Annotated in this window: 94 protein-coding genes and 1 tRNA gene (2 of these 95 cut by a window edge); 44 read left to right on the top strand and 51 right to left on the bottom strand. The window is 32.1% G+C overall.

The window, feature by feature from the left end:
• From ACYU7A_RS01040 to ACYU7A_RS00990, 11 genes are all read left to right on the top strand, one after another.
• Nucleotides 1–163, top strand: the 3' portion of a protein-coding gene (locus tag ACYU7A_RS01040) for a hypothetical protein (RefSeq protein WP_460573565.1). 419 nt of this gene lie to the left of the window's left edge; the window shows 163 of its 582 coding nt (coding positions 420–582); its start codon lies beyond the left edge, outside the window; its stop codon occupies nt 161–163.
• A gap of 77 nt (nt 164–240) precedes the next feature.
• Nucleotides 241–3,642 carry a hypothetical protein gene (locus ACYU7A_RS01035; RefSeq protein WP_460573563.1) on the top strand — a complete coding sequence of 1,134 codons (3,402 nt, stop codon included), beginning with the start codon at nt 241–243 and terminating at the stop codon, nt 3,640–3,642.
• Between the two features lie 100 nt (nt 3,643–3,742).
• Nucleotides 3,743–4,399: a hypothetical protein gene (locus ACYU7A_RS01030; protein ID WP_460573561.1), complete on the top strand. Its 657-nt coding sequence runs from the start codon at nt 3,743–3,745 to the stop codon at nt 4,397–4,399.
• 338 nt (nt 4,400–4,737) lie between these two features.
• Nucleotides 4,738–5,715, top strand: a complete 978-nt coding sequence (locus tag ACYU7A_RS01025; RefSeq protein WP_460573559.1) for a ribonucleotide-diphosphate reductase subunit beta — start codon at nt 4,738–4,740, stop codon at nt 5,713–5,715.
• A 198-nt stretch (nt 5,716–5,913) separates the two neighbouring features.
• Complete coding sequence (locus ACYU7A_RS01020; protein WP_460573557.1) at nt 5,914–8,364, top strand: ribonucleoside-diphosphate reductase subunit alpha; 2,451 nt, start codon at nt 5,914–5,916, stop codon at nt 8,362–8,364.
• Nucleotides 8,365–8,375: 11 nt separating this feature from the next.
• On the top strand, nt 8,376–8,870 hold the full coding sequence (locus tag ACYU7A_RS01015) for a TlpA family protein disulfide reductase (protein ID WP_460573555.1): 495 nt from the start codon (nt 8,376–8,378) through the stop codon (nt 8,868–8,870).
• A gap of 106 nt (nt 8,871–8,976) precedes the next feature.
• Nucleotides 8,977–9,195: a hypothetical protein gene (locus ACYU7A_RS01010; RefSeq protein ID WP_460573553.1), complete on the top strand. Its 219-nt coding sequence runs from the start codon at nt 8,977–8,979 to the stop codon at nt 9,193–9,195.
• A gap of 5 nt (nt 9,196–9,200) precedes the next feature.
• A complete protein-coding gene (locus ACYU7A_RS01005) occupies nt 9,201–9,650 on the top strand; it encodes a GNAT family N-acetyltransferase (RefSeq protein WP_460573551.1) in 450 nt (149 codons plus the stop codon).
• Between the two features lie 30 nt (nt 9,651–9,680).
• Nucleotides 9,681–11,015: a deoxyguanosinetriphosphate triphosphohydrolase gene (locus ACYU7A_RS01000; protein ID WP_460574029.1), complete on the top strand. Its 1,335-nt coding sequence runs from the start codon at nt 9,681–9,683 to the stop codon at nt 11,013–11,015.
• A 96-nt stretch (nt 11,016–11,111) separates the two neighbouring features.
• Entirely contained in the window at nt 11,112–13,868 is a 2,757-nt protein-coding gene (locus ACYU7A_RS00995) for a T9SS-dependent M36 family metallopeptidase (protein WP_460573550.1), read from the top strand.
• A gap of 144 nt (nt 13,869–14,012) precedes the next feature.
• The gene (locus ACYU7A_RS00990; RefSeq protein ID WP_460573549.1) at nt 14,013–17,570 is read left to right on the top strand and encodes a T9SS type A sorting domain-containing protein; all 3,558 of its coding nucleotides are present in this window, start codon (nt 14,013–14,015) and stop codon (nt 17,568–17,570) included.
• A gap of 59 nt (nt 17,571–17,629) precedes the next feature.
• Here ACYU7A_RS00990 and ACYU7A_RS00985 read toward each other — a convergent pair whose 3' ends face one another.
• Complete coding sequence (locus ACYU7A_RS00985) at nt 17,630–19,411, bottom strand: 1-deoxy-D-xylulose-5-phosphate synthase (protein WP_460573548.1); 1,782 nt, start codon at nt 19,409–19,411, stop codon at nt 17,630–17,632.
• A gap of 37 nt (nt 19,412–19,448) precedes the next feature.
• Here ACYU7A_RS00985 and ACYU7A_RS00980 point away from each other — a divergent pair, with 37 nt between their 5' ends.
• The 3 genes from ACYU7A_RS00980 to pbpC all read left to right on the top strand — a co-directional run bounded on the left by ACYU7A_RS00980 (nt 19,449) and on the right by pbpC (nt 28,272).
• On the top strand, nt 19,449–19,892 hold the full coding sequence (locus tag ACYU7A_RS00980; protein WP_290833905.1) for a nucleoside deaminase: 444 nt from the start codon (nt 19,449–19,451) through the stop codon (nt 19,890–19,892).
• 154 nt (nt 19,893–20,046) lie between these two features.
• Nucleotides 20,047–25,740 carry an alpha-2-macroglobulin family protein gene (locus tag ACYU7A_RS00975; RefSeq protein ID WP_460573547.1) on the top strand — a complete coding sequence of 1,898 codons (5,694 nt, stop codon included), beginning with the start codon at nt 20,047–20,049 and terminating at the stop codon, nt 25,738–25,740.
• Nucleotides 25,741–25,896: 156 nt separating this feature from the next.
• The gene (pbpC, locus tag ACYU7A_RS00970; protein WP_460573546.1) at nt 25,897–28,272 is read left to right on the top strand and encodes a penicillin-binding protein 1C; all 2,376 of its coding nucleotides are present in this window, start codon (nt 25,897–25,899) and stop codon (nt 28,270–28,272) included.
• A gap of 169 nt (nt 28,273–28,441) precedes the next feature.
• Here the strand turns inward: pbpC and ACYU7A_RS00965 are convergent, their stop codons facing one another.
• Both ACYU7A_RS00965 and ACYU7A_RS00960 read right to left on the bottom strand, forming a co-directional pair.
• Nucleotides 28,442–29,986: a ribonuclease E/G gene (locus ACYU7A_RS00965; RefSeq protein WP_298118363.1), complete on the bottom strand. Its 1,545-nt coding sequence runs from the start codon at nt 29,984–29,986 to the stop codon at nt 28,442–28,444.
• 387 nt (nt 29,987–30,373) lie between these two features.
• A complete protein-coding gene (locus ACYU7A_RS00960) occupies nt 30,374–30,667 on the bottom strand; it encodes an HU family DNA-binding protein (protein WP_035127849.1) in 294 nt (97 codons plus the stop codon).
• A gap of 134 nt (nt 30,668–30,801) precedes the next feature.
• On the opposite strand from ACYU7A_RS00960, the gene mutY reads away from it, so the two are divergent.
• The 4 genes from mutY to gldD are packed head-to-tail and all read left to right on the top strand — an operon-like array spanning nt 30,802 to nt 34,193.
• Nucleotides 30,802–31,839 (top strand): A/G-specific adenine glycosylase, encoded by a 1,038-nt coding sequence (mutY, locus tag ACYU7A_RS00955; protein ID WP_460573543.1) that lies wholly within the window; start codon nt 30,802–30,804, stop codon nt 31,837–31,839.
• A gap of 33 nt (nt 31,840–31,872) precedes the next feature.
• Nucleotides 31,873–32,307 (top strand): single-stranded DNA-binding protein, encoded by a 435-nt coding sequence (locus ACYU7A_RS00950; protein ID WP_460573541.1) that lies wholly within the window; start codon nt 31,873–31,875, stop codon nt 32,305–32,307.
• A gap of 25 nt (nt 32,308–32,332) precedes the next feature.
• Nucleotides 32,333–33,631 (top strand): gliding motility-associated protein GldE, encoded by a 1,299-nt coding sequence (locus ACYU7A_RS00945; RefSeq protein ID WP_460573539.1) that lies wholly within the window; start codon nt 32,333–32,335, stop codon nt 33,629–33,631.
• Nucleotides 33,624–34,193 carry a gliding motility lipoprotein GldD gene (gene gldD / locus ACYU7A_RS00940; RefSeq protein ID WP_460573537.1) on the top strand — a complete coding sequence of 190 codons (570 nt, stop codon included), beginning with the start codon at nt 33,624–33,626 and terminating at the stop codon, nt 34,191–34,193. Before ACYU7A_RS00945 ends, gldD begins: the two co-directional genes overlap by 8 nt.
• 54 nt (nt 34,194–34,247) lie before the next feature.
• Here the strand turns inward: gldD and ACYU7A_RS00935 are convergent, their stop codons facing one another.
• Entirely contained in the window at nt 34,248–34,628 is a 381-nt protein-coding gene (locus tag ACYU7A_RS00935) for a heavy-metal-associated domain-containing protein (RefSeq protein ID WP_460573535.1), read from the bottom strand.
• 110 nt (nt 34,629–34,738) lie between these two features.
• On the opposite strand from ACYU7A_RS00935, the gene ACYU7A_RS00930 reads away from it, so the two are divergent.
• The 3 genes from ACYU7A_RS00930 to ACYU7A_RS00920 all read left to right on the top strand — a co-directional run bounded on the left by ACYU7A_RS00930 (nt 34,739) and on the right by ACYU7A_RS00920 (nt 37,941).
• Entirely contained in the window at nt 34,739–35,605 is an 867-nt protein-coding gene (locus ACYU7A_RS00930; RefSeq protein WP_460573533.1) for a DMT family transporter, read from the top strand.
• 149 nt (nt 35,606–35,754) lie between these two features.
• Nucleotides 35,755–37,488 (top strand): M43 family zinc metalloprotease, encoded by a 1,734-nt coding sequence (locus tag ACYU7A_RS00925; protein WP_460573531.1) that lies wholly within the window; start codon nt 35,755–35,757, stop codon nt 37,486–37,488.
• 15 nt (nt 37,489–37,503) lie between these two features.
• Entirely contained in the window at nt 37,504–37,941 is a 438-nt protein-coding gene (locus ACYU7A_RS00920; RefSeq protein ID WP_460573529.1) for a hypothetical protein, read from the top strand.
• 80 nt (nt 37,942–38,021) lie between these two features.
• On the opposite strand, the gene ACYU7A_RS00915 is transcribed toward ACYU7A_RS00920, so the two are convergent.
• Together ACYU7A_RS00915 and ACYU7A_RS00910 are read right to left on the bottom strand one after the other, a co-directional pair.
• Complete coding sequence (locus tag ACYU7A_RS00915; RefSeq protein ID WP_460573527.1) at nt 38,022–40,076, bottom strand: insulinase family protein; 2,055 nt, start codon at nt 40,074–40,076, stop codon at nt 38,022–38,024.
• Nucleotides 40,077–40,088: 12 nt separating this feature from the next.
• Nucleotides 40,089–41,417 carry a M16 family metallopeptidase gene (locus ACYU7A_RS00910; RefSeq protein WP_460573525.1) on the bottom strand — a complete coding sequence of 443 codons (1,329 nt, stop codon included), beginning with the start codon at nt 41,415–41,417 and terminating at the stop codon, nt 40,089–40,091.
• A gap of 225 nt (nt 41,418–41,642) precedes the next feature.
• Here ACYU7A_RS00910 and rplU point away from each other — a divergent pair, with 225 nt between their 5' ends.
• On the top strand, nt 41,643–42,338 hold the full coding sequence (rplU, locus tag ACYU7A_RS00905; RefSeq protein WP_344815649.1) for a 50S ribosomal protein L21: 696 nt from the start codon (nt 41,643–41,645) through the stop codon (nt 42,336–42,338).
• A gap of 32 nt (nt 42,339–42,370) precedes the next feature.
• On the top strand, nt 42,371–42,631 hold the full coding sequence (rpmA, locus tag ACYU7A_RS00900; RefSeq protein ID WP_345095202.1) for a 50S ribosomal protein L27: 261 nt from the start codon (nt 42,371–42,373) through the stop codon (nt 42,629–42,631).
• Between the two features lie 130 nt (nt 42,632–42,761).
• Here the strand turns inward: rpmA and accC are convergent, their stop codons facing one another.
• The 6 genes from accC to pdxA all read right to left on the bottom strand — a co-directional run bounded on the left by accC (nt 42,762) and on the right by pdxA (nt 47,740).
• The gene (accC, locus tag ACYU7A_RS00895; protein WP_460573523.1) at nt 42,762–44,108 is read right to left on the bottom strand and encodes an acetyl-CoA carboxylase biotin carboxylase subunit; all 1,347 of its coding nucleotides are present in this window, start codon (nt 44,106–44,108) and stop codon (nt 42,762–42,764) included.
• A 98-nt stretch (nt 44,109–44,206) separates the two neighbouring features.
• Entirely contained in the window at nt 44,207–44,686 is a 480-nt protein-coding gene (accB, locus tag ACYU7A_RS00890; RefSeq protein ID WP_460573521.1) for an acetyl-CoA carboxylase biotin carboxyl carrier protein, read from the bottom strand.
• Between the two features lie 25 nt (nt 44,687–44,711).
• Entirely contained in the window at nt 44,712–45,710 is a 999-nt protein-coding gene (locus ACYU7A_RS00885; RefSeq protein WP_460573519.1) for a beta-ketoacyl-ACP synthase III, read from the bottom strand.
• 141 nt (nt 45,711–45,851) lie between these two features.
• The gene (gene rpmF, locus ACYU7A_RS00880; protein ID WP_298305572.1) at nt 45,852–46,046 is read right to left on the bottom strand and encodes a 50S ribosomal protein L32; all 195 of its coding nucleotides are present in this window, start codon (nt 46,044–46,046) and stop codon (nt 45,852–45,854) included.
• 9 nt (nt 46,047–46,055) lie between these two features.
• Nucleotides 46,056–46,598, bottom strand: coding sequence for a YceD family protein (locus ACYU7A_RS00875; protein WP_460574027.1), 543 nt, complete (start codon nt 46,596–46,598; stop codon nt 46,056–46,058).
• 77 nt (nt 46,599–46,675) lie between these two features.
• Nucleotides 46,676–47,740: a 4-hydroxythreonine-4-phosphate dehydrogenase PdxA gene (gene pdxA, locus ACYU7A_RS00870; RefSeq protein WP_344815650.1), complete on the bottom strand. Its 1,065-nt coding sequence runs from the start codon at nt 47,738–47,740 to the stop codon at nt 46,676–46,678.
• 61 nt (nt 47,741–47,801) lie between these two features.
• Between pdxA and ACYU7A_RS00865 the strand changes: the two genes are divergently transcribed.
• Complete coding sequence (locus tag ACYU7A_RS00865; protein WP_460573516.1) at nt 47,802–48,389, top strand: riboflavin synthase; 588 nt, start codon at nt 47,802–47,804, stop codon at nt 48,387–48,389.
• A 31-nt stretch (nt 48,390–48,420) separates the two neighbouring features.
• On the opposite strand, the gene ACYU7A_RS00860 is transcribed toward ACYU7A_RS00865, so the two are convergent.
• The 3 genes from ACYU7A_RS00860 to mce all read right to left on the bottom strand — a co-directional run bounded on the left by ACYU7A_RS00860 (nt 48,421) and on the right by mce (nt 49,391).
• Nucleotides 48,421–48,624, bottom strand: a complete 204-nt coding sequence (locus tag ACYU7A_RS00860) for a hypothetical protein (RefSeq protein ID WP_298305566.1) — start codon at nt 48,622–48,624, stop codon at nt 48,421–48,423.
• Between the two features lie 182 nt (nt 48,625–48,806).
• Nucleotides 48,807–48,880 (bottom strand) — tRNA-Ile (locus tag ACYU7A_RS00855).
• A gap of 109 nt (nt 48,881–48,989) precedes the next feature.
• Nucleotides 48,990–49,391 (bottom strand): methylmalonyl-CoA epimerase, encoded by a 402-nt coding sequence (gene mce, locus ACYU7A_RS00850; protein WP_460573514.1) that lies wholly within the window; start codon nt 49,389–49,391, stop codon nt 48,990–48,992.
• Between the two features lie 128 nt (nt 49,392–49,519).
• Between mce and rbfA the strand changes: the two genes are divergently transcribed.
• Both rbfA and ACYU7A_RS00840 read left to right on the top strand, forming a co-directional pair.
• A complete protein-coding gene (gene rbfA, locus ACYU7A_RS00845) occupies nt 49,520–49,912 on the top strand; it encodes a 30S ribosome-binding factor RbfA (protein ID WP_460573512.1) in 393 nt (130 codons plus the stop codon).
• Complete coding sequence (locus ACYU7A_RS00840) at nt 49,913–51,115, top strand: ABC transporter permease (protein WP_460573510.1); 1,203 nt, start codon at nt 49,913–49,915, stop codon at nt 51,113–51,115.
• On the opposite strand, the gene dusB is transcribed toward ACYU7A_RS00840, so the two are convergent.
• Complete coding sequence (dusB, locus tag ACYU7A_RS00835) at nt 51,112–52,104, bottom strand: tRNA dihydrouridine synthase DusB (RefSeq protein ID WP_344815655.1); 993 nt, start codon at nt 52,102–52,104, stop codon at nt 51,112–51,114. The genes ACYU7A_RS00840 and dusB overlap by 4 nt on opposite strands.
• A 150-nt stretch (nt 52,105–52,254) precedes the next feature.
• Between dusB and ACYU7A_RS00830 the strand changes: the two genes are divergently transcribed.
• Entirely contained in the window at nt 52,255–52,737 is a 483-nt protein-coding gene (locus tag ACYU7A_RS00830; RefSeq protein ID WP_460573508.1) for a hypothetical protein, read from the top strand.
• 109 nt (nt 52,738–52,846) lie between these two features.
• Nucleotides 52,847–54,643: a translation elongation factor 4 gene (gene lepA, locus ACYU7A_RS00825; RefSeq protein WP_345095295.1), complete on the top strand. Its 1,797-nt coding sequence runs from the start codon at nt 52,847–52,849 to the stop codon at nt 54,641–54,643.
• Between the two features lie 65 nt (nt 54,644–54,708).
• On the opposite strand, the gene ACYU7A_RS00820 is transcribed toward lepA, so the two are convergent.
• Nucleotides 54,709–55,632, bottom strand: coding sequence for a 1-phosphofructokinase family hexose kinase (locus tag ACYU7A_RS00820; RefSeq protein WP_460573506.1), 924 nt, complete (start codon nt 55,630–55,632; stop codon nt 54,709–54,711).
• Nucleotides 55,633–55,706: 74 nt separating this feature from the next.
• Between ACYU7A_RS00820 and thiL the strand changes: the two genes are divergently transcribed.
• The gene (thiL, locus tag ACYU7A_RS00815) at nt 55,707–56,753 is read left to right on the top strand and encodes a thiamine-phosphate kinase (RefSeq protein ID WP_460573504.1); all 1,047 of its coding nucleotides are present in this window, start codon (nt 55,707–55,709) and stop codon (nt 56,751–56,753) included.
• Between the two features lie 42 nt (nt 56,754–56,795).
• Here thiL and ACYU7A_RS00810 read toward each other — a convergent pair whose 3' ends face one another.
• The 4 genes from ACYU7A_RS00810 to ACYU7A_RS00795 all read right to left on the bottom strand — a co-directional run bounded on the left by ACYU7A_RS00810 (nt 56,796) and on the right by ACYU7A_RS00795 (nt 61,255).
• The gene (locus tag ACYU7A_RS00810; RefSeq protein ID WP_460573502.1) at nt 56,796–57,464 is read right to left on the bottom strand and encodes a response regulator; all 669 of its coding nucleotides are present in this window, start codon (nt 57,462–57,464) and stop codon (nt 56,796–56,798) included.
• 2 nt (nt 57,465–57,466) lie between these two features.
• Entirely contained in the window at nt 57,467–59,500 is a 2,034-nt protein-coding gene (locus ACYU7A_RS00805; protein ID WP_460573500.1) for a tetratricopeptide repeat-containing sensor histidine kinase, read from the bottom strand.
• 86 nt (nt 59,501–59,586) lie between these two features.
• A complete protein-coding gene (locus tag ACYU7A_RS00800) occupies nt 59,587–59,853 on the bottom strand; it encodes a hypothetical protein (protein ID WP_460573498.1) in 267 nt (88 codons plus the stop codon).
• 379 nt (nt 59,854–60,232) lie between these two features.
• Nucleotides 60,233–61,255, bottom strand: coding sequence for a LytR/AlgR family response regulator transcription factor (locus ACYU7A_RS00795; protein WP_460573496.1), 1,023 nt, complete (start codon nt 61,253–61,255; stop codon nt 60,233–60,235).
• Between the two features lie 768 nt (nt 61,256–62,023).
• Between ACYU7A_RS00795 and ACYU7A_RS00790 the strand changes: the two genes are divergently transcribed.
• Both ACYU7A_RS00790 and ACYU7A_RS00785 read left to right on the top strand, forming a co-directional pair.
• On the top strand, nt 62,024–62,341 hold the full coding sequence (locus ACYU7A_RS00790) for an ArsR/SmtB family transcription factor (protein WP_298309350.1): 318 nt from the start codon (nt 62,024–62,026) through the stop codon (nt 62,339–62,341).
• 61 nt (nt 62,342–62,402) lie between these two features.
• Nucleotides 62,403–62,951, top strand: coding sequence for a hypothetical protein (locus ACYU7A_RS00785; protein WP_460573493.1), 549 nt, complete (start codon nt 62,403–62,405; stop codon nt 62,949–62,951).
• 85 nt (nt 62,952–63,036) lie between these two features.
• On the opposite strand, the gene ACYU7A_RS00780 is transcribed toward ACYU7A_RS00785, so the two are convergent.
• Nucleotides 63,037–64,581: a glycine--tRNA ligase gene (locus ACYU7A_RS00780; protein WP_396144766.1), complete on the bottom strand. Its 1,545-nt coding sequence runs from the start codon at nt 64,579–64,581 to the stop codon at nt 63,037–63,039.
• Nucleotides 64,582–64,677: 96 nt separating this feature from the next.
• On the opposite strand from ACYU7A_RS00780, the gene ACYU7A_RS00775 reads away from it, so the two are divergent.
• Both ACYU7A_RS00775 and ACYU7A_RS00770 read left to right on the top strand, forming a co-directional pair.
• Nucleotides 64,678–65,358, top strand: coding sequence for a ComF family protein (locus ACYU7A_RS00775; protein WP_460573491.1), 681 nt, complete (start codon nt 64,678–64,680; stop codon nt 65,356–65,358).
• An 82-nt stretch (nt 65,359–65,440) separates the two neighbouring features.
• Nucleotides 65,441–67,039 (top strand): Ig-like domain-containing domain, encoded by a 1,599-nt coding sequence (locus tag ACYU7A_RS00770; protein ID WP_460573489.1) that lies wholly within the window; start codon nt 65,441–65,443, stop codon nt 67,037–67,039.
• A gap of 49 nt (nt 67,040–67,088) precedes the next feature.
• On the opposite strand, the gene ACYU7A_RS00765 is transcribed toward ACYU7A_RS00770, so the two are convergent.
• The 7 genes from ACYU7A_RS00765 to ACYU7A_RS00735 all read right to left on the bottom strand — a co-directional run bounded on the left by ACYU7A_RS00765 (nt 67,089) and on the right by ACYU7A_RS00735 (nt 76,450).
• Nucleotides 67,089–67,853, bottom strand: coding sequence for a nitrilase family protein (locus ACYU7A_RS00765; RefSeq protein WP_460573487.1), 765 nt, complete (start codon nt 67,851–67,853; stop codon nt 67,089–67,091).
• 59 nt (nt 67,854–67,912) lie between these two features.
• Nucleotides 67,913–70,720: a GH92 family glycosyl hydrolase gene (locus tag ACYU7A_RS00760; RefSeq protein ID WP_460573485.1), complete on the bottom strand. Its 2,808-nt coding sequence runs from the start codon at nt 70,718–70,720 to the stop codon at nt 67,913–67,915.
• An 81-nt stretch (nt 70,721–70,801) separates the two neighbouring features.
• The gene (locus ACYU7A_RS00755; RefSeq protein WP_460573483.1) at nt 70,802–71,563 is read right to left on the bottom strand and encodes a succinate dehydrogenase/fumarate reductase iron-sulfur subunit; all 762 of its coding nucleotides are present in this window, start codon (nt 71,561–71,563) and stop codon (nt 70,802–70,804) included.
• A gap of 7 nt (nt 71,564–71,570) precedes the next feature.
• A complete protein-coding gene (locus ACYU7A_RS00750) occupies nt 71,571–73,580 on the bottom strand; it encodes a fumarate reductase/succinate dehydrogenase flavoprotein subunit (protein WP_460573481.1) in 2,010 nt (669 codons plus the stop codon).
• Between the two features lie 42 nt (nt 73,581–73,622).
• Nucleotides 73,623–74,480: a succinate dehydrogenase cytochrome b subunit gene (locus tag ACYU7A_RS00745; protein WP_460573479.1), complete on the bottom strand. Its 858-nt coding sequence runs from the start codon at nt 74,478–74,480 to the stop codon at nt 73,623–73,625.
• A 161-nt stretch (nt 74,481–74,641) separates the two neighbouring features.
• Nucleotides 74,642–75,520, bottom strand: a complete 879-nt coding sequence (locus tag ACYU7A_RS00740; RefSeq protein WP_460573477.1) for a hypothetical protein — start codon at nt 75,518–75,520, stop codon at nt 74,642–74,644.
• 78 nt (nt 75,521–75,598) lie between these two features.
• Nucleotides 75,599–76,450: a ChaN family lipoprotein gene (locus ACYU7A_RS00735; RefSeq protein WP_460573475.1), complete on the bottom strand. Its 852-nt coding sequence runs from the start codon at nt 76,448–76,450 to the stop codon at nt 75,599–75,601.
• A gap of 77 nt (nt 76,451–76,527) precedes the next feature.
• On the opposite strand from ACYU7A_RS00735, the gene ACYU7A_RS00730 reads away from it, so the two are divergent.
• The 3 genes from ACYU7A_RS00730 to ACYU7A_RS00720 all read left to right on the top strand — a co-directional run bounded on the left by ACYU7A_RS00730 (nt 76,528) and on the right by ACYU7A_RS00720 (nt 79,517).
• The gene (locus ACYU7A_RS00730; protein ID WP_460573473.1) at nt 76,528–77,124 is read left to right on the top strand and encodes a Crp/Fnr family transcriptional regulator; all 597 of its coding nucleotides are present in this window, start codon (nt 76,528–76,530) and stop codon (nt 77,122–77,124) included.
• 163 nt (nt 77,125–77,287) lie between these two features.
• Nucleotides 77,288–78,580 carry an aminopeptidase P family protein gene (locus tag ACYU7A_RS00725; RefSeq protein ID WP_460573471.1) on the top strand — a complete coding sequence of 431 codons (1,293 nt, stop codon included), beginning with the start codon at nt 77,288–77,290 and terminating at the stop codon, nt 78,578–78,580.
• 154 nt (nt 78,581–78,734) lie between these two features.
• On the top strand, nt 78,735–79,517 hold the full coding sequence (locus tag ACYU7A_RS00720; RefSeq protein WP_460573469.1) for an alpha/beta fold hydrolase: 783 nt from the start codon (nt 78,735–78,737) through the stop codon (nt 79,515–79,517).
• Nucleotides 79,518–79,556: 39 nt separating this feature from the next.
• Here ACYU7A_RS00720 and ACYU7A_RS00715 read toward each other — a convergent pair whose 3' ends face one another.
• The 6 genes from ACYU7A_RS00715 to ACYU7A_RS00690 all read right to left on the bottom strand — a co-directional run bounded on the left by ACYU7A_RS00715 (nt 79,557) and on the right by ACYU7A_RS00690 (nt 89,851).
• A complete protein-coding gene (locus ACYU7A_RS00715; protein ID WP_344815677.1) occupies nt 79,557–80,228 on the bottom strand; it encodes an ATP-binding cassette domain-containing protein in 672 nt (223 codons plus the stop codon).
• Nucleotides 80,229–80,572: 344 nt separating this feature from the next.
• Nucleotides 80,573–83,329, bottom strand: a complete 2,757-nt coding sequence (locus tag ACYU7A_RS00710; RefSeq protein WP_460573467.1) for a PD-(D/E)XK nuclease family protein — start codon at nt 83,327–83,329, stop codon at nt 80,573–80,575.
• Nucleotides 83,330–83,391: 62 nt separating this feature from the next.
• Nucleotides 83,392–84,807 (bottom strand): OmpA family protein, encoded by a 1,416-nt coding sequence (locus tag ACYU7A_RS00705; RefSeq protein WP_460573465.1) that lies wholly within the window; start codon nt 84,805–84,807, stop codon nt 83,392–83,394.
• A gap of 131 nt (nt 84,808–84,938) precedes the next feature.
• Nucleotides 84,939–86,129: a glycine C-acetyltransferase gene (gene kbl, locus ACYU7A_RS00700; protein WP_460573463.1), complete on the bottom strand. Its 1,191-nt coding sequence runs from the start codon at nt 86,127–86,129 to the stop codon at nt 84,939–84,941.
• Between the two features lie 35 nt (nt 86,130–86,164).
• Entirely contained in the window at nt 86,165–89,329 is a 3,165-nt protein-coding gene (locus ACYU7A_RS00695; protein WP_460573461.1) for a UvrD-helicase domain-containing protein, read from the bottom strand.
• Nucleotides 89,330–89,851, bottom strand: coding sequence for a GNAT family N-acetyltransferase (locus ACYU7A_RS00690; RefSeq protein WP_460573459.1), 522 nt, complete (start codon nt 89,849–89,851; stop codon nt 89,330–89,332).
• A 115-nt stretch (nt 89,852–89,966) separates the two neighbouring features.
• Here ACYU7A_RS00690 and ACYU7A_RS00685 point away from each other — a divergent pair, with 115 nt between their 5' ends.
• A complete protein-coding gene (locus ACYU7A_RS00685) occupies nt 89,967–90,572 on the top strand; it encodes a superoxide dismutase (protein ID WP_460573457.1) in 606 nt (201 codons plus the stop codon).
• Nucleotides 90,573–90,987: 415 nt separating this feature from the next.
• Here the strand turns inward: ACYU7A_RS00685 and ACYU7A_RS00680 are convergent, their stop codons facing one another.
• The 4 genes from ACYU7A_RS00680 to purN form a co-directional block, all read right to left on the bottom strand.
• On the bottom strand, nt 90,988–92,886 hold the full coding sequence (locus ACYU7A_RS00680) for an amidophosphoribosyltransferase (RefSeq protein ID WP_460573455.1): 1,899 nt from the start codon (nt 92,884–92,886) through the stop codon (nt 90,988–90,990).
• Between the two features lie 73 nt (nt 92,887–92,959).
• Entirely contained in the window at nt 92,960–93,883 is a 924-nt protein-coding gene (locus ACYU7A_RS00675; protein ID WP_460573453.1) for a PfkB family carbohydrate kinase, read from the bottom strand.
• Between the two features lie 107 nt (nt 93,884–93,990).
• Nucleotides 93,991–94,470 carry a ribonuclease HI gene (rnhA, locus tag ACYU7A_RS00670; protein ID WP_460573451.1) on the bottom strand — a complete coding sequence of 160 codons (480 nt, stop codon included), beginning with the start codon at nt 94,468–94,470 and terminating at the stop codon, nt 93,991–93,993.
• 9 nt (nt 94,471–94,479) lie between these two features.
• Entirely contained in the window at nt 94,480–95,049 is a 570-nt protein-coding gene (gene purN, locus ACYU7A_RS00665; RefSeq protein WP_460573449.1) for a phosphoribosylglycinamide formyltransferase, read from the bottom strand.
• Nucleotides 95,050–95,224: 175 nt separating this feature from the next.
• Here purN and ACYU7A_RS00660 point away from each other — a divergent pair, with 175 nt between their 5' ends.
• The 6 genes from ACYU7A_RS00660 (at nt 95,225) to ACYU7A_RS00635 (ending at nt 100,545) form a co-directional block, all read left to right on the top strand.
• A complete protein-coding gene (locus ACYU7A_RS00660; RefSeq protein WP_007137004.1) occupies nt 95,225–95,461 on the top strand; it encodes an acyl carrier protein in 237 nt (78 codons plus the stop codon).
• A 176-nt stretch (nt 95,462–95,637) separates the two neighbouring features.
• Entirely contained in the window at nt 95,638–96,891 is a 1,254-nt protein-coding gene (fabF, locus tag ACYU7A_RS00655; protein ID WP_396144816.1) for a beta-ketoacyl-ACP synthase II, read from the top strand.
• Between the two features lie 7 nt (nt 96,892–96,898).
• Nucleotides 96,899–97,642 carry a ribonuclease III family protein gene (locus ACYU7A_RS00650; protein WP_460573446.1) on the top strand — a complete coding sequence of 248 codons (744 nt, stop codon included), beginning with the start codon at nt 96,899–96,901 and terminating at the stop codon, nt 97,640–97,642.
• 114 nt (nt 97,643–97,756) lie between these two features.
• Nucleotides 97,757–98,245, top strand: coding sequence for an IPExxxVDY family protein (locus ACYU7A_RS00645; protein ID WP_460573444.1), 489 nt, complete (start codon nt 97,757–97,759; stop codon nt 98,243–98,245).
• A 3-nt stretch (nt 98,246–98,248) separates the two neighbouring features.
• The gene (pyk, locus tag ACYU7A_RS00640; RefSeq protein WP_460573442.1) at nt 98,249–99,679 is read left to right on the top strand and encodes a pyruvate kinase; all 1,431 of its coding nucleotides are present in this window, start codon (nt 98,249–98,251) and stop codon (nt 99,677–99,679) included.
• Between the two features lie 110 nt (nt 99,680–99,789).
• Nucleotides 99,790–100,545, top strand: coding sequence for a Bax inhibitor-1/YccA family protein (locus ACYU7A_RS00635; RefSeq protein WP_460573440.1), 756 nt, complete (start codon nt 99,790–99,792; stop codon nt 100,543–100,545).
• A 77-nt stretch (nt 100,546–100,622) separates the two neighbouring features.
• Here ACYU7A_RS00635 and ACYU7A_RS00630 read toward each other — a convergent pair whose 3' ends face one another.
• Together ACYU7A_RS00630 and dinB are read right to left on the bottom strand one after the other, a co-directional pair.
• Complete coding sequence (locus ACYU7A_RS00630) at nt 100,623–101,138, bottom strand: PAS domain-containing protein (RefSeq protein WP_460573438.1); 516 nt, start codon at nt 101,136–101,138, stop codon at nt 100,623–100,625.
• Between the two features lie 83 nt (nt 101,139–101,221).
• Complete coding sequence (gene dinB, locus ACYU7A_RS00625) at nt 101,222–102,304, bottom strand: DNA polymerase IV (protein ID WP_460573436.1); 1,083 nt, start codon at nt 102,302–102,304, stop codon at nt 101,222–101,224.
• 83 nt (nt 102,305–102,387) lie between these two features.
• Here dinB and ACYU7A_RS00620 point away from each other — a divergent pair, with 83 nt between their 5' ends.
• Nucleotides 102,388–102,855 carry a CYTH domain-containing protein gene (locus ACYU7A_RS00620; RefSeq protein WP_460573434.1) on the top strand — a complete coding sequence of 156 codons (468 nt, stop codon included), beginning with the start codon at nt 102,388–102,390 and terminating at the stop codon, nt 102,853–102,855.
• A 1-nt stretch (nt 102,856) separates the two neighbouring features.
• Here ACYU7A_RS00620 and ACYU7A_RS00615 read toward each other — a convergent pair whose 3' ends face one another.
• The 10 genes from ACYU7A_RS00615 to ACYU7A_RS00570 all read right to left on the bottom strand — a co-directional run.
• Nucleotides 102,857–103,348 (bottom strand): septal ring lytic transglycosylase RlpA family protein, encoded by a 492-nt coding sequence (locus ACYU7A_RS00615; RefSeq protein ID WP_460573432.1) that lies wholly within the window; start codon nt 103,346–103,348, stop codon nt 102,857–102,859.
• Between the two features lie 103 nt (nt 103,349–103,451).
• A complete protein-coding gene (locus tag ACYU7A_RS00610; protein WP_345095396.1) occupies nt 103,452–103,883 on the bottom strand; it encodes a hypothetical protein in 432 nt (143 codons plus the stop codon).
• A 104-nt stretch (nt 103,884–103,987) separates the two neighbouring features.
• On the bottom strand, nt 103,988–106,762 hold the full coding sequence (locus tag ACYU7A_RS00605; RefSeq protein WP_460573430.1) for a TonB-dependent receptor: 2,775 nt from the start codon (nt 106,760–106,762) through the stop codon (nt 103,988–103,990).
• A gap of 218 nt (nt 106,763–106,980) precedes the next feature.
• Nucleotides 106,981–108,624: a glucose-6-phosphate isomerase gene (pgi, locus tag ACYU7A_RS00600; protein ID WP_460573428.1), complete on the bottom strand. Its 1,644-nt coding sequence runs from the start codon at nt 108,622–108,624 to the stop codon at nt 106,981–106,983.
• A gap of 123 nt (nt 108,625–108,747) precedes the next feature.
• Entirely contained in the window at nt 108,748–109,971 is a 1,224-nt protein-coding gene (locus ACYU7A_RS00595) for a peptidoglycan DD-metalloendopeptidase family protein (protein WP_460573426.1), read from the bottom strand.
• A 15-nt stretch (nt 109,972–109,986) separates the two neighbouring features.
• Nucleotides 109,987–110,913, bottom strand: a complete 927-nt coding sequence (locus ACYU7A_RS00590) for a tryptophan 2,3-dioxygenase family protein (RefSeq protein ID WP_460573424.1) — start codon at nt 110,911–110,913, stop codon at nt 109,987–109,989.
• On the bottom strand, nt 110,910–111,686 hold the full coding sequence (locus tag ACYU7A_RS00585; RefSeq protein ID WP_396144841.1) for a DUF3108 domain-containing protein: 777 nt from the start codon (nt 111,684–111,686) through the stop codon (nt 110,910–110,912). The genes ACYU7A_RS00590 and ACYU7A_RS00585 overlap by 4 nt, the downstream gene beginning before the upstream one ends.
• Before the next feature lie 300 nt (nt 111,687–111,986).
• Nucleotides 111,987–113,147, bottom strand: coding sequence for a 4-hydroxyphenylpyruvate dioxygenase (hppD, locus tag ACYU7A_RS00580; RefSeq protein ID WP_460573422.1), 1,161 nt, complete (start codon nt 113,145–113,147; stop codon nt 111,987–111,989).
• 78 nt (nt 113,148–113,225) lie between these two features.
• On the bottom strand, nt 113,226–114,386 hold the full coding sequence (locus ACYU7A_RS00575) for a homogentisate 1,2-dioxygenase (RefSeq protein ID WP_460573420.1): 1,161 nt from the start codon (nt 114,384–114,386) through the stop codon (nt 113,226–113,228).
• A 255-nt stretch (nt 114,387–114,641) separates the two neighbouring features.
• Nucleotides 114,642–115,343: the 3' end of an amino acid permease gene (locus ACYU7A_RS00570; RefSeq protein WP_460573418.1), read on the bottom strand. Its footprint extends 771 nt past the window's final position; only the last 702 of its 1,473 coding nucleotides appear in the window; its start codon lies off the right edge, out of view — the gene reads right to left on this strand; it ends in the stop codon at nt 114,642–114,644.

Below are 115,343 nucleotides of genomic sequence, written 5' to 3'. Positions count from 1 at the left end.
AACACCATCTAACTTTTTTCATTATTTAAAATATCCTGCTGATCTTAAAAATAAAACATTTAAGTATTATGATTTAAGACATTTGAATAAAGAAGGTATTGAAATGGCTAAAGAAATTATCTTTGATATTGATATCATTAGAAATGAAATTTCAAATATTTAGATTGTTTTAATACTTAAATCCAATCAACTTTTTCCAATAATAAATACTACTTTTGACATTTATGAGTTATCTTATTTATGTTAAAAAATAGTTTTTTATGGATGTTATTGTTCTGTTTTTCGGGCATTTTTGCTCAGGAAATAGAAACGCCATATAAAAACAAAAAAATAGCTTTTTCTAAAGACACCATCGCCATTGATAACGTTAGCATCAATAAATCATTCTTTAAAATTCTTAACAAACAAGGAATCGAAATCGACTCTTCCTATTATAAAGTAGATTTTCAAAACTCAAAATTGATTTTCAAAAACAATTACGTTTCTCAAGATTCATTGACCATTCGTTATTTAAAGTTTCCTGAATTTCTTACCAAAACCTATTCTATTTATGACGATAAACGAGTGGTTTCTAATGAAGCCGGAAATTTATACACCGTAAAAAGAGACAATCTAAAAACCTTCAAACCTTTTGACGGACTGAATACTTCTGGAAGTATAACTCGTGGAATTACTGTTGGTAACAATCAAAATTCAACAGTAAATTCTAATCTTGATTTGCAAATTACAGGTAAAATCTCCAATAAAGTTTCACTTCGAGCTTCTATTCAAGATAGTAATATTCCCTTGCAAGCTGGCGGCTATTCGCAAACCTTAGACGAATTTGACCAAATATTTATCGAATTATTTTCAGACAAATGGAGTATTCGCGCTGGTGATTTATTTCTTGAAAACAGACAATCTAAGTTTTTAAATTTTAACAAAAAAGTTCAAGGATTATCTTCAAAATTCACTTTTGGAACACCTCAAAATAAAACTGAAGTCTTTGCCTCTGGCGCAGTTGTTCGTGGTCAATATGCAAAAAGCAACTTTACTGGACAAGAAGGAAATCAAGGTCCATATAAATTGCGTGGTGCTAATGGAGAATTATTTGTACTAGTAATTTCGGGTTCAGAACGCGTTTTTGTAAATGGAATTTTATTAAAAAGAGGTGAAAACAACGATTACATAATCGATTATAATGCAGGAGAAATCATCTTTACTTCTCTATTTCCTATCACTTCCGAAATGCGAATTGTGATTGAATACCAATATTCTGATAGAAATTTTACTCGATTTGTAACCTATGGTGGCGCGAATCATCAAACAAAAAAATGGTCTATTGGCGGATTTTTATATTCTGAAAATGATGTAAAAAATCAACCATTGCAACAAAATTTATCTGGTGAACAAGTTGAAGTACTCAAAAATGCTGGAGATGATTCCAATTTAATGACTGCTCCATCAGCTTACGAAGATTCTTATTCTGAAAATAAAGTTTTGTATGAAAAAGTCATTATTGGTGGTGTTGAAGTTTTTCAATATTCAAATGATGCAAATGATACCTTATATAATGTACGATTTTCATTGGTTGGAAATAACTTTGGAAATTACGTTTTAGCAAACAACAATGCCGTTGGGAAAATCTACGAATATGTTGCTCCAATTGCTGGAATTCCTCAAGGAAATTACGAACCAATAACACGATTAATTGCTCCAACAAAAATTCAAATTGCAACAATTTTAGGAAGTTATAATCCAAGTGAGAAAACCGCAATTGATTTTGAACTAGGAGTTAGCAACAACGATTTAAATCTCTATTCAACCATTGACGACAATAACAACAAAGGAATTGCAACAAAAATCAACGGAAAACAACGTCTTTTTTCAGGAAAATATAATCTTGATGCTTTTGCAAATTATCAATTGGTGCAACAAAATTTCAAGACTATTGAACGATTATTCAATATAGAATTCAATCGTGATTGGAATTTAACAACCATTTCTGGTAATCAAAGTTTGTTGGTTTCAGGTTTGAATTTTGATTTTAAAACCAAAGGATTTGCCAAATATCAACTAGAAAAACTAGATTTTACCAATAATTTTTCAGGAACACGACATATTGTTCAAGGAAGTTTCAAACATAAAAAATTAGTTGTTCAGCAAAATTCTAGTTTCATGAAAAGCTCCGGGACTATTTCAAATACTGACTTTGTCCGAAATCAAACTAGAGCAAAATTACATTATAAAAAGAATTGGATTGGTGGAAGTTTTAACCTTGAAGACAATCAGGAACAATTGGTTGCCACAAATCAATTTACCACATTAAGTCAACGTTTTTCTGAATATGGAGCGTTTATTGGTCGTGGTGATAGTACAAAAGTTTACGCTGAAATTGGTTATTTGAATCGAAAAAACGACAGTTTACAATTAGGAATTTTGCAAAGAGTAAATACTTCTGATTCTTATTATTTGAAATCAAAATTAATTCAAAATAAGAAAACTAACTTATCGCTTTTTGTAAATTATCGAAGATTAAAATATACCGATGCAACTATTCCAACAGAACCATCATTGAATTCTAGATTGCTTTACAATGATAATTTTTTCAACCAGTTAATTCAAACCACAGTTGCCTACGAAACTGCTTCAGGAACCATTGCTCAGCAGGAATTCACTTATTTAGAGGTTAATCCCGGACAAGGAGTTTACATGTGGAATGATTACAACAACAACGGAATTCAAGAGCTTCAAGAGTTTGAAATCGCTGCTTTTCCAGATCAAGCAAAGTATGTTCGTGTTTTTCTTCCAAATCAAATTTTTGTAAAAACCCATCAAAATAAATTTTCACAATCGGTAACTTTAAGTCCATCCAAATGGATTAACAATAAAGGTTTCAAGAAACTACTCTCCTTTTTTTATAACCAAACTTCATTTTCATTAGACAGAAAAATCCAACGCGATAATGATAATTTTAATCTAAATCCGTTTTCAACTAGCGAAGATAATTTACTTGGACTCAATACCAATTTTAGAAATAGTTTGTTTTACAATCGAGGCAAGCAGCGTCACTCATTAACATACACTCATTTAAATGGAAGAGTAAAAACGTTGTTGTCTATCGGTTCTCAAGAAAACACAACACAGTCTAATCAGTTGCAATACGCACATTTGGTGAAAAAAAGTTGGTTATTTAATTTAGATTCTTCTGTTTCAAACTCCGAGAGTATTTCAGATAATTATGCCACACGAAACTTTGAATTGAATTCTTATGCTGTAGAACCCAAAATCTCCTATTTATTTTCGAACAATAAAAGTTTGTCGCTGTTTTATGAATACAAAAACAAAGAAAACATTATAAACTTACTCGAATCTTTAAAACAGCAACGCTTCGGAATTTCGTTTAATTATTCAAGCGACAATAAATTTACAGCCAATGGAGAATTCTCGCTTTATAACAATGAGTTCATTGGAAACGCACTTTCACCTGTTGCTTTTCAAATGCTTGAAGGATTACAACCTGGTAAAAACAGTACTTGGCGCTTACTTTTACAGAAAAATCTAACACAATATTTGGACATTAACATTAACTATCAAGGACGAAAATCTGATACTAGCAATGCTATACATACAGGAAATGTTCAATTGAGAGCATTCTTTTAGTGTAAACATAGTTCTACATCAAAAAAATAATATTGGAATAATTGTTGTTAATAATAAATTCGTTAATTTTAAACTTTAATAACCTAATTTCGAATTCACAATGAAAAAACTAATTTTATTATGCTTAGTGTTTATTTTCTCGAACACAACTTTTGCACAAGATGTAAAAGAAAAAGCATCAAAAACTAAAGCTAAAACTGAAAAAGCAGTAAAAGCTAAAAAAGAAAAAGCTGATAAACTAAAACAAGAGAAAGCTAAAGCTAAGAAAGATGCAGAAAAAGCAGCTAAAAAAACAGAAAAAGATGCTAAAGCAAAAACTTCTAAAGCTAAAAAAGAAGTAGAAGAAAAAGCAACTAAAACTACAAAAGACGCAAAAGCTAAAACTTCAAAAGCTAAAAAAGAAACAGAAGAAAAAGCTACAAAACTTAAAAAAGACGGAACTGTAGACAAACGTTTCAAAGATGCTGAGTCAAAAGCTAAAGAAACTAAAGCTTCTGCAACTGGAAAAGCGAAAGCTACTGAAGGAAAAGCAAAAGCTACTGCAAATAAAACTGCAGCTAAAGTTAAAAAAACTGCAGCTGAAGAAAAAGAAGATATGAAAGAAACTGCAGCTTCTAAAACTGCAGAGAAAAAAGTTGCTGATAAAGTAACTGGAAAATATAAAGGTAAAAAAGTATTCACTGGACCAAGAGGTGGAAAATATTACATCAATAAAAACGGAAACAAAACGTATATTGATGCTGAGCAAGAAGAGTAAATCTTTCTATTCTTAGAAAATTTAAAAATGCAACTTTCAACCTATCGAAAGTTGCATTTTTTGTTTAATTTTTTACTTAAAATTTCCTTTCAAAAACATTACGAAAACTTATCGTAAAAATTTATAAATCCCTTATTTTTAGGGGTTTTTTCATTTTTTGACGTTTGTAAACTATTGTTAAACAAATAGTTATGAAAAAGTAAAAATTAGTAGTATTCCTACACATTGTTAAAAACTAAAGCCGATTGTCAATAACTTTGACTTTCTTTTTCGTTTAAAATTATCAATCTTTGTAACAGTTGAAATAAGTTAAAAAAACCTTAATAAAAACCATAATTATGTCTTTCGTAGAACCAATCCTTCAAGAAAATAAAGATCGCTTTGTAATTTTCCCAATTAAGCATCAAGATATTTGGGAATGGTATAAAAAACAAGAAGCTTGCATTTGGACTGCTGAAGAAATTGACTTACACACCGATTTGAATGATTGGAATAATAAGTTGAATGCTGATGAAAAATACTTCATCAAACACATTCTTGCGTTCTTCGCAGCATCTGATGGAATTGTAAACGAAAATCTTGCAGAAAATTTTGTAAGTGAAGTACAATATCCTGAAGCTAAATTTTTCTACGGATTTCAATTAATGATGGAAAATATTCATAGCGAAACTTATTCGTTATTGATTGACACTTACGTAAAAGACGAAGCAGAAAAATATGAACTTTTTCATGCGATAGAAACTTTTCCTGCTATTAAAGAAAAAGCAGAATGGGCTTTAAAATGGATAGAATCAGATTCTTTTGCAGAAAGATTGATTGCTTTTGCAGCTGTAGAAGGAATTTTCTTCTCAGGTTCTTTTTGTTCAATTTTCTGGTTGAAAAAACGTGGTTTAATGCCAGGTTTAACTTTTTCTAACGAGTTAATTTCTCGTGACGAAGGAATGCATTGTGATTTTGCTGTGCATTTACACAACCACCATTTAGTAAATAAAGTTCCTAAAGCAAGAATCACAGAAATTTTAACTGACGCTTTAAACATCGAAAGAAAATTCATCACCGAATCACTTCCTGCAAGTTTGATTGGAATGAACGCGACTTTGATGACACAATATTTAGAATTTGTTACCGATAGATTATTAGTAGAATTAGGCTGCGATAGAGTTTACAACTCTTCGAATCCATTCGATTTTATGGACATGATTTCGCTTCAAGGAAAAACAAATTTCTTTGAGAAACGTGTGGCTGAATACCAAAAAGCTGGTGTAATGAATTCTGATTCTGAAGCAAGCAAAATTAGTTTCGACGCTGATTTTTAATAAAAAGTCACGGAAAAAATTAGCCACAAAGACGCCAAGACACAAAGAAAATTAAGGATTTGTAGAGTCTATAATTATATTCTTTTAAAAAACTAAAAAAAAACTTTGTGACTTATCGTCTTCGTGGCAAAACAAAAAACTATTACAAATAACCCGAAATAGCGAAGGGATTTTCTATTTCACAAAACACAAAAACTTATGTACGTAGTAAAAAGAGACGGCCACAAAGAGCCGGTAATGTTTGACAAAATCACCGATAGAATTAAAAAACTATGCTATGGTTTAAATGACAGAGTAGATGCTGTAAAAGTAGCCATGCGTGTAATTGAAGGATTGTATGATGGAGTAACTACGTCAGAATTAGATAATCTTGCAGCAGAAACAGCAGCGTCAATGACGATTTCGCATCCTGATTACGCTCAATTAGCAGCAAGAATCGCAATATCAAATTTACATAAAAACACCAACAAATCATTCTCTGAAACGATGAATGAAATGTACCATTATGTAAACCCAAGAACCAATCAAGAAGCGCCATTGCTTTCGGAAGAAGTTCACAATGTAATTCAAGAAAATGCAGAATTTTTAAATTCTCACATTATATATAACCGTGATTTTAACTACGATTATTTTGGTTTCAAAACCTTAGAGCGTTCGTATTTATTAAAAATCAACGGTAAAATTGTTGAAAGACCACAACATATGTTAATGCGTGTTTCTGTTGGAATTCACTTAAACGACCTTGAATCAGTTATTGAAACTTACGATTTAATGTCGAAAAAATTCTTTACACACGCGACACCAACATTGTTCAACGCTGGAACACCAAAACCTCAAATGTCATCTTGTTTCTTATTAACTATGAAAGATGATAGCATTGATGGAATTTACGATACGTTGAAACAAACGGCAAAAATTTCGCAATCAGCTGGTGGAATTGGATTAGCAATTCATAATGTTCGCGCAACCGGTTCCTACATTCGTGGCACAAATGGAACTTCAAACGGAATTGTTCCGATGTTGAGAGTATTCAATGATACTGCACGTTATGTAGATCAAGGTGGAGGAAAACGTAAAGGAAGTTTTGCGATTTACCTAGAAACTTGGCATGCCGATATTTTCGATTTCTTGGATTTGAAAAAAAATACAGGAAAAGAAGAAATGCGTGCTAGAGATTTATTCTTCGCCATGTGGACATCAGATTTGTTCATGAAACGTGTAGAAGCAGATTCAACTTGGACTTTAATGTGTCCAAACGAATGTCCAGGATTAGACAATGTTTATGGTGACGAATTTGAAGCATTATATACTTCGTATGAAGCACAAGGAAAAGGAAGAAAAACAGTAAAAGCACGTGAACTTTGGGAAAAAATCCTAGAATCACAAATTGAAACTGGAACACCATATATGTTATATAAAGATGCAGCGAACAGAAAATCGAACCAAAAGAATTTGGGAACTATTCGTTCGTCTAACTTGTGTACTGAAATTATGGAATATACTTCTGCAGATGAAGTTGCAGTTTGTAACTTAGCTTCTATTTCATTACCAATGTTTGTTGAAAACGGAAAATTCAATCACGAATTACTTTTCAATGTAACTAAACGTGTAACAAGAAACTTAAATAAAGTTATCGACAGAAATTACTATCCTGTAATAGAAGCTGAAAACTCTAACATGCGTCATCGTCCTGTTGGTCTTGGTGTTCAAGGTTTGGCTGATGCTTTTATTATGATGAGAATGCCTTTTACAAGTGACGAAGCAAAACAATTGAATCAAGATATTTTTGAAACATTATACTTTGCAGCAGTAACTGCTTCTATGGAATTGGCTAAACAAGAAGGACCCTATTCTTCATATGAAGGTTCGCCGATTTCTAAAGGTGAATTTCAACATAATTTATGGAATATTAAAGACGAAGAACTTTCTGGAAGATGGGATTGGGCAGGTTTGAGAAAAGAAGTTTTAGCAAATGGTGTTAGAAATTCATTGTTGGTTGCACCAATGCCAACGGCTTCAACATCACAAATTCTTGGAAACAACGAAGCTTTTGAACCTTACACTTCTAATATTTATACAAGAAGAGTACTTTCAGGAGAATTTATTGTAGTTAACAAACACTTACTAAACGATTTAGTAGAAAGAGGATTGTGGAACGAAACCTTGAAGCAAGAAATTATGCGTCACAATGGTTCGGTTCAAAAAATAGAATCAGTACCACAAGATTTGAAAGAACTTTACAAAACAGTTTGGGAAATGTCTATGAAAGACATCATCGATATGAGTCGTCAAAGAGGTTACTTTATTGACCAATCGCAATCGTTGAACTTGTTTATGCAAGATGCTAATTATGCTAAATTGACTTCGATGCATTTCTACGCATGGAAATCAGGTTTAAAAACAGGAATGTATTACTTAAGAACAAAAGCTGCGGTTGATGCCATCAAGTTTACTTTAAATAATGATAAAAAAGCCGAACCAATTGAAGTTCAAGAGCAACCTGCAGCAGAAATAAATGCTATCACTGAACCATTACAACCAATTGCAGTACTAAACGAACCGGTAGAAATGACAGCCGAAGAATACAGAGCAATGATTGAAATGGCAAAAAATGCTGGTCCGGACGACTGTGAAATGTGTGGTTCGTAAAAAACAAGTAAATGAAAAAAATCACAATTATATTATTCTTGTTTTTCAGTCTGATTTCAGAAGCTCAAGAAAAAAGACTTTGGGCAAAATCATTTCAAGATAAAGAAGCACCTGCTTTTGTTGTTGAAGAGTGGATTTCTGACAAACCTGAATTGAAAGGAAAATTTGTATTAATAGATTTTTGGGCAACTTGGTGCGGACCATGTAAAAGAGCCATTCCTGAATTAAATTCATTTCAAAAAGAATTTGAAAAAGATTTAATTGTGATAGGAATAAGTGACGAAACTAAAGAAAAGGTTTTAACTCAAATCAATCCTAAAATTGAATATTACAGCGCAATTGACACAAGTAAAAGATTAAACGATAGTTATGTTGTAAAAGGCATCCCTCATTGTGTGTTAATTGATCCAGATGGCATTGTTAGATGGGAAGGTTGGCCACAACAAAAAGGATATGAACTAACCAGCGAAGTAATTAAAGAAATTATAGCTAAATATAAAAAATAATTATAATTAATCAACTTAAACAGTCATCATTTCGATGGCTGTTTTGTTTTTTAATTATCTTTGAAATCAAATAAAAAAATAGTAGCGATACTGAAACAAGTTCAGCATGAAAGAAAAAGGAGTTTACACAGGAATTATAGAAAAAGACGAAAACGGAAATTATTTCTGTGGCGAATATTTATTAGATTATCAAATGGTTGTTAAGGATTTTAAATTAGGAGATGAAATCAATATCAAATCGGTTATTGCAAATCCGAGTGATAAAAGTTACAACCAATATCCAAAAAAATCGCGCCATTTCTTTTTAGCAAATGATAAAAAATAATTGCAATGCTTACCTTCAAAAGAACAACCTCGGATAATCCAGATTTTGAAAAACTAGTAGTTCAATTGGATGCTTATTTGGCAATTCTTGATGGTGAAGATCATGCCTTTTATTCGCAATTTAATAAATCGAGTTTATTGAAAAACGCCTTAATTGTCTATGAAAGTGAAATTCCAATTGCAATTGGTGCTTACAAAGAATATGATGCTGAAACTGCCGAAATGAAACGAATGTTTACATTACCTGAACACCGCGGAAAAGGAATTGCAACCAAAGTTTTAACGGAATTAGAAACTTGGGCAAAAGAAGAAAATTACAAAACTTCTTTATTAGAAACGGGTCATTTGCAAAAAGATGCTATCTATTTATATCAAAAATCAGGATATGAAGTCATTGAAAACTTTGGACAATATCAAGGCGTTGAAAATAGCGTTTGCATGAAAAAAAATATCTAATATCTAAAATCAAATATCTAATATTAAATGATGAACTGGGAACAACTTTTATCTTTAAAACGTCAAGGCGACAAAGGAAAACGACTACGAATAGAGCAAGACGATACACGTTTGGGTTTTGAAGTTGACTATGATAGAATTATTTTTTCATCAGCTTTTAGAAGTTTGCAAGATAAAACGCAAGTCATTCCGTTGTCAAAAACCGATTTTGTTCATACGCGATTGACACACAGTTTAGAAGTTTCAGTAGTTGGACGTTCTATTGGACGATTGGTTGGGAAAAAAATCATTGAAAAATATCCACATTTACAAGAAATACATGGTTATCAAGCTAATGATTTTGGAGCCATTGTCGCAGCAGCTTCCTTAGCTCATGATATTGGAAATCCACCATTTGGACATTCAGGTGAAAAAGCCATTGGTGAATATTTTTCTATCGGAAAAGGTCAAAAATACAAAGAACAACTTACCGATAAAGAATGGCAAGATTTAATAGATTTTGAAGGAAATGCTAACGGATTTTCTGTTTTAACAAGTTCACGACCTGGAATAGAAGGAAGCATCCGATTGACTTACGCAGTTTTAGGAGCTTTTATCAAATATCCGAAAGAAAGTTTGCCCAAAAAACCAACTTCCAATATTGCTGATAAAAAATATGGTTTCTTTCAAACCGACAAAGAATTTTTCAAAGAAGTTGCCAATGAATTGGGATTAATTGCAAACAAATCGGGGAATGACATTGGTTATGAAAGACATCCTCTCGCCTATTTGGTTGAAGCTGCCGATGATATTTGCTACACTATAATTGATTTTGAAGACGGAATAAATCTCGGATTAGTGTCAGAAGATTATGCTTTAGAATATTTAATCAAATTGGTAAAAGATACTATCGATACTAATAAATATCAAACACTTACTACAAAAGAAGATAGAATAAGCTATTTACGTGCTTTAGCTATTGGAAATCTAATTAATGATGCCGTTCGTATATTTATAGAAAATGAAGAAGCAATTCTTAAAGGCCAATTCCCATATGCATTAACAGATAAAAGTAAATACAAAGCACAAATTGATGATATTATCAAACTGAGTGTGAAAAATATTTATCAAAGTCGTGAAGTAATCGAGAAAGAACTTTCAGGCTATCAAATGATTAATAACTTATTAGACAAATTCATAACGGCATATAACAACAATTATGAGGGAAAAGCTACCAATTATGATAAACTATTATTAAAGATTTTACCGGAAAAACATCATGTTGAAAAAGAATCATTATACGAACGATTATTGCACATTTGCCATTTCATTTCTATGTTAACAGATGGTAAAGCATTGTTATATAATAAAATAATTACTGCATAAAATTTGTTAAAATTATGATTTTCATGCAAAATAGTTGCTTTTATATGAAAATTAAATTAGATTTGTTATCCTATAAAAAAACTACAAAATAAAATTATGAAAAAAATTACATTTTTACTGATGATTTTGTTTACTGTTTTAGGTTTTTCTCAAGAAAATAAAGCAAAAATTCAAGCCTACCTAAACCAGAATAAAGCAAAATATAATTTAAGCGACCAAGACATTAGTGATTGGATTGTCGAGAGTACAGGAAATTCAGAGTCCACAAAAATTGACACCTATTGGATTAAACAAAGATATCAAGGTATTGAAGTTTTTAATGGTCTATCAAATGCATGGATTAAGAACAATGAAGTAATTAATATTGAAAATGGATTTATTTCAAATATAAGTCAAAAAATCAATACGACAACTCCAAATTTGTCAGTATTAAATGCTTTATCTAAAGGTTTTTTAGAATTAAATGAAATAAATACAAATGGAGAAATTGTTGAAACTATTAGTGCCAACGAATTCAAAATCTCTAATGGTATCGATGAAGGAATAAAAGCTGAATTGGTTTTTCAACCCATAGAAAATACGTTAAAATTAGCTTGGGATTATACAATACCTACTTCTAATGGTTCTCATTTGTGGAGCATTAGAATTGATGCAACAACAGGACAATTATTAGTAAAAAAAGATATGGTCATCTCTTGTAATTTTTATAATCATAATTGCGAAGCACAATCTTCAAACTTTTCATTTTACAAAGATATTTATAAGGAATCCAATGCTTTGCCAATTGTGCAGGTTCAAGGTGGATCCTACAGAGTTGTTCCTTTTAATTTTGAAAGTCCTAACCACACAAATAGACAATTAATTTCAAATCCTGAAAATGCTCTTTCATCACCCAAAGGTTGGCATGATGCAAATACTTTAACAGGAACAACTGCATCTTTAAAATATACTTATACACGTGGTAATAACGTTTGGGCTAGGGCTAACTATACCGGAACAGAAAGTCAAACAGCTCTTGAAACGAATTTACCATATTCTACGACTACAACAGCAAACGGTTATGCGCCGAATGGCGGTGCTGGTTTATCTTTCGATTACGCTTATGCAGGAACATCAGTTGCTGCAAATACTTACATCGATGCATCAGTAACAAACTTGTTTTACATGAATAACATAATGCATGATGTATGGCACAGATATGGTTTTAACGAAGTTAATGGGAACTATCAAGATAATAATTACGGTATTCCAAGTTCATCAGGCTCTGATGCAGTTTATGCAAATGCCCAGTATGGATCAACAGCAAGTCCTCAATCGCTAAACAATGCTAATTTTAGTGCTAATGTTGATGGAACTAGTGGAACGATGAGAATGTTTTTATGGAGTTATAGAAAAGTAACTCAATTATTAACCGTTAATTCTCCATCTGATATTGCTGGAGCAAAATATACTACAGATAATGGCTTTAATCCAGGTCATGTGAATGTACCTGTAGCACCTGCAATGATTCAATCAAATATAGTGCTTTATGATGACGGAACACCCGATGTTGGACAGACTGACAATGCTGACGGTTGTGCTGCGGCAACAAACGCAGCAGCCATTAATGGAAATATTACAATTATTAGAAGATCTACTTCTGTAGCCAATGGTGGAAATCCTTGCACCTTTGCAGATAAAGCATTAAATGCAAAAAATGCCGGTGCAACTGCTGTAATTATTGTAAACAATGACACTACAGCACCAAATTCAAGTGTTGGTATGTCAGGAGCAGATGCAAACATTACTATCCCAGTAATCAGTGTTTCATTAAATAATGGAGAGGCTATCATCACAAAATTAAAAAATGGAGAAACAGTAAATGCAAAAATTCAGTCTGATACACCTTTGAATCTTTTTGTTAATACTGATGGTGATTTAGATAATGGTGTTATTGCTCACGAATATGGTCATGGGATTTCTACAAGATTGGCTGGAGGAAGATTAAATTCTAGCTGCCTTCAAAATTATGATCAAATGGGTGAAGGATGGTCTGATTGGTTTGCCATGATGATGCAGATAAAGCCAGGTGATGTTGGTGAAACACCAAGAGGTTTAGCAACATTTGTAATTAATCAAGATCCAGACGGAGGTGGTTTACGATCTTATCCTTATTCTACAGATATGACTATCAATCCTCTTACTTATAATGATTCTAATTCTGCGATTCCATCAGACCCAGCAGATACTTCCTTTAGATATGTAAATGGTGATTTTTGGGCAACAGTGCTTTGGGATTTAAACTGGGCTTATATTCAAAAATACGGCTATGATGACAATAAATATACAGGCACCGGTGGTAACAACAAAGTAATGAGATTAGTGCTTGATGGACTTAAATTACAACCCTGTAGCCCAACAGTTGTATCGGCAAGAGATGCCTTGTTTGCTGCAGATCAAGCCACAACAGGCGGACAAGATTATTGTATGATTGCTGAAGTTTTTAGAAGAAGAGGTGTTGGTTTAAATGCTTCTGCAGGAAGTAATCAAGATTGTGATGATCAAGTCGAAAATTTTGATGCGTTTCCTACAGGTCCAAATTGTACTTTAAGTGTTGATTATTTTGAGAATAACGAATTATTTAGAGTGTATCCAAACCCAACAAACGACTTGTTAAACATAAGAATCAACAACTATGTAGGTAAAGTAAACATTCAAGTAATAGACATCAATGGAAGAATAGTAAGTGAATTTAAAAATGAAGATTTCAACACTGAGAAATCATTAAACTTAAACAACTTACAAGCGGGAATGTATGTTCTAAAAGTTAGTGGCGATAACCTAAACTTTACTCAAAAAATTATTAAAAACTAAAGTTAACTTTATTTCTTTTTTAAAACTCCGTTTATTTCTAAACGGAGTTTTTTTGTTAATATCCTGTTAATTAAATAACATTAAGATTAAATAAGGGTGAAATAATTTTCTTACATTTAATAAATTAACTATAAAACACACAACATGAAAAAACTATTTTATTTTTATTTTATGATTCTTGGATTTGTCAGTTATGGGCAGATACTACCAAATGGAATAAACAACGATTTAAGTCCTAACGGAGTGATGGATAATGTATTTGATCATTACGGTAATAAATACAAACTATCTGATATAAAAATTGAACCAGTAAAATATGCAAAAATAACGAATGCCATGCTTGGCACCTCTACTACGCCTTTACATTGTGGTTATTTTGATTTATATTTAGAAGATGGATGTGGTTTAAACACAACTGATACTGATTATATTAATCGTAGAAATGTTATAACAAGAGTTTTTACAGATTTATCAAACTTTATAAATTCACCATTAACAACTTCAGGTAAAAAGGTTAATATTTGGGTTAGAAATATGGCTAATATAACAGGTGTTCCTTCGAATGCGGTAGGATTAGCATCATCTTTCTACTGTGTACCTTATAACACTACTGCTGGCTTTGGGGGTATTGTAGACAACGAAATTTGGAAAACAATTCATATTGGTGATGATTCTTATAAAAATGTAGTTTCACCATTAGCTATAGATCCTTCGAATACTAATGCTACAACTACTGGCACCTTCTATCATGGAATGGTTGCTTTTCGATTTGATGGTACAGTAAATTGGAACACAAGCTTAACGGCTACAACTATTTCTAATACTGATTTGTATTCGGTAGCGTTGCACGAAATAACACATGCGATAGGCTTTACCAGTTTAATAGAGAGTAATGGAGCTTCAAGACTAGGTACAGGATTTAATTACTATACTCGATATGATTTAAAATTAAAAAATAGCACAAATACAAACACTTTGATTAGCAATACTGGTGCATGTAGTCCTATGTATAATTATACTTTTAATAGTTCCACACTAACATCTACAACCTGCTCAAATGCAATAAAATATATTGGCGCTACAACAGTTGCTACTTACACCCCAAGTGTATTTGCTACTGGGAGTAGTTTAAGTCATTTTAATTCATCTTGTACATCAGGCAATTTTGTAATGAATTCATCCATAGGAGCAGGTATTATGAGAAGATTTTATACCATTCAAGAAAAAAATGCTTTAGTAGAAATGGGATATACTGTAAATAGTAGTTTTGGGACTAGTACAACTTTTAATGGTTCTGCAACTTACACTACACCTCTAACAGGAATTCCAGTAGCAGGATTAAATGATGGCATAAATGCTAATGGAACTTATAAATATATAGGAAATGGATCATCTGATATTATAATTAATAGTGCTACAGATGCTAATTTAAAAATCCTAGCAAACGATCCAAATGCTACTGGATTTGAATGTTTACAGGATGTATTTGATACAACTGCTGTAATAAATACAATAGCTGGAACCACAACTTTTAGAAGTGCTGTTACTGGTTTACACTTATTGAGATATGTTCCTTTAAATGTAAATGGACTTAAAGGCAACATTACGTATATATATGTATATGTTAATGATATTTCAAATTGTGCAACTCCTTCTGTTTGTAATTTAGTTATTAATGGCGATTTCGAAACTCATACAGCCCTTAGCAACAGTTTAGGAACTATAGAAACCGCATGTGGGTGGTCAAATGCAAATGCTAATTACAATAATGGAGCCGATTATTTTAATGTAGATAACCCTTCTATTCTTGGTCATATACCATGCAATTTTGTAGGGTATGAAACTGATAATATTTCATCAAACAAAGGGTATGTTGGGATGACAGTACAATATTCACCGTGGACTTCATTAACAAATTCTGAAGTTATAAAAACAAGGTTATCAACACCACTACTACCAAATACAAATTACCAACTTAGTTTTGATGTCTCTTTAGCAGAAGGTTTAAATGATTCGACAATTAAATTTCAAGCTCTTTTATCTCCAACCTTTCAAACTTTTCCAGGATATGGCGTTATTCCAATTGACAACCAAAATATGTTCAAAGAGTACTCAATATTTTCAACTAAAACAGAAGGTTGGCAAAAAATATTGTTAAATTTCACAACGAGTGCAGGACTGGAAAACACTTTATATCTTGGTGCTTTATCTAATATACAATATCAACCAAATATTCAATCCCCACTTAACATTCACAATTGTAATTACACAATCCAATCAAACCCAAACAATTACATACGACAATATTATTATATTGATAATGTGAGTCTAATTCCATTAAACGGAGGTACATTTACACTTCCAACAACAATCTGCAGAAATCAACCGGTACCTGATTTAAGAAGCTATTTGTCAGGACTACCAACAACCGGTGTTTTTAGTGGTACAGGAGTTTCTTTATTCCCAAGTGGAGCCTACAATTTTAATACTACAGTAGCTCCGTTAGGGGTTAATACAATCACCTATAAATATACAAATTCATCCGGTTGCTTAGTTACAATCTATTGTAATACAAATGTTGTACAAACTCCAGCAATACCTGTTATAACAGGAAATAGTTTTTCATGCACTACAGCTGGAAACTCAAATTCCTACAGCATTCCTGCTTTAACTACCGGACAAACTGTTACTTGGACTATCACAAGCGGTGCTGGGACTATCACCAATGGAACTACTGCTACCCCAACCATTACTTGGACAACCTTACCTGCAAAACTTAAAGTTACAATTACAAATGCAGGCACTTGTTCGTCTACCTCAACGATATCTGTTGGAGTTTTACAAGCTTATATTACAGGAACTTCAACAGCATGCACATCACAAACTGCAAATGCTACCAAAACATATTCAACAACTTTAGCTTCTAATCAAACGGCGTTTTGGCAAATTATGAGTGGCTCTGGTACTTTTATGAGCGGTACAACAAGTGCTAGTGCAACTCCAATAATAAAATGGACATCACTTCCTGCAACATTAAAACTTACAATAACACAAGCAGGTGGTTGCTCAGTAACTAGAACTTTAATTATAACTTCACTTTGTACAGCAAGCTGTGCTTGTTTGGATGATTTAACATCAAGTTATTACACAAATATCTCAGATACAGGTGGTACTGCAATAGGTGTTGAACAGTCAACAATGTCAGATTTTTGTGATGGTTTTGTAATTTTCAATTTTGACTTTGGTGATGGTACTACCAGTGGTCCAACAGGCAACTATGTTGATCACTGCTACCCAACTAAAACTACTTATAATGTTGTTTGTACTGCAACTATGACAAATGGATGCTCAAGAACTATTTCCTTTCCTGTATTAGCGGATCCATGTGTAATCCCACCATGGACTCCGCCAACAGTATCAAGCAAACAATCTGAAAATCTGTTAAATAATAATTCAACAAACTATCAGATTGAAATCAATCCAAACCCAACAAACGACTTGTTAAACATAAGAATCAACAACTATGTAGGTAAAGTAAACATTCAAGTTATTGATATCAATGGTAGAATAGTAACTGAATATAAAAATGAAGATTTTAATACTGAGAAATCATTAAACTTAAACACCTTACAATCTGGAATGTACATTTTAAAAGTGAATGGTGACAATGTTAACTTCACTCAAAAAATTATTAAAAATTAGTTTTTTAGTTTATTAAATTCAAAAGCGACTTATTGTTTAGTAAGTCGCTTTTTTTATTCTTATAATTCAGACAATAATTTTTCTAAACTTTTAACGTCAATTTTACACATTTGTTGCAACTCTTCTACTGTTCCGTGTTCGATAAAATCATCAGGTATTCCGAGCGTTTTTATGGTGTTTTTATAATTATTTTCAGATGCAAATTCGATAATTCCAGAACCAAATCCACCTTTGATTGCTCCATCTTCAATAGTTATTATGATGTCAAATGAATTGAAAATTTCATGCAACAACTTTTCGTCTAATGGTTTTACAAATCCAAAATCATAGTGAGCAATTTCATTAGCATTTGCAATTTTATCTAAAGCCAAACTTACATTGTTACCGATAAAACCCGTAGATAAAACCGCAATTTTAGTTCCTCTTTTCAACAAATGTGCCTTCCCAATTTCAACATTCTGAAATCTGCCTTCTGAAATCTGTTCTCTGAAATTTGCAAACTTTCCTCTTCCTCTTGGATATCGAATAGCAATTGGATGATTCAATCCTAATGAAGCAGTATACAATATGTTTCGCAAATCGATTTCATCTTTAGGAGCATAAATAATCATATTTGGAATGCATCGCAAATACGCCAAATCAAAAACGCCATGATGCGTTGCGCCATCTTCTCCAACCAATCCTGCTCTATCCAAACAAAATATCACAGGTAAATTCTGCAAAGCCACATCATGAATCACTTGATCGTAAGCGCGTTGCAAAAAAGTAGAATAGATATTGCAAAAGACTACCATTCCTTGCGTTGCCATTCCGGCTGCAAGAGTCACAGCATGTTGTTCTGCAATTCCAACGTCAAAAGCTCTGTCAGGAAAAGCATCCATCATGAACTTTAATGAACTTCCACTTGGCATTGCAGGTGTAATTCCAATAATATTTGGATTATTTGTAGCCAATTCAACTAAAGTTAAACCAAAAACATCTTGAAATTTTGGAGGCAAATGTTCTTCCGATTTTGGATGAATTTCTCCAGTAGTTTTATCAAATTTTCCAGGTGCATGATATTTCACTTGATCTTCTTCGGCTTGTTGCAAACCTTTACCTTTGGTAGTAATTATATGCAAAAACTTTGGCCCTTTTACTTTTTTCAATCGTTCCAATTCCGAAATTAAAGCCTCAAAATCATGTCCGTCAATTGGTCCAGAATAATCAAAGTTCAACGACTTTATCATATTATTCTGCTTCGGGTTTTTTCCTTCCTTAACTGATGTCAAATAATTTTTCAAGGCACCAACACTTGGATCAATTCCGATTGCATTATCATTTAAAATTACTAGCAAATTTGCATCGGTAACTCCAGCATGATTTAATCCTTCAAACGCCATTCCACTTGCGATTGATGCATCGCCAATTACCGCAATATGATGTTTATTTTCACCTTTCAACTGAGAAGCAATCGCCATTCCCAAAGCCGCAGAAATCGATGTTGAGGAATGTCCAACACCAAAAGTATCATAAACACTTTCGCTACGTTTTGGAAATCCAGAAATGCCACCAAGTTGACGATTGGTATGAAAAATGTCTTTTCTTTCAGTTAGAATTTTATGTCCATAAGCTTGATGACCAACATCCCAAACCAATAAATCATTTGGCGTATCAAAAACATAATGCAATGCAATTGTCAGTTCAATCACACCAAGACTTGCACCAAGATGACCTTCTTTTACTGAAACCACATCAATAATAAAATCACGCAACTCTTTAGCCAATTGAGGCAATTGCGATGGTTCTAATTTTTTCAAATCAGATGGATTATTGATGTTTTGAAGTAAATTTTCTGACATGTAGCAAATGTACGAATTGAATTCCTATTTTTGTTCTATGGAAAACATTTTCACCGACGAATACTTCATGAAAAAAGCTTTGCAAGAAGCCGAAACTGCTTTTGAAAAAGGCGAAATTCCTGTTGGTGCTATTATTGTAATTGATAACAAAGTCATTGCAAGAAGTCATAATCTTACCGAATTATTAAACGATGTCACGGCTCATGCCGAAATGCAATCGATAACAGCTGCTGCCAATTTCCTTGGTGGAAAATATTTAAAGGATTGTACTTTATATGTTACACTCGAACCTTGTCAAATGTGTGCCGGCGCTTTGTATTGGAGTCAAATTTCAAAAATTGTTTTTGGTGCTCGAGACGAACAACGCGGATTTCAAACTTTAGGAACAAAATTACATCCAAAAACTCAAGTAAATCAAGGTGTTTTGGCTCAAGAATGTGGTGACTTAATGAAGCGTTTTTTTGCCGAAAAAAGAAAGTAGAAAAATTCCTTTTTTTACAAGAAAAATAGTCCAAAAATTTATTTTACATTTACTACAATATTTAAAATTTATTTCTGTTATAGCATTAATTGAAAGTGTTAAAAAAGCATTTTTTTCAAGACAAAAAGTTCTAACCAATAATTCCATTACTTTTATGAAAACCAGCAAGTTAATCGGTTTGTTTCTTGCAATCTTTGTATTGCATTCTTGTTCTAAAAAATCGGCAGCCGATTTTGATTCCGACTTCACTTTATACAAGGATTATATATCGAGTTTTTCTTCTGGTTTTGTATCGGTCAGTTCCGATATTCGTGTGCAATTGGCATTCAATAAAAGTGATTGGAAACCCAACCAAGAATTAGACGAAGATTTGTTCGACATTTCTCCAAGTATTTCAGGAAAAGTGGTAGCACTTTCTAACAATACCATTGCTTTTATTCCAAAAGATAAATTGGAACAAAATACGTTGTATCAAATTACGCTTCATCTTTCGCAAATCAATGATAAGACGCCGAAAGAACTAGAAGATTTTAAGTTTTCGATAAAAACCATCAAACAAGATTTCATTGTCAATACATTAGACTTACAATCCTATGATAGAGACACTTATTATTTGAACGGAACTATTAAAACCGCTGATAATTTATCATTTGAAGACGCTCAAAAACTATTGAAAGCAACACAAAATGGTGATGATTTAAAAATTATTTTTGATAAAGCTACAAGTACTTCAACGGAATTCAAATTCACAATTGACAAAATAAAACGTTTCGATGACGACAGCGAAATTACCATCGCTTGGGATGGCGATGATGCTGATATTGAGCAAGAAGGTGAAGTGAAATATCCAATTCCAGGCAAAAATCAATTCAAAGTTTTAGACATTAAAATTGGTGACGAAAACAACCAATCTTTATTGATAAACTTCTCCGATCCATTAAAAAGAGATCAAGATTTTAAAGGATTAATCGCAATTGAAAATACTAACAATTTGAAATTTGCCACAATGGGCAACGTTTTGAAAGTGTTTTTCAGTAATGAGGCCAAAAATTCTGAAGTAGATAAAGGAAATTCAACTGAAACTATCACAGAAAGTGTAACTGCTGCTGTTGATTCGGTCGCTGTTGCTGTTGACACTGCTGCTGTTGCAGTTGATTCGGCTGTAGCTTATGTTGCACCAGTAGTTGAAGCTGTTGAAGAAGAATCCAATGTTCAATCGTTTGCCGGAACAAAACTAGTCGAAGTTTTTCAAGGAATTGAAAGCGAATACGGCTACAAAATGAAGCAAAATTATTCTGAAAAACTACAATTTGAACAAATAAAACCAGCCGTTCGCTTACTAAAAAGCGGTACTATTTTACCAAGTTCTAATAATTTAAAAATTAACTTTCAAGCTGCCAATTTGAATGCTGTTGATGTAAAAGTGTATAAAATTTACAAAAACAACATCATGCAATTCTTGCAAAATAATGAACTTAACGGAACCCGAAATCTAAAACAAGTAGGACAATCGGTCGCCAAAAAAACCATAGAATTAAAACAAAACAACCTTCTCGATTACACCAAATGGAATACCTATGCTTTAGATATTTCCAAAATTGTAACTCCAGAACCTGGTGCGATTTATCGTGTAGAATTTTCATTCAAAAAGAAATATTCTCTTTACAAATGCGGAAATGAAACGCCAAATAACGAAGAAGAAAATCAAGATTCTGAAGAAGAAAACGAAGACGACGTCAATTATAGCGGCAACAATTACGACTATTACTACTACGAAGAAGATTATGATTACAGAGAAAGTCTTGATCCTTGCACCGACTATTATTATTACAACAACACAACCATTGGAACCAATATTTTAGCAACGGATTTAGGTGTAATTGCAAAACGTGGAACAGATAAATCCGTGACAATTGCAGTTAGCGATATTGTTTCTACTGATCCAATTTCTGGTGCAACCGTAACTTTATACAATTACCAACAACAAAAAATTGCCGATTCAAGTACGGATGGTGATGGAATGGCTTCATTTCAATTAGAAAAAATTGCCTATTTCGCAATTGTAACTAAAGGTGATCAAAGCACTTATGTGAAATTGGATGATGAACTTTCGCTTTCACTGAGTAACTTCGATGTTTCTGGTGAAACATTACAAAAAGGATTGAAAGGTTATTTGTATGGTGAACGAGGCGTTTGGCGTCCGGGTGACACGTTGTATTTGTCGTTTATTTTGAATGATAATGCCAATAAATTACCAGAAAATCATCCAATAAAAATAAAACTAAACGATCCAAACGGAAAAACCGTGTATCAATCGGTTCAAAAAGGAACGGCTTTAAGTCATTATAAATTTATTGTTCCAACGCAATCTAGTGCGCCAACTGGAAATTGGGAAGCTGTGGTAAGTGTGGGTGGCGCTCGTTTTTACAAAAGCATCAAAATTGAAACCATAAAACCCAATCGTTTAAAAATTAAAAATAGTTTTAATGGAACGATGCTTTCTACAAGCAAAAACAATGTCAATAACATACAAGTGTTATGGCTTCATGGTGCTATTGCAAAAGATTTAAAAACCGAAGTTCAAGCCAAATTCTCCCAACAAGTTACAACGTTCAAAGGATTTGACAAATATGTTTTTGATGATCCGACAAGAAGTTTTTCAACGGAAGAAATCAATATTTTTTCAGGAAAAGTGGATGGAAATGGTCGTGCATCGATTCCAATAAAACCAACGCTTCAAGGTCAAGCGCCAGGAATGTTGAAAGCTGCTTTCATTACGAAAGTCTACGAACAAGGTGGCGATGTTTCTACTGATGTGGCTTCAACAACTTATTCACCTTACCAGACTTATATTGGTGTAAAAGCTCCAGAACCTAACAAATATGGTTTATTAGAAACCGGAAAAGCCAACCGATTTGATATTGTAGCCGTTTCTGAAAATGGAAAACCAAAATCAGTTCAGAATCTAGATGTTCGCATTTACAAATTAGAGTCACGTTGGTGGTGGGATGCTTCCAATGATAATTTGTCTAATTATAGTTCGTCGACTTCAACAATTGCTTACAAAAATTTTAGGGTTTCTACCGATTATTCAGGAAAAGCAAGCGTTTCATTTGTAGTTCCAGAAAACGATTGGGGTAATTATTTAGTTCGTGTTTCCGATCCAAATAATGGTCACGCCACAGGAACAAGAGTTTACATCGATTCGCCTTATTGGTCAGCTCGTTCTAAAAACGAAGATGGAAAAGCCGCGACAATGTTACGTTTTTCAACGGATAAAGAAAAATATGCTGTTGGTGAAACTGCTAAAATATTCTTCCCATCAAGTGAAGGCGGAAGAGCTTTAATTTCTGTGGAAAACGGAACTAAAGTCGTAAAAACACTTTGGGCAAAAACCAAAAAAGGTGAAACTTCTGTCGAATTACCAATTACAGGTGAAATGGCGCCAAATGTTTATCTTAATGTAACTTTATTGCAACCTCATGCTTCTACTAAAAACGATTCGCCTATAAGAATGTACGGAATTGTTCCAATAGAAGTTGTCGATAAAAACACGGTTTTAGAACCACAAATTTCAATGCCAAATGTACTTCGTCCAGAGCAAACGGTGAATGTAAAAGTATCTGAAAAACAAGGCAAAGCAATGACTTATACCATTGCAGTAGTTGATGAAGGTTTGCTGGATTTAACGCGTTTCAAAACTCCAAATGCTTGGGATAATTTCTACACTCGTGAAGCATTAGGCGTTAGAACTTGGGATATTTATGACGATGTAATAGGTGCTTATGGCGGAAAAGTGAATCAAGTTTTTGCCATTGGTGGTGATGCCGATTTAGGTGGCGGAAAAGCTAAAAAAGCCAATCGTTTCAAACCAGTTGTGATGTATTTCGGACCCTTTGAATTAGGAAAAGGCGATTCTAAAACGCACAAAATAAAACTTCCAAAATATATTGGTTCCGTTCGTACCATGGTTGTGGCTGCCAATAAAGAAAATAGCGCTTACGGAATGGCTGAAAAAGCTACGCAAGTAAAAAGTCCGTTGATGGTTTTGGCTTCGTTGCCACGAAAAATTTCTCCTTCAGAAAATGTTACGATTCCAGTGACGCTTTTTGCAACAGAGAAAAACATTAAAAATGTAACACTTCAAATCAAAACTAATAGTGCTGTTAGAGTTCTTGGAAAAGCAAGTCAAATTGTAAAATTCACAGAGCCAGACGAAAAAATGGCGTATTTCAATTTAAGTGTTGGAAATGTCACAGGAATTGGAAAAATACAAATCATCGCCACATCAGGAAAAGAAAAATCTACTTATGATGTTGAAATTGATGTTACTAATCCGAATCCAGTAACTACAACTTACACCGATATTATCATTGAACCAAATAGCAGCAAGAAAATCTCTTGGGATTTATTTGGAGTAACCGGAAGTAACAAATCTAAAATGGAAGTTTCATCGGTTCCAACAGTCGATTTTAGTCGAAGATTGGATTATTTGATTCAATATCCGCATGGTTGTGTTGAACAAACTACATCATCGGTTTTTCCACAATTGTATTTGAATGATGTAATGGATTTAGACGCGACTTACAAACAACGAATTCAGAAAAATGTAACCGCAGGAATCCAAAAATTAGGAAATTTCCAAATTGCAAATGGAGGATTTGCCTATTGGCCAGGCAATGCTGAAGCAGACGATTGGGGAACTTCTTATGCAGGACATTTCTTAATTGAAGCAGAGAAAAAAGGATATGTTTTACCAATTTCTTTCAAAAATAAATGGATTTCCTATCAAAAGAAAATGGCAAAACAATGGCGTTTTGAAAAACAATATGGTAACGATTTTGCACAAGCCTATCGTCTCTACACTCTTGCTCTTGCAGGTTCCGCCGATTTAGCTTCGATGAACAGACTTCGTGAAACGGTTGGGATTTCTAACGAAAGTAAATTGCGTTTGGCTGCAACTTATGCAATTATCAAACAAAATTCGGCAGGTTTGGCCTTATTGAGCAAATCAATGATTGACGAACAAAACGAAGACGGTTACTACTATTATTATGGTTCAAACGAAAGAAATCGTGCGATGGCTTTAGAAACTTTAGTGTTGTTAGGTCAAAAACAAAAAGCTTTTGCAATGGCAACAAAATTGGCAAAAAATCTTTCAAGTAATGAATGGATGAGCACACAAACAACTGCTTACGGATTATACGCAATGTCAAAATTTGCACAAAGTAATGGTAGCAAAGGCGTTTCGGTTCAATATACAAATGGAGGAAAATCAGTTGTGATTAATACCAATAAAACTGTTGCTCAACGAAATTTATCTTTAGTTTCAGGTACTAATTCAGTTACGATTAAGAACAACAAGAATAACACTATATTCGTTCGTGTCTTGAATAGCGGAATTCTTCCAGTTGGAAAAGAAAATGTTGTTCAAAACAACTTGACTGCCAACGTAGTTTTCAAAAACCGAAAAGGAAAAGCAATTTCAGTAACCAAAATAGCTCAAGGAACAGAATTCATTGCAGAAGTTACACTAACAAATCGTAAAAACGAGCGAGTAGAAAACATTGCGCTTTCGCAAATTCTACCTTCAGGATTTGAAATTGTAAATACTAGATATACTGAATTTGGTGAATCAACTTTCAATGTTGCTGACTATATCGACATTCGTGACGATAGAGCCAATTACTATTTTAGTCTTCGTGGTGGCGAAACAAGAACTTTCAAAATCTTATTAAACGCATCGTATTTAGGTAAATACTACTTACCAGGATTACAATGTGAAGCTATGTATGACAATGAATTCTTGGCTCGAACTAAAGGTCAATGGGTTGAAGTAGTGAAATAAATTATTAACCGCAAAGGCGCCAAGAAAGCGCAAGGTTCGCAAAGTTTATTTCAATAGGCTTGAGAATCAAGTGTAAAAAAAAATCAACTTTGCGGTTAATCAACTAATCTTTGCGAACCTTGCTAAAAAACTTTGTGCCTTTGCGGTAAAACAAAAATGAAACAAAAACTCCAAGCGTTTCTTCAACGCATTTTAAAATACATTAAAACCAACAAAAAGAAATCTGCTATTGCATTTGTTCTTCTTGTGGTTTACTATTTTTCTTTGCCAAGAACACTTTTTGAAGAACCTTATTCCACAGTAATCGAAAGTAGTGATGGCGAATTATTAGCAGCCAAAATTGCTCGCGATGGACAATGGCGTTTTCCTTCAAAAGATAGTATTCCTGATAAATTTAAAAAATGTATTGTCTATTTTGAAGACGAACATTTCAATTACCATTGGGGTTTTAATCCTGTAGCGATGGTGAAAGCTATACAACAAAATCAAAGCGCAGGAAAAGTAGTTCGTGGCGGAAGTACCTTGACACAACAAGTCATTCGTTTGTCTCGAAAAAATAAAAAACGTACTTATTTCGAAAAAGTAATCGAAATTATTCTTGCCACTCGATTAGAATTTCGTCATTCTAAAGAAAAAATTTTAGAATTATACGCGGCACACGCACCTTACGGCGGAAATGTTGTTGGACTCGAAATGGCTTCTTGGCGTTATTTTGGAGTGCAATCGCATCAACTTTCTTGGGCAGAAACGGCTACTTTAGCGGTTTTACCGAATGCTCCAAGTTTAATTTATCCTGGAAAAAACCAACAAAAATTACTAAAAAAACGTAACACACTTTTACTAAAATTATACAACGTAAAAGTTATTGATAAAATGACGTATCAGTTATCAATTGAAGAACCGTTGCCTCAAAAACCATATAATGTTCCGCAAATTGCACCTCATTTGTTACAGCGTGTTGCTAAATCGGATGAAGGAAAACGCATCAAAACTACGGTTGATATTTCGCTACAAAATCGTGTGAATCAAATTGCTGCTTATTATTACAATCAATACAAGCAAAACGAAGTTCACAACTTGGCGATTATGGTGATTGACATTCAAAATCGCAACGTTATTAGTTATGTTGGAAATGCTCCAACAGATAAAGATCACGATAAAGATGTTGATATTATTTCGGCACCACGAAGCACAGGAAGTATTTTAAAACCTTTACTTTATGCATCGATGTTAGATTCTGGTGAACTTCTTCCTAATACTTTGGTTGCTGATATTCCTACACAAATTTCGGGTTACGCACCACAGAATTTTAATCTGACTTTTGATGGCGCAGTTCCGGCACAACGAGCTTTGTCGCGTTCGTTGAATATTCCAGCGGTTTTGATGTTGCAAGAACATGGCGTGAATAATTTTTATGAATTACTTCAAAAATTCCAACTTAAAAACATCAATAAACGACCAGATCATTATGGATTATCTTTAATTCTTGGTGGCGCCGAAAGTAATCTTTGGGATTTATGTAGAACGTATGCTAATCTTTCTTCAACCGTTAATTATTTCAATACAACAAAAGGAAAATACCGAAATAAAGAATTTTCAGAGTTGAATTACGTGAACGGATTTGAACAAGATTATGGCGATGAAACCAATCAAAAACCTATACTTGGCGCAGGTTCGATTTACTTGACTTACAACGCTATGAAAGAAGTTAATCGTCCAGAAGGTGATGAAGCTTGGCGTTTTTACGATTCATCCTTAGACATTGCTTGGAAAACAGGAACAAGTTTCGGAAATCGTGATGCTTGGGCAATTGGAACTAATTCAAGATACGTCGTTGGCGTTTGGGTTGGCAACGCTTCAGGTGAAGGACGACCACAATTGACAGGAGTTGACAGTGCAGCACCAATATTGTTTGATGTTTTTAATTTATTGCCACGAAAAGCGTTTTTCAGTCCGCCATTGAATGATTTAGAATATGCTGATGTTTGCACCAAAAGTGGTCATTTAGCACAAGATGATTGCCCGAAAACCAATCAATTGATTCCTAAAAATGGTAAAAAAACCAGTATTTGTCCGTATCATAAATTGGTTCATTTGGATGCTTCACAACAATATCGAGTAAACAGCAGTTGTGAAAATGTAGATAATATTGTCACAAAAAAATGGTTTGTTTTGCCACCAGTTATGGAATGGTATTACAAAAGTCAGCATATAGACTACATGCCATTGCCTCCATTTCGCGCCGATTGTCAGCAAACGCAACAAGCGTCAATGGATTTTATCTATCCCAAAACGAATAGTAAAATTTATCTCACCAAAAACTTTCAAAGTAAGGTACAGCCTGTAATTCTAAAAGTGGCGCATTCCAACAAAGAAGCCAAACTTTTTTGGTATGTTGACAACGTTTACAAAGGAGAAACCCAAACGTTTCACGAAATGCAAATTGAAGCCAACACCGGTTTTCATTACATCACAGTTGTAGATGAATTTGGAAATGAGATTAATAGGAAAGTTGAGTTTGTAAGAGATTAAATCCTTGTTTAAGAAATAGCCCTAGCCCAGATAGTAGTGGAAATCCTTTTACTTTGTTGCCTGAGGCTCTCGAAGGCAACAAAGTAAAAGATTGAAACGGATAGCTGGAATTAGCTTCAAAAAAAAAGCACAAAAAAACCGTTACTCAATTAAGAATAACGGTTTATTTTTATTTAATTTCTTTTCCTTGATTATCAAAAAAGTGATATTCTAGGTACGTGTAAGCGTCACGAGGTATGATTTTCACCCATTTTTTATGTTCAAAGAACCACTTTGAACGTATTGATGGAAAACCTTTTTTAAGGTATGCTGCCACGAAAGGATGAACATTAAGTTTTACTTTCTTGTGGTCTTTCATAATTTTTTCAAGTGAAAAAGTAATCTTGTCTATAATTTGGATTGGTGCATCTACATCGCTACTCAAATTATTAGGATTTTCTTCCCTTGTTTCAATATTTACTTCTGGTCTTACTCTTTGTCTAGTAATTTGAACTAATCCAAATTTACTTGGTGGTAAGATCTTGTGTTTGGCTTTATCATCTTCCATTTCTTCTTTCAAGAAATTGTATAGCACTTGACGATTTTCAGGATTTTGCATATCGATAAAATCGACTACTATAATTCCGCCCATGTCGCGAAGTCTTAATTGACGTGCAATTTCTGCTGCGGCAATCATATTCACTTCTAGAGCAGTATCTTCCTGATTGGTTGCCTTGTTAGAACGGTTTCCGCTGTTTACGTCAATAACGTGAAGCGCTTCTGTATGTTCTATAATCAAATAAGCTCCTTTACTCATGGAAACTGTTCGTCCGAATGAGGTTTTTATTTGACGTTCTATATGATATTTCTCAAAAATAGGAAGGTCTTTATTTTGATAAAGCTTCACCATGTTTTGTTTTGAAGGTGCTATTTCGGCTATATAGTCCTTCGTTTCTTGGTACAACTCTTCATCATCTACTTGAATACCTGTGAAAGTATCGTTGAATATGTCTCTAAGCATTGAAGAAACTTTGTTAAGTTCTCCTAACACTTTAGAAGGATGATGAGCAGTTGGTAATTTCTTACACATTGCAAGCCACCTATCGTTTAGGTTTTGCAAATCTTTTTCTAGTTCGGCTGTTTTTTTGCCTTCTGCTACTGTTCTCACAATAACACCAAAACCTTTTGGTTTGACGGCTTGTACCAATTTTTTCAATCGGTCTTTTTCGGCTTTGTCTTCTATTTTTTGAGAAACAGAAACTCGGTCAGAAAAAGGGACAAGAACTAAATATCTACCAGCAAAAGAAAGCTCAGAGCTAATTCTTGGTCCTTTGGTAGAAATTGGTTCCTTAACCACTTGCACTAAAACAGATTGATTGGCGCTCAGAATATCTGAAATGGCACCATCTTTATCAATCTCTTTTTCAAACTGAAAGTTTTTTAGGGAGAAATCTTTTATTTTACCTGCGCTTACAAGTTTAATGAATTTCAAATAAGAAGCTAATTGCGGACCCAAATCATGATAATGTAAAAAGGCATCTTTTTCGTAGCCAACATTTACAAAAGCAGCATTTAATCCGGCAACAGGTTTCCTGATTTTGGCAATAAAAATATCACCTACAGCAAAACTGTTCTTTTTTTCTTCTTCTTTGTGTAATTCAATTAGTTTTCCATCTTTTAATAAGGCAAAATCTACAGCATTGTCATCCTTGCGAATGATTAATTCTTTATTCATGTTGTAAATTTTTATCTGTTTTTTGAGAAAATAGAGAAAAGAGAAAAGAAAATAGATACAATCTAAAATCTAAAATCTAATGTCTAAAATCTTATTTACAGATGGATTAAACATTTTTTACAGGTTTTTACCCGGTGGAATTGATATTAGATTTAAGATATTTGATATTAAATTTATGCAGCAACATTATATCTAATATCTAAAATTTGAAATCTAAAATTCCTTTTCAATGAACGTTTAAAAAGAAAAAAGTAGTTTAAAACTACTTTTTCTTTTTGTGTCGGTTAGCTCTCGCTCTTTTTTTACGTTTGTGCGTCGCTACCTTATGTCTTTTTCTTTTTTTACCGCTTGGCATAGGTTGATTTTTTGTGATTAATAAATAAGTTTTTAAACTGCTACTTCAGTTTTAGTTTTTACTCCTTCTACAAATACTTTTGCAGGTTTAAATGCAGGAATATTGTGAGCAGGAATTTTAATTGTAGTATTTTTTGAAATGTTTCTACCAGTTTTTTCAGCTCTAGTTTTGATGATAAAACTACCGAAACCTCTTAAATAAACGTTATCTCCATTTTCTAAAGAAGTTTTTACTTCTTCCATTAATGCTTCAACCGTTGATTGAACATCACCTTTTTCAAGTCCTAATTTTTCTGAAATTTTCGCTACGATGTCTGCTTTCGTCATTTTCTTTCGTATTTAATAATTATGTGTATTTTTTTTGAGAGTGCAAATATAGGAATTAAAAAAACAATATTTCAAGGATAATTGATTAAAATTTAATTACATAAAGTTATACTTTTGTTAATCTTAAAATTTATATGGAATTTTCTAACTCATTATTGCATTGGTATTTACAAAATAAACGCGATTTACCATGGCGAAACACCAACAACCCTTATCCTATTTGGCTGTCTGAAATTATGTTACAACAAACTCGTGTAGCACAAGGAATGCCTTATTTTCATGCTTTTATGGAAGCTTTTCCTACTGTTTTTGATTTGGCGAAAGCCGATGAAGAGCAAGTTTTAAAACTTTGGCAAGGATTAGGATACTATTCAAGAGCAAGAAATATGCACAAAACGGCACAAATTATAGCTTTTGACCTCAACGGAAATTTCCCAAACAATTATAACGACTTATTAAAACTGAAAGGAATTGGTGAATATACTGCTGCTGCAATAGCATCGTTTGCCTTCAACGAAGTTGTTCCAGTAGTTGACGGAAATGTTTACAGAGTTTTAGCAAGATACTTTGATGTTGAAACCGATATTGCATCAAGTTCGGCTAGAAAAGAATTTACTGCTTTGGCAAAAGAGTTGATTCCGAATGATAATCCAGCGTTGTTCAATCAAGCAATTATGGAATTTGGAGCTTTGCAATGTGTTCCTAAAAATCCGAATTGTGAAATTTGTATCTTTAATAGTAGTTGTGCTGCTTTACAAAAGAAAAAAGTTTCTGAACTTCCTGTAAAATTGAAGAAAACTAAAGTTACCGATAAGTTTTTTAACTATTTGATTTTCTTAGATGATTTTGAAACAACATTAATAAATAAAAGAACTGAAAAAGGAATTTGGCATAATTTGTATGAATTTCCGATAATTGAAACTGAAAATGAAATTGATTTTGATGTTTTGTCTAAGTTAGTCCATGAAAACTATTCAGGTTTAGAAATTAAAGGCATTTCAATTTATAATGAGAATCAGATTATTCACAAATTATCACATCAAAAACCGCATATTAATTTTTATAAAGTTGAAGTTTTAAAGAAATTGAAGAACGGAATTGAATTAGATTCTTTGAGAAATTATCCATTTCCGATAGTAATTTATAATTTTATTGAGAAATATTCTATTTAATTTGTAATTTTGAATTTCTCAAATTATTGAATTATGAACGGAACATTGAATAAAGTTATGCTAATTGGTCATTTAGGTGACGATATTAAGATGCATTATTTTGAAGGAGGAAACTGCATTGGGCGTTTTCCATTGGCGACTAATGAAGTTTATATCAATAAATCTACCAACGAAAAAATCACTTCTACGGAGTGGCACAATCTTGTAGTTAGAAATAAAGCTGCCGAAATTTGTGAAAAATACCTTACGAAAGGTGATAAAATATATGTTGAAGGCAGAATCAAATCGCGCCAATGGCAAGCAGAAGATGGTTCAACAAAATATACTACAGAAATTCAAGTTACAGAATTTACCTTTTTGAATGTGAAAAAAGATACGGAAGGCAACAAACAAATTTCAGGTTCTGAACCTAAAAGCGGTAACTTTGACACACCTAATTCGGCTATCGAAAATGATATGCCTTATTAATTATGTTTAACTAATTTAATTTAATTTGGACCCAGAGCCCAGTTTTACATTATTTTCTACCGTTGACACCAACATGCTTTTTGGCATCATTGGAATTATAATTTTGCTTTTTTGTTGTTCGATGGTTGCTGCATCTGAAGTAGCACTTTTTTCGCTTACACCTAAAAACATTTCCGATTTAGAACAAAAAAATCCTTCAAAAGCAATTGTTGTCAATCAAATGCTTTCGAAACCCAAAAAACTGTTGGCAACTATTTTGGTCGCTAATAATTTTCTTCACATTTCTATTGTAATTTTATTTTCCTTTTCATTAGATGAAGTTTTTTCAACTATTGCTTCACCTCTTTTGAAATTTATTGTTGAAGTGGTTTTGGTCACGTTTCTAATTTTACTTTTTGGAGAAGTTTTACCTAAAGTTTATGCCAGTAGAAATAATATAAAATTCGCTTCATTTATAGCTTATCCGCTTTCTCTATTAGACAAATTGCTTTCGCCAATTAGTTTGCCAATGAGAGCTTTTACTAATTTTATTCAAGAGAAATTAGGCAAACAAAAAACCAATTTTTCGGTTGATCAACTATCGCAAGCTTTAGAATTGACTTCAACAGACGACACATCGCAAGAAGAACAAAAACTATTGGAAGGCATCGTTTCCTTTGGAAATACTGATACTAAACAAGTCATGAGTCCGAGGATTGATTTATTTGCTTTAGACATTGAAGAAACGTTTGCAGAAATATTTCCAAAGATTGTTGAAAAAGGATATTCGCGAATTCCAGTTTATAGAGACAATATTGACCACATAGAAGGCGTTTTGTTTATTAAGGATTTGATTCCGCACATTAATAAGAAAGAATTTGATTGGAAAACCTTACTTCGTGAACCATTTTTTGTTCCTGAGAACAAGAAATTAGACGATTTGTTGAAAGATTTTCAAGGCATGAAAAGTCATTTGGCCATTGTGGTTGATGAATATGGCGGAACGTCAGGAATTGTATCTTTAGAGGATGTCATCGAGGAAATTGTAGGTGATATTAGCGATGAATTTGACGATGAGAACATTAATTTTTCTCAAATTGATGATAGAAATTACTTATTTGAAGGTAAAATTAACCTAAAAGATTTTTACAGAATTATTGATGTTGACGAAGATTTATTTGAAATAAGAAAAGGAGAAGCCGAAACCTTAGCTGGATTTATTTTAGAAATATTAGGGAATTTTCCAAAAAAAGGACAAAAAATACAATTTGAAAACTGCCTATTTACCATAGAAGTAGTTGATAAAAAACGAGTTAAACAAATAAAAGTTACCATTGATGCGTAAACCATTTCATTATATAGTAGGATTGACTTTAGCTTTTAGCGCTTTAATTTTTACAAGTTGTAAAGACGATGTTTTGCCAAAACCATCAAGCCAATTGCGATTAGATTATCCGGTAGCAGAATATGCTGCTTTTGAAAACCATTGTCCGTTTACCTTCAATATCAATTCGGAAGCTGTGATAAAAGAAAAAACTGATTGTGGTTTTACGATAACTTATCCGAAGATGAAAGCAACGATTTATTTAACTTATAAATCTGTAAATGGTAACATTGACAAACTGCTGCGTGATGCTCAAAAACTAACTTACGAACACGTTATTAAAGCCGACGACATCTTAGAACAACCTTTTATAAATGATGAAAAAAAAGTATACGGAATGTTTTATCGTGTTGGCGGAAATGCTGCAACTAACTCGCAGTTTTACGTGACCGATAGTACAAAACATTTCTTGACAGGTTCGGTCTATTTCTATGCTAAACCAAACTATGATTCGATAATGCCAGCTGCAGATTACATTAAAAATGATATGCAGAATTTGATGGAATCGTTGAAGTGGAAGTAAAACAAAAAAGGATTCGCAATTACGAATCCTTTCTTTAATAAATTGAAATAATAATTAAGCTTTATTTCCAAGTTTTACATCAGAAACTTTATAGGTTTTTCCGTCAGCGCATGATTCTGCTGCTTTTACTAAATCTTCTGATTTTAATTTGTCTAAATCAAAATTTACAGTGGCAGTTTTTGTTTCAAAATCTACTTTTGCATTTTGAACGCCATCCATTTCGGCTAATTTTTCTTCGATAGTTTTAGCACATCCTACTGCGCAAGTCATTCCTTCAATATGAAATGTTGCTGTTTCAGGTTTTGTTGCAGCTGCGATTTCTTTTTTGGCAGCAGCTTCTTCTTTAACTTCTGTTGGTTTGCTATCCGTATTTTTACATCCCACAAAAAGCACTGATGCCAATGCTAAACCAACGATTCCTTTTGAAATTCTCATTGTATATATGTTTTTAAATTTTTGACTCTTAATTGTTTTTACAAAATTACAACTTTTTTTATGCGACAATTCATAAAATTATGTCAATTTTGTGGTGCTAAAAAAATGCTATGCAAACTAATACATTAAAATGGTTGTTTTTAACCGTTCTTGCCTTGATTTGGGGAAGTTCCTTTATCTTAATCAAGAAAGGATTGGTAGGTTTATCGCCGATGCAATTGGGTTCGTTACGAATTATTTTCTCTGCTATATTCCTAATCATAATCGGATTTAAAAGCATTACTGAAATCAAACAACATCAGTGGAAGTATATTGCTTTAACTTCTTTGTTTGGGACTTTCATTCCAGCATTTCTTTTTGCTATTGCTCAAACACAGATTAGTAGTTCGGTGAGTTCAATTTTAAATTCACTAACACCTTTAAACACTTTAATTATTGGTGGATTAGCATTTGGCTTAAGCTTCAAACGAACACAAGTTTTTGGAGTAGTCATTGGTTTAATTGGAACGCTTTTGCTGATTGTTAATGGAGCAATGAATCATCCTAATCAAAACTATTGGTATACTATTTTGGTTCTTATCGCTTCTATTTGTTATGCAACGAATGTGAATTTGTTAAAGAAACATTTATCTGATGTAAAACCTTTAAGTATTTCTACAGGAAATTTTTTAGTGATGTTAGTTCCAGCTTTGATTGTATTATTCTCAACCGACTTTTTATCTGTTGTAGAAAATGCAGAAGTTCAAAATTCAATGATTTACATCATTATTCTTGGCGTTGTTGGAACAGGAATTGCGAATATTATTTTCTTTAAATTGATTCAAATGTCATCTCCAGTTTTTGCTACTTCGGTAACTTATTTAATTCCGGTTGTGGCTTTCTTTTGGGGATTGTTAGACAATGAAATGCTAACGCCAATACAATTTATTGGAGCTTTTATTATTTTAATTGGAGTGTATTTGTCAAGTAAGAAGTAGGTTTGAAGTTGCGAGTTACGAGTTGCGAGTTTTAGTAGCAGAAAAAATCTAATTCATTAATTTACAGAAAAATAATACAGAATAATTTTGTTACTTAAATATTAATGTTTAGTTTAGCTAATCTATTAACCATTTAATATCAATTGCTTATGAAAAAATTATCTTTGTTTGTTTGTTTGTTTGTTTGTTTGTTAAATGTGAGAGCTCAAGAATGTGGGTTTGAAACACCACAAAATTATCAAACTTATGAAACAAATACATATGGATTGCCATCAAGTACTACACCTAATTATTGTATAAATGTGGCTTTTCGAATTGTTAGAGATAACGATGGTACAAACGCCGCCATCAATCCATCAATTATACCTCAAGTATTTGCACAATTAAATGCCGTTTACAATCCCCATGGAATAAGTTTTGTTCAAATTGGAACTTTTGATTATGTTAATGATACCAATTACAACAATTATGTTTCAACACCAGCAACATCTCCAGCTAATATTCCTAATTGTTTAAATGTTTTTTTTATTAAAAATTTTCAGAATTTTAGTAGTTCTTTTGACGGTATAGCTAGTTTTGGAACTAATAGGTCTGTAGTTCGTGGTAGTGCTGCATTAAACAATTATAATGTTGCTCACGAAATAGGTCATAATTTGAACTTATTACATACATTTCAATGTTCAAATCCTTACCAACCGAGTTGTGCTGATAATCCTTTAAATAACATAAATTGTTTAACAAGAGGCGATAGAATATGTGATACACCTGTGGATTATAATCCTCTTGCTCCAATTAGTAGTCCAACATATCCAAATCCTTACACAATATCAAATTATAATCCAGATACAACAAATATAATGTCGTATTGGTCTAACAAAACTAGTTTTACTACTGGACAGGCACTAAGAATTAAAAGTGCATTACTAAATGCGCCTGAATTGCAAAGTATTCGTTCTAATCAATGTGCAATAATAGAAGGACAAAGTAATATTTGCTCAACAGGAAATTATAATTATAGTATTGTTACTTACGGAACAAGTCCAACAATAACTTGGTCGGTAAGTTCAAATCTTTCAATTGTTGGTTCAAATAGTGGTAATGCTGTTACTATCAAATCAAGCAATGCTAATAATTTTGGTACAGCTACAATAACAGTAAACATAAATGGTTTTTCAATTCAAAGAACGATACATATTGGTGCACCAAACTTAGGAACCAATAATAAAGTAATGGGCATATATGATTGGGTAAGTGTTGGCTATACTAACATGGGATTAATTGCTCCAAATAATCCAACAATAGAATCTTTTAGATGGGAAATAATTGAAGGTGATGATTTCCCACCAAATTGTCCTACGGCAAGCTCAACTAAACCAAAGTTTATTGGTGCGCCTGCTTCTGATCCTTACAATTACAATAGTGGCTCTTCAAATCAAGCAGTTGTTAATTGGGGTACATGTTCTGGCAGCTATATGATAGTTTGTTATGCAATCAATTCATGTGGTGAAACTTCTTACTTAGAGCGTTATGTTGATGTAGGACTGCCAAAAAATAATCCTTGTTTTAAAAACACATTCAATACTATAATTGCACCAAATCCGATTAGGAACAGAGAAATAAATATAGTTGTAAATAAAACTCCTCAACAAACTCCATGTAATTGGAAAACTCAAAATACTTTTGTAACCTTCAATGAAAAACTTGATCAAATTAATAATACAGTAAGTATTTATGATTTTAATGGTACTTTAATTTACAACGCACTTTATGAAAGTGATGAATTTACAATTAGTAATTTAGATTTAATAAAAAATAATAATTACATAGTAAATCTTGTTACTAATGAAGGCGGAGTTGATCAAAAAATAATAATTGTAGAATAATTTTAAATTAATATCATGAAAAAAATAATAATTTTATCCCTATTAATAACAACTTTTTTTAGTTGTTCCAAAGATTCTAATGAAGATGAAACTATCAAAAACACAACTCCTCGAGAATTAATTGGTAAATGGAAACTTGTTGGGTATTATGATGATATTGACAATGATCCTGTAACTGGAACTAATTATCATTTAGTTCAGGATGGTGGAATAACAATTTTTAATGTTAATGGAAATATTGAAATGCCTGCATATTCATTAAATCCTGTAGGGACTTATTCTGTTTCTATAGATTCAATTATAACTGTTAACTTCAATACAAACTATTCTTGGAATCCTAATAGCACAGAAACAAATAAAATACATTTGTTGAATAATCAATTTTTAGAATTAACTTGCAATCAAGCAAATGTAATGTGTGATACTTATCGATATGAAAAAGTAAACCCTTAATTTATTTTTAAAATTCAAAAATAAAAAGACCGTTTCATTAATTTGAAACGGTCTTTTACTATTAAATTATTTCTATCTAATTATTGAAAATCAGCATCGGTAACACCTTCGTTGATTTTTACTTCAGAAATTTTAATGTCTATTTCTCTACCTTGAGACATTATGATATTGTGTGGTACTTTAATTCCTTTAACATCTTTATAGTCATTGAAAGTAATTGTAGAAGTCATTTTTTGACCATTTCTTTCAGATGTTGTTGATGATAAAAGTTTTAAACCAGTTTTTACATCATAGTAAATAGTGGTTTTACCATTTTTGATAGCATAAGCATCAACACCATTTATTGATTCTATTCCGTCTACAACAACGTCAGCTTTTTTAGCTAATGCTAATTCTTCGAACGTTGTTGCTAAAGGTTTTTTCTCAGCAAATTCTTCTGGAGTTAAATCTTTCTTTTGACCTTGAGAAGAAGTATATCCACTTGTATCTCCTATAACTTGTTTAGAAAGTTCCATCATTCCAACTAATTCTAGTTTAGATAATGTTTTTCCTTTCACATCTTTTTTCACAACATAAGATAATGGCGCTGGTGCACCTTCAATTTCTGAAGAACCAGTTAAGAAAATAGTATTTACCGCTGCAACAGCTTTATCTCCACCAATAGCTTTGATATAATTATCCATAACTGTTTTCACTGTAACTCCAGCAGGAGTAGGCTTTTTCATAGCTGGTTTCTCTGTTGGATTTCCAAATTTATCAAAATAGAACATTGGAATTTTCAATCGTTCTAAACCAGGAATAACCTCTGAACCTTTACCTGTAACAATAATTCTTAAATTATCTTCAAGAACATATTTATTCATAACTCTTGTAACATCGTCAGCAGTTACAGCTTGAATGTTTTTGATATAATTTTCATAGAAATCTGCAGGTAAACCTTCAGTTTCAATGTTTAATGCATAACGAGCTACTGTTTGCGGTTTTTCAACTTGCATTACAAATCTTCCAACATATCCAGCTTTTACATCATTTAATGTTTGCTCTGAAACTTTTTCTGTTCTAATTCTTTTAATTTCTTTTAAGAATTCAACAACAGCACTATCAGTAACGGCATTTCTTACTTGTGAGTTAGCTTTAAATTTACTAGCCATGTATTTACTTGAACCTACATTAGAACGAGCGCCATAGGTCCAACCATGAGCTTCACGTAAGTTCATGTTTAAATAACTATTAAAATCTCCACCTAAAACTTGATTTGCAACAATAACTGGAAAGAAATCAGGGTCAGATAATTTTAAATTTACAGTGTTCACTAAAGAAATTTCAGATTGAACTGCATTTGGCATATCCACAAAGTTAATTTGTGTGTATTGAACGTTACTTGGAGTGTTGTAAGTAATTTGAGGTGCTTTAGCTTTAACCCAAGAACCAAAAAGTTTTTCAACTAATTTCTTAGTGTCTTTAAATTTAACATCACCAATAACTACTAAATAAGCCTTTTCTGGAACAAAATAAGTACTATAGTTAGTTTTTACATCTGATAAAGAAACATTATTAATTGTTTGCTCTGTTAGATATTCTCCAGCTGGATTGTTTTTTCCGTAAACCAATACGTTTTCAACTCTTCCGGCAACAGCAGGAACACTTTTTTCTTGTGTTTTTAAACCCTCAATAAGTTTTTCCTTTTCTTTATCGAATTCTTCTTGAGTAAAGTTTGGGTTTAATGCACCATCAGCCATTAATTCTAAAATTCTTTTTGAATATTTAGATAATCCGCTTGCGAATGCACCATTTGTACTAAAGTTTATATCAGCTCCTAAGAAATCTACTTCTTCATTGAAGGCATCTTTACTGATAGTTTTAGAACCATTTCCAATTAATGAACCTGTTAATTCATCTACACCTTTTTTATCGCCTTCTGCATAAGGAGCATTGTCGATAGAAAGGTTGAATGAAACTCTAGGTAATTTATGATCTTCAACAACCAAAACTTTCAATCCGTTTGGTAAAACAAATGAAACTGGTTTTTTAATATTAATAGTAGGAGCTGGTCCTGGTTTCGGCTGTGATCTGTCTTGTGCTTGCATAGTGATAGTTAAAAACAAGCTTGATAATATGATTAGTGATTTTCTCATTTTCGTATAAGTTTATTTATTTTCAGCTTTGTCTTTTGCAGGAACATAATCTAAAATCAATCTTTGATTTGGATTCAAATATTTCTTAGCAATATCTCTAATTTCTTCACGAGTAATTGAACGATAAATTTCAATTTCTGTATTGATTAAATTAATATCGCCATACAACATATAATATGTAGCTAAATTTTCAGCAACACCTTCAACGCTTGAATTTCCGTTTACGTAGTTATTTTCGTATTTGTTTTTCAATTTCAACAAATCATTTTCAGAAATTAACTCTGTTTGAAGTTTTACAATTTCTTCATCAGCTTCTTTAATTAAATCAGCAGATGTAAACTCACCTTGAGGAATTCCGATAATCATATAAGAACTATAATCCTCTTGACTATAATTGAATGAACTTAATTGAAGGGCCATTTTCTTTTCATCAACGATTTTTTTGTACAATCTTGAACTTTTTCCATCGCTCAATAAAGTAGAAACCATATCTAAAACTCTAGCATCTCTAGTTTTCATTGATGGTGTTCTATAAGCAGCAACAACCATTGGTTTTTGAATATTCGGATCTTCATATCTAGCATTTATTTGTTGTGTGATTGGTTCTTCAACAAATGTTTGCTTAACCGGTTTTTCACCAGCAGGAATTGGTCCAAAATATTTTTGAATCCATTCTTTAGTTTTTGCAATATCTAATTGACCCGCAACTACTAATACAGCATTTTTAGGAGCATAGAATTTTTTATTAAAAGCTTGAAATTCTTCTAAAGTTGCAGCATCTAAATGTTCCATAGAACCAATAGTTGCCCAACGATAAGGATGATTTTTGAATAAATTCTTTTTTACTTGAGCAATCCAACTACCATAAGGTTGGTTGTCAACTCTAAGACGTTTCTCTTCTTTTACAACTTCATTTTGGGTATCAACACCAATTTGGTTGATAACAGGATGCATTAATCGCTCTGATTCCATCCATAAACCTAATTCTAAATTGTTTGATGGGAAAACTTCAAAGTAGTACGTTCTATCATCAGAAGTGTTGGCGTTGTTTGTTCCACCATTTCCTGTTACAATTTTGAACCACTCACCTCTTTTGATGTTTTCAGTTCCTTCAAATAATAAATGTTCAAAAAAGTGGGCGAAACCTGTTCTTTCAGGATTTTCATCTTTTGAACCTACGTGGTACATAACCGAAGTTATTACAACAGGTGCGGATTGATCGTTGTGTAAAACAACATGCATTCCATTGGCTAAGTCATATTCCTCAAAAGCAACCTTTTGGGCATGAGCTGTTCCTCCAAGCATAAGCACTGAACTTAAAGCGATTAAAGATTTTTTCATAAAAACTATTATAAATTTTAGTTGATAGTACAATTAGTATAATAATTGCAATTTCTGTTACACAAAAATAGATTTTTTTATGGCTACTTAAAAAAGTATTTAACTTTAAATTTGAAAATATATAATCAATTGATTTATAAGTGAAAACTTTTTTAAAAATGGGTTGTATGAGAAATATTTATTTGTATATTTGCAACCTTAAAAAAATTAACTAAACAATTTGTTATGTACGCAATCGTAGAGATAGCAGGGCAACAATTTAAAGTAAGCAAAGACTTAAAGGTTTATGTTCACCGTTTGGCTAGTGAAGAAGGTTCAAAAGTTTCTTTTGACAAAGTTCTTTTATTAGACGATAATGGAAATGTAACTTTAGGCGCCCCAGCTATAGAAGGTGCTTCTGTTGAAGCAAAAGTGTTACAACACTTAAAAGGTGATAAAGTAATTATCTTCAAAAAGAAAAGAAGAAAAGGTTACAAGAAAAGAAATGGTCACCGTCAGTATTTAACTCAAATCCTTATTGAAGGAATTGTTGCAACAGGTGCTAAAAAAGCGGCTCCAAAAGCAGAAAAAGTTGAAGCTCCAAAAGCTGAGAAAGCTCCAAAAGCAGAAAAACTTGTAGAAGCTGTTGAAGAAAAAGCTCCAAAAGCTCCAAAAGCAAAAAAATCAGGTGATGATTTAGTAATCATTGAAGGAATTGGTCCAAAAGCTGCTGAAGCATTAGTTGCTGCTGGAATCGATACATTTGCAAAATTAGCTGCTGCTTCTGCTGAAGAAGTTAAAGCAATTTTAGATGCATCTACTTCAAAAGTACAACATTTAGATCCAACTACTTGGGCTCAACAAGCACAATTAGCTGCTGATGGTAAAATGGATGAATTAAAAAAATTACAAGATGAATTAAACGGTGGTAAAGCTGTTTAATTTTAGTATTAACTTATAAAAACCAATACATCATGGCTCACAAGAAAGGTGTCGGTAGTTCGAAGAATGGTAGAGAATCACATTCAAAACGTTTAGGCGTTAAGATATATGGTGGTCAAGCTGCAATTGCTGGAAACATTATCGTAAGACAAAGAGGTTCTAAACACAATCCAGGTGAAAATGTTTACATGGGTAACGATCATACTTTACATGCTAAAGTTGATGGTATTGTGAAATTTCAGAAAAAAGCAGACGATAAGTCTTTTGTTTCTGTAATTCCTTTTGAAGCATAATCTAAATTATTTTAGATAATTAAAAAACCCGTTCACAACTGAACGGGTTTTTTTGTATATCAAATTTTGGTTAACAAAAAAACCATCCAAATAAATGAATGGTTTTCAATCTGTATTGTTTGAAATTCTATTATTCTATTTCTTTCATTTTGAATGATTCCATAAATGCTGTAGTGTAATTTCCTGCAACATAATCTGGTTCATCCATCAACTGTCTATGAAATGGAATGGTTGTTTTAATTCCTTCAATATAAAACTCATCTAAAGCACGTTTCATCTTATTGATAGCTTCTTCACGTGTTTGCGCTGTTGTAATCAACTTTGCAATCATAGAGTCATAATTTGGTGGAATTGTATATCCAGCATAAACGTGAGTATCTAAACGCACACCATGTCCGCCTGGTGAATGCAATACTGTGATTTTTCCTGGTGAAGGACGGAAATCATTATATGGATCTTCGGCGTTAATACGACATTCTATTGAATGCAATTGTGGTAAATAATTTTTACCAGAAATTGGCACTCCTGCAGCAACAAGTATTTGCTCACGAATCAAATCGTAATCAATAACTTGTTCTGTTATTGGGTGTTCTACTTGGATACGAGTATTCATCTCCATGAAGTAGAAATTTCTATGTTTATCTACAAGAAACTCAACCGTTCCTGCGCCTTCATATTTAATATATTCAGCAGCTTTTACCGCAGCTTCTCCCATTTTATGACGTAATTCATCTGTCATGAATGGTGAAGGAGTTTCTTCGGTTAATTTTTGGTGACGTCTTTGTACAGAACAATCTCTTTCTGAAAGATGGCAAGCTTTTCCATAAGAATCTCCAACAACTTGAATTTCGATATGACGTGGTTCTTCAATAAGTTTCTCCATATACATACCGTCATTTCCGAATGCTGCTGCAGCTTCTTGACGAGCACTTTCCCATGCTTTTAGTAAATCTTCTTCTTTCCAAATAGCACGCATTCCTTTTCCACCACCACCAGCAGTTGCTTTCATCATTACTGGGTAACCAATTTCTTTAGCAACTTTTATAGCATCTTCGAAAGAATCTAAAATTCCCTCAGAACCTGGAACACATGGAACTCCTGCTTCAATCATGGTTGATTTTGCTGTAGCTTTATCTCCCATCTTGTCAATCATTTCTGGCGAAGCACCGATGAATTTAATTCCGTGTTCTTGACAGATTTTAGAAAATTTAGCATTTTCAGACAAGAAACCATATCCTGGGTGAATTGCATCAGCATTAGTAATTTCGGCAGCTGCAATGATATTTGACATTTTCAAGTAAGATAAATTACTTGGTGGCGGACCAATGCAAACGGCTTCATCTGCAAATTTCACGTGTAAACTTTCAGCATCAGCTGTTGAATAAACCGCTACAGTCTTTATGCCCATTTCTCTACAGGTTCTAATTACACGAAGTGCAATCTCTCCTCTATTGGCAATTAATATTTTTTTAAACATCTTGTTTTAATTTAGATTATTAGACAATTGGATTGTTGGATTTTTGGATAATTAGAAATCTATACGGTTCTAAAAATCTAAAAATCTAAAAATCTAAATTAAGATGGATCAACTAAGAATAATGGTTGGTCAAATTCAACTGGAGACATATCGTCAACAAGAATTTTAACAATTTTTCCTGTGATTTCAGCTTCAATTTCATTGAACAATTTCATCGCTTCAACAACACATAAAACATCACCTTTACCTATTGAAGATCCAACTTCAACAAAAGTTGGTTTGTCTGGAGCTGGTTTTCTGTAGAATGTACCAATCATTGGTGACTTAATTGTAACATATTTTGCATTTTCATCTACTGCAGGTGCAGCAGGAGCAGCTGTTGCTGCAACTTGTTGAACTGGAGCCGATTGTTGCACAGCTTGTTGCATTGGCGCTTGTTGCACATAAGTTATATCAGGAGTATTTCCTTCTAAAGTAGTTCTGATGGTAATTTTAATATCACCAGTTTCTAATTTTACTTCCGCAACGCCTGAATTAGATACAAATTTGATTAGGTTTTGAATTTCTTTTAAATCCATAATTGATTTGTTTAAGTTATAGTTTTTATTGTTTGTTGTATGCCCACTTAAGGTAAATTGAACCCCAAGTAAATCCGCCACCAAAAGCAGCAAAAATAAGGTTATCTCCTTTTTTAAATTTATGTTCAAAATCACTCAACAACAAAGGTAATGTTGCTGAAGTTGTGTTTCCATATTTATGAATATTTACTAAGACTTTTTCTTCGTCAAGTTCCATTCTTGATGCAGTTGCATCGATAATTCTTTTATTAGCTTGATGTGCAATTAACCAATTTATATCCTCTTTGGTCAAATTATTACGTTGCATTATTTTATCACTAACATCTGCCATACCAGAAACTGCGTATTTGAAAACAGTCTTACCATCTTGAAATACAAAATGTTGACTATTTTCTACCGTTTGCTTAGAAGCTGGTAAAATAGAACCACCAGCATCAATTTTCAAATATTCTCTACCAATTCCATCTGAACGTAAAAATTCATCTTGCAAACCTAGTCCTTCGTTGTTAGGTTCAAATAATACTGCTCCTCCACCATCACCAAAGATGATGCAAGTAGCTCTATCGGTATAATCGATTATTGAAGACATTTTATCTGCTCCAATTAACAATACTTTTTTATATCTTCCAGATTCTATGTAGGCAGCAGCAGTTGACATTCCATAAAGGAAACTTGAACATGCAGCAGACAAATCAAAAGCAAATGCATTAACAGCTCCAATTTGTGTAGCAACGTAAACTCCAGTCGTAGCAACTGGCATATCTGGCGTAGCTGTTGCCATAATTACCAAATCAATTTCAGCTGGATTAATATTTCCTCTTTTAAACAAATCTTGGGCAGCTTTAATAGCTAAATAAGAAGTTCCTTTGCCTTGTTCTTTCAACAATCTTCTTTCTTTAATACCAGTTCTAGTAGTAATCCATTCGTCGTTGGTATCTACAAGAGTTTCTAATACTTGGTTAGACAGAACATAATCTGGAACATATCCACCAACAGCGGTAATTGCGGCTGTAATTTTACTCATATAGTTTATTTATAACCTCTTTATAAATCAAATTTTAAAAGAGGTGGAATTTACAAAAAAATATTTAGTTATAATCAAATTTTATAAAAAACAAAAAACTCTCACAGGTCGTGAGAGTTTAAATGTAATTTTAAAAATATATTAAGCAGCAACTACTGATTTATCAATAACTACTTGACCTCTGTAATACATTTTACCTTCATGCCAGTAAGCTCTGTGGTATAAATGTGCTTCTCCAGTTACTGGACAAGTTGCAATTGTAGCTGCAGTAGCTTTGTAATGTGTTCTTCTCTTATCTCTTCTTGTTTTGGAGATTTTTCTCTTAGGATGTGCCATTTTACTATATTATTTATCCGTTAATAGTTGCTTTAATTTGTCCCATCTAGGGTCCGTATTTTCTTCTTTTTTACTCTCTTTTTTCTGTTCTTTTATAGATAGTTTTGTTAATTTTTCGAGGGTTTCTGTTTGCAAAGTTCCTTCTTTTATACCAGGATGAACTCTTTTTAACGGAACCGAAAGCACAATCATTTCATAAATATATTGTGATATATCTATTTGATGCTCACCATGAGGCAAAATCAATAACTCTTCGTTATCGTTGTTAAACTCTTCTCCAAAATTAACTACTAATCTTATCTTCCCTTTTATTGGAAGGTCAAACATTTCGTTAGTTAAATCACAAGGCACATGAATTGTTCCTTTATGTTTGAAAGAAAGCTCCAACATGGTACTTTTTTTCTCTAAAACTACATTTACTTTGATATCACAATCTTCATATTCGTGATAATCAAAACTATCAAAGAACTTTTTCTTTATTTGAAATTCAAATTGATGTTTTCCTAACTTTAATCCAATAAACGGAATTAAAAATTCATTTGTAACTTTCATCATTTCATCAATTTGTCCCATCCGAAGATTCGGGTTTGGGAGTGCAAAGATATAAATTTATTGTAAATCCAAAAGCGTTAAGCACCTTTTTTTGTTTCTAATTGTTTTTCTTTTATTTTTAAAGGGTTTTTTGACAACTCTAAATACTCATTTCTTGAGTGATAGATGTCAATCGCAAGATAAACAGCCTCTTTGAATGAGGATGCATCTGCTAATCCTTTTCCTGCAATTTCATAAGCTGTTCCATGATCTGGAGACGTTCTTATCTTATTTAGACCTGCTGTGTAGTTCACACCATTACCAAAAGCCAACGTTTTGAACGGAATTAATCCTTGGTCGTGATAGGTTGCAATTACAGCATCAAACTTTTCATATTGACCGCTTCCAAAGAATCCATCTGCAGAATAAGGGCCAAATGCCAAAATTCCTTTATCAAATAATTTTTTAATTGCGGGTTTTAAAATTTCGTCATCTTCTTTACCAATAACTCCATTATCACCAGCATGAGGATTCAAAGCTAAAACCGCAATTTTAGGTTTAGTAATGCTAAAATCCTGTTTCAAAGTCAAGTTAATAGTTTCGATTTTTTGAAAAATTAATTTTTCTGTCAAATGCTTAGCAACATCATTTACTGGAACATGATCGGTTAATAATCCAACTCTTAGATTATCTTGAACCATCAACATTAATGCATTACCTTCCAATTCCTTATCTAAATAATCTGTATGCCCAGGAAATTTAAATTCTTCCGATTGAATATTATATTTATTAATTGGAGCAGTAACCAAAACATCTATTAATCCTTCTTTTAAAGCATCGGTAGCGGCAACAAATGATTTTATAGCGTATTTACCTACGTTTTCATCATTTTGTCCAAAATTAATATCAACTCCTTCTCTCCAAACATTAAGCACATTAATTTTTCCTTTTACTAATTGTTCCAGTTTATCAATCCCATGAAGTGCAACTTCAGAATTGAGGTTTCTTTTAATAAAGGATAAAATCTTAACATTAGCAAAAATTACAGGTGTACACAACTCTAACATTCGAGTATCTTCAAATGTTTTTAATATTACTTCGCTTCCAATACCGTTTAAATCTCCTATCGAAATTCCAACGATTATATTTTCTGCTTTTTTCATAGTGACTTCTTCTTATTTATTGCTAATTTTGAAGTGCAAATTTAGTAAAATAAAACGACAAATGTTTACAGGAATAATAGAAACCCTTGGAATAGTAAAAGACATTGTAAAAGAAGAAGAAAACCTACATCTTACTATTACCTCATCCATAACTAACGAACTAAAAATTGACCAAAGTGTCGCTCATAATGGTGTGTGCCTAACTGTGGTTGGAATAGAAAATGACAACTACACCGTAACTGCGATAAAAGAAACAATTGACAAAACAAACGTTGGTGATTGGAAAATAAACGACATTGTAAACTTAGAACGCGCAATGAAGCTTGGAGACAGACTTGACGGTCACATTGTTCAAGGTCATGTTGACCAAGTTGGTTTTTGTAAATCTGTTGAAGAAACTGATGGAAGCTGGAAATTTACTTTCGAATATGATGCTGCATTAAACAACATCACTATTGAAAAAGGATCGATTACAGTAAATGGCGTTAGTCTAACTGTTGTAGATTCTAAAATCAATGAATTTAGTGTTGCCATAATACCTTACACTTTTGAGCATACTAACTTCAAAAGTTTTAAAATTGGAACAAAAATTAATTTAGAATTTGATGTAATTGGGAAATATGTAGCAAAATTGAATGCTATCAAATGAATATAAACTTATTAAAACAAAAAAGCTTCAATTATCTTGAAGCTTTTTTTATTGTATATATTTTGTAAAATGCAAAAATCAATGACGCAAAAAACAAGACCATTATTCCTCCATCTACCGGTAAACCTGGTGGTGGTGGTGGAATTGGCGCTGGCGGATCTGGTGCTGCAAATGTAAAATTTACACTAAGCAACCCGACGATTAATACTATTATCTTATTTGGGACAATTTTCATAGGGCGTAAAAGTAAAAAAAAAATCTCTTTATCAAAATTTTTTGTCTTATATTTTAATTATTGTAGTAAACAATTGACAATTTATTTACAAACAACCATATATTTTCAATATTAACGTAAAAAAAACGTTTTTGGTTTACGTATAATAAAAAAGACCTCTTTTTTTCGAGGTCTTTTACTTGTGGTCCCACCTGGGCTCGAACCAGGGACCACCTGATTATGAGTCAGGTGCTCTAACCAACTGAGCTATAGGACCGGTTATGAGGTTGCAATATTACTATTATTTTTAATTTATTGCAAGTATTTTTAAATTTTTGATTTATTAGAATTTTACAAAATCTATAATTATTTGAAATTCAATTCCTCTAATCAATTTCTTGACATAGTTCAATCAGAACTCCATTGGTGGTCTTTGGATGAAGAAAAGCTACTAGTTTGTTGTCAGCTCCTTTTTTAGGTATTTCATTTAATAGTATAAATCCTTCATCTTTCAATCTTTTCATTTCTAAAACAATATCTTTTACATCAAATGCTATATGATGAATCCCTTCACCTTTCTTATCAATAAATTTAGCAATTGGACTTTCTGGATTTGTCGCTTCTAATAATTCTATTTTATTTGGCCCATTCATAAAAAAAGAAGTTTTTACTCCTTCACTTGCAACTTCTTCTTGTTTGTAAGCTGGTGCACCAAATAATTTTTCAAATAATAAATTCGAAGTTTCTAAATTTTTTACAGCAATTCCTATATGTTCTATTTTTCTCATTATTTTACTATTGTTTTCAATGATTTATTAGAAATCAAAGTTACTAATTCCGAACTTTATTAACTAATGATTTTTATCATAATGAACGCTATGACTTGAAATTAAACTTAAAATCGTATTTTTGCACCATGGAAACAAATAGACAGAAAAAAATAGGAAGCGTTCTACAAAATGATTTAGTAGATATTCTTCAAGGTGAAGTGAGAAAAAACGGACTTACAAATTTGATAATTTCGGTTTCTAAAGTTGTTGTTACAACTGATTTGGGTGTAGCACGTGTATATTTAAGTGTTTTTCCTCAAAATAGAGCTCAAGAAATTTTAACTGCAGTAAAATCTAATGCACCATTAATAAAACATGACTTGTCTCAACGCGTTAAATTGCAGTTGAGAAAAGTGCCTAATCTTTCTTTTTACATTGACGATTCTTTAGATTATATCGAAAAAATTGACAATGCTTTAAAAGGAGAAGAAAACCCTATTGAAAATCGTGATCTTTTAGAAAAACGTAAGAAATCATAAGTGAGTTTCCCTTTTTACATAGCTAAACGATACCTTTTTAGTAAGAGCAAGAATAATGCAATCAACATCATTACTAAAATTGCTTCAGGCGGAATTATTGTTGGAGCCATGGCGTTGTTTGTAGTGCTCTCTGTTTTTAGTGGATTGAGAGTATTTAGCTTATCCTTTTCAAATGATTTTGACCCAGATTTAAAAGTAAATCCATCAACAGGAAAATCATTTTACATTACAACTGATCAAGAGAAAAAAATTAGAAATACCGAAGGTGTAGTAAACTTTAGTAAAATAATTGAAGAGCGAGTATTATTCTCTTTCGATGGAAAACAACAAATTTCTATTCTAAAAGGAGTTGACAACAACTTTAAAAACGTAAGTAAAGCATCTCAAAAACTATTTAACGGTCAATGGTTAAAACCCGAAACTTACCAAGTTGTAGTTGGCTATGGAATTTCTGAAAAATTATCTATGGGTTTGTTTGACTTCAACAACGCCTTTGAAGTTATGGCACCTAAGCCCGGTAAAGGTGATTTGGCTTTAAATCCAGAAGATTCATTTAATAAATCGGTCTTGATTCCTGTTGGAATATATGCAATCAGCGAAGAACTTGATTCTAAGTATGTATTTGCCGATTTAGGTTTGGCTCAAGAGTTATTACAGTACAAAACAAATCAGGTTTCAGGAATTGAATTGAAATTAAAACCTAATTCAAATGAAGCTGAAGTAATCACCAAAATTGAAACCATTTTCAATAATAAAGTTGACGTAAAAACAAGAGCTGAATTAAACGCAACTTTACACAAAATGTTAAATACTGAAAATATTGCGGTTTATCTTATTTTTACTCTTGTAATTGTTATCGCTCTTTTCAATTTAATAGGAGCATTAATAATGATGATTTTAGACAAGAAAGCCAACTTAAAAACCTTGTATAACCTTGGGACAGAAGTTAAAGATTTACGTAAAGTGTTTTTGTTACAAGGAAGCTTATTGAGTATTTTTGGTGGTATAATAGGTTTGATTTTAGGAATTATCATTGTTTTAATTCAACAACAATTCCAACTTATTATGATAACTCCAACTTTAGCTTATCCTGTTGAATTTTCAATAATAAATGTATTGATAGTCTTTTTAACGATTGTTTCTTTAGGAATTATTGCAAGTTTTATTGCAAGCAGTAGAGTAACAAAAAAACTTTTAAACTAAACAATTTGATAATTAGCATATTCTTGGCTAATCTCTTCAAATATATCCATCAATCCGTTGTGTTCGTCTGTCGTTACTAAACGTTGTTTGTATTCTTTAAAGCCATGAATTCCTTTGAAATAATTGGTATAATGACGACGCATTTCTACAATTCCAAGGCGTTCACCTTTCCAATCCATTGACCAAATTAAGTGATTTCTTGCTGCTTCTACTCTATCAGCAATTGTTGGTTTTGCCAAATGTTCTCCTGTAGCAAAATAATGTTTGATTTCGTTAAAAATCCACGGATACCCAATTGCGGCACGACCAATCATCATTCCATCAAGTCCGTATTTATTTTTATATTCTAATGCCTTTTCAGGAGAATCGATATCGCCGTTTCCAAAAATTGGCATTGTAATTCTAGGATTGTTTTTTACACGTTCAATATGACTCCAATCAGAATGACCTTTATACATTTGCGCACGCGTTCTTGCGTGAACCGTTAAAGCTTGTACACCAATATCTTGTAAACGTTCTGCTACCTCATCAATATTAATAGAATTTTCATCCCAACCCAAACGCGTTTTTACTGTTACCGGAAGATTAGTTCCTTTAATAACTGCTTTCGTCAAACGCACCATCAAATCAACATCTTTCAAAACTCCTGCGCCTGCACCTTTACAAACAACCTTTTTCACGGGACAACCAAAATTGATATCAACCAAATCAGGTTGAACTGCATCAACTATTCGTGACGACATTTCCATTGCTTCTTCATCGCCACCAAATATTTGAATTCCAACTGGTCGTTCGTAATCGAAAATATCTAATTTCTGACGACTTTTTACAGCATCACGAATTAATCCTTCCGAAGAAATAAATTCGGAATACATTAAATCGGCACCGTGCAATTTGCACAATCTACGAAATGGTGGATCACTCACGTCTTCCATAGGCGCAAGTAAAAGTGGAAAATCTGGTAATATAATGTTGCCTATTTTGGGCATTAGACTAATTTTTTTGCAAAGATAGTTAAGAATATTTAGTAATGAAAGTTAATCGAAATAAGAACTATAAAAGCTGAAATTACAATTTTACAATTTTATTACTATTAATTACGTTAGTTTTACCTAATCAAAGTTTCAATCATCAATCAAATGAGAATTTTAAAACTATTTTTAATTCTTTTATTTTTCAATAATTTGCATTCACAATCCAAGGTTTTTTCTGTAGAAGAAGCCCAAAAAATTGGAATTAATATTGAAAAATTAGATTTAGAATACAAATCGGCGGTTCATATTGATAGTACAAAAGCTGTTTTCAGAACAGAAGCACAGCAACAAAAGTTACAAGAATCTTATATTAAATTACTTCAAGATTTTGGTTCGTTTTTAAATAAAAACAACTTCAAATGGGAAAGTAAAACCAAATGTTTTCAAAGGATTTATTTTGCTCCAAATGGAAAAATCGATTATTTCATTTATAATTTCAAATTAAAAAATGTACTTCCTGAAAATTTAATTTCTGAAGAAAAACAAAAAGAATTTGAACGTTTATTAAAACTTTTTGTTAAAGATTATACTTTTTTCACTTCAGCAAATGAAAAATTTGCTCAATGTAGCCCAACTTCCTATCAATAAGCACAAAAAAACATAGCTTAAAAGTCTAAACTTTACATTATATTTGCAGATTAATTGCATTAGAATTGCTATTGCCCCGAAGTTTCGGGATTGAACTTGATATTGAAGCATGAAAAATATTAGAAATTTTTGCATTATTGCACATATTGACCACGGAAAAAGTACGCTTGCAGATAGACTTCTTGGCGCCACACAAACCGTTACTGCTCGTGAAGAAAAAGCACAATTGCTTGACAACATGGATTTGGAGCGTGAACGTGGAATTACCATAAAAAGTCACGCCATTCAAATGGAATATAAATATAAAGGTGAAGATTATATCTTAAACCTTATTGATACTCCTGGACACGTAGATTTCTCATACGAAGTTTCTCGTTCGATTGCGGCTTGCGAAGGTGCATTATTGATTGTTGATGCTGCACAAAGTATTCAAGCACAAACAATTTCTAATTTATATTTGGCTTTAGAAAATGACTTGGAAATTATTCCGGTTTTGAATAAAGTAGATTTACCAAGTGCTAATCCTGAAGAAGTTAGCGATGATATTATTGATTTATTAGGTTGCAAATTGGAAGATATTATTCACGCTTCAGGTAAAACTGGTTTTGGTGTAGAAAATATCTTAGCTGCAATTATTGAAAAAATTCCTGCACCAAAAGGTAATGTTGACGAACCATTACAGGCATTGATTTTCGATTCACATTACAATCCGTTTCGTGGAATTGAAGTTATTTTCCGTGTTAAAAATGGTGAAATTAGAAAAGGTCAGAAGATTAAATTCATGGCTACTGGAAATGAATATTTTGCTGATGAAGTAGGAACCTTGAAGCTAAACCAAGTTCCGAAAAGCGTTATTTCTACTGGTGATGTTGGATATTTAATCTCTGGAATTAAAGAAGCGAAAGAAGTAAAAGTTGGTGATACCTTAACGGATGCAAAAACGCCAACAACGAATATGATTACAGGATTTGAAGATGTAAAACCAATGGTTTTCGCCGGAATCTACCCTGTTGATACCGACGATTTTGAAGATTTGCGTGCTTCAATGGAAAAACTTCAATTGAATGATGCTTCATTAGTATTTGTGGCCGAAAGTTCGGCTGCTTTAGGTTTCGGTTTCCGTTGTGGATTCTTAGGAATGTTACACTTGGAAATTATTCAAGAACGATTGGAACGCGAATACGACATGACTGTAATTACTACAGTTCCTAACGTTTCGTATTTGGCTTACACTAAAAAAGATCCAGAAGTTTCATTTGTAATTAACAATCCATCGGATTTACCTGAACCTTCAAAATTAGACCGAGTTGAAGAACCTTATATTAAAGCAACCATTATTACAAAAGCCGATTATGTTGGAAATGTAATGAGCTTATGTATCGAAAAACGCGGTGTAATTACCAATCAAACCTATTTAACAACAGAACGAGTTGAATTAACTTTTGATATGCCTTTGGCAGAAATTGTATTCGATTTTTATGATAGATTAAAAACGGTTTCTAAAGGTTACGCCTCATTTGATTATTCGCCAATTGGAATGCGAACTTCTAAATTAGTGAAACTTGATGTGTTATTAAACGCACAATCGGTTGATGCGCTTTCTGCATTGATTCACGAAAGTAATGCGTATAACATTGGTAAAAAAATGTGTGAAAAATTACGCGAATTAATACCAAGACAACAGTTTGACATTCCAATTCAAGCAGCAATTGGAGCCAAAATCATTGCTCGTGAAACTATAAAAGCCTTACGTAAAGACGTTACTGCCAAATGTTATGGTGGTGATATTTCGAGAAAACGTAAACTTCTTGAAAAACAGAAAAAAGGTAAAAAGAGAATGCGTTTGGTAGGAAATGTTGAAATTCCTCAAGAAGCGTTTATGGCTGTTTTGAAGTTGAATGATTAATTAGAGAATAGAAAAAAGATACAAGAAGAAAGACAAAACCCAAGGACGAAAGTTGTTGGGTTTTTTTAGATATCTCGCAGTAATCGCATCACATCTTCTGCTTTAAAAAGTTGTGTTCCTTCGTTCATTGTGGCGGCTGTTCCGCAGCACACGCCTATTTGGATTACTTCTTTTAGGGATTTGTTTTGTGATAATGCCCAAACCATTCCGCCAACCATGCTATCGCCTGCTCCAACCGTGCTTTTCTTTTCTACTTTTGGTGCTTTTACTAAATGGGTTTCGTCTTTGGTGACTAAGATTGCGCCTTCTGCTCCAAGTGAAACTACTACAATTTCTGCACTTTTATTTTCGATGAGTTTTTTCGCTGCTTTTTCTACTTCTATTAATTCCAATCGTTCAACTCCTATTAATTTTGCCAATTCACCTATGTTCGGTTTGATTAAATAAACGCCAGTTTCTAATACTTTTTGCAACGCTTCACCTGATGTATCAACGATAACTTTTATGTTTGATTCTTTAGCGATTTCTGCTATTTTTTGATAGAAATTTGTAGGCAAACCTTCATTCAAACTTCCGCTGATTACAAGATAATCGGTTTTCAAATCTTTTATGGCTTGAAAGATTTCATCTTTTTCATCATCTGAAAATTCATTTCCTGGAAATCCGAATCTATATTGTGCTTTGGTTTTATTTTCGAAAGCTATAAAGTTTTCTCTGGTCCAATTTTTTGTTTTTATTACAATACTTTCTAGATTTTCATTTGCAACTAATTCCTCTAACATTTCACCAGATGAACCACCCGAAGAAAAAACACAAGTAGAAGTTCCACCTAATTTCGCAATTGCTTTCGACACATTTATTCCGCCACCGCCAGCATCATATCGTGGTTTTTCGCAACGAATTTTTTGTTCGGCAATCAATCCTGTGAAATGCGTTGATTTGTCTAATGATGGATTTATGGTAAGTGTTACAATTTGATAATTTTTCATAAAAAGAGATTTATTACTATAAAGATGCGAAAAATCTGTGAATCTGTGGCAAAAAAACTTTGTACCTTTGCAAAATGATAGAAGATAAAAATCCGCAACGAACATCACTTTCGCAATTGGGCGAATTTGGATTGATAGACCATTTGACAAAAAATTTTGATGTAAAAAACACCTCAACTATAAAAAGTATTGGTGACGATGCTGCTGTTTTAGATTTTAAAGATAAAAAAGTAGTCGTTTCAACTGATTTATTAATTGAAGGCGTACATTTTGATTTGGCTTACATGCCTTTGCGACATTTGGGTTACAAAGCTGTTGTTGTGAATGTTTCTGATATTTGTGCGATGAATGCGAAAGCGACTCAAATTACTGTTTCGGTTGCAGTTTCCAATCGTTTTCCGTTGGAAGCTTTGGAAGAATTGTTTGACGGAATTACATTAGCTTCTAAATTTTACAATGTTGATGTTATTGGTGGCGACACCACTTCGTCACAGAAAGGTTTGATTATCTCAATCACTGCAATCGGTGAAGCAAATGAAGACGAAATTGTTTACAGAAGCGGCGCAAAAGAAGGCGATTTGTTAGTAGTTTCTGGCGATTTAGGTTCCGCTTATATGGGATTACAAGTTTTGGAACGTGAGAAACAAGTGTTTCAGGTAAATCCAAACAATCAACCTGATTTGGATGCTTATACGTATTTGATTGAAAGACAATTACGTCCAGAAGCACGTCACGATATAAAAGAATTATTATCAAAATTGGAAGTAAAACCAACTTCGATGATTGATATTTCGGATGGATTATCTTCTGAGATTATTCATATTTGTAAGCAATCAAAAGTGGGTTGTAATTTATATGAAGAGAAAATTCCGGTTGATCCGCAGTTTATTAATGTGTGCGAAGAATTCAATATTGATTCTACAACAGTTGCAATAAATGGTGGAGAAGATTACGAATTATTGTTTACCATCTCGATGGAAGATTTTGATAAAATAAAAGCCAATCCAAACTTCACTGTAATAGGACATATGGTTAGCGAAAGCGAAGGAACGCATTTAATAACAAGAGCTAATACTAAAATTCCGCTGAAAGCTCGTGGTTGGAATGCTTTGGAAGAATAGACATAAAAAAAGCGATACTTTAATTTAGTATCGCTTTTGTTTTTATAATAACATGCCTCGGTCTTTGGCAACTGCAGCTAATTCTGAGTCTTTACATCCTTTAATTCCAAGTAACTCTTTCATGTTTTCTTTTCTAGTTTTCACAGAACTCGATGAAATTGTTATGTAAAGTGGAATATCGTCATATTTTACACCTTTATTTAAGTAGTGTAAGATTTGTTTGTCTATAACATCAACATACACTTTTTCTTTTTGTTGATTATTCAAAAATTTAATAACCGAATCACTATAATATTTTTCTCCTCTAAGTATTGTTTGTAGAGCTAAAATCATACTTTCAAAACCCAAATCATTTTTTATAACTAAACCAAGAGGATTTATTTCATCAATAATTGATTGCACCTTTAGGCTTTCTGAATGCATTGTTAAGAGAGCAATTTTACATTCGGGCATTTCACTAATTAACAACTTCGCAATGTCTTCACCTGTGTTGATGTTTTTTTCTTCGTAGGTAGGCATACTAACATCAAGAAAGGCTAAATCATATTTTGCTACTGGATTAATTACAGCTTCATATCCTGTTTTACAATCAATTGCTTCATAGAATGTGAATTCTATGTTTTTGTCAGGAAATAATTTGATCACATTTTTATATCCTTGAATAATAAAAGGATGATCGTCAACGATTAATACATTAATGTTTTGGGGCATTGTTATACTTTTATAGTTTTATGTTCAAGTGGAACTACAACTAATACTTGAGTTCCTTTATCTTTTTCAGATTTTATTTCAATGGTTCCGTCACTTTCGTGGGTTCTGTCAACCATGTTTTTCATTCCAATTCCTTTACTTTTCTTTTTAACATCATAGCCTTCGCCATCGTCTACAATATTAAGAATTAAATTCCCTTTTTTATCTTTTTTAAACTCAACTTTTATAAATTTTGCATTGGCATACTTGTTTATGTTTTGCAAACTCTCTTGAAGAATACGATACAAGTTAATTTTTGTAGTATTTGAAAGTAAGTCCCAATCTATATTTTCACCAATAAGTGTTGTTAATTTAGCAGAATTTATTTTAGTTTGTTCCTCAAGCAGTCCGTTAACAATGGCTACAAAGTTATTAATTAAAACAAATTTTTCCCTACTTAATTCATGAGAAATTTCACGAAGATCTTGCTCTATAGTTTTTAATTCTTCTAAATACCTTAGTCTTTCTTCAACAGCTTCTTCATCGGTTCTTTTATTTAAGCCATCAAGGTTAAGTCTTAAACCAAACATTCTACCAAGAACTCCGTCGTGAAGTTCTTTTGCAATTCTATTTTTTTCAAAGACTTTGCCTTCGTCAAGTTTATTTTGTTGTGATATGATTAATTTGTATAATTCTTCATTAGCGCGCTGTTGCGACTGTGTAAGAACAAGCTCTCTTCTTCTTGCTCTTTGTGCTCTCATAAAAAACAGAATCCCAACGAAAGCCATAGTTCCCATAAAGTAGTTAAGAATATCTCTGTTTTGCTCAACAAGATCATCTTTTTGCTTTATGATTTCATCTGTTTCTAATTGCAAACGAGCGAAACGGTCTTTTGAATTTCGCTCTACTAATTGCAGACTATCACTAATTCTAATATAATCCTCTGAATATTCAGCTGAATTTTCTTTGTCAACTAAAGTTGCTTGCTTAAGTGCCGCAATTGAATAATAAGGTAAATTAGAGATTTTAGCAGTTTCGATTGCGTTTAAAGAGTATTTTTTTGCATTTACTATATCATTAATTTTAAAAAAATATTCTGACAAATGAATATAAGTCAATACCTTATAACTTGAATAATTTAAACTATCTCTTATTGTAAGTGATTCGAAGAATAATTTATTAATGTTTTTCAAATCATTATTTTTAAGCTTAGAATAAGCTAAATTATCAATAACACTAGAATACAATAAAGGATTTTCCTTTTTTAAATTATTTTCAGATAATGCTTTCGTAAAATAAAAAATTGCGCTTTTGTAATTTTTTAATTCTAAATAAACTAAACCAATATTATTGTAACAATTAGCCGATTGATGTTCTGTAGTTTCTAATTTTGCTTTAGATACAATTTCCAAAGCATTTTTATAATTTGCAATTGCTCTGTCATATTCTTTTAGTTCACTAGAAACAGTTCCTAATGAATTTAAAGCAGCATAAATACGTTGATTGTCATCAGTCTTTTTCAGAATGTTATATGCTTTAGTCAACGAAACGTCAGCACCAAAAAAATCGTTTAATTCTAATTGAACTATTCCTTTTTTAAGTAATACAACTGAATAACTATTATAATCTCTGAGTTTATTGTAAAAAAATTCAGATTTGTTGTAGAAATAAAAAGAACTATCTAAAATTCCTTCTTTGTAATAGTAGTTTCCTTGATATCTCATAGCTTTCGCTAAGTGAACTGTATCTTTTGCAGACCTTGAAATATTTAATAATTCTTTAGAAAGTTTATCGTACTTATTCCATTGATTTAAATAGAAATAATTATCTATTACTAAATCTAAGCTATTTCTTTTGAAAACAGAATTTTCAATCTTTAATATCAAATCTGTTGCTTTATCATTGTAAAGAGATTGCTCTTTTTCTGAATATTTATTGTTTAAAGTGTTTTTGAGATACAAATCAATTTTTTTTGCAGTTTGATTGTCTGCATTTTTATTATTTTTATTGCAACTTATGAGCAAAAGTGTAAGTAAAAAAAAGAAGATTTTTTTCAAAATGTAATTATTGATTTGAACAAATCTACAAAATAAAAAAAAGCTATCATAAAATGATAGCTTTTTAGTGTATATTTTTTTTTTAATTAGTTTCCTGTACCTACTTGCCCACGACCACCAATTTCAAAGTTTCCAGTTCCAACTTGACCTCTTCCACCAATTTCATAGTTTCCAGTTCCAACTTGACCTCTTCCACCTATTTCAAAGTTTCCAGTTCCAACTTGACCTCTTCCACCTATTTCAAAATTTCCAGTTCCTACTTGACCTCTTCCACCAATCTCGACTGGAGATGTAAAAGATGTTAATACCATCATTAAAGAGAATAATCCGAATATTACTAATGATTTTTTCATGATTGTAATTTTATGTTTTTGTTAGACTTTAATTGTTATTCGCAAAGCCAGTCGTTTAAAACTTGTTTGGGGCTTTTGACGTCGTAAAACTACTACAGCATTAGGTTTCGATAAATACGTTTACGCGTGTATAATGTAGAATGACGCCATTTGATAGTGAATGATACTCAAATTTGGGTGAATGACATTTTTTAAAACCACGTAGTTTTACGTGGTTTTGAAAATGAAAAAAATGTATTTAAAATATTGATTATCAGTTATTTATGATATTTTATTAAAAACAAATATCATTTTAACGAGAAAAAGTGCTGTTGGTCTATGATTAATTTTTAATAAGAAACAGCAAAATGAAGCGCTGATTTAATCAAGAAAAGGGTAATTAGATTTCTAAGTAATTTCCAGATGCTATTGAAGCTATAATAGCATCTATGTTTTCTTTATAAGATTTAGAAAACGGAAGTTTTGTGGTAGTATTTTTAATATGGCAAACTGCGTTTCCAGTGTGAATTCTAGAAACATAGTCAATATTGAGTATATAACTGTTGTGAATTCTAACGAAAGGATAACTAAGAACGCCTTCAAAATGCTTAAGTGTTTTAAAAGCAGTAATCATTTCTCCTGTATTTAAATGAATATCAGTAGAGTTGTTGTCTGCTTGTAGATAACAAATGTCTTTAGCGTCTATATAACGATAATCACCGTAAGACTTAACACAAATAATTAAGGGTTTATCTTTTCCTCCTTTAATTTCAAACGTTGTGTTGTTTTCTTTTGGTTCAGAAGCTACTTCTTCGCTTATATCAATTTTATCATCAATTAATTCTGTTTCTTCAACATCAATAATTTCTTCACTAGAAATATCTGATTCATTAGCTTCTTCAACTTCTACTTGAACATCAACAGTAACCAACTCAATTGGAGTGATTTCTGACTCAACTACAGTTGATTCAACCTCAGGAACATCTGAAACAATTATAGATGGCGCAATAACCTTACTAGATATAGTAGAAGAAGAACTAATTGACGATTCTTTATCTAAACGAAAAATACTTTTACGAAGTTCCTTAGTTTCTATAGGATTGATTAAATAATCAAAAACACCATATTTATATGATTGTAAACAAAGTGCATCATTTGTAGTAGTAACAATTACTTTAGGAATTACTGATAAATAGCGGTGTAATTCATTGATAAAAGCCAATGATAACTTAGATTCCTTGTCTTGAGGATCAATTTCAAGAAAAATTACGTCTGGATGGTATTCTAAAACAATATCTATTCCATCTTCATAATTATCAGCCATTGCCAAAAAGGTTAAGTTTTGAAAACTTTCGGCCGTGGCTTTAGTCTTCAACCTATTTTTTGGGTTGTCGTCAATAATTACGAATGTAAAATTCTTCAATTGCTTTACTTTTTGGGGTAAAGCATCAGTTTTTATGAGTTCACACAACTCATGTTAAAATATAGATAGTTTTGGGGACTATTTTTTGGTGTAAATCACACATTTTACAACGTTACTAAATTAGAAGTTTTGTAGAATATTCAAACAGATGTGAACTACGACTTTTTAACAATATACCCTTTTTAGTTGAAAGGTAGGAAAAGTCGATTAAACGCAATATTATTAAGGTTTTTTCTTACTTTTTTATAAAAACAAAAGAAAAAACACAAAAGACATATTGTATCTATATATAGCTATAATATAATTTAAATACTATTTATAATTACTTGTTTATTAAATATTTAAAGGTAAATTTTTATAAAAAAGTCAGAAATAAAAATAAAGCACAGAATTATTTATTAACATTCAATTGTAAGTAAAATCGTCTGAAAAAGCTTAAAACCAAATAAAATCGTTTCAAATAATAATTATGTTGATGTTGTTAACAACCTTCAAAAAAATTTGACAAAAATCAAGTGATCTATTTATCGTATTATATCTATATCAAAATATAAAATAGATCTGTAATACTATCAATTACAGATTGATAAAAATAAAAACAATAATCTATGGATAAAAATATCTTTAAATGAATATGCAGTAAAAGAATCTTTTCTAAATTTGGAAACAAATTATCTAAAAATTGTAATTCAACTACAAATGATGAAGATACTTTTCGTGTGAATTAAACAATAAGAAAAACAAACTATTTTAATTATATATAGCGATATGGGAATTACTAAAACCTTCGGATTTTCCTTTAAAATCAATGAAATGGCCGATGTTTTAAAAGCATTAGGAAATCCAGCTAGATTGAAAGTTATTCAGTTTTTAATGGATAATCCAACATCTTGCTGTGGCGATATTATTGAAGTTTTGCCTTTGGCGCAATCAACAGTTTCAAAACACCTTTCAGAATTAAAAAGAGTAAAATTAATCAAAGGGAAAAACAAAGGAAACAATATATATTATTCACTAAATGTAAAAACTTGGGAAAAAGTGCGAGATTTTGTTTTGAGTGAAATTAACTTACCTAAAGAAGATTAAATTTAATGTTAAAATAATTGGTTACGTCATTGATATCATTATTTTTGATTAAAAAAACGCAATGAAAAAAATTATAATCTTTAGCTTACTTGGCTTTTCACTTGGCTTTTCCCAAGAAAACACAACCAACCAAACATTTACAAAGAAAAATTTTGGTGATAAAAAACATGAATTAAAATTTGGTGCTTTAAAAATGTTAGGAGGAACCATTTTTGAAGGAACTTACGAATATATTAAAAGTGAAGACTTCACCTTTGGAAGTTCAATTTTGGTAAATTTTGATGCAAAAGGAAATGATTATCCAGAAGATTTTTCATTAACACCTTTTGCACGATTTTATTTTCAAGAATCTAAAGAATATGGCGCTAAAGGATTTTTTGTTGAAGGTTTTGGAAAATACAGTTCAGGAACATTTAATAAATATACCGATGATGTAGAGCCAACAAAATACAGCGCTGCTTCTCTAGGTATAGCTTTAGGAAAAAAATGGATTAATAATTCTGGATTTGTATTTGAAATTTTAGTTGGTGCAGGAAGAACATTAGGAAATTCAGACGTTGCACCTGATGCGTCATTTAGAGGTGACTTAAATATTGGCTATAGATTTTAACAAATGATAATTATAGTAAAAAAGGCGAAAAGTTACACTTTTCGCCTTTTTTATACCTCGTACTTCGTATTTCAAACTTCGTACTTTATATTGTTTTCATCAACCAATTTCTCATAGAAACTTCTTCATTGATAATTCCTCTTAACTCAGAAATAGCAACTCTATCTTGTTTCATTGAATCTCTGTGACGAATAGTTACTGTTTTGTCTTCTAATGTTTGATGATCAACTGTGATACAAAATGGTGTTCCAAGTGCGTCTTGACGTCTGTAACGTCTTCCTACGGCATCTTTTTCGTCGTAAGCCACGTTGAAATCCCATTTTAAGTCATCAATTATACTTTGAGCTACTTCTGGAAGTCCATCTTTTTTAACTAATGGTAAAACAGCCGCTTTTGTTGGAGCTAAAACGCTTGGCAAACTTAAAACGGTTCTTGTTGAACCATCTTCCAATGTTTCTTCTTTTAAAGATGTTGCAAAAACCGATAAGAACATTCTATCCAATCCAACTGAAGTTTCTACAACGTAAGGAACGTAGTTAGAATTCGTTTCATTGTCAAAATATTGTAGTTTTTTACCTGAAAATTGTTCGTGTGCTTTCAAATCGAAATCGGTTCTTGAGTGAATTCCTTCCAATTCTTTAAATCCGAATGGGAAGTTGAATTCGATATCGGCAGCTGCATTGGCATAATGAGCTAATTTTTCATGATCATGAAAACGGTAATTTTTCTCACCCAATCCTAAAGATAAATGCCATTTTAAACGGTTAGTTTTCCAGTATTCATACCATTTCATTTCTTCGCCTGGTTTTACAAAAAATTGCATTTCCATTTGTTCAAATTCACGCATACGGAAAATAAACTGTCTAGCAACAATCTCATTTCTAAAGGCTTTACCTGTTTGAGCAATTCCAAAAGGAATTTTCATTCTACCAGTTTTTTGAACATTTAAGAAATTAACAAAAATTCCTTGTGCTGTTTCTGGACGAAGGTACAAATCCATCGCATTTTCAGCAGAAGCACCTAATTTAGTTCCGAACATTAAGTTGAATTGCTTCACATCCGTCCAATTTCTTGAACCTGTTTCTGGGTCAGCAATTTCTAATTCTTCAATTAATGCTTTTACGTCTTCTAAATCGCCATTTCCTAACGATTTACCCATTCGTTCAAGAATTTCTCTCTCTTTTGAAAGATATTCCATTACACGTGGGTTTGTTGTTTTATATTGTTCTTCGTCAAAAGATTCGCCAAAACGTTCACGCGCTTTTTCGATTTCTTTTTTAGCTTTCAGGTTTAATTTTTCGGCATAATCCTCAATTAAAACGTCTGCTCTGTATCTTTTTTTAGAATCTTTGTTGTCAATTAATGGGTCGTTAAAAGCATCAACGTGTCCTGAAGCTTTCCAAGTTGTTGGATGCATCAAGATTGCCGCGTCAAGTCCAACAATGTTTTCGTGCATTTGCACCATTGCTTTCCACCAATATTCGCGGATGTTTTTCTTTAATTCAACACCATTTTGTGCATAATCGTAAACTGCACTTAAACCATCGTAAATTTCGCTTGACGGAAAAATAAATCCGTATTCTTTTGCGTGCGAAACCACATTTTTAAATAAATCTTCTTGTTTTGCCATAATGGTGCAAAAATATAAAAGTGAAATTAAAATTTAATATAAATAACCAATGAATCGTTGATTTTTATATTTTTATAAAAATATTAGCCCAATTTCATGATTCAAAGCATCATAAATCTCTTTTTTCCTAAAGCTTGTGCAGGTTGTAATTCCTTTTTATTGAAAGATGAAATTGTAATTTGTACTTCCTGCCGACATGATATTCCGCTTACAAATCAACATTTGAGTAAAAATAATGACGTTTTTTCGAAATTTTATGGTCGAATTCCTATTGAATTTGCCTCAAGCTTGATGTATTTCCACAAAAAAGGAATTGTTCAAGAAATGATTCACAAACTGAAATACAAAGGTCATCAAGAAATTGGTGAAGCTATTGGATATTGGTATGCAGAAGAGTTGAAAAATGTTGAAGAACTAAAAGATGTTGACTTCATAATTCCAATTCCATTACATAAAAAAAGATTTAAAGAACGTGGTTATAATCAAGTAACTACTTTTGGCGAAGCCCTTTCAAAAAGCTGGAACAAATCTTATGATGAAACTATTTTGGTAAGAAATGTTTATTCAAAAACTCAAACTACTAAATCCATTTTGGGAAGAGCTGAAGTTGTAGAAAATATCTTTGGAGTTAATTTTAACGAATCCCATCACAATAAACACTTCTTATTAATTGACGATGTAATTACAACTGGTTCAACACTTGAAGCTTGTGGTAGAGAACTACTAAAAATTCCGGGTTCAAAAATCAGTATTGTTTGTATGGCAATGACGCAGTAATTATTTTTAGTTAATTATAAATAAAAAGATTTCGTTTCCACTAAATATAATTGTTATTTTGCGCTAAGAAATTAAAGAATTGATGCAAAAAGGTGTTTTTAAATATGTTTTACTATTACTAGTTTTTCTAGCGATTGGATGTGCAAAAAAAGGGACAATCACTGGAGGTTTGAAAGATACTATTGCACCAAAAATGGTTAATAGTTTTCCTAAAAATTTCTCGACAAATTTCACTGGAAAGGAAATAAAAATAAGTTTTGACGAATACATTAAGTTGAAAGACATTAATAAGCAGCTTATCATTTCGCCGCCTATGAAGCGTCAGCCAGAAATTTTACCTTATAACGCAAGTAAAGTCATTACTATCAGAATTAAAGATACGCTTCTTCAAAACACTACTTATAGTTTTAATTTCGGAAAAAGTATTGCAGACAATAACGAAGGAAATCCTTACCAACAATTCAAATATGTTTTCTCTACTGGAAGTTATATAGATTCCTTGAATTTGGGTGCAAAAGTAAAAGATGCTATTGAGAAAAAAGTAGATAATTATGTTTCCATAATGCTTTATGATGCCAATGATAAATACAATGATTCTATAATTTACAAACAAGTTCCAAGATATATCACCAACACTTTGGACAGTTTGCAATTGGTTAAATTTGAGAATCTTAAAGAAGGAAAATACCGTTTGATTGCTTTGAAAGATGTAAACGGAAACAATAAATTTGATCCTAAAACTGAAAAAATAGGATTTCAAAAAGAGTTCATTACTATTCCGAATGATACCATCTATGAATTAGAACTTTTTAAAGAAGAACCAACATTTAAAGCTGTAAACGCATCACAAGCTTCTGGTTCAAGATTTACCATTGGATATGAAGGAAATCCTAAAGATGTAAAAATAACACTTAAAAAGAGCTCTGAAGCTATTCCTTTTGTTGTTTCACAATTACCTAAGAAAGATTCACTTCAAGTATGGTTTAAAGCCGTAAAAGGAGATTCATTAAGTATTGATGTTTCAAAAAATAAATTTCAAAAGACCTTTTCTTTAAAAGTTAAAGAACAAAAAAGAGATACTTTAGGATTTAGTTCAGAACAACAAGGAACCATAAGCTTTAGAGATAATTTTGCCATAAAATCTAATGTTCCTTTGACAAAATGGGATGTAACGAAGATGAAGCTTATTAATAAGGATTCTGTAGAAGTAAAATTTACTAATGAATATGACGAACTCAAACAAGAGTTGAAGTTTATTTTTAACAAAGAACCTTTAGAAAAATACAATTTAAAAGTTTTGCCAGATGCATTAACGGATTATTATGATAGAAAAAATGATAGTTTATCTTTTGATTTTTCTACCAACAATCTTTCTGATTATGGGAATCTTCGTATAAAACTCGAAAATGTAAAGCGTTTTCCTGTTATTGTAGAATTGACTGATAAAGACGGAAAAGTTATTGTAAGTCAATATTCTGAAAAGGAAACGTTATTGAATTTTGATTTAATTGATCCTGCAAAATATACCATTCGTGTTATTTATGACGATGATAAAAACAAGCGATGGACACCAGGAAGCTTTTTAGAACAACGCCAAAGTGAAGAAGTAATTTACTTTCCAAAAGAAGTTGATGTGAGAGCTAATTGGGATGTTGAACAACCAGTTGATGTTGTGAAATAAATTTTAACACAAAAGGCACAAAAAAAATATTTTGTGCCTTTTGTGTTTTTTAGAGAATTTGAAACTTATCTCTGTCATTTAGAAAATTTAATTTTTTTCTAGTTTCTAGCATTTCGTTTTTATCTAATTCTACTATAAAAACGCCTTCTATTTCTTGAGGCTCTTGAATGAAATTGCCTAGATAATCAATAGCTTGCGAATGTCCGATGTATTCAAGATTATTAGCATCTATTCCAACACGATTGACTCCAATTACATAACTCATGTTTTCTACTGCACGTGCTTTTAGCAAAATATCCCAAGCGTTTACGCGTGGTTTTGGCCAATTGGCAACATAAATCAAGACATCATAATCTTCTACATTTCTGGCAAAAACTGGGAAACGTAAATCGTAACAAATAAGCGGACAGATTTTGAATCCTTTGTATTCGATTATTAATTTTTCAGTTCCCGAAGTATAAACTTTCTCTTCTCCAGCTAAAGTAAAAAGGTGTCTTTTATCATAAGTTTGAATTTCACCAGTTGGAAACACAAAAACCAATCGGTTGAAATAGTTGCCGTTTTCTTCAATTACCAAACTTCCTGTGATGGCACAATCTTTAGACTTTGCAGTTTCTTTTAGCCAAGAAATAGCATCGCCTTGCATGGTTTGAGCTACATTTTTGGGATTCATTGTAAAGCCAGAGGTAAACATTTCGGGCAAAACAATTAAATCGACATATTGCGAAATAGCATTTATCTTTTCTTGAAGTAAAGCTTTGTTTTCATTGGGGTTTTCCCAGGATAATTCGGTTTGTATTAAGGCTATTTTCATGGTTATTAGAACGCGGATGAAACGGATTCACTTCGTGAAAACGCAGATTCTCGCGGATTTTATTTAATTGTTATTTCATCTATAAAAATAAACGCATCTCCATTATAAGGAAAACCTAAATGCCATTCTGGGAGTTTTCCGTAATTGTAGGCTTTTACTTTTATATATCTTGCATTGATTGGTTTTGAAGATGTAAAACTAAAATCTTTGATAGTGTTTTCGTCTTTTTTTGGATCAACATCATTGTCAACAGTTGTTAATAATGTAAAATTGACATTGTCAGTCGAACTGTAATATTCTACTTTAGTTGGCATTAAAATCCAAGAACGTTGGTCTTGTAGAAAGGTTGCGCTAAAATTGGATACTTCTTTTACATTTTGCAAATCAACAATGGCTTCAAAATCTTGAGTTTGATACCCTTGCCAATCGCCTTTTCTCCAATTTGTTGTTCCATTAATTCCATCCAACAAACCATCCTTTCCACCAGCATGATATTGCGGATTGTAGGTAGATTTTATGTCGATAGTGTAATTATTTGGTTTTTTGAAGAAGGTTGCGGAAATGGTTTGACTTTGTCCTTTGTCATTTTTAATATATGCTTGTATTGTTGAAGAAGCTTCAATATCAAATGGTTTTATATATGGAACGTAAGTCATTTTAATAGTTGAATAATCAACACCTTTTTCAAAAACAATATAGTAAATTTTATCTTCTGGGTTTTGTGACAGAATCTCAATTTTCATTTTGTCTTTAAACGATTTGCTTTCCGCTTGAATTACTGGAACTGGAATAATATCATTAGCTAACGGTAATGATTTTCTATGTTGGATTTCAATTCCGAAAAATCTTAAATCTTTTCCTACAGATATTTCTGAATTATAATTTTTCTCAAAATTTACTTTAATTTTCCCAAAATTTGGTTTCACTGTTGACCAAATTGGTTCTCCTGGCGTAACCGAATAAATTCCCATAGAACTCAAAACATACCAAGCACTCATTTGTCCGCAGTCTTCGTTTCCTATTAATCCGTCTGGTGTGTTTTTGTAGAAATTATTTAAAATGTAATGTACTTTATTTGTTGTTTTTTCTGGCTTTCCAATGTAGTTGTACAAATATGCCATGTGATGACTTGGTTCGTTTCCGTGTGCATATTGTCCGATTAATCCAGTTACGTCAACTTGATCTCTTCCTGTAGTTTTACTTTCAGAGTTGAACATTTCGTCTAGTTTGGCTTCAAATTTATCATTTCCACCATACGCTTCAATCATTCCCGGAATATCTTGTGGTACAAAAAACGAATATTGCCAAGAATTTCCTTCTGTAAAATTGTTATTGATTTCTCTCGGGTCGAAGGGTTTGTCCCAACCACCATTTTTCTTTGGTCGCATGAAACCGGTATTCCAATCGAAGATATTCTTCCAACTTTGAGAACGCTTCATGAAATATTTGTATTCTTCCTTCTTGTTTAAAATTTGAGCCATTTGCGCAATACACCAATCGTCGTAAGCATATTCTAAAGTTTTAGAAACGCTTTCGTGCTCGTCATCCATCGAAATAAAACCTTGCTTTTTGTAGGCATCCAATCCTAAATGATCTAACATCGCCGAATGTTTTGCTGCTTCAAATGCTTTTTCGTAGTCAAAACCAGTAATTCCTTTTGCCATTGCATCAGCCATTACCGAAACCGAATGATAACCAATCATACAATCGGTTTCATTGGAAGCTAATTCCCAAACTGGCAATCTTCCGCGTTGTTCGTATTGTTTTAGAAAGGTATTTATGAAATCGGCAGTGCGTTTCTTTTCGATTAAAGTATACAATGGATGCGCACCACGAAACGTGTCCCAAAGCGAGAAAACCGAGTAATAATCGAAACCTTCTCCATTGTGAATTTTATTGTCCCTACCTCGATATTTTCCGTCAATATCTTGAGCGATATTGGGCTGAACCATTGTGTGATATAAAGCGGTGTAGAAAATCGCTAATTTATCTTTATCTGTTTCCGTTATCTCAATTTTGGATAATTGTTTGTCCCAAAGTTGTTCGGCTTCTTGTTTAACTTTATTGAAATCCCATCCTTTTATTTCAGACATATTCAATTTTGCTCCTTCGTAACTTGTTGGCGAAAGTGAAACTTTTACTGAGATTTTTTCTCCTTTTTTAACTTGTTTTGAAAACGCTAATTTTAGTTCCGTACCAGCAAAAAATGTAGGGCTAATTTCTTCATTTGAATGAGAATTTGAAATTTCCAACGGTACAGAAAATTCAATTTGAGCATAAACATATTGATCTTTTGCCCAAGCTTCGCTTCTTCTTAGAATTTGAATCGTTTTTTTATCAATAATTTTCACATCGCCATATAGCAATTTATCTCTATGGTTTAAATCGAGAATTATATTAGCTTGTCCAGCATTGTTAAAGGTATATTCATGAAATCCGACACGTGTAGAAGAGGTTAAACGAACGTCAATATCATGTTTATCCAACTTCACTGAATAAAATCCAGCAGTTGCCTTTTCATTTGAATGAGAAAATTTGGACCCATATTCATTTGGAATAAAATTGTGATCACCCATTGTTGGCATTAGCATAATATCGCCATAATCAGTACAACCCGTTCCGTTCAAATGCGTGTGTGAAAAACCATAAATTATCGAATCATCATAATGATATCCTGAACAGCCATCCCAACTTCCATCAATTCTGGTATCAGGAGAAAGTTGCACCATTCCAAAAGGAACTGTTGCTCCAGGATAAGTATGACCATGACCTCCAGTTCCAATCATAGGATTGACATATTTGTGATAATTCTGTCCGAAAGTGACTATTGAGGTAAATAGAATTATTATTGAAAAGAAATTTCTCATTGCAGTTTTGTTTGTCTTTCAAAGATAAAAAAACGCATCCAAATTAATGAATGCGTTATAATTTATTTTAAAAAGTATGTATTACTTCACAGAAGCTTTTAAATATTCTCTATTCATACGAGCGATATTTTCTAGAGAAATTCCTTTTGGACATTCTACTTCACATGCTCCAGTATTGGTGCAATTTCCGAAACCTTCTTCGTCCATTTGACGAACCATGTTTAAAACACGATTTGTAGCTTCAACTTTTCCTTGAGGTAATAATGCATATTGAGAAACTTTTGCTCCAACAAATAACATTGCTGAACCATTTTTACAAGTAGCTACGCAAGCTCCACAACCAATACAAGCAGCTGCTTCAAATGATTTATCAGCATCGTCTTTATTAATTGGGGTTGCATTAGCGTCGATAGTGTTTCCAGATGTATTTACAGAAACGAAACCACCAGCTTGTTGAATTCTATCGAAAGCAGTTCTGTCAACCACTAAATCTTTAATTACTGGGAACGCTCTACTTCTCCATGGTTCAACATAAATAGTATCACCATCTTTGAACATTCTCATGTGCAATTGACAAGTAGTTATTCCTGTATCTGGACCATGTGCACGACCATTGATGTATAAAGAACACATTCCGCAAATTCCCTCACGACAATCATGATCAAATGCAATTGGTTCTTTTCTTTCGTTTACTAATTGCTCATTTAATTGGTCTAACATTTCCAAAAATGAACTTGCTGTAGAAACTTCATTTAAAGTATAAGTCTCTAAATTTCCTTTAGCTTTGGAGTTTTTTTGACGCCAAATTTTTAGGGTAATATTTATATTTTTTGCTGCGCTCATAACTCTATTATTTGTAATTTCTTGCGGCTATTTTAATAAACTCGTATTTCAATTCTTCTTTGTGAAGTTCTTCCTTGCTGATGTCATCGCCTTTGTATTCCCAAGCTCCAACAAACTTAAAGTTTTCATCATCACGAAGTGTTTCACCTTCAGCATCTTGATATTCTTCACGGAAGTGACCACCACAAGATTCTTTACGTTGTAACCCATCCATTGCCATTAATTGTCCTAATTCTATAAAATCGGCAACTCTAAGTGCTTTTTCTAATTCTGGATTCAATTCGTCTGCACTACCTGGTACAAATACATCTCTGTAGAATTCTTCTTTTAAAGCAGCGATTTCTGCAATAGCTTCAGATAGTCCTTGATCATTTCTTCCCATACCAACTTTATTCCACATAATCAATCCTAAACGTTTGTGGAAATGATCTACAGTCTTAGTCCCATTATTGTTTAAGAAGAAATTAATTGAATCTTTAACTCTTTTTTCTGCTTCAACAAATTCTGGTAATTCAGTGGAGATTTTTCCAGTACGAATATCATCCGCTAAATAATCAGAAACTGTATAAGGAAGAACAAAATATCCATCAGCCAAACCTTGCATTAAAGCAGATGCCCCAAGTCTGTTTGCTCCGTGGTCTGAGAAGTTAGCCTCTCCAGCTACGAAACAACCTGGAATTGTTGATTGTAAATTATAATCAACCCAAACACCACCCATTGTATAGTGTACCGCTGGATAGATTTTCATTGGAGTTTCATACGGATTTTCATCTGTAATTTTTTGGTACATTGTAAACAAGTTACCATATTTTTCTTCCAACCATTGTTTTCCTAATTTAGTAACTTCTTCTGCAGATGGATTATGATTTCCTTGAGCATAAGCGGCTTGTTTACCTTTATTTTGAATCTCTGTAGAGAAATCTAAGTAAACCCCTTCATTAGTGTCATTTGCCTCGATTCCAAAACCAGCATCACATCTTTCTTTTGCAGCTCTTGAAGCTACATCACGTGGCACCAAGTTACCGAAAGCTGGATATCTTCTTTCTAAGTAGTAATCTCTATCTTCTTCTGCGATTTGTGTTGGTTTTAATTTACCTGCACGAATTGCTTCTGCATCTTCTTTTTTCTTTGGAACCCAAATACGCCCTGAATTTCTTAATGATTCAGACATCAAAGTTAATTTTGATTGATTTGTTCCGTGAACTGGTATACAAGTTGGGTGAATTTGAACATAACATGGATTAGCAAAAGCTGCACCTTGTTTGTGAACTTTCCATCCTGCAGTAACATTACTTCCCATTGCGTTTGTAGAAAGGAAATAAACATTTCCATAACCACCAGTTGCTATAATAACAGCATGAGCTGAATGTCTTTCGATTTCACCAGTAACTAAGTCACGAGCAATAATTCCACGTGCTTTTCCATCAACTTTTACTAAGTCTAACATTTCGTGACGGTTAAACATTTGAACACGTCCAAGTCCGATTTGTCTTGATAAAGCTGAATAAGCTCCTAATAATAGTTGTTGCCCAGTTTGTCCAGCAGCATAAAAAGTTCTTTGAACTTGAGTACCACCAAACGAACGGTTATCTAATAATCCACCATAATCACGAGCAAAAGGAACACCTTGAGCCACACATTGGTCGATAATGTTTCCAGAAACTTCGGCTAAACGATGAACGTTTGCCTCACGAGCTCTGTAATCACCACCTTTAATAGTATCATAGAATAATCTAAAAATACTATCTCCGTCATTTTGGTAATTTTTAGCAGCGTTTATTCCTCCTTGAGCAGCAATTGAGTGCGCACGACGAGGTGAATCTTGAAAACAAAAAGCTTTAACATTATAACCCATTTCACCTAGAGAAGCTGCAGCCGAAGCTCCTGCTAAACCAGTTCCAACTACAATAATGTCAATTTTTGGTCTATTATTTGGGGCAACTAATTTTAAATGATCTTTATAATCCGTCCATTTTTGTGAAATATGCCCTTCTGGTATTTTAGAATCTAACTTCATAATTTTTATTTGAATTTGTACTGAAATAAATTCAGCATAAAATTATTTTAAGAAAAAGTGAATGTAAACTGGAATAATTGCAAATAACAACGGAACAACAATTGCAAAAGCAGTTCCGAAAAATTTGATTTTAGGAGTCCAATTTGGATTATTAAGTCCTAAAGATTGGAAAGCACTTTGAAAACCATGTAACAAGTGGAAAGCTAAAACAGCCATTGCAATCACATAAAGAATTGTTGCAATTAAACCATATTTTGCATCTTTAAAAAATGCTACAGTAATTTTGTGAAGATCCTTGTAACCTTCTCCAACTTTTACTTTTGCTTGAGTATTGTAAAATTCTGTTCTGTTTTCAATATAAGTTTGAGCTCCAGATTTTGTGGCTTCATCAAGAGATTTTGCAACCTGTTGAACAGGAAGATATCCTTCATTGGTTGTTAAATATAGGTCTTGTTTTTGTCCCATTGCTTCAACAGTAATGGTTTGCAATGGCATGTCTTTATCGAAATGCATCTTTGCCCAAAAATTAACCATGTGTGTAACAATAAAAACCAAGATTAGAGTTCCTAAGATTGCCATATTTCTAGAAGAAAATGAGCTATTAGCTCCTGGATTGGATTTTGCGTAACCAACTGGTCTTGCTTTAACATTTTGATAGGTTAACATAAAACCATCAACTGCATGAAATAAAATTGAAATGTAGGTTACATAAGAAAGTAACTTAACTGCTGGATTTGAAGTCATAAATAACGCATACTGATTGAAATGTAATGCGTCGCTAAAAATCAGTTGTAGATTTCCAGCTAAATGTCCTGCCAAAAACAAGCATAAAAATAAACCCGTAAGAGCCATCCAGTATTTCTTTGCGATAGATGACTTTAAAAGTGCAGATTTTGCCATAAGATTGTATAATTTATTTTAAAAAATCAAACAAAAATACAGCTATTTGATATTAACTACAACCTTTTCGTCGTAATTTATAATCAATTTAAAGTGAGTTTAACACTTGTTGATTTTCAAAGTGTTATATTAACAAAAAAGATGTTTTTTCTTAAACAAAACTACTTTGTGAAAGAAGGAATCAATCCTCTTAATCCCATATCAACAACATTTTCACCTTGAGATGGATCAAATTTTCCGTTACCATTAGTATCAATCCATTCAAAACTTTTGTTGGTAGATAATGAAACTGTTATTACAACATTCTTCTTTTCTAATCCTGTAATTTCTAATGGAGTATTAAATTTTCCGGTGACAACACATGAAGTTAAAGGAATTGATGATGTTGCAGCAATTGGATTTGGAACTGTCGTTGCTCCTGCTGGAGCCTGACCTGATGCAGAATATGGAAAATCATTTAGTGCAAAGGCCCAATATCCTTGTGGCTTATTGGCATCAACTTGGAAAAAAGTATTACCAATGCTATGAGTTCCTATATAGGTATTGAATCCTACAAAACTTTCTAAAGTTCCATCATACTCAAGACTCGAACCTGGTTTACGAATTTTTATCTGGTAATTCTGATAGGATAACGAAACTCTCAACCATTCATAACTTCCAATTGCTAGATCTTTAAGAGGGATTTCTAAAAAAGTTTCTCCTTCAGCAACAATTTTAGCTTTACTAAAATCTATTGCATTAGCACCTCCAATTGTTGTTTCTTGACCATGATAAACAATACTTCCATCGCCTAATTGCGTGTTTGCATCTTTAGCAAATTCAATATAATGTGAAGAAATTTTGTTAAAAACAGGTGACTGCGCACCATTACCAAAAGGAACAAATGAAGGCTGACCTAAATTATTCAATCGGGCTTGATTTGGATCAAACTTAAATTTAATAATCAACATAGGTTCTACCTGATTGTCATCTAAATCTTCACAAGAAAAGAAAGAAATGCTTAAGGTTAAAATTGTTAGTAATAAAATTATTTTTTTCATACTTGGTTTTAAGTTTTCTAGCTTCAAATTTGTTTTCGAATAACAAACAAATATAAAGCACATAAATATTAAACGAATTTAATACGTTTTTGTTACATCTTCGTCAATAACGAGAATAAAATCAGCTTTATTGTAATTTTCTTTTTCAAGTTTTGATATATCTTTTTGTTCAACCGTAGATATTGTTACAATTTCTATGGTCGGATTGTAAGTTTTTAAATACCAATTAATCCCATCAAAATTATCAGAATGAAAAGTTCCGTTATAATGAATAAAAACACTATTGGCTTTCAAATTTTTATTTATAAAATAGGCCATCGTTGCATCTTTACTAGCTTGAGCTTTTGGCATATTCGGACTTGTATGGTCACCCATCATTTTCATCATTTCAACATAACCAGGTAGTGATGCGTCGTAAGGAATTGGTTGTGGTGCAATCCAAGTCTTTTCTTCTGTTGTAAGAGTTTCTAATGCTTCAAAACCTTTTTTAGAAACCATAGAAGCATAACGTCTAGGAATATTAGTAGCTATAAAATCAAAGTTATTCTCTTTTGCAAAATCAACCAAAGGTTTGTAATCTGTTGGATGATTTTTCCAAAGACGTGCTGTAGAATCTAATTTTTTTTGATCGATTTCACCTTTTAAATATTGGTTTAATTGGGTTTGATTATCGGCTTCTATCATTTCTGCACCAAGAACCACAGGTGTTTTCGCCGCAACATCTTTAGTCAATTCTAGTTGCAACCAATGTGAAACAGAATTATTATGATATTCTCCAAAAAGAACAACTTGTGTTTTTAAAGATGCTTTTAGCAATTTATCGTAAGAGACTTTCTTTCCATTTTTATCAAATAATTGATAAGATTTTTTGTCTTGTGCTTGAAGAACAATTGTGAAAAGAAGAAGTAGTGACAAAAATTTAGTTCTCATTGTGAAATTTTTTATAAAAATATAGATTTTAATCTGAGTTGAAAACTATTTGGATATTTTTGTTGAAACTTTTACAAATGCCAGTTTTAAAATCAAACGATACTTTTCTTGATTATTTATATCAATTTATTGATGTAAACGAAGATTCTATGAAAGAATTGATTGTTAAAGCTAGAGAAACATTTCAAATATTACATCTTAAGAAAAATGAATTCTTTGTAAAAGAAAATGAAGTTTGCCAGCATTTTTGTTTTGTTGAAAGCGGCATTTTACAACATTCTATAGAAGTTTTGGATGAAGAAAAAACAACATATTTAGCTTTAAGAAATTCGGTTACCTCTTCATTAAGTAGTTTTTTATTTGGAAAAGCATCAAGAAAAAGCATCAAAGCCATTGCCGATTGTAAATTATGGATTGTAGATTTAAAAGCTTTCAAAGATTTAATTGAAAACAATAAAGCATTTCATCAATTTTATTACAATGTTATTGAAAAACAAATTTGCTTAATCGATGATTATCGAATTGATTTGCTAACGTTAACTCCAGAAGAACGTTACAAAAAACTTCTTTCAACCGAACCTAAATTACTGCAAGAAGTTCCGTTGCATTATTTAGCTTCATTTTTAGGAATTTCATCTCGCCATATGAGTCGTATCCGTAAAAACATAAATTAATAATTACCGCAAATTCGCAAATTTTTTTTTATCTTCATATGATTTTAATTTGCGAATTTGCGGTTAATTAAAATAACGCCATTTGGCTACACATTAAAAAGATAGTTTGCGTAATTTTGGTAAATAAAATTATCGAATTGTCTAACAATCCAAAAATCTAAAAATGAAATACCATCAAATAGACCGTGATTTGTTTATTAAAAACAGAGCTAAATTCACGGCACAAATGAAACCTAATAGTGTTGCTGTTTTTAATTCGAACGATATTTATCCAGTTTCTGCCGATTCTACATTGCCTTTTGCACAACATCGCGATATTTTTTATTTATCGGGTGTTGATCAAGAAGAAAGTATTTTGTTGCTTTTTCCGGATGCACCTTATGAACATTTGAAAGAGATTTTATTCTTAAAAGAAACTAACGAACACATTGCAATTTGGGAAGGCGAAAAGCTTACTAAACAAAGAGCGTTTGAAGTTGCCGGAATTAAAACCGTGATTTGGTTGCAAGATTTTCATAAAACGTTGAAAGAAGTGATGACTTATGCCGACACGATTTACATCAACACTAACGAACATTATCGTGCCGTAATTGAAACGGAAACCCGTGAAGCACGTTTTATCAAATGGTGGAAAGAAAATTATCCAGCGCATAAAGTGGAGAAATCAAATCCTATCTTGCAACGTATACGTTCGGTGAAGGAAAGCGAAGAATTAGACTTAATTCAAGAGGCTTGTAATATCACTGAAAAAGGATTTCGTAGAGTTTTGAATTTCGTAAAACCAAACGTAATGGAATACGAAATCGAAGCCGAATTTGAGCATGAATTTCTAAGAAATCGTTCGAAAGGTTTTGCTTATACGCCAATTATCGCTTCTGGAAACAATGCTAATGTGTTGCATTACATTGAAAACAACCAACAATGTAACGAAGGTGATTTGATTTTGCTTGACGTTGGTGCAGAATACGCAAATTATTCAAGTGATATGACGAGAATGGTTCCGGTTTCGGGACGTTTTTCTGATAGACAAAAAGAAGTGTATAACGCGGTTTTACGTGTAAAAAATGAAGCTACAAAAATGTTGGTTCCAGGAACTTTATGGAAACAATATCATGTAGAAGTTGGTAAAATAATGACTTCAGAACTTTTAGGTTTGGGATTGATTGACAAAGCTGATGTTCAAAATGAAAATCCAGATTGGCCAGCCTACAAAAAATATTTCATGCACGGAACGTCGCACCACATGGGATTAGACACACACGATTACGGATTATTACACGAACCAATGCAAGCGAATATGGTGTTCACCGTTGAACCAGGAATTTATATTCCAGCAGAAGGTTTCGGAATTCGTATTGAAGACGATATGGTAATTCAAGAAAAAGGCGAAGCGTTCAACTTGATGAGAAACATTCCTATTGAAGTGGATGAGATTGAATCGATAATGAATAATTAACAGTTGTCGGTTGACAGTTGTCAGTTTAAACGGTTTGCGAAAGTGAGCCGTTTTTTTGTTTTAACACAAAAGACAAAAAAAATTCTTCTATAGCCTTTTGTTTTCTTTTATGACTTTTGTGTTTCAAAAAAATTAAAGTTATAGTTTTGCACCAATGAAAACCACGATATTCAAAAACACAAAAATCACTTACACCGACCAAGGAAAAGGCACGGCTGTAGTTTTGTTGCATGGTTTTTATGAAAATAAAGAAATGTGGAATGCTTTTGTACCTGAGTTTTCAAAGAAACACCGCGTTATTGCTATTGATTTATTAGGTCACGGACAAACCGAATGTTTGGGTTACGTGCACTCAATGGAAGATCAAGCCGATATGGTGCATCACGTTTTGCACGAATTGAAAATTAGAAAAGCAGTTTTGGTTGGTCATTCTATGGGCGGTTATATTGCGTTGGCTTTCGCCGAATTGTATCCAGATGCTATGAAAGGTTTGGTGCTTTTAAACTCAACTTCAAGAGCTGATAGCGACGAACGAAAAGCCAATCGTGACCGAGCCATTATTGCTGTAAAAAAGAATTATGTGGCTTGCATCCGAATGAGTGTTGCGAATTTATTCAGTGAAAAAAATCGTGAAATTCTATTAGATGAAATTGAATATGTAAAGTTGGAAGCTTTAAAAACGCCTCTTCAAGGCATTGTTGCTTGCCAAGAAGGCATGAAAATTAGAAAAGATAGAGAAGTGATTTTGCATTTTGCCAATTATCCAATGCTATTGATTTTAGGAAAAGAAGATCCTGTTTTAAATTATGATGAAAACGTTGACCAAATTGAAGGAACCAACGTAAAACTGCACACTTTTCCAGACGGACACATGAGTCATATTGAAAATAAGGAAGAATTGTTGTTGGTTTTGGGTGAGTTTTTAAAAAAGGTTTAACCACCAAGACACGAAGAATGCAGGGAGGTCACAAAGAAACTAAATCAATCCTTCACGTAAATAACCTTTATCAATAAGTTCATTTTTATCTTTTAAATGAAACGCTTTTCCTTCTTTCATTAAGATCAATTTTGAAGAAATTTTAATAACATTTTCATAATTATGGTCAGTAATTATTATTCCTTTCTTAGTAGAATTTTGAGTAATCAATTGATTTATTTTATCAATCATAATTGGAGATAATCCATTATATGGTTCGTCAAGTAAAACAAACTTTGAAGAATTTGATAAAATTAATTTAATTTCTAAATAACGTAACTCACCTCCAGAGAGATGGTTGATTTTTTTGTATTTTAATGAATTTATAAAATCGTCTTGATAGAAATCGATAATTTTATTTTTATCTATTGACAATTGAATCGTCTTTTTTACTGAAAATGAATTTGGAATAAAATCTTCTTGAGGTAAATAGCTAATTTCATTTAGTAAGTCATTTGTTTTAAATAGTACTTTTCCGTTAACTCTAACAAATTTATTATCAGCAGATAAAATCCCAAAAATTATCTTTAATAAAGTTGATTTTCCCGATCCATTTCTTCCTAATAATCCAATAATTTCTCCTGTTCTGCATTTCAAATAAACATCTGAAAGCACCACTTTTTGATCAAAATGTTTTTGAATACTATCAATTTCCAAAAGATGATTCATCATAACATTTTCATTACTAGGTTAATAATCATGACAATAACGACTAGAAAAAAGAAGTTTAAAATATAGGAAAATAACCAAAGTTTAATTTTTGAAATTCCATTATTATAATAAAACAAGTACTCATTTTTGCGCCTAACTTCTTTTATAAAGATACTTGAAAAGAATCCTAACGTTAGAAATATGGCTTCAAAAGATGAAATTCCAAAATATACTAACGGTAATAAACTTATGGCAAAGTTTATTGGCAAAGTGCTTATATAAAAAGTTAGTATGTTGTTTAGTGTTCTGATATTCTTTTTTGGTAAAGAAAAGAAAACAAATTATACGAGATTTGTAATAAGATGTTAAACTTTTTCCTCAAAAGCTACATCAACACTCAAAATCTCATTTAATAAAACCACAATTTCTTCAATATAACTTTCCATTATTTCAGGTGAAATTACTTCGAATGTTTCTTTACCTTCTTTGAAACCAAAAGGCAAAAATCCATTTTTTAAGTTTTTGAAAGAAATAATTCCGGCTTCGATTTCTAATCCTTTGGCTTGTTCTTCATACATGAATGCATAAGCAAGAATTTGGATAATTTTATCGTTTTTTATGTCTTCTGTTAGGCCATTCCAAGATTTTAAAGTAACGCTTGGTTTTGTAACATTTCCGGTTTTGTAATCGATGATTCGAATTCTTCCATTTCGGTTTTCGATTCTGTCGACGTTTCCACCAATTTTTACTGGAAAAGGTAATTTTGGATGTTCTAAAACGCGTTCTAGATGTTTTTCTAAAGCAATAATCTGAATTTCATCGCCGCTTTGAATGGCTTCTAATTCTAATTTTAGAAAATTCAATACGTTTCTTTTGGCAACTTCAAAAGCTAGCAAATTTCTTCCTTTTTTAATTTCACCTTCTTTGTAAACCAATTTGAATTGTTTTAACACTTCATCATCGATATTTTTGATGCAAATTTTAATATCATTTTCAATTAAAATCTTACCTATAAAGGGTTTGTACAATTCTTCTAAAGTTCCATGAATTATGGTTCCTAGTGTATTTACTGCAATGTTTTCTTCAACTTCATCGGTTTCAGAAATGCGCAATATTCTTTGAAAATAAAACTGAATCGGATTTCTAATATAAGTCGTCAATGCTGATGGAGAAAATCCTTTTTCGGCAATTTCATTCAATCGCAACAATACTTTTTCCGATTTTGGAATTACTAAAGGCTGATGTGCTATTTCGGGAACATTGGCGTTATATGTTTGAAAAGTTAAATTGTGATTGGGTTGTTTTTCGACTTCCAATTGTGTTATAAAACGACTACGTTCTCCAGCATCCAAACCTTCACTATCGGAATTATATAACAAATAAATATTTTTAGCACGTTGTAATAAGTGATAGAAATGGTAGGTATAAATCGCATCTTTTTCTTTGAAAGTTGGTAAACCGTACTCCTTTTTAACATCATACGGAATGAACGAATTCATACTTTTTCCAGCTGGAAATTTGCCTTCGTTAACCGATGTGATTATTACGGTTTCAAAATCGAGCACACGACTTTCAAGAACTCCCATAATTTGCAATCCGTTCAAAGGTTCACCTTCAAATGAAACTTCAGCGACATCAATTACTTGCTTGTAAATGGCATAAAGTGTTTCAACAGAATCAATATTGGAATTAGATGAAAAATAAGAAATCATTTTGTTTATCACTTTGAAAATAGAATAAACAAAGGCATTCGTAATCTTTTCTTCTTCGTTATCAGAACTCAAATTGGATTTAATTTTGAGCAAAATCTGACTCAAATTTTCCAAAATAGCTACTGACGAAGTATCCCATTTTTGAAAAATCAATTGAAATAATTCATTCTGATTTTCTTGTAATTCTAGAATTCGTTTGTGAACTATGAAAGTATAATTATTCTGATTTATTCGATTTACCAATTCTTTAGCATTGATATAAGGTTCAATTAACGGATGCGTTAGAATATCCAAAACATCTTTATAATAAAACACATAACTCGATGCGTTTCTAGAAATAGCATTCGTATGTGCTTTAAAAAGTTTCGCAATCAACAATTGTGCAGGATTATTTTTACTTGAATAACCCATAGTAATATTCAAAGCATCAACATTGGATGGAAGCGAATATAAAATTGGAACCAAAAGTGATTCTTCACCGAGAACTACGGCAACATTTTGAAGTTTACTTTCGTTTTTATTGCTGTATTTTTCAATGATTTCGCCAACTATTTTGGCTTGACCAATAGCTTTTGGAGTACCAATGACTTGAATGTTCTTTTCTTGCTTAAAATCACTTGTAATCCATTCATACGTATTGGTTTTATAGTAAGGCCAAGTTGATTTGAATCTTCGTTGAAAAAGTCCTGTATCGTGAAATGGATCGTTTAAAAAGGTTTCATCAATATCCCAATAGATCTTGGCTTTATCAGTAGCTAAAAGATGTTGGATGATTTTTTCTTCGGCGTGGTTTAGAGCATTGAATCCAGCGAAAAGGAATTTTTTATCTTTTATAGTTTCTGAAAAATGATTCAAATTATCAACGGCTTCTCTGTAAATCAACCCTTGATAACCAATTCCTTTATGTAATAAATAATTATAAAGCGAATGATAATATAATGGAAGTTTTTTCCAGAAAATTAGATATTTATCAATTAAATCGGTTCGTTTATCAATGTCAACTGCCCAATGTTCGACTTCTTTTATGTTTTCTAGATATTTTAAAATCTTATCAGGTTCAAGAAGATATCTATCAATTTCATTAAAATCTTGAAGTAATGTTTTTGCCCAATTGGCAAAGGTTTCAAAAGATTCTTGGTCTTTTTCAGTTACAGATAGATAAACATTGTAAAATTCGAATAACAATTCAACACTATCAATAGAACGAATTCCAGCAATGTCTTGAACAAAGTCTTCAATACTTATAATTTCTGGAGAAAATATGGTTTGAGCAGTTTCTTTTTTGAGTTCATCAATAAGAAAAACTTTAGCTCTTCTGTTAGGCAGAATGACTATTAAATCTGAAAAGTTGTCAGAATAGTCGGCAACAATTATCTTGGAAAGTTTATTTAAAAATGAGTTATTATTCATTTTATAAATATAAAAAAACGCCTCGAAAATCGAGGCGTTTCTTGAAAATATTTTGGAAGAAATTATTTTACTAATTTCACTTCAACTCTTCTGTTGTTAGCTTTACCAGCTTTAGTTTTGTTAGAGTCAATTGGCATTGTCTCACCGAAACCTTTAGATGATAATCTTGAAGCAGCGATACCTTTTTCGATTAAGTAATTTTTAACTGCTGCAGCTCTGTTTTCAGACAAAGTTAAGTTAGCAGCATCTTTACCGTCAGAATCAGTGTGTCCTTCGATTGAGAAGTTAGCACTTGGGTATTCTTTCAAGATAGCAGTAATAGCTTCTAATACTGGGTAAGTTCTTTGTTGGAAAGTAGCTTTGTTAGTATCGAATAAGATAGTTTTAGCATAATCATTTAATCTTTTGATAGCTTCGTCAGAAACTTCAGGACAACCTTGATTAGCTACAGTACCAGCAAGATCTGGACATTTGTCATCTTTATCTAAAACTTTGTCACCATCTCTATCTGGCCATGGACAACCTTTGTTTTCTTTAGGACCTTTAACGTCTTTACAAGCGTCATCTTTATCAGCAACACCGTCTCCGTCAGCATCTGGACAACCATTTAATGATTTTAAACCAGCTACATCAACACAAGCGTCATCTTTATCTTGAACACCATCTCCGTCAGTATCAGGACATCCATTGAATTCAGCTAAACCTGCTGTATCAACACATGAATCTTTAGAATCTTCGATTCCGTCTCCGTCAGTATCAGGACAACCTTTGAATTCTTTTAAACCAGCAACATCTGGACAAGCATCTTCTCTATCGTAGATTCCGTCACCGTCTGTATCTTTAGCACCAAATTTGAAAGTTAAACCTCCAAAATGTTGTAAATGAGTTGGAACGTCAAATGTTGGATTTCTTGAATCATCAAATGAATGTTTGTAAGTTGAGCTAAATGATAAACCAACTTGCTCAGACAACCAGAAAGTTAAACCTAAACCTCCGTTGATTGTTCCAGCAGATGCATCACCTAACCAAGTATAACCTCCACCAACGTGTACAGATGGGTCGATCATTTTTGATTTAATCATGTTCATAAAGCTGTATTTAACAACTCCATCAACACCATAATACATTAAATCACCAGGATTAACTACAGTGTAATCATTAGTGTTTGTTGCAGGATCGTAAGTTCTTTCACCTACTAGTTTTGTAATTTTGTTTACAGATCCAGTTACTCCAAAAGAGAAATTATCTCCTACATATCTTGACACACCAATTGTAGAAACTGATGGTAAAACACTCCAGTATCTTTTTGCGTCAAAGTATTGAGAAAATTGGTCTTCTATTTTAGAAGCCGCACTTACTCTTGCTCCGTCTACTGCGTTTACTCCAAACGAAATAGCCCATTTGTTGTTACTATCTTGTGCTTGAGAACTTAATCCTAAAAGCATCAATAAAGCAAATAATTTGTTAAGATGTTTCATACTTAATTTTGTTAGATTATATACATATAATGGTGCAAAAGTAATGCGATAAAATGAATTATCAAAATGAAAAGCTTAAAATGTGGGAATTATGAAATAATTCTACAAATTTATGCAAATAAACAAGTTAGTTAAATAACGCATAAATTCTTCGCAACTTCTGTAAAAGCTTGTATTGCTTTGTCTAAATGTTCTTTAGTATGAGCTGCAGAAAGTTGCACTCTAATCCTTGCTTTATCTTTTGGAACTACGGGATAAAAGAATCCAATGACATAAATTCCTTTCTTCAATAATTCATCTGCCATTATTTGGGAAAGCTTTGCATCATATAACATTACTGGAACAATAGCTGAGTCACCATCAATGATATCAATTCCTGCTGCTTTCATTCCTGCTTTGAAGTAATTAGTATTCCATTCCAATTTATCTCTTAAAGTGGTGTCTTTTTCTAAAAGCTCGAACACTTTAATAGATGCTCCAACAATTGCCGGCGCCAATGAATTTGAAAACAAATACGGACGAGATCGCTGACGTAAAATTTCTATAACTTCTTTTTTGGCTGTTGTATATCCACCCATTGCGCCACCAAGCGCTTTTCCTAATGTTCCAGTTATTATGTCAACTCTTCCCATTACACCTTTCGCTTCTAGCGTTCCTTTTCCGGTTGCGCCAATGAAACCTGCGGCGTGACATTCGTCAACCATTACTAAAGCATCATATTTATCGGCTAAATCGCAGATTTTATCTAATGGCGCTACTAATCCGTCCATTGAGAAAACTCCGTCGGTTACAATTAGTTTGAAACGATGTCTGGCTTCAGTTGCTTTTATTAGTTGTTGTTCTAAATCTTCCATATTGGAATTTTCATAACGGTAACGAGCTGCTTTACATAAACGAACACCATCAATAATAGAAGCGTGATTCAATGAATCGGAAATAATACAATCTTCTTCACCTAGTAATGGTTCGAAAACACCACCATTTGCATCAAATGCTGCTGCATATAAAATAGTGTCTTCTGTTCCGTAGAAGTTGGCGATTTTTTGTTCTAATGTTTTGTGAATATCTTGAGTTCCACAAATGAAACGCACAGACGACATTCCGAAACCATGAGAATCTAAGGTGTCTTTTGCCGCTTGAACCACTTCTGGATGCGATGATAAACCTAAATAATTGTTAGCACAAAAGTTTAAAACCGTTTCGCCGTTAACTGTAATTTCTGCTCCTTGTGGAGAAGTTATAATACGTTCTTTTTTGAAAATACCATTTTGCTCAATAGTATTTAGTTCGTTTTGCAGGTGTTGTTGAATTTTTCCGTACATATTTTAGTTCTTTGTTTGTCGTTTATTGTTTGTGGTTACAAATGTAACACTTCAATTGTTTCTCCTATATATATCAGTGCCTTTTTCTCTACTTTGAAACCCATATCTTCAATAGATTTTTGATAATTCTCGAGTTGAGTTTTGTGTTTTGGCAAATGCTGACCCGTTTTATAATCTAATAGAAACACTTTTTTATCTTTCGAAATCGACATTCTATCAGGTTTTACGATATTTCCTTGTTTTTGGATTATTGTTTGCTCGTTCATCACCTTATGTTCCTCTGAAAAATAATCGGATAATTCTTTGTGATTTACAATTTCATAAATCGTTGCCAAAACTTCTTCTTTTTGACTTGAAATAATTAATCCGTTTTCGATGGCTTTGGTTATTGCCAAATCGATGTCGTTTTTGGTTTTTACAAATGCCAAGATTTCGTGAATGATGTTTCCAAATTCAATTGCTTTTTGTTGTTTGGTATTCCACATTATGCTTTCGCGTTGCGCAATTTTAATGTTTTTAGGATTTAAGGTTTCTGAAAGTTGCGGAATTGTTAATGCATTTGAAACTGCTTCTTTAGTTTTAGAAATTTTTTCATTCGAACCAAATTCGTATTCCAATTGTTCTTCTTTGAAATCGTTTCCTAAAAATTCGATAAAGAAAGTCGCCATATTATTAGGCAATTCTCCTTTACTGTTTTCAGAAACCAAACCTGAGATTACATACAATTGTTCTTCGGCGCGAGTTAATGCAACATAAAGAACATTAATATTGTCTAATAAATCTTCTTCTTTTTTCTGACAGTAAACTTTTGATGCTTCTTCACCAAAATTCTCGACGTCTTTGTTTTTAGAAACCAATGCTTTTGGCAAACCAATTTGTTCTTCATCGGCAGTAATCCAAATTTTATCTCCCAAATTTTGTGAATAGTTTTGTTCTGCAAATGGGAAAATAACCACCGGAAATTCCAAACCTTTAGATTTATGAATCGTCATAATTCGAACGGCATCATTTCCTTCAGGTGATGGAATGCTTAATTTCTCCAAATTGTTTTCCCAATAAGAAAGAAAATCGGAAATTCCGGATTGCTTTTTCAAATCGTGTTCCAAAATCAAATCTAAGAAATATTGTACGTAGGCATTTCGTTTTTCAATTGGAATAACTTTTGAAATTATGATTTCGGTTGCTTCATAAAGTGCTTTTTTACGAATGTTTTGAAACGAAAAATCCACATCAATTTCGGTCAACCAATTTTGAAATTCCAATTCGTTTTTCAACTCCATTCCTTTGGCAATAAAATCGTGAATTGGCAATGCTGTTTGATGATTATTTGCTAAATAATATAAGAAATTGGCTTTCGATTCTAAATCATTTGAATTTTTTAAATATCGCAATATATAAATACATGTTTGCACTTCGGAAGAAGCGCCAAGCAACAAACTTTCAGAAGAAACTATCGGAATTCCATTTTCAATTAAATGATTTGCAATAGCTGTTCCTGGTTTTTTATTTCGTGTTAAAATTACGATGTCTTTATAATTGAATCCGTTGGATTTTACTTTCAAAATAGTATTTAAAGTCGCTTCCAAATACAAATCGTTTTTGTCCAAACTATCTTCATCGGAAACTTCTTCTTTATCGATTTTTGGAATAAAACTCACATTTACATAACCGCCTTTTTTATCATTAAATTCTTGATGTGAATGGTTTTCATACAAATCTTTGTAATCTTCATTAGTAAATTTGGATGCTAAAAACTTGAAAAACTTATTATTAAAATCAATTACTTGATCATAACTTCTCCAGTTAATCCCGAGTGGAAAAAGCTCTTTACTTGGATTTACGAACGGATTTTTATCTTTACTTAATTCGATAAATTGTTCTGCTTTTCCACCGCGCCAACGATAGATAGATTGCTTTGGATCGCCTACAATCATAAGCGAACCGCGAGTTCCATCTAAATCTTCACTCGAAAGTGCATTATCAATCAACGGAATCAAATTCTGCCATTGCATTTCAGACGTATCTTGAAATTCGTCTATGAAAAAGTGTTTGTATTTTTCGCCTAATCGTTCATAAATAAACGGTGCTGGTTGGTTTTGAATTTGCTCGTTAATCAACTTGTTGAATTCAGCAATCGAAAGTATATTTTGCTCCTTTTGAATCTCTTGCAATTTATTACTCAAGGTATTCATCAACGAAAGTGGCGTGATGTTTTTTAAGAACGCTTCGCAGAATAAGTATTTTTCAGCTATTTCATTTATTTGTTTTAAAATGGTAAATAATTCATCCGCTATTTCATCAATACTCTCTTTTTGATTTTGAGGTGTTTTAGAAGAATATCTTTTCCCTTCATTTTCGTCTAAATATTTATAATGCCCAATATGCTTAACAATTTCTCCTGAAGATAATTTCAAAAAATGCTTTGGTACATAACTAGAATAAAAAGAATTAAATTCGATTCCTTTATTTTCAATTAATTTTAATGCAAGATTAGAATAATCAATACTTTGAGATTTTAAGTTTTGGCAATACTCCTCTAATTTGTTCTTAATTTCAACAAATTCAGCAATCGATTTATTGTTGAAATGACTTATTTCTTCTCGATTATTCTCGTTTAAAATTAGTTTTCCGGTTTCCATAATTTCACGCGAAACATCCCACGATTTATCATCGTCGGTTTTTTCCATCGTGAAATTCACAAGAAGATTGGTCAATGTTTCATCTTCGCCAGCTTGAGCGATTATGGCATCAACGGCTTCTGTTAAAAGGTTTTCGGTGTCAAGAGAAACATCGAAAGTTATTGGTAAATTCAAATCGTGCGCAAAGGCTCTAATGACTTTATGAGTGAATTTATCAATGGTTGAAATATCAAAAGCAGCGTAATTATGAATCAGATTCTTAATAATACTTTTGGCTTTTTCTTTAATATCAAAAAGTGAAATTCCAGTTTCTGAATGAATGACTTGCATTAAATTCAGCGCTTTTTCGGTAGGATTATCTTTGGCGAACTCTGATAAACTATCAACTACACGGCTTTTCATTTCGTGCACCGCTTTGTTGGTAAACGTAATTGCGAGAATGTTGCGATAGGCATCTTGTTTCTTTGACAAAAGAATGATTTTGAGGTATTCTTTTACCAAAGTATAGGTTTTACCCGATCCTGCCGATGCGTCGTATATGGAGAAAGCTGGTTTTTGCATTTATTTTTTATTAATCTGATAAATATAATTCAATTTAGAATCTTCTCCATAACATTCTACTTCAAATTCGTCAATTTTTATTCCACCAATTTTTTCCATTGCTTTTTGAGATCGGATATTAAAAGCTCCAATATGAAAATAAATGGTGTCAACATATTGAAAAGCATAATCCATCATTAATTCTTTCAATGCTTTATTGTAGCCTTTTCCCCAAAATTTTCTTCCTATAAAGGTGTAACCTATTAATATAGAATTGGTTTCTGGATTGTAATCATAAAATCTACTGCTGCCAATAGGCTCGTTAGTTTTTCTCTCTCTAATAAAAAATGCTCCTTTGGATTGTATTGCTCCTTCGAAGAAATTTTGAAAAACGTCTCTTTGATATCTTAATTTATTAGGATGCTGTTCCCAAACTAAAGGATCGGAAGCTACTTCATACAATTCTTCAAAATCATTTTCATGAAGCGGAACTAGTTTTATCAATTCGTTTTGCAAATGTTTGGGCTGAATATCAAATGTCATTTAGTTCTATTATAGGTTTTATCAATGTAATTATGTAAAAAAAGTATTTTCATTTACAAAGATAAATGTATAAATTTGAAATCAATTTTAGTATTAACTTATAACAAAAAATATCATGGCATTTGAATTACCACAATTACCTTACGCTTACGACGCGTTAGAGCCACATATTGATGCAAGAACAATGGAAATTCACCATTCAAAACATCACAATGCATACACAACTAACTTAAATGCAGCCATTGCAGGTACTGACTTAGAAGGAAAATCTATTGAAGAAATTCTTAAAAATTTGGATATGACTAAAGCAGCTGTTAGAAATAATGGTGGCGGATTTTACAATCACAATTTGTTTTGGACTGTTATGTCTCCAAATGGTGGTGAACATCCAAAAGGTGATTTGGCTGCTGCAATTGAAAAAGATTTAGGTTCATTCGACGAATTTAAAGCTGCTTTCGCAAAAGCTGGTGCAACTCAATTTGGATCAGGTTGGGCTTGGCTTTGTGTAAAAGACGGAAAATTGGAAGTTTGCGGAACTCCAAACCAAGACAACACATTAATGCCAGGCGTTGGTTGTGGCGGAACTCCAATTTTAGGAATGGACGTTTGGGAACACGCATATTACTTGCATTATCAAAACCGTCGTCCAGATTATATTGAAGCTTTCTTTAATGTAATTAATTGGGATGAAGTTTCTAGAAGATACGCTGAAGCTAAATAACACTTAGTCTTATAAAAATCAAAAACCGGTTGTGTGTGCAACCGGTTTTTTTTGTGTGTGAATTTTTAAAAAGACGTTCGCGAGAGCGAACGCCTTTTTGCCCCAAATCTACCATAAACTTAACCTACTAATTCTATGGTACTACAAACATAATAGGAAGACACCTACAAATGCAGTTAAAATGGCTTAATATATTGGGATGATAGGCAAATGAGAGTAAATAAACCTTTTTGAAAGTGGAACTTATAGAAAATAAAAAAGGTGAAATTTCTTTCACCCTTTTTGCCCCAAATCTACCATAAACTTAACCTACTAATGCTATGGTCCTCCAAAGATATATGGCGGTGTATTGTGTTTCAAAATATTATTGATGAATTACAATAATAATCGATGAAATACACTATTTATACTATTTTTAATAAGCTCTAGCGTCTTTTCCTTCGTAAAAGTTCATAAATGCTCTGTTTACAACACGATTTCCACCTGGTGTTGGATAGTCACCAGTGAAGTACCAATCTCCTAAATTCTTCGGACATGCTACATGTAAATTGTCAACTGATTGAAAAATGATTTTTACTTCTGCTTTTATATCACTTGAAGTTAATAATTGAGCTATTTTATTTGATATTTCTATATCGCTAAATGGCGAATATATTTCTGTAACGTAATTAACTACTTCTGAGTCTTTTAAGTCTTCTTGAGCTTTGCATTTTCTATAAACCTCATCAACGATTTTATATTGATTTCGCTCTTTTAAAAGTTCTATTGCGGCTTGAAAAGCTACTAATCCTTCCAGCTTAGCCATATCAATTCCGTAGCAATCTGGATACCTAATTTGTGGCGCCGATGAAACAACAACTATTCTTTTTGGATTTAATCGATCCATCATTTTGATGATACTCATTTTAAGAGTTGTACCACGAACGATACTATCATCAATAATTACCAAATTATCGGTTGGTTTAATAACTCCATAGGTAACATCATAAACGTGTGCAACCAAATCATCACGATTGGCATCATCCGTTATAAATGTTCTTAATTTGGCATCTTTTATAGCAATTTTTTCAGTTCTGATTTTTACAGATAACAATTCTTCCAAAGAATCTTTGGTTAGCTTTTTTCTATTGTCAAGAATGAACTTGTTTTTTCTTTGATTTAAGAAATCATTAGCTGCTTCAACCATTCCGTAAAAAGAGGTTTCTGCTGTATTTGGAATATAAGAAAAAACCGTGTTGTCTGTATCATTTTCAATGGCTTCAAGAACCGCTGGAAGTATTAATTTTCCTAATTCTTTTCTTTCTTGATAAATTTCGGCATCGCTTCCTCTTGAAAAATAAATTCTTTCAAACGAACAAGCTTTTTTTACTGTTGGAACAATAATTTCCTCTTCTGTAACGGTTCCGTTTTTCTTAATTATTAATGCGTTTCCTGGTTGTAATTCTTGTACTTTATCAAAAGCAACGTTGAAAACGGTTTGGATAACTGGTCGCTCTGAAGCTACAACAACAATTTCATCATCTTCATAGAAATAAGCCGGACGAATTCCTGCTGGATCTCTAAAAACAAAGGCATCTCCATGTCCAAAAAGTCCTGCCATTGCATAACCTCCATCCCAACCTTTGGAAGCACGTTTTAATATTTTGGCAACAGGAAGTTTTTCAGCAATTACTGGTGAAGCTTCTCTTTTGGATAATCCGTTATTTTTACATTCTTGGTATAAATCGGTAACTTCATCATCAAGAAAATGTCCGATTTTCTCCATTACGGTCACCGTATCCGCCATTTCTTTTGGATGTTGTCCTAATTCTACTAGACTATTGAAAAGTTCTTTAACATTCGTCATGTTGAAATTTCCAGCAACGATAAGATTTCGGTGCATCCAATTATTTTGACGTAAAAAAGGATGGACACTTTCGATACTATTTTTTCCAAAAGTTCCGTAGCGAACGTGACCAAGAAATAATTCTCCGATGTATGGAATATTGGCTTTTTGAAGCGCCACATTATCAGCGTATTCTGGATGTAAGGTCAATTCTTCGTTTACACGTTCATTGATTTGTTTAAAAACATCTTGAATCGCTTGTGCATCGTTAGAACGAACGCGGCTTATGTATCGTTCGCCTGGTTCAACATCAAGTTTAATCGATGCAAATCCGGCACCGTCTTGACCGCGATTGTGCTGCTTTTCCATCAAAAGATACATTTTCTGTATTCCGTAGAAAGCCGAACCGTATTTTTCTTTGTAGAATTCTAACGGTTTTTTTAATCGTAAAAGTGCAATTCCACATTCGTGTTTGATTGCGTCACTCATTGTATTGTAGTTGTTTAGTTGTGTGTTGTATTTTCAAATAAAAATGCCCCGATAATTTCGAGGCATAAATTTATTATAATTCTATATCAAAATGTGTTAAAGCTTTGAATTGTTTCAATCTTTCTTGCACTTCTTCTTTTTTCAATGATTCCATTCTTTCTGTTCCGAATTTTTCTACGCAGAACGATGCTAAGTTAGAACCTTGAATAATCGCAGTTTTCATTGTATTAAATGAAACATCGCCTTGTTGCGCAATATATCCTGAAAAACCTCCTGCAAAAGTATCTCCTGCACCTGTTGGATCAAAAACGTCTGCTAATGGTAATGCTGGTGCGAAGAAAATATGTTCATTGTGGAAAATTAACGCGCCGTGTTCTCCTTTTTTAATCACTACATATTTTGGTCCCATTGTGTGAATTTTAGCAGCAGCTTTCACTAAAGAATATTCTCCTGAAAGTTGACGAGCTTCTTCATCATTGATTGTGATTACATCAACGCGTTTGATAACGTCTAATAATTCTGGCAAAGCACAATCCATCCAAAAATTCATAGTATCAAGAACTACTAATTTTGGTGTTGATGTCATTTGATTTAAAACACCTAATTGAACTAGCGGATGCAAGTTTCCTAACATTACTACTTCGGCATTTTTAAAATCTTGAGGAACTACTGGATTAAAATCGGCAAGAACGTTTAATTCTGTTGCTAAAGTATCTCTAGAGTTCATGTCGTTGTGGTAACGACCGCTCCAAAAGAATGTTTTTCCGCCTTTTACGATTTCAATTCCTGAGATATCGATGTTTCTTGCAGTCAATGAATCTAAATATTCTTGTGGAAAATCTTCACCAACCACCGAAACGATTCCTGATTTTACATTGAAATGCGAAGCTGAAAGTCCGATAAACGTTGCAGCACCACCAAGAATTTTATCTGTTTTTCCAAAAGGAGTTTCGATAGCGTCAAAAGCAACCGTTCCTACTATTAAAAGTTTGTTCATTTTTACGTTTTCAAATTAAAGGTGCAAAGATAAACTTTAGTTTAGAAGTTTAAAAGTTTATAGTTTAAAAGTTTAAAAGGATTTTGAGGTTTAAAGTTTTGAGTAATTTACAACAACTTCCCATCTTCATTTTCATAAAAAGCATCGATTGATAAATTAGGTAAACCCGATGCATAAACTGCTAATTCATCGCAACGTTCGTTTTGTGGATGATTGTTGTGTCCTTTGATCCATTTGAAATCTACATGGTGTTTTCTGTAAACTTTTAGAAAGCGTTTCCATAAATCGGAGTTTTTTCTGTTGGCAAATCCTTTTTTCTCCCAACCTAAAACCCATTTTTTCTCTACAGAATCGACAACATATTTTGAATCAGAAATTACTAAAACTTTCATATTTGGATTTTTTAGTTTTTCTAAACCTACAATTACGGCAAGAAGTTCCATTCTATTATTTGTAGTTAATCGAAAGCCTTCGTAAAACTCTTTTTTATGTGATGTGCCAACAAGTTCCATAACAACGCCATAACCGCCGTTTCCGGGATTTCCTTTGGCCGCGCCGTCAGTGTAGATGTGGACTTCGTGTGACATGGTTGCGAGTTACGAGTTTCGGGTTAAAAGTTTTTCAATTACTTCAGGGAAATATTGGTATTCCAAAACGTGAATTTTATTGGCTATTTCTTCTGCGGATTTGCAATCTTCAATATTTACAGATTTTTGGAAAATAAATTCACCTTCATCATAATGTTCGTTAACATAATGAATGGTAATTCCTGTTTCTTTTTCTTTATTTTCTAAAACCGCTTGGTGCACATTCATTCCATACATTCCTTTTCCACCATAATTTGGTAAAAGCGCTGGATGAATGTTTATTACTTTATTTGGATATACTTTTATAATGTGTTCAGGAAATTTCCATAGAAATCCGGCAAGAACAATTAAATCGGGTTGAATTTTGTTTAATTTTTCCAAAACAATTCCATCGTTTAGCTCTTGTCTATTGAAAACTTGAGAAGGAACGTTTAATTTTTTTGCTCTTTCTAACACTTTGGCATTAGGATTGTTAGTGAAGACTTCGAATACGTTCACAAGATTTTTTTTATTGAAATGTAATATGATATTCTCGGCGTTAGAACCCGATCCAGAAGCGAATATTACTATTTTACTCATTTACCTGTAATTTTAATTACGCAAAAAAAAGAATAATAAATGATAATAAATAATATAAATGAGGTCTTTGTAAAATTATTTTTTTAATTTCGTATTCACATTTATTAACTAAAAGGTGGATTTAAAATAAAGTTTTTTATTTTTGCCAACAATTTAAATTTTAAAATTAAAGATTATGTCAGACATTGCATCAAGAGTTAAAGCGATTATCGTAGACAAATTAGGCGTTGACGAGAATGAAGTTGTAACAGAAGCAAGCTTCACAAACGATTTAGGAGCTGATTCATTAGACACTGTTGAGCTTATTATGGAGTTCGAAAAAGAATTTGATATTCAAATTCCAGACGACCAAGCAGAAAACATTGCTACTGTAGGTCAAGCTATTTCTTACATCGAAGAAGCAAAAAAATAATAAAATAAAACACCCGTACACTATAAATGTGTGCGGGTTTTTATTATTTTTAAAAAAATTAGACTATTTTTGATTGAATTTCAATCACACTATATTGAAATACCCTTGTCTCTTTAAGTTCAAATTATAAAGAAAACAGGGTATTATTTGTTTAAAATACATTTAAAAAAAATTATATGCAATTAAAGCGTGTTGTTGTAACTGGTCTTGGAGCATTAACTCCTATTGGAAATTCCATCCAAGAATATTGGGATGGTTTAATTAATGGAAAAAGTGGTGCTGCTCCAATAACATATTACGATACTGAAAAGCATAAAACAAAATTTGCTTGCGAAGTAAAAAACTTCAATATTGAAGATTACATGGATCGTAAAGAATCGCGTCGATTAGATAAATTTTCTCACTATGCTATTGCATCAAGTGATGAAGCTATCAAAGATGCTGGAATTACTCATGACAACGTAAACAAACATAGAGTTGGAGTAATTTGGGGTGCAGGAATTGGCGGTTTGGAGACTTTTCAAGAAGAAGTGATGTACTATGCCAAAGGCGATGGAACTCCAAAATTCAATCCATTCTTTATCCCGAAAATGATTGCCGATATTGCTCCTGCTCATATTTCAATGAGAAATGGCTATATGGGTCCAAATTATACAACGGTTTCTGCTTGTGCATCTTCTGCTAATGCTATGATTGATGCATTTAATTATATTCGTTTAGGAATGTGTGATGTAATTATCACTGGAGGTTCTGAAGCGGCTGTAACTATTGCAGGAATGGGCGGATTTAATTCGATGCATGCTTTATCTACAAGAAATGAAAGCCCAGAAACGGCTTCGCGTCCATTTGATGCAACTCGTGATGGTTTTGTTCTTGGAGAAGGTTCTGGTGCCATTGTTTTAGAAGAATACGAACATGCAAAAGCGCGTGGTGCAAAAATTTATTGTGAAATTGGTGGTGGCGGAATGTCATCAGATGCTTATCACTTAACTGCTCCACATCCAGAAGGAATTGGTGTAATTGCCGTTATGGAAAACACGTTACGTGATGCAGGAATGACACCAGAAATGGTTGATCATATCAATACACACGGAACTTCAACGCCACTTGGTGATGTTGCCGAATTGAAAGCGATTAGTCATGTTTTTGGTGCTCATGCTAAAAACATCAACATTAATTCAACTAAATCAATGACAGGTCATTTACTTGGTGCTGCTGGTGCGATTGAAGCAATTGCAGTTATTTTAGCAATGAAACACAGTATCGTTCCTCCAACAATTAATCATACTGTTGTAGACGAAAATATTGACCCATCGTTGAATTTAACTTTAAACAAACCGCAAAACAGAGAAATCAAAGTGGCTATGAGTAATACTTTTGGCTTTGGTGGACACAATGCTTGTGTGTTATTTAAAAAACTAGAAGAATAAAGTTTTCATGCGATTACTTAAAAAAATATTTACCCGAAATTCCCGTCCTGTTGAAGGCGGGAATTTTTTTGTTGCTATCGAAAAAATTATTGGTTCAAAACCAGTTAATCTAAAATTCTACGAAAAAGCATTTACCCATCGTTCTTCCAATAAATTGGATGCCAATGGAAATCCTTTAAATTATGAACGTTTGGAATTTCTTGGAGATTCCATGTTGAGTTCTGTCATCGCTGCACATTTATATAAAGAAGCGCCTCTTGGTGACGAAGGTTATTTAACAAAAATGCGTTCTAAAATTGTAAGTCGTGAACATTTGAATGAACTTGGTCGTGATTTACATCTCATTGATTATGTAGAAAGTAAGGTTCCTTCTTCTCATTTTGGAGAAAATATTCATGGTAATATTTTTGAAGCTTTAGTTGGAGCCATTTTTCTTGATAAAGGTTATGCCGGTTGTGAAGAATTTATTCAGAAAAGAGTTATCATTCCTTATGTTGATATTGCTCGATTGGAAGGAAAAGTAATAAGCTATAAAAGTTTGGTTATTGAATGGTGTCAAAAAGAGAAAAAGCAATTCAATTTTGATGTTTTTGACGATAATGGAAACGATGGTCAACGTTATTTTGGAGTAAAATTGAGTATTGATGATAAAGTAATTGCAAAATCGAGAGCAACTTCTAAAAAGAAGGCAGAAGAAATTGCTTCAAAACGTGCTTATTTTGCATTTCAAGAAAAAATTAACAAAATTTAATGCAAATTCTCATAAAGCTATAACGTTTTCGTTTATAAAATAACGTTAATCTAATACTTCATTGGTGTTTTGAATTTCTATAAACACTATATTTACAACTTATTTTGGCACAAAATGGGTAATCTTAAACTATCTATTGAGGAATTTGAAGAAGACGATTTTTTTATTATCGCCATTCATACTCCATTGGAAGATTATCGTTTGGCTTATTTTTTAAATCTGAATCTTGAGATTTTTTTAAGTAAAAATAAAAATGATATTGAATCTCAAGTAAAAGAGGGAAAAACATCGTTTGCAAGATTCACTTTTGAAGACAAAGAAAAATTCATCAAGTGGGATTTGGTTCAAAATAAAAACGAAATTGAAATCGTTGAAAATATTAATCAGCAAGATTTGTTTTCCGGATTTAAAAATAAATTTTCTGCATCGGCTTTTTTATTGCCTGAATATAAAAAAGTAGATTATTTTCTTAAAATAGAAAATGCAGAAAAGGAAATAGAAATTGATACAATCGTTTCAAAAATAAATAGTATCGAAAGTGTAAAAATGGTTTATGCTATCGATTCTGAAAATATAAAATCAAAAAATAATTTAATTTTTTAAAAAATGCCAACAAGAAAAAAGACTAAAATTGTAGCCACGTTAGGTCCAGCTTGTAGTTCAAAAGAAGTCATTAGAGACATGGTTGAAGCCGGAGTAAACGTATTTAGAATTAACTTTTCTCATGCCGATTACACTGATGTTAAAGAACGAATCGATATTATTAGAGAATTAAATGCCGAATACGGTTATACAACAGGAATTCTTGCAGATTTACAAGGTCCGAAACTTCGTGTAGGAGTAATGAGTGAAGATGTTGTTGTAAATCCAGGTGATATTATCACTTTTCAAACCGCAGAAGACGTTCCAGGAACAAAAGACAGAGTTTACATGAACTATCTTGAATTTCCAAGAGATGTAAATCCAGGTGAAAAAATTCTTTTGGATGATGGAAAGTTAATGTTTGAAGCTTTAGAAACTAATGGAACTACCGAAGTAAAATGTAAAGTTATTCAAGGTGGACCATTGAAATCTAAAAAAGGAGTAAATCTTCCTAATACTAAAGTTTCACTTCCGGCACTTACTAAAAAAGATATTAAAGATGCACTTTTTGCTATTGAACAAGATGTCGATTGGATTGCCTTATCGTTTGTAAGAACTCCAGCCGATTTAGAAGAATTGCAAGATTTAATTGCTAAAAATTCTGATCATAAAATTCCAATTATTGCAAAAATTGAAAAACCAGAAGCAGTAGAAAATATTGATAAAATTGTTGCTTTTTGCGATGGTTTAATGGTGGCTCGTGGTGATTTGGGAGTTGAAATTCCAGCACATGAAGTTCCTTTGATTCAAAAGAAATTAATTCATAGAGCTAAAACGGCTCGTATTCCAGTAATTGTGGCAACACAAATGATGGAAACGATGATTACAAGTTTAACTCCAACTAGAGCAGAAGTTAACGACGTTGCTAACTCTGTTATGGATGGTGCTGATGCAGTAATGTTATCAGGAGAAACCTCAGTTGGAAATTATCCTGTTCAAGTAATTGAAAAAATGACACAAATCATTGAAGCAGTTGAAGATTCTCCGCTAATTCAAGTACCATTAACGGCACCGCAAGTTAGAACGAAACGTTTTATTACCAAGTCTATTTGCTATCATGCAGCGTATATGGCAAATGAAATTAAAGCAAAAGCAATTTCAACATTAACTAATAGTGGTTATACAGCTTTTCAGATTTCGGCTTGGCGTCCATCGGCTCATATTTTGGTTTATACTTCTAACAGAAGAATTCTAACTCAATTGAACTTACTTTGGGGTGTAAATGCGTTTTTCTATGATAAGTTTGTAAGTACAGACGACACTGTAGAAGACATTAACCACATTGCAAAAGAAAATGGATATGTTAAGAAAGGTGATATTCTAATCAATCTTGCAGCAATGCCAGTTGTTGATAAAGGAATGGTAAATACGTTGAGAATTTCTGAGATAGAATAAATCTCATTTAAAAATAAATCAAAAGGATTATTGAAATAGTTAAATATTTTGATAATCCTTTTTACATTTCAAAAGAAAAAGTATATTTGAACAACTAAATTAAATTAATTATGGAATCAAAAAACCCGTTTTTTAAGACAAAAACATTCTCTAATACTTCTGCGGCGAATGATAACGTAAGCGTTATAGATTACAACGAAACAATGACGGTTTCAGGAACAATTAATAAAAGTTTTATTTTATTAATGTTATTAGTTGCCACAGCTTTTATCACATGGAATTTAGCTTTCAATGGTTATAATCCTATTGTTTTAACTATTGGTGGTGCTATTGTTGGTTTGATTTTAGTATTAATTTCAACTTTTAAACCGCATCTTTCTACTTATTTAGCACCAGCTTATGCTTTATTTGAAGGATTATTTATTGGTGGAATTTCTGCTTTTTTTGAAGCAAGTTACCCAGGATTAGTAATTCAAGCCGTTGGTGGAACATTTGTTACGTTTTTAGTTTGTTTTGCATTATACAAATACAACATTGTAAAAGTTAATGAAAAATTCAAATCGATAGTAATTGCTGCTACGTTAGCTATTGGTGTTTACTATTTAGTATCTTGGTTATTATCAATGTTTACAAGCTTTCAACCAGTTCATTATGGAAATTCTATGATGAGTATTGGAATCAGTGTTTTTGTAATTGTAATTGCCGCTTTAAACCTATTTTTAGATTTTGATCAAATAGAAAAAGGTGCACAAGAAAAAATGCCAAAATACATGGAATGGTATGGCGCTATGGGATTAATGATAACTTTAGTTTGGTTATACATTGAATTCTTGAGATTATTATCAAAATTATCTAGTAGAGATTAATCTATATTTTATCTATAAAAAAAAAAGCGTTCAAAAAATCTTGAACGCTTTTTTTTAAGTTTAATTTTTTTTTAAATCTAAGCTGCTATTTTTTCAAAAGCTATAAAATTGATGAGTTTACCATTTGTGTCAAATACAGGATAACCTTTAATCTGACATTTATATAACGAGCCGTCTTTGCAATAATTAATAATAACTTTATCAAATGGTTGCTTTGCTTTTACTGCTTCGCTAATTTCTTTAGATATTTTCTCGTTGGTAAGTTTACCTTGAAACATTTTTGGTGAATTTCCAATAACTTCATTTGGAGTATAACCATTCATCTCCACCATATTTTTGGAAGCAAAAACTATTGACAATTGTGCATCAGTAACAACAATGACAGTATCACTAGTAAGTTCTTCTTTGTAATCCCAAGTGGTGTTCCATTTGTTATCTTTTACAATTCTATTTAATAAATTGGCATCTGAAAGCGTCAGTCTAAATTTGTCAAAACTTTTAGAATAGAAATCCCAACAAGTTAGTGGAAAGCTATTTAAAGTCAGACTATTATAGTGCTTTGCTATGGCATTTTCGTAATTTGAAAGTTTCATTTTTTAATCAATTTGAGGCAAATCTAAAATGATTTTTCAAAAACAAACACTTTCTTTCAAAGATTAACTTTTGTTGAACGATTTTAAAACTCAAATCGCAACTGAACTACAACTGTTTTCTTTATTTCTGTGTTCAAATTATTAAGCGAAATTCCGAGTAATCGAACCGAATCTTTCATTCGTTCTTGGTAAAGCAATTCTTTGGCCGTTTCAAATAGCAAACCTTTATCTGAAATAAAATAAGGCAAGGTTTTACTTCTTGTTTGCGTGGTAAAATCGCTGTATTTAATCTTTAATGTGACTGTTTTGCCAGAAATGTTATGTTTCTTTAATCGCTTCTCTAATTCGGCCGCAATGCGTTCTAAACGTTCTTGCATGAAGATTTCTGAAGTTAGATTTTCATTAAAAGTGTGTTCAGCAGCAACTGACTTTGAAACTCTATTCGGTTTGACTTCGCTATTATGAATTCCTCGAACGATATTATAATAAAATCCACCACTTTTTCCGAAGTGTTGTTCCAAATATTCTTTGGTTTTGGATTTCAAATCTTTTCCGGTGAAAATTCCGTGATGGTACATTTTTTCAGTAGTTACTTTTCCAATTCCGTAGAATTTTTTGATGTCTAATTTTTCTAAAAAATCTTCAACTTCATCAGGATTTACGGTTTTTTGTCCGTTGGGTTTGTTGTAATCACTTGCAATTTTGGCAACAAATTTATTTACAGAAATTCCTGCTGAAGCTGTTAATCCAACTTCTTCAAAAATTCGTTTTCTAATTTCTTGAGCAATTAAAGTAGCACTTGGATTTCCTTTTTTATTTTGAGTAACGTCTAAATAAGCTTCATCTAACGAAAGTGGTTCTACCAAATCGGTATAATCGTGAAAAATCTTTCTTATTTTATTGGAAATCTCTTTGTAGCGGTCAAATCTTGGTCGGACAAAAATTAATTCAGGACAATTTCTCTTGGCTTGAATGCCGCTCATAGCACTTCTTACACCAAATTTTCTAGCTTCATAACTTGCTGCAGAAACGACACCTCTAACTTCACTTCCGCCAACAGCTAATGGTTTTCCTTTTAATTCAGGATTATCCATTTGTTCAACAGAAGCGTAAAAAGCATCCATATCGACGTGAATTATTTTTCGATATTTAATTTCCTCTGACATATTACAAATTTAGATGTTTTTATTTCAGATTTTAGAAATCGAAACCTTATAGTTTTGTATTTTTATAGAAAATTATACTTCACATGATTGAAATAGAACGTAAATATTTAGTTACTTCTTTAGATTTTTTAAACGAATATTCTTCAAAAAACGAAATCGCTCAAGGGTATTTAAGTTCTAACCCAGAACGTACTGTAAGAATTAGAATAAAAGGAAAAAAGGGCTTCCTTACCATTAAGGGAATTGGCAGTGAAAGTGGTGTTTCTCGTTTTGAATGGGAAAAAGAAATAGCTGCTGAAGAAGCAAAATCACTTTTAAAATTGTGCGAAAAAGGTGTAATTGAAAAAACTCGATATGAGGTAAAATCGGGAAAACACATCATAGAAATTGATGTATTTCATGGAGAAAACGACGGATTAATTTTAGCTGAAATTGAATTAGAAAACGAAAACGAAACAATTTTAAAACCCAATTGGCTTGGAACTGAAGTTACCAATGATGAACGATATTATAATGCTTATTTAAGCCAAAATCCGTTTAGAAATTGGTAGATTATTTTTGAAGTATTTCAATTGTAACAATAACCGATCCTGATCTTTTGTTGTTTACAATACTCATAAAGGCTCTTTTGGACAAATCTATTTCTCTTCCTCTCACAAATGGTCCTCTGTCGGTTACCTCAACGATTACAGATTTTCCATTCAACTCGTTAGTTACTTTTAATAAGGTTCCGAAAGGAAGTTTTTTGTGAGCTGCAGTTAATTTTGTGCTATCGTATTTTTTACCACTTGCTGTTTTTCTGCCATTAAATTTATCAGCATAGTAAGACGCGTGAGCTTTCTTTTTATAAGGTTTAAACTTTCCTTTATAAACTAAAGTGCTATCTATTTCAATAGTTTCAGATACAATATTATCTTTTTTTATGGAATCTGTTTTCTGTTTTTTTAAATCTCTTAAATTTCCGTTTTGAGCTTTAAAAGATAAACTTGAAAAGAACATTAGGAAACATAAAAAAAATAAAAGTATTGGTGTGCTTTTTTTCATAATAGTAAAACTTAAGACCAAAAATAATACCAAATTACCAATTTGTAAGTAGTAGTAATTTGACATTGCTAAAAAAAGTCCTTTTCAGGACTTGCTTTTTATTTTATAACCATAATTTCCAAGGAATTCTTATTAGAATTAAAACCAAACCTAAACCATAAAATAAAGTTATTGATTTGAATTTAGATTCATTTGTTGCTCCTTTTTTATGTTTAGACCATCCTATAGTAATCAGTGTAATTGCAATTATATTGGTTAATGGATGTTCTAACATCGTTAATCTTAATTCCGGAATTTTCATTGCTCCTTCAGTAGAAAAGGCTTTCATTCCAACTTCAGAAATAAAATACAAAATTAAGCCAACTACCAATTGTATATGAGTTGCTATCAATGCAAAAAGAGCAATTTTTCGGTCTTTAGCAGTAAATTCTTTTTTGGAAGTCATTCCAATAACTGAATTAACAACTGCAAGTACTAATAGTAAAAGTGCTAAATATGCCCAACCAGAATGAAATTTTTGAATGAAATTATACATGAAAATTTATTTTTTGTTTTAACAAATATAGAAAAAAAAGAATAAAAAAACGGCACTCTTGATTAAGAATGCCGTTTTTTAATATTAATTTTAAACTTGTTTAACTAGAAGTTGTAAGTAATTCCGAAGTTCCAAGTTCTACCAAAACCAAACCATACTCTGTTAGCATCAGCTACTCCATTGTATGTTCTACCCAACTGGTTGTATGTTTGACCTCCACTTGCTACGTCGTCTGCAAAGATGTTAGTTTGTGATTCAAGTATAAAAAATTCATCAAATAAGTTGTCTACATTTAATGTTAAACTAACTGAATCTTTTTTACCTCTTCCCACAGCTAATTTATAGTTTAAACCAGCATCAAAAACATAATAAGATGGTAATTGTAAAGTTCCTTTGTTTATTTGATTACTGAAACTTGCTGGATTAATATCAGCATACAATTTATCATAATAGTTTCCGGTAATATTGAACTTAAATTTTGGTATAAATTCATAATCCAATCCAAGTGATGATGTTAATTGTGCTGCACTTCCAACTCTAACGTTATCTAAATAAACCTTAGTTCCAGTAGCAATAATTTCATTTTGATTGTTGAATGTATCACCTGTTGATTCTCCTTTGTAAGACCAATCTCCAATTGAAAACATACCATTAATTCTTAATGTAGAAATTGGCTTATAATTAAAGTCTAATTCTGCACCTTGATGTAATTGGCTAACTCCATTGAATACAAAATAACCTTGAGGATTACTAGGTGCAGTATCACCTCTACTTGTAAATCTGTCGTCCCATTGTGTTCTGTAAACATTAACGTTAGCATTAAATTTAGGAGATCTAAATCCGTAACCAGCTTCAATACCTAATATTTTCTCATTAACAACGTCATCATTTACTAAATTTCTACTATTTGGGAAAATAGCATCAATAAATGGTTGTCTTGAATAATAACCAACGTTAGCAAATACATTATGCTTGTCATTAAGATTGTAATTAGCTCCTAACTTGATATTTCCGCCTAATCTGTTTTGTTTTTCTGATGTTTGAACTGGGTCGGCATTTGTATATAAAAATCTATCTACTCTTTGAAAATCTTGATTAGAAATTGCTCCTTGAACAAAAGCGGTTAATTTTTCTGTAGCATATTCTGCTTGTGCAAATCCTCCAATCCAATTTACTAAACCATCCCAATCTCTATCGACAATGGTGTTTTTAGTAGCATTAAAGAATGGGTTTAATGAAGGAGAAGCTACAAAAGTTTCGTTAGTATAGAAAGGATTGTTATTAACATTTCTTGTATCCTTGTAGAAATCTGCTCCAAGTAAGTCATTAACATTTCTTACATGGATCCCTTTATAAGTTCTGTAATCAATACCTGCATCAATTGTTATTTTATCAAACTTTTTATTAATGTTCATAATACCTCCAAACCAGTTGTGAGAGTTTATTCCGGAAATCATTGAAATACCATTTGATGCTGTATTTACGTTACCAAAACCAGCTTCTGGAGCTTTAGATGTATTTACAGTACCTGTAAAATTAGCATTTGGAATTGTAATTATTTGTCCTTGATTGTATTGACGAATTAATTCATAATTTACCAAACCATTAGCATCTCTTAATCGGTTATTAGCATAATTTAGATTAGTTGTACCTGCTACAACATTACCGAATGCACCTGAACCTCCACCACGGCCCCATGAACCATAAACTAATGCATTTAATTTAGTTGTACTATTGATATCCCATTCCCAATTTAATGAACCTACTGGTTTATGATAGAAGTTTCTTCTTACGTTAAATTCCTTACCATCCAGATAACCCCAATCTTCATTCCATTTTCTATTAGGCTCACCATTTTCACCTCTATTGATGTATCTTTGAATTGTTATACCTGTACTTCTTTGGTGATGCCATTGAGGAGCACCTGTGAATGTAAATTCAAGATTGTGTTTCTTGTTTATTTCATAACCAAATGCTAAAAAATAATTTTGCCCTTCAAATTTTGTCCCATCTACATATCCGTCTCCTCCTGTTGAACTCATTAAGATAGATGCAGAAAGTCCATTTTTCATTTTTCCGGTTGAATAGGTAGCTACAAATTTACGATAGTCGTCATTTCCAGTCATTGCATTAACAAAACCACCTTCTTTTCTTTGTGAAGATTTAGTTACAATGTTAATAGTTCCTCCTACTGAAGAAATTGCAAGTCTAGAAGACCCTAAACCTCTTTGTACTTGCATTGAGCTTGCAACATCTGATAATCCTGCCCAGTTACTCCAAAAAACTCTACCGTTTTCCATATCATTAACAGGCATACCATTAATCATTACGGCAATATTTTCTTGTCCGAAACCTCTTACTGTAATTCTTGAATCTCCAAAACCACCACTACCTTTAGAAGCATACACAGATGGTGTTGTATTTAATATCTCAACAAACTCTTTATTACCTAATTTTTGCTGTATTTCTGCGGCTTTTATTGTAGAAACTGCAACTGGAGTTTTTCTGTCTTTTGCAATATCAAAAAGTGAAGATCCTTTAATAACTACTTCTTCCAATTGACTTGCATCAGAAGCTAATTTTATTGATCCTAAATCAACTGTTTCGCCATTTTTAACTGTGAAATTAACTGTTTGTGTTTTGTAACCGATGTAAGAAATAACTACTTGCCCAGATGAAGCAGTAGTATTTAATGTAAATTTACCATCGATATCTGTTGAAGCTCCTGTTGAAGAACCTTTAACTACCACATTTACACCAGGTAATCCTGAATTTAATTCACTGTCTAATATTGTTCCTTTAATTTTTCCTTGAGAAAACATTACTGTTGCCATCAAAAGAAACATTACTGAAAATAAATTAGTTGTAACTTTTTTCATGTTGTTTTGGTTTTTAAATTATTGGTGCAAAATTGTAACTTTATTACTTTACATATGTTAAGCTAATGTTAACAAAGTGTTTTTTGTTGCGTTTTTCTTAGTCAATTTTATTTTATGAAATTTTTTTTATGAAAAAACTAAATTTTTAAGACAATCAATAAAAAAACCTTAATATTTTTACATATTAAGGTTTAAATTGAGATTCTTGTTGTTTTATTTTACTTATCATCAAGGAAATATTTGAGTAAAAAAGAAGTTGAATTATCGTGATTGTTAACTTTTTTAGAATTTATTTCCTCTAAAATTGAATTAGCCAACTGCTTTCCAAGTTCAACTCCCCATTGATCATAACTAAAAATATTCCAAATAACTCCTTGAACAAATATTTTGTGTTCGTATAATGCTATTAATGAACCTAATGATTCTGGTGTTAATTTTTGAATTAAAATAGTATTGGTAGGTTTATTACCCGAAAAAACTTTGAATGGCAAAAGGAATTCAGCTTTTTCAGATGAAACTCCTTGTTTATCAAATTCAGCTTTTACTTGTTCTGAAGTTTTTCCGTTTAACAAAGCTTCGGTTTGAGCAAAGAAATTAGACATCAACTTGTCATGATGATCATTATCACCATATAAAGGTTTAATATAACCAATAAAATCAGTCGGAATTAATTTTGTTCCTTGATGAATTAATTGAAAAAAGGCATGTTGTGAGTTAGTACCTGGTTCACCCCAAATTATAGTTCCTGTTTGATAATTTACTGGTTTACCATCTCTCCCAATACTTTTACCGTTACTTTCCATAATTCCTTGTTGTAAGTATGGTGCTAGTTTTTGTAAATATTGTGTGTATGGAATTAATGCTTCGCTTTCTGCGCCAAAAAAGTTATTGTACCAAATGCTAAGTAGAGCCAAAACTACTGGGATATTTTTATCAAAAGATTCGTTTCTGAAATGGTTATCCATTTTATTGGCTCCTTTTAATAAACTATCAAAATTATCAAATCCAACTGCTAGAGAAATAGACAATCCTACTGCACTCCAAAGTGAAAAACGTCCGCCAACCCAATCCCACATTGGGAAAATATTGTTCGAATCTATTCCAAATTCAGTTACTTTTTGGATATTTGTTGAAACTGCTACGAAGTGTTTAGCAACATCTTCTTGCTTAGCCGATTTTAAAAACCAAGCTCTAATCGTTTCAGAGTTTGTTAATGTTTCTTGAGTTGTAAAAGTTTTAGAAACAATTACAAAAAGTGTAGTTTCGGGATTTAATTTTTTAATTATCTCATTTACGTGATCACCATCTACATTAGAAACAAAATGCACATTTAAATGATTTTTATAATATTGCAAAGCTTCTACAACCATTGCTGGTCCTAAATCTGAACCACCAATTCCTATATTTACAATATCTGTAAATGGTTTTCCTGTATAACCTTTTCTCTCTCCAGAAACAATTTCATTAGTAAAATTTTTGATTTTCTTTTTAACGTCAAAAACTTCAGGCATAACGTTTTTTCCGTCAACAAGAATTACTGCGTTTTCAGTAGCTCGCAATGCTGTATGCAAAACAGCTCTATTTTCTGTTTGATTGATTAAATCACCTGTAAAATATTTTGAAATAGCATCTTTTAGATTAACTTCATTGGCTAAGTTTAGCAACAAATCTATTGTTTCTTGATTGATGTTGTTTTTTGAATAATCAACAAGAAAATCATTCCATTGAATGTGAAATTTTTCAGCTCTTTTCTCATCATTTTGAAACATCTCTTTTATGGAATTGTTTTCCATTTTAGAAAAATGTTTTTCAAGTAGTTTCCAAGAGTTTGTATGAGTAGGATTAATGTTTAGTAAAGACATAATAATTAATTTTGAGATACAAAATTAAATAAAACATTATAGATAAAGTTATAAGAAAATAAATTTGTTCACATAAAGAGCTATGCAAACGTTGTAGTTGATAAAAAGAGTTTGTTAAAAAATTTATTTATTAAACTTTATTTCTGCAACACTATCCAATGCTCTTTTTAAAGGTCTAATTTGTTCTTTGAATCTTGGAAGGTTTCTACTTTCCATTGGTTGTGAATTTGGAAGTTTTAATTTTAAAGCATCAACCTGAACACCATTTTTCCAGAAACGATAACATACGTGAGGGCCAGATGCCAAGCCTGTGCTACCAACTTTACCAATTACTTCTCCTTGTTTTACTCGTTGTCCTCTTCTTACAAGAATTCTCGACATATGTAAATATTGAGTAGCATAAATTTTGTCGTGTTTTACTTTTACAAAATTACCATTACCAGCAGTGTACCCTGCTTGTTCTACAACTCCAGCAGCTGTTGTCATAATTGGCGTTCCTGTTGGTGCAGCATAATCGGTTCCTTTATGAGGTTTCCATTTCAACTGAACCGGATGAAATCTGTTTTTAGAAAACTTTGAAGTAATGTGAACGAATTTTAATGGTGCTTTTAAGAAAAAGTTCTTTAAGGCTTTTCCTTGATCATTATAATAATCAACTTTTCCGCCTCTTTCTTGAATAAATGGAAAGGCATAAATTTTCTCTCCTTTATATTCAAAAAATGCTGCTCTTAAACTATCTACACCATCATAAATAGTGTCATTTATATATCTTTCTGTAAAACTTAGAGCAAATTTATCTCCTTTTTTAGATTTGAAAAAGTCAATAGACCACGCAAAAACTTTGGTAAGTTTTCCAGATAATGTTGGGTCAATTTTTAAATCTCTTAAAGTTTTTGTGAGTGGTCCTGTCAATTCTCCTGCGACAGTTCTTACTTTAAAAGTTAAAGGTCTAGATTTTTTAAATCCAACAACAGAATCTGTCAAATCAACTAAATAATAATCTATTCTATTGGGTTGATAAATTAAATATTGAAGTTTGTTATATTTATCTTTTGAACGTAAACAAACATAAGGTCTTTTAAATACAACGCTTGTTGGAAAAGAATTTTTAATAATTTTTAAAATTTCAGAGGCTTTTTTTCCATTAAGATTTTGCTTTTTTAAAATTTTCTCAAAAGTATCTTGTCTATCAATGGTGTCGAAATGAACATTAAATTGATCAAAATGAAATCCGTAATCAACTATTGGTTTATAGGGTTCACTATCTTCAATAACAAATTCTTCTTGTGTATTTTTACAAGAATATAATGAAAATAAAACAATTAAAAATAACGCTATTTTTCTCAATATGAGTCTTTTATTTTAACAATCTTCTCCCCAATTTTTCAATTCACTTTCACTCCATAATTCTGGAAAGAAAATTCTTCTTTGGTATTTTGGGTGCATGTATTTTTTCCAATCACTACCTCCAGTTGCTTCTCCTGAACCATGCCCGCTTTCAATATATTTTTTGGCCGCATTCAAATGTCCCATTACCCAAGTAATGTTTACTGTTTTGTCATAATGACGCATAGCTGCAACCAAATCTGGGTTTCTTTGATCATTTTCTGGTAACTCTTTGAATTTTTGCCAAATATTTATCGTGTTATATTCTTCCATATAACGCAGAAACTCGTCTTTATATTTTCGTTCAAATTCTAGAATTAAATATGACTTTTCACCTGTTTGATAATCTTTTCCAGCAGCTTGCCAATATAAGTGTTCAAATGCATGAGAATATGGTGTGTTTCTATCAATTGTTGCTCTAAAACGATAATCTATTAAATTAATTAAATCGGTTGAAGAAAATTCTATCAACCTATATTGAGCTGATTGAAAACCACTTGCTGGGGTTAAAGTATTTCTAAATTTCATATATTGTTCTACTTCCATACCATCACCCATTATATCAAATGAAGTAGTTAGCATATCAAAATAACGAGAAATTCTAGTTAATCTATCAGTGAAAAATTTAGTTTCAAGTTTTTCGCAATGACAAACTTGTTTTATTTCCCAAAGAATCATTTTAAACAATAACTCATTGACTTGATGATACATAATAAAAACCATTTCGTCTGGCAAAATGGTTCTTTGAGTTTGTAAATTTAATAAAGCATCTGTTTGAATATAATCCCAATAAGTAATTGGTTTTGACCAAAGTAAACCTTCTAGATGGGTATCTGTTTTTTGATTTATTGCATCAAATTTCTTTTCTAATTCCTCAATTAAATGAGTTGTTTCTGTGTTCATTTTTTTACTTTTATTGTAAATGGATTTGCTAATCCTTTAAAAGATTCTAAATCCGCTTTAAGAGAACCAACAGCTAGACTGGCTTTAATTCTTAAAGGAAGTTTATTGTCATCATCTGATATCCAAACAGTTAAGCTTTCTTGTTCTTTAAAAACTCTTCCTGATTGAACCAATGGTCTAAATATCATACAAGGAACCACTCCAAATTTAGTATCTAAATCCTCTCTGCCTATGAATTTTAACTTAAATTTTGTTGTTTCATCGTCAAAAAACATGTCGATTGCTATAGATTCACCCACTTTTAATTTATCAACATTTGGATGATTTCTAAGATAATAAAAGGTAGATACTATATCTTGAACATTTTCTGGAGTAGTAAATGTTTTGTTAGTATCGTTTTTATAATCTTTTACTAAGATAGTATTTTTATCTTGATTAAAAAAGCCTTCTTGGTTTTTTGTATAACCTCCCTCATCAATTTTTCTTACATAATGGTAGGGCTTTCCTGTAACTTTATCAAAATAAGACTCGTAGTTGTCGTCAACCTTAAAAAACCATTTTGACATACCTGTTGTATATCCGCGACCAATTGCATGAAAAACTTTCTTGTTATTTTTTGTAGCTTCTTTTACTTCAAGTGTAGCGTAACCTGCAGTCACTAATCCATAATGAATTCTAAACTTAAACCATTCTCCTACATCAAATGCTGATGGCCTTTGAGAATCAAAACTCACAGTTAAAAAAAGAAGTGCTAGTATAATTATCTTTTTCATTTTAAAATACTTTTTAATTGATTTTATAACTGTAATACAATTTCTGTTCCAAATGTATTAAAACAAAAAAACTCCGTCAAATATTGACGGAGTTTTTATGCTATTAACCAACCAAAAAACTATAAATTATGAAAAACTTATATAAAACTAGTAAGGAAACCACTCCTTTTCGTTTTGTGAGTACAAAGATAGGACTGTTTTTGAATTATTCTCAATGAAAAACAAACTTTAACATTTATTTGACAAAAACAACACTACTATAACGTTGTAATTTAATGATTGTTTAATAATTTTTAACTTTTATAGAGTTCCTCTCAAAGCTTGTTCTCTTTCTATTGACTCAAAAAGAGCTTTGAAGTTACCTGCTCCAAATCCGGTTGCACCCATTCTTTGAATGATTTCAAAAAATAAGGTTGGTCTGTCTTCAACTGGTTTGGTAAATATTTGTAAAAGATAACCATCTTCATCCGCATCAACTAAAATCGAAAGTCTTTGCAATTCTTTGATATCTTCTTTCATCATGTCTCTATGAACACCCAATCGATTTGGAATATCGTCATAATATGCTTGTGGAGGTGGAGGTAGAAATTCTACTCCTCTCGCTTTTAATCCAGCAACGGTTTTAATGATATTATCTGTTGCAACGGCTAGATGCTGAACTCCTGAATCTTCATAAAAATCTAGATATTCTTCAATTTGTGATTTTTTGTTTCCTTTTGCCGGCTCGTTTATTGGAAATTTAATTCTTCCATTACCATTACTCATTACTTTACTCATTAAAGCTGAATATTCGGTGTGGATTTGAGTATCATCAAAAGATAAGAAATTTTCAAATCCCATAACATCTTCATACCATTTTACCCATTGGTTCATTTGATTCCATCCCACATTTCCAACCATATGGTCAATATATTTTAATCCTAAAGCTTCTGGGTTGTAATCTGATTTCCATTCTACGAAACCTGGTAAAAAAGCACCATTATAGTTTTTTCGTTCTACAAATATGTGAACCGTTTCGCCATAAGTGTAAATTCCTGAACGAATGACTTCTCCGCGCTCGTCTTTTTCAACAGTTGGTTCCATGAAAGAAACAGCTCCACGTTTTGTGGTTTCTTCCCAAGCTGATTTTGCATCTTCTACCCAAAGTGCTATTACTTTTACACCATCACCATGCTTGCGCAAATGATCATTAATTGGTGAGCTACTGTTTAATGGAGTTGTTAGAACCAAACGAATTTTGTCTTGTTTAAGAACATAACTTACAGAATCTTTAGAACCTGTTTCTAATCCACGGTATGCGTGCGATTGAAATCCGAAGGCTGTTTTGTAATAATGTGCTGATTGTTTTGCGTTACCAACGTAAAATTCAACATAATCAGTTCCTAATAGTGGAAGAAAATCTTGTGCTCCACTGAATATTTTTTCTAGTCCGTATTCTACGGATTTTACTTCTTTACTCATTTTTGTTTTGTATTAAGATGAAAGTAATGTGAATTTAAGATTCAACTTTATTCAAAAGATACTTTCTAAAATTTATATTTATTTATCTAACCAAGATAGAAAGTAGGTTTCATCAGCAATTTTCATTGCTTCTTCTGTAACCATCAAGGGTTTGAAAGTATCGACCATAACGGCTAACTCTAGTGTTTCTTTTTTTCCAATACTTCTTTCTGCTGCTCCTGGGTGTGGTCCGTGCGGAATTCCTGCTGGATGTAGCGAAATATTTCCTGGTTTTACATCATTTCTGCTCATAAAATCGCCATCTACATAATACAAAACCTCATCGGCATCAATATTACTATGATTATATGGAGCTGGAATTGACAAAGGATGATAATCGTATAGTCTCGGAACAAAAGAACAAACAACAAAAGCAGATGTTTCAAATGTTTGATGAACTGGTGGCGGAAGATGAATTCGTCCGGTTATTGGTTCAAAATCATGAATAGAAAGTGCATAAGGATAATTAAAACCATCATAACCAACTACATCAAAAGGATGTGTGGCATACACCATTTCAAAAATTTCGTCTTTCTTTTTTACTTTGATTATGAAATCTCCAACTTCATTATTAGTTTCTAATTCATAAGGACGACGAATATCCCTTTCGCAATAGGGAGAATGTTCAAGTAACTGTCCGAACCAATTTCTGTATTGTTTTGGAGTGTAAATTGGAGAATGCGATTCAACAATAAACAATCTATTATCTTCAGTATCAAAATCGATTTTGTAGATTATCCCTCTTGGAATAATAAGGTAATCACCATATTTAAAATCTAAATTACCATAAATGGTTCTTAGTTTTCCTGATCCTTGATGGATGAAAATCATTTCATCAGAATCGGTATTTTTATAAAAATAATCGGTTGTTGATTTTCTTGGAGCTGCCAAAACAATATGACAATCAGAATTGGTCAATACTATTTTGCGGCTTTCTAAAAAGTCGTCTTGTGGCGCAACCTCAAAACCTCTTAATTTATAAGATTGGATATTGTTTGACTTAGCAATAGTTGGCGCAACACTATATTGAGAACGAATTTCTTTTACTTGTGTTGGACGTTGCTCGTGATAAGAATTAGTTGACATTCCGTCAAAACCAACGGTTCCAAAAAGCTGTTCATAATACAAATCGCCATTTGGTTTACGAAATTGTGTATGACGTTTAGGTGGGATATTTCCAAGTTTGTGATAAAATGGCATTTTCTTTTTGTTTTAAAGTTTAAAGTAGGAAAGTTTATTACTTTCGTTAACACTCAAAAAGAATTTCACTCATTCAGGATTTCTCTTGATGAGGAATTTTAAATGGATTAATAAGTTGTCCCATTTTTTCATTTAACAAATATCGGAAAAATATTTTTTAGTAGGTGTTAATTAAAAAATATTTATAAAATGAAAAAAGCATTAAAAATGATTAATCATTTTTAATGCTTTTTTCAGAATAATCAGAAAATAAAATTATTTAGGATTGTTCAAATTACTATGCTTTTTGCTATATCCAAAATATATTATCAATCCTAGTGCTAACCAAACCGCAAGTCTTAACCAGTTAGTCCACCCTAAACCATAGATCATTGCTAGACAAACAAAAACTCCTAATATTGGAACTAAAGGAACTAAAGGTGTTTTAAATTCACGTTTCATATCAGGTTCTGTTTTTCTCAAAACAATTACAGAAATACATACTAAAATAAAAGCAAATAATGTTCCTATACTAGTCATATCACCAACAATGTCTCCAGGTACAAATGCTGCAAACAATCCAACGATTACTAAAATAGCTAGGTTTGCTTTGTAAGGCGTTTTATATTTTGAATGTAAATCTCCAAAAGCTTTTGGTAATAAACCATCACGACCCATAGCGTAGAATACTCTCGATTGCCCAAGTAACATTACTAAAATTACAGAGGTAAATCCAAATAAAATAGCTACTGTTACAAATTGTGCTAACCATCCAAAACCAGGCATCGCTGATGTTATTGCATTTGCAACAGATGCTTCTTTTCCTCCATTTCTGAAGAAATCAACAGACTCTAAACCAGTTAATACGTGAGCAAAAAGAATATATAAAATTGTACAAATAGCTAATGAACCTAAAATTCCAATAGGCATATCGCGTTTTGGATTTTTTGTTTCTTGAGCAGCTGTACTTACTGCATC

This window comes from Flavobacterium koreense (assembly GCF_054776075.1).
Note: the sequence above shows the minus strand (reverse complement) of the source record. Positions and strands in the feature narration are given on the sequence as shown.

Excerpts from the sequence above, each read along its gene's own strand:
- ACYU7A_RS01035 (WP_460573563.1), top strand. The coding sequence starts at position 241 with ATGTTAAAAAATAGTTTTTTATGGATGTTATTGTTCTGTTTTTCGGGC.
- ACYU7A_RS01030 (WP_460573561.1), top strand. The coding sequence starts at position 3,743 with ATGAAAAAACTAATTTTATTATGCTTAGTGTTTATTTTCTCGAACACA.
- ACYU7A_RS01025 (WP_460573559.1), top strand. The coding sequence starts at position 4,738 with ATGTCTTTCGTAGAACCAATCCTTCAAGAAAATAAAGATCGCTTTGTA.
- ACYU7A_RS01020 (WP_460573557.1), top strand. The coding sequence starts at position 5,914 with ATGTACGTAGTAAAAAGAGACGGCCACAAAGAGCCGGTAATGTTTGAC.
- ACYU7A_RS01015 (WP_460573555.1), top strand. The coding sequence starts at position 8,376 with ATGAAAAAAATCACAATTATATTATTCTTGTTTTTCAGTCTGATTTCA.
- ACYU7A_RS01010 (WP_460573553.1), top strand. The coding sequence starts at position 8,977 with ATGAAAGAAAAAGGAGTTTACACAGGAATTATAGAAAAAGACGAAAAC.
- ACYU7A_RS01005 (WP_460573551.1), top strand. The coding sequence starts at position 9,201 with ATGCTTACCTTCAAAAGAACAACCTCGGATAATCCAGATTTTGAAAAA.
- ACYU7A_RS01000 (WP_460574029.1), top strand. The coding sequence starts at position 9,681 with ATGAACTGGGAACAACTTTTATCTTTAAAACGTCAAGGCGACAAAGGA.
- ACYU7A_RS00995 (WP_460573550.1), top strand. The coding sequence starts at position 11,112 with ATGAAAAAAATTACATTTTTACTGATGATTTTGTTTACTGTTTTAGGT.
- ACYU7A_RS00990 (WP_460573549.1), top strand. The coding sequence starts at position 14,013 with ATGAAAAAACTATTTTATTTTTATTTTATGATTCTTGGATTTGTCAGT.
- ACYU7A_RS00985 (WP_460573548.1), bottom strand. The coding sequence starts at position 19,411 with ATGTCAGAAAATTTACTTCAAAACATCAATAATCCATCTGATTTGAAA.
- ACYU7A_RS00980 (WP_290833905.1), top strand. The coding sequence starts at position 19,449 with ATGGAAAACATTTTCACCGACGAATACTTCATGAAAAAAGCTTTGCAA.
- ACYU7A_RS00975 (WP_460573547.1), top strand. The coding sequence starts at position 20,047 with ATGAAAACCAGCAAGTTAATCGGTTTGTTTCTTGCAATCTTTGTATTG.
- pbpC (WP_460573546.1), top strand. The coding sequence starts at position 25,897 with ATGAAACAAAAACTCCAAGCGTTTCTTCAACGCATTTTAAAATACATT.
- ACYU7A_RS00965 (WP_298118363.1), bottom strand. The coding sequence starts at position 29,986 with ATGAATAAAGAATTAATCATTCGCAAGGATGACAATGCTGTAGATTTT.
- ACYU7A_RS00960 (WP_035127849.1), bottom strand. The coding sequence starts at position 30,667 with ATGACGAAAGCAGACATCGTAGCGAAAATTTCAGAAAAATTAGGACTT.
- mutY (WP_460573543.1), top strand. The coding sequence starts at position 30,802 with ATGGAATTTTCTAACTCATTATTGCATTGGTATTTACAAAATAAACGC.
- ACYU7A_RS00950 (WP_460573541.1), top strand. The coding sequence starts at position 31,873 with ATGAACGGAACATTGAATAAAGTTATGCTAATTGGTCATTTAGGTGAC.
- gldD (WP_460573537.1), top strand. The coding sequence starts at position 33,624 with ATGCGTAAACCATTTCATTATATAGTAGGATTGACTTTAGCTTTTAGC.
- ACYU7A_RS00935 (WP_460573535.1), bottom strand. The coding sequence starts at position 34,628 with ATGAGAATTTCAAAAGGAATCGTTGGTTTAGCATTGGCATCAGTGCTT.
- ACYU7A_RS00930 (WP_460573533.1), top strand. The coding sequence starts at position 34,739 with ATGCAAACTAATACATTAAAATGGTTGTTTTTAACCGTTCTTGCCTTG.
- ACYU7A_RS00925 (WP_460573531.1), top strand. The coding sequence starts at position 35,755 with ATGAAAAAATTATCTTTGTTTGTTTGTTTGTTTGTTTGTTTGTTAAAT.
- ACYU7A_RS00920 (WP_460573529.1), top strand. The coding sequence starts at position 37,504 with ATGAAAAAAATAATAATTTTATCCCTATTAATAACAACTTTTTTTAGT.
- ACYU7A_RS00915 (WP_460573527.1), bottom strand. The coding sequence starts at position 40,076 with ATGAGAAAATCACTAATCATATTATCAAGCTTGTTTTTAACTATCACT.
- ACYU7A_RS00910 (WP_460573525.1), bottom strand. The coding sequence starts at position 41,417 with ATGAAAAAATCTTTAATCGCTTTAAGTTCAGTGCTTATGCTTGGAGGA.
- rplU (WP_344815649.1), top strand. The coding sequence starts at position 41,643 with ATGTACGCAATCGTAGAGATAGCAGGGCAACAATTTAAAGTAAGCAAA.
- rpmA (WP_345095202.1), top strand. The coding sequence starts at position 42,371 with ATGGCTCACAAGAAAGGTGTCGGTAGTTCGAAGAATGGTAGAGAATCA.
- accC (WP_460573523.1), bottom strand. The coding sequence starts at position 44,108 with ATGTTTAAAAAAATATTAATTGCCAATAGAGGAGAGATTGCACTTCGT.
- accB (WP_460573521.1), bottom strand. The coding sequence starts at position 44,686 with ATGGATTTAAAAGAAATTCAAAACCTAATCAAATTTGTATCTAATTCA.
- ACYU7A_RS00885 (WP_460573519.1), bottom strand. The coding sequence starts at position 45,710 with ATGAGTAAAATTACAGCCGCAATTACCGCTGTTGGTGGATATGTTCCA.
- rpmF (WP_298305572.1), bottom strand. The coding sequence starts at position 46,046 with ATGGCACATCCTAAGAGAAAAATCTCCAAAACAAGAAGAGATAAGAGA.
- ACYU7A_RS00875 (WP_460574027.1), bottom strand. The coding sequence starts at position 46,598 with ATGAAAGTTACAAATGAATTTTTAATTCCGTTTATTGGATTAAAGTTA.
- pdxA (WP_344815650.1), bottom strand. The coding sequence starts at position 47,740 with ATGAAAAAAGCAGAAAATATAATCGTTGGAATTTCGATAGGAGATTTA.
- ACYU7A_RS00865 (WP_460573516.1), top strand. The coding sequence starts at position 47,802 with ATGTTTACAGGAATAATAGAAACCCTTGGAATAGTAAAAGACATTGTA.
- ACYU7A_RS00860 (WP_298305566.1), bottom strand. The coding sequence starts at position 48,624 with ATGAAAATTGTCCCAAATAAGATAATAGTATTAATCGTCGGGTTGCTT.
- mce (WP_460573514.1), bottom strand. The coding sequence starts at position 49,391 with ATGAGAAAAATAGAACATATAGGAATTGCTGTAAAAAATTTAGAAACT.
- rbfA (WP_460573512.1), top strand. The coding sequence starts at position 49,520 with ATGGAAACAAATAGACAGAAAAAAATAGGAAGCGTTCTACAAAATGAT.
- dusB (WP_344815655.1), bottom strand. The coding sequence starts at position 52,104 with ATGCCCAAAATAGGCAACATTATATTACCAGATTTTCCACTTTTACTT.
- ACYU7A_RS00830 (WP_460573508.1), top strand. The coding sequence starts at position 52,255 with ATGAGAATTTTAAAACTATTTTTAATTCTTTTATTTTTCAATAATTTG.
- lepA (WP_345095295.1), top strand. The coding sequence starts at position 52,847 with ATGAAAAATATTAGAAATTTTTGCATTATTGCACATATTGACCACGGA.
- ACYU7A_RS00820 (WP_460573506.1), bottom strand. The coding sequence starts at position 55,632 with ATGAAAAATTATCAAATTGTAACACTTACCATAAATCCATCATTAGAC.
- thiL (WP_460573504.1), top strand. The coding sequence starts at position 55,707 with ATGATAGAAGATAAAAATCCGCAACGAACATCACTTTCGCAATTGGGC.
- ACYU7A_RS00810 (WP_460573502.1), bottom strand. The coding sequence starts at position 57,464 with ATGCCCCAAAACATTAATGTATTAATCGTTGACGATCATCCTTTTATT.
- ACYU7A_RS00800 (WP_460573498.1), bottom strand. The coding sequence starts at position 59,853 with ATGAAAAAATCATTAGTAATATTCGGATTATTCTCTTTAATGATGGTA.
- ACYU7A_RS00790 (WP_298309350.1), top strand. The coding sequence starts at position 62,024 with ATGGGAATTACTAAAACCTTCGGATTTTCCTTTAAAATCAATGAAATG.
- ACYU7A_RS00785 (WP_460573493.1), top strand. The coding sequence starts at position 62,403 with ATGAAAAAAATTATAATCTTTAGCTTACTTGGCTTTTCACTTGGCTTT.
- ACYU7A_RS00780 (WP_396144766.1), bottom strand. The coding sequence starts at position 64,581 with ATGGCAAAACAAGAAGATTTATTTAAAAATGTGGTTTCGCACGCAAAA.
- ACYU7A_RS00775 (WP_460573491.1), top strand. The coding sequence starts at position 64,678 with ATGATTCAAAGCATCATAAATCTCTTTTTTCCTAAAGCTTGTGCAGGT.
- ACYU7A_RS00770 (WP_460573489.1), top strand. The coding sequence starts at position 65,441 with ATGCAAAAAGGTGTTTTTAAATATGTTTTACTATTACTAGTTTTTCTA.
- ACYU7A_RS00765 (WP_460573487.1), bottom strand. The coding sequence starts at position 67,853 with ATGAAAATAGCCTTAATACAAACCGAATTATCCTGGGAAAACCCCAAT.
- ACYU7A_RS00760 (WP_460573485.1), bottom strand. The coding sequence starts at position 70,720 with ATGAGAAATTTCTTTTCAATAATAATTCTATTTACCTCAATAGTCACT.
- ACYU7A_RS00755 (WP_460573483.1), bottom strand. The coding sequence starts at position 71,563 with ATGAGCGCAGCAAAAAATATAAATATTACCCTAAAAATTTGGCGTCAA.
- ACYU7A_RS00750 (WP_460573481.1), bottom strand. The coding sequence starts at position 73,580 with ATGAAGTTAGATTCTAAAATACCAGAAGGGCATATTTCACAAAAATGG.
- ACYU7A_RS00745 (WP_460573479.1), bottom strand. The coding sequence starts at position 74,480 with ATGGCAAAATCTGCACTTTTAAAGTCATCTATCGCAAAGAAATACTGG.
- ACYU7A_RS00740 (WP_460573477.1), bottom strand. The coding sequence starts at position 75,520 with ATGAAAAAAATAATTTTATTACTAACAATTTTAACCTTAAGCATTTCT.
- ACYU7A_RS00735 (WP_460573475.1), bottom strand. The coding sequence starts at position 76,450 with ATGAGAACTAAATTTTTGTCACTACTTCTTCTTTTCACAATTGTTCTT.
- ACYU7A_RS00730 (WP_460573473.1), top strand. The coding sequence starts at position 76,528 with ATGCCAGTTTTAAAATCAAACGATACTTTTCTTGATTATTTATATCAA.
- ACYU7A_RS00725 (WP_460573471.1), top strand. The coding sequence starts at position 77,288 with ATGAAATACCATCAAATAGACCGTGATTTGTTTATTAAAAACAGAGCT.
- ACYU7A_RS00720 (WP_460573469.1), top strand. The coding sequence starts at position 78,735 with ATGAAAACCACGATATTCAAAAACACAAAAATCACTTACACCGACCAA.
- ACYU7A_RS00715 (WP_344815677.1), bottom strand. The coding sequence starts at position 80,228 with ATGATGAATCATCTTTTGGAAATTGATAGTATTCAAAAACATTTTGAT.
- ACYU7A_RS00710 (WP_460573467.1), bottom strand. The coding sequence starts at position 83,329 with ATGAATAATAACTCATTTTTAAATAAACTTTCCAAGATAATTGTTGCC.
- ACYU7A_RS00705 (WP_460573465.1), bottom strand. The coding sequence starts at position 84,807 with ATGAAACATCTTAACAAATTATTTGCTTTATTGATGCTTTTAGGATTA.
- kbl (WP_460573463.1), bottom strand. The coding sequence starts at position 86,129 with ATGTACGGAAAAATTCAACAACACCTGCAAAACGAACTAAATACTATT.
- ACYU7A_RS00695 (WP_460573461.1), bottom strand. The coding sequence starts at position 89,329 with ATGCAAAAACCAGCTTTCTCCATATACGACGCATCGGCAGGATCGGGT.
- ACYU7A_RS00690 (WP_460573459.1), bottom strand. The coding sequence starts at position 89,851 with ATGACATTTGATATTCAGCCCAAACATTTGCAAAACGAATTGATAAAA.
- ACYU7A_RS00685 (WP_460573457.1), top strand. The coding sequence starts at position 89,967 with ATGGCATTTGAATTACCACAATTACCTTACGCTTACGACGCGTTAGAG.
- ACYU7A_RS00680 (WP_460573455.1), bottom strand. The coding sequence starts at position 92,886 with ATGAGTGACGCAATCAAACACGAATGTGGAATTGCACTTTTACGATTA.
- ACYU7A_RS00675 (WP_460573453.1), bottom strand. The coding sequence starts at position 93,883 with ATGAACAAACTTTTAATAGTAGGAACGGTTGCTTTTGACGCTATCGAA.
- rnhA (WP_460573451.1), bottom strand. The coding sequence starts at position 94,470 with ATGTCACACGAAGTCCACATCTACACTGACGGCGCGGCCAAAGGAAAT.
- purN (WP_460573449.1), bottom strand. The coding sequence starts at position 95,049 with ATGAGTAAAATAGTAATATTCGCTTCTGGATCGGGTTCTAACGCCGAG.
- ACYU7A_RS00660 (WP_007137004.1), top strand. The coding sequence starts at position 95,225 with ATGTCAGACATTGCATCAAGAGTTAAAGCGATTATCGTAGACAAATTA.
- fabF (WP_396144816.1), top strand. The coding sequence starts at position 95,638 with ATGCAATTAAAGCGTGTTGTTGTAACTGGTCTTGGAGCATTAACTCCT.
- ACYU7A_RS00650 (WP_460573446.1), top strand. The coding sequence starts at position 96,899 with ATGCGATTACTTAAAAAAATATTTACCCGAAATTCCCGTCCTGTTGAA.
- ACYU7A_RS00645 (WP_460573444.1), top strand. The coding sequence starts at position 97,757 with ATGGGTAATCTTAAACTATCTATTGAGGAATTTGAAGAAGACGATTTT.
- pyk (WP_460573442.1), top strand. The coding sequence starts at position 98,249 with ATGCCAACAAGAAAAAAGACTAAAATTGTAGCCACGTTAGGTCCAGCT.
- ACYU7A_RS00635 (WP_460573440.1), top strand. The coding sequence starts at position 99,790 with ATGGAATCAAAAAACCCGTTTTTTAAGACAAAAACATTCTCTAATACT.
- ACYU7A_RS00630 (WP_460573438.1), bottom strand. The coding sequence starts at position 101,138 with ATGAAACTTTCAAATTACGAAAATGCCATAGCAAAGCACTATAATAGT.
- dinB (WP_460573436.1), bottom strand. The coding sequence starts at position 102,304 with ATGTCAGAGGAAATTAAATATCGAAAAATAATTCACGTCGATATGGAT.
- ACYU7A_RS00620 (WP_460573434.1), top strand. The coding sequence starts at position 102,388 with ATGATTGAAATAGAACGTAAATATTTAGTTACTTCTTTAGATTTTTTA.
- ACYU7A_RS00615 (WP_460573432.1), bottom strand. The coding sequence starts at position 103,348 with ATGAAAAAAAGCACACCAATACTTTTATTTTTTTTATGTTTCCTAATG.
- ACYU7A_RS00610 (WP_345095396.1), bottom strand. The coding sequence starts at position 103,883 with ATGTATAATTTCATTCAAAAATTTCATTCTGGTTGGGCATATTTAGCA.
- ACYU7A_RS00605 (WP_460573430.1), bottom strand. The coding sequence starts at position 106,762 with ATGAAAAAAGTTACAACTAATTTATTTTCAGTAATGTTTCTTTTGATG.
- pgi (WP_460573428.1), bottom strand. The coding sequence starts at position 108,624 with ATGTCTTTACTAAACATTAATCCTACTCATACAAACTCTTGGAAACTA.
- ACYU7A_RS00590 (WP_460573424.1), bottom strand. The coding sequence starts at position 110,913 with ATGAACACAGAAACAACTCATTTAATTGAGGAATTAGAAAAGAAATTT.
- ACYU7A_RS00585 (WP_396144841.1), bottom strand. The coding sequence starts at position 111,686 with ATGAAAAAGATAATTATACTAGCACTTCTTTTTTTAACTGTGAGTTTT.
- hppD (WP_460573422.1), bottom strand. The coding sequence starts at position 113,147 with ATGAGTAAAGAAGTAAAATCCGTAGAATACGGACTAGAAAAAATATTC.
- ACYU7A_RS00575 (WP_460573420.1), bottom strand. The coding sequence starts at position 114,386 with ATGCCATTTTATCACAAACTTGGAAATATCCCACCTAAACGTCATACA.